86 protein-coding genes and 3 pseudogenes are annotated in these 92,896 nt (G+C 72.5%); 44 read left to right on the plus strand and 45 right to left on the minus strand.

All coding sequences use genetic code 11. The annotated features are described in order from the left end of the window. A partial coding sequence (locus tag AB0472_RS34925) for a hypothetical protein (protein WP_366362564.1) occupies nucleotides 1-188 on the plus strand: 188 nt, incomplete at its 5' end. Between the two features lie 73 nt (nucleotides 189-261). Here AB0472_RS34925 and AB0472_RS34930 read toward each other — a convergent pair. Continuing rightward, the gene (locus AB0472_RS34930; RefSeq protein WP_093498522.1) at nucleotides 262-921 is read right to left on the minus strand and encodes a response regulator transcription factor; all 660 of its coding nucleotides are present in this window, start codon (nucleotides 919-921) and stop codon (nucleotides 262-264) included. A 321-nt stretch (nucleotides 922-1,242) separates the two neighbouring features. Beyond that, nucleotides 1,243-1,929, minus strand: coding sequence for a DUF3000 domain-containing protein (locus AB0472_RS34935; RefSeq protein ID WP_366362566.1), 687 nt, complete (start codon nucleotides 1,927-1,929; stop codon nucleotides 1,243-1,245). A 108-nt stretch (nucleotides 1,930-2,037) separates the two neighbouring features. On the opposite strand from AB0472_RS34935, the gene hemE reads away from it, so the two are divergent. Continuing rightward, nucleotides 2,038-3,105: a uroporphyrinogen decarboxylase gene (gene hemE, locus AB0472_RS34940; protein ID WP_366362568.1), complete on the plus strand. Its 1,068-nt coding sequence runs from the start codon at nucleotides 2,038-2,040 to the stop codon at nucleotides 3,103-3,105. Between the two features lie 9 nt (nucleotides 3,106-3,114). Here hemE and AB0472_RS34945 read toward each other — a convergent pair whose 3' ends face one another. Beyond that, nucleotides 3,115-3,939, minus strand: coding sequence for a rhomboid family intramembrane serine protease (locus AB0472_RS34945; protein WP_366362570.1), 825 nt, complete (start codon nucleotides 3,937-3,939; stop codon nucleotides 3,115-3,117). A 121-nt stretch (nucleotides 3,940-4,060) separates the two neighbouring features. Here AB0472_RS34945 and AB0472_RS34950 point away from each other — a divergent pair, with 121 nt between their 5' ends. Continuing rightward, a complete protein-coding gene (locus tag AB0472_RS34950; RefSeq protein WP_366362572.1) occupies nucleotides 4,061-4,369 on the plus strand; it encodes a hypothetical protein in 309 nt (102 codons plus the stop codon). 68 nt (nucleotides 4,370-4,437) lie between these two features. Here AB0472_RS34950 and AB0472_RS34955 read toward each other — a convergent pair whose 3' ends face one another. Next, nucleotides 4,438-5,826: an FAD-dependent oxidoreductase gene (locus AB0472_RS34955; protein WP_366362574.1), complete on the minus strand. Its 1,389-nt coding sequence runs from the start codon at nucleotides 5,824-5,826 to the stop codon at nucleotides 4,438-4,440. A gap of 37 nt (nucleotides 5,827-5,863) precedes the next feature. Then, nucleotides 5,864-6,790, minus strand: coding sequence for a DUF4349 domain-containing protein (locus AB0472_RS34960; protein WP_366362576.1), 927 nt, complete (start codon nucleotides 6,788-6,790; stop codon nucleotides 5,864-5,866). 155 nt (nucleotides 6,791-6,945) lie between these two features. Between AB0472_RS34960 and hemG the strand changes: the two genes are divergently transcribed. Both hemG and hemQ read left to right on the plus strand, forming a co-directional pair. After that, nucleotides 6,946-8,397 (plus strand): protoporphyrinogen oxidase, encoded by a 1,452-nt coding sequence (gene hemG / locus AB0472_RS34965; RefSeq protein ID WP_366362577.1) that lies wholly within the window; start codon nucleotides 6,946-6,948, stop codon nucleotides 8,395-8,397. A gap of 5 nt (nucleotides 8,398-8,402) precedes the next feature. Then, the gene (gene hemQ / locus AB0472_RS34970; protein ID WP_366362579.1) at nucleotides 8,403-9,134 is read left to right on the plus strand and encodes a hydrogen peroxide-dependent heme synthase; all 732 of its coding nucleotides are present in this window, start codon (nucleotides 8,403-8,405) and stop codon (nucleotides 9,132-9,134) included. Between the two features lie 6 nt (nucleotides 9,135-9,140). On the opposite strand, the gene AB0472_RS34975 is transcribed toward hemQ, so the two are convergent. The 6 genes from AB0472_RS34975 to AB0472_RS35000 form a co-directional block, all read right to left on the minus strand. Further along, on the minus strand, nucleotides 9,141-10,787 hold the full coding sequence (locus AB0472_RS34975; RefSeq protein ID WP_366362581.1) for an alpha/beta hydrolase: 1,647 nt from the start codon (nucleotides 10,785-10,787) through the stop codon (nucleotides 9,141-9,143). Between the two features lie 153 nt (nucleotides 10,788-10,940). Next, entirely contained in the window at nucleotides 10,941-11,720 is a 780-nt protein-coding gene (locus AB0472_RS34980; protein WP_366362583.1) for a TIGR04222 domain-containing membrane protein, read from the minus strand. A 96-nt stretch (nucleotides 11,721-11,816) separates the two neighbouring features. After that, the gene (locus AB0472_RS34985) at nucleotides 11,817-12,608 is read right to left on the minus strand and encodes a DUF4142 domain-containing protein (RefSeq protein WP_366362585.1); all 792 of its coding nucleotides are present in this window, start codon (nucleotides 12,606-12,608) and stop codon (nucleotides 11,817-11,819) included. Nucleotides 12,609-12,791: 183 nt separating this feature from the next. Beyond that, on the minus strand, nucleotides 12,792-14,069 hold the full coding sequence (locus AB0472_RS34990) for a DUF692 domain-containing protein (RefSeq protein ID WP_366362586.1): 1,278 nt from the start codon (nucleotides 14,067-14,069) through the stop codon (nucleotides 12,792-12,794). A 132-nt stretch (nucleotides 14,070-14,201) separates the two neighbouring features. Next, a complete protein-coding gene (locus AB0472_RS34995; protein ID WP_366362588.1) occupies nucleotides 14,202-14,996 on the minus strand; it encodes a DUF4142 domain-containing protein in 795 nt (264 codons plus the stop codon). Between the two features lie 106 nt (nucleotides 14,997-15,102). After that, entirely contained in the window at nucleotides 15,103-15,795 is a 693-nt protein-coding gene (locus AB0472_RS35000) for a peptidyl-tRNA hydrolase (protein ID WP_366362590.1), read from the minus strand. A 107-nt stretch (nucleotides 15,796-15,902) separates the two neighbouring features. Here AB0472_RS35000 and AB0472_RS35005 point away from each other — a divergent pair, with 107 nt between their 5' ends. Next, nucleotides 15,903-16,838: an ATP-binding cassette domain-containing protein gene (locus tag AB0472_RS35005; RefSeq protein ID WP_366362591.1), complete on the plus strand. Its 936-nt coding sequence runs from the start codon at nucleotides 15,903-15,905 to the stop codon at nucleotides 16,836-16,838. Here the strand turns inward: AB0472_RS35005 and AB0472_RS35010 are convergent. The 7 genes from AB0472_RS35010 to zapE form a co-directional block, all read right to left on the minus strand. Continuing rightward, entirely contained in the window at nucleotides 16,830-17,012 is a 183-nt protein-coding gene (locus tag AB0472_RS35010) for a hypothetical protein (protein WP_366362593.1), read from the minus strand. The genes AB0472_RS35005 and AB0472_RS35010 overlap by 9 nt on opposite strands. Before the next feature lie 18 nt (nucleotides 17,013-17,030). Then, nucleotides 17,031-17,885, minus strand: a complete 855-nt coding sequence (locus tag AB0472_RS35015) for a polysaccharide deacetylase family protein (protein ID WP_366362594.1) — start codon at nucleotides 17,883-17,885, stop codon at nucleotides 17,031-17,033. Between the two features lie 64 nt (nucleotides 17,886-17,949). Continuing rightward, nucleotides 17,950-18,786 (minus strand): slipin family protein, encoded by an 837-nt coding sequence (locus tag AB0472_RS35020; RefSeq protein WP_366362712.1) that lies wholly within the window; start codon nucleotides 18,784-18,786, stop codon nucleotides 17,950-17,952. A 143-nt stretch (nucleotides 18,787-18,929) separates the two neighbouring features. Beyond that, nucleotides 18,930-20,384, minus strand: a complete 1,455-nt coding sequence (locus AB0472_RS35025; protein WP_366362596.1) for a SulP family inorganic anion transporter — start codon at nucleotides 20,382-20,384, stop codon at nucleotides 18,930-18,932. Between the two features lie 8 nt (nucleotides 20,385-20,392). Continuing rightward, nucleotides 20,393-20,971 (minus strand): carbonic anhydrase, encoded by a 579-nt coding sequence (locus AB0472_RS35030; protein WP_366362598.1) that lies wholly within the window; start codon nucleotides 20,969-20,971, stop codon nucleotides 20,393-20,395. Nucleotides 20,972-21,076: 105 nt separating this feature from the next. Beyond that, nucleotides 21,077-21,475, minus strand: a complete 399-nt coding sequence (locus AB0472_RS35035; protein ID WP_366362600.1) for a hypothetical protein — start codon at nucleotides 21,473-21,475, stop codon at nucleotides 21,077-21,079. A gap of 206 nt (nucleotides 21,476-21,681) precedes the next feature. Then, nucleotides 21,682-22,788, minus strand: coding sequence for a cell division protein ZapE (gene zapE / locus AB0472_RS35040; RefSeq protein ID WP_366362601.1), 1,107 nt, complete (start codon nucleotides 22,786-22,788; stop codon nucleotides 21,682-21,684). Between the two features lie 163 nt (nucleotides 22,789-22,951). Here zapE and AB0472_RS35045 point away from each other — a divergent pair, with 163 nt between their 5' ends. The 5 genes from AB0472_RS35045 to AB0472_RS35065 all read left to right on the plus strand — a co-directional run bounded on the left by AB0472_RS35045 (nucleotide 22,952) and on the right by AB0472_RS35065 (nucleotide 27,825). Next, on the plus strand, nucleotides 22,952-23,743 hold the full coding sequence (locus AB0472_RS35045; RefSeq protein WP_366362603.1) for a pyrimidine reductase family protein: 792 nt from the start codon (nucleotides 22,952-22,954) through the stop codon (nucleotides 23,741-23,743). Nucleotides 23,744-23,895: 152 nt separating this feature from the next. Next, the gene (locus AB0472_RS35050; protein ID WP_366362605.1) at nucleotides 23,896-24,369 is read left to right on the plus strand and encodes an indole-3-glycerol phosphate synthase; all 474 of its coding nucleotides are present in this window, start codon (nucleotides 23,896-23,898) and stop codon (nucleotides 24,367-24,369) included. A gap of 255 nt (nucleotides 24,370-24,624) precedes the next feature. Continuing rightward, complete coding sequence (murC, locus tag AB0472_RS35055) at nucleotides 24,625-26,013, plus strand: UDP-N-acetylmuramate--L-alanine ligase (protein WP_366362607.1); 1,389 nt, start codon at nucleotides 24,625-24,627, stop codon at nucleotides 26,011-26,013. A gap of 13 nt (nucleotides 26,014-26,026) precedes the next feature. After that, entirely contained in the window at nucleotides 26,027-26,434 is a 408-nt protein-coding gene (gene msrB / locus AB0472_RS35060; protein WP_366362609.1) for a peptide-methionine (R)-S-oxide reductase MsrB, read from the plus strand. A 104-nt stretch (nucleotides 26,435-26,538) separates the two neighbouring features. Then, on the plus strand, nucleotides 26,539-27,825 hold the full coding sequence (locus AB0472_RS35065; protein WP_366362611.1) for a PP2C family protein-serine/threonine phosphatase: 1,287 nt from the start codon (nucleotides 26,539-26,541) through the stop codon (nucleotides 27,823-27,825). Nucleotides 27,826-27,921: 96 nt separating this feature from the next. Here the strand turns inward: AB0472_RS35065 and AB0472_RS35070 are convergent, their stop codons facing one another. After that, complete coding sequence (locus AB0472_RS35070; RefSeq protein ID WP_366362613.1) at nucleotides 27,922-29,382, minus strand: HAMP domain-containing sensor histidine kinase; 1,461 nt, start codon at nucleotides 29,380-29,382, stop codon at nucleotides 27,922-27,924. Beyond that, entirely contained in the window at nucleotides 29,379-30,074 is a 696-nt protein-coding gene (locus tag AB0472_RS35075; RefSeq protein ID WP_366362614.1) for a response regulator transcription factor, read from the minus strand. The genes AB0472_RS35070 and AB0472_RS35075 overlap by 4 nt, the downstream gene beginning before the upstream one ends. 151 nt (nucleotides 30,075-30,225) lie before the next feature. Here AB0472_RS35075 and AB0472_RS35080 point away from each other — a divergent pair, with 151 nt between their 5' ends. From AB0472_RS35080 to AB0472_RS35090, 3 genes are read left to right on the plus strand one after another with little or no spacing between them, the layout of a single operon-like run. Then, a complete protein-coding gene (locus AB0472_RS35080; protein WP_366362615.1) occupies nucleotides 30,226-31,563 on the plus strand; it encodes a ferredoxin reductase family protein in 1,338 nt (445 codons plus the stop codon). Between the two features lie 10 nt (nucleotides 31,564-31,573). Next, nucleotides 31,574-31,975: an FMN-binding protein gene (locus AB0472_RS35085; protein ID WP_366362617.1), complete on the plus strand. Its 402-nt coding sequence runs from the start codon at nucleotides 31,574-31,576 to the stop codon at nucleotides 31,973-31,975. A gap of 4 nt (nucleotides 31,976-31,979) precedes the next feature. Then, nucleotides 31,980-32,753 (plus strand): FAD:protein FMN transferase, encoded by a 774-nt coding sequence (locus AB0472_RS35090; RefSeq protein ID WP_366362619.1) that lies wholly within the window; start codon nucleotides 31,980-31,982, stop codon nucleotides 32,751-32,753. Here AB0472_RS35090 and AB0472_RS35095 read toward each other — a convergent pair. Next, nucleotides 32,725-32,924: pseudogene (locus AB0472_RS35095) on the minus strand (isocitrate/isopropylmalate family dehydrogenase); the annotation flags it as partial. The gene AB0472_RS35090 and the pseudogene AB0472_RS35095 overlap by 29 nt on opposite strands. 5 nt (nucleotides 32,925-32,929) lie before the next feature. Between AB0472_RS35095 and AB0472_RS35100 the strand changes: the two are divergent. After that, nucleotides 32,930-33,289: a hypothetical protein gene (locus AB0472_RS35100; RefSeq protein WP_366362621.1), complete on the plus strand. Its 360-nt coding sequence runs from the start codon at nucleotides 32,930-32,932 to the stop codon at nucleotides 33,287-33,289. On the opposite strand, the pseudogene AB0472_RS35105 reads toward AB0472_RS35100, so the two are convergent. Together AB0472_RS35105 and AB0472_RS35110 are read right to left on the minus strand one after the other, a co-directional pair. Next, a pseudogene (locus AB0472_RS35105) lies at nucleotides 33,241-33,534 on the minus strand (hypothetical protein); the annotation flags it as partial. The gene AB0472_RS35100 and the pseudogene AB0472_RS35105 sit on opposite strands and share 49 nt — an antisense overlap. 22 nt (nucleotides 33,535-33,556) lie before the next feature. Further along, a complete protein-coding gene (locus tag AB0472_RS35110) occupies nucleotides 33,557-33,766 on the minus strand; it encodes a hypothetical protein (protein ID WP_366362623.1) in 210 nt (69 codons plus the stop codon). Between the two features lie 242 nt (nucleotides 33,767-34,008). Here AB0472_RS35110 and AB0472_RS35115 point away from each other — a divergent pair, with 242 nt between their 5' ends. Genes AB0472_RS35115 through AB0472_RS35125 form a run of 3 tightly spaced genes read left to right on the plus strand, consistent with a single transcriptional unit; the run spans nucleotide 34,009 to nucleotide 36,448 of the window. Continuing rightward, nucleotides 34,009-35,139, plus strand: a complete 1,131-nt coding sequence (locus AB0472_RS35115) for an ABC transporter ATP-binding protein (protein ID WP_366362625.1) — start codon at nucleotides 34,009-34,011, stop codon at nucleotides 35,137-35,139. Next, on the plus strand, nucleotides 35,136-35,786 hold the full coding sequence (locus AB0472_RS35120) for an ABC transporter permease subunit (RefSeq protein WP_366362627.1): 651 nt from the start codon (nucleotides 35,136-35,138) through the stop codon (nucleotides 35,784-35,786). The genes AB0472_RS35115 and AB0472_RS35120 overlap by 4 nt, the downstream gene beginning before the upstream one ends. Continuing rightward, entirely contained in the window at nucleotides 35,783-36,448 is a 666-nt protein-coding gene (locus AB0472_RS35125; protein WP_366362628.1) for an ABC transporter permease, read from the plus strand. The genes AB0472_RS35120 and AB0472_RS35125 overlap by 4 nt, the downstream gene beginning before the upstream one ends. A 97-nt stretch (nucleotides 36,449-36,545) precedes the next feature. Here AB0472_RS35125 and AB0472_RS35130 read toward each other — a convergent pair whose 3' ends face one another. Genes AB0472_RS35130 through AB0472_RS35145 form a run of 4 tightly spaced genes read right to left on the minus strand, consistent with a single transcriptional unit; the run spans nucleotide 36,546 to nucleotide 40,578 of the window. Beyond that, nucleotides 36,546-37,142, minus strand: a complete 597-nt coding sequence (locus AB0472_RS35130; RefSeq protein ID WP_217547088.1) for an ATP/GTP-binding protein — start codon at nucleotides 37,140-37,142, stop codon at nucleotides 36,546-36,548. After that, nucleotides 37,129-37,539: a DUF742 domain-containing protein gene (locus AB0472_RS35135; RefSeq protein WP_366362630.1), complete on the minus strand. Its 411-nt coding sequence runs from the start codon at nucleotides 37,537-37,539 to the stop codon at nucleotides 37,129-37,131. The genes AB0472_RS35130 and AB0472_RS35135 overlap by 14 nt, the downstream gene beginning before the upstream one ends. Nucleotides 37,540-37,591: 52 nt before the next feature. After that, entirely contained in the window at nucleotides 37,592-38,068 is a 477-nt protein-coding gene (locus AB0472_RS35140; RefSeq protein ID WP_351712298.1) for a roadblock/LC7 domain-containing protein, read from the minus strand. Further along, nucleotides 38,065-40,578, minus strand: a complete 2,514-nt coding sequence (locus AB0472_RS35145) for an ATP-binding protein (protein WP_366362632.1) — start codon at nucleotides 40,576-40,578, stop codon at nucleotides 38,065-38,067. Before AB0472_RS35145 ends, AB0472_RS35140 begins: the two co-directional genes overlap by 4 nt. Before the next feature lie 356 nt (nucleotides 40,579-40,934). Here AB0472_RS35145 and AB0472_RS35150 point away from each other — a divergent pair, with 356 nt between their 5' ends. Next, a complete protein-coding gene (locus AB0472_RS35150; protein WP_366362634.1) occupies nucleotides 40,935-41,900 on the plus strand; it encodes an ABC transporter substrate-binding protein in 966 nt (321 codons plus the stop codon). A gap of 39 nt (nucleotides 41,901-41,939) precedes the next feature. After that, nucleotides 41,940-43,385, plus strand: a complete 1,446-nt coding sequence (locus tag AB0472_RS35155; protein ID WP_366362636.1) for an aromatic amino acid lyase — start codon at nucleotides 41,940-41,942, stop codon at nucleotides 43,383-43,385. 171 nt (nucleotides 43,386-43,556) lie between these two features. Here the strand turns inward: AB0472_RS35155 and AB0472_RS35160 are convergent, their stop codons facing one another. Next, nucleotides 43,557-44,012 (minus strand): TerB family tellurite resistance protein, encoded by a 456-nt coding sequence (locus AB0472_RS35160; RefSeq protein WP_366362638.1) that lies wholly within the window; start codon nucleotides 44,010-44,012, stop codon nucleotides 43,557-43,559. A 154-nt stretch (nucleotides 44,013-44,166) separates the two neighbouring features. On the opposite strand from AB0472_RS35160, the gene AB0472_RS35165 reads away from it, so the two are divergent. The 3 genes from AB0472_RS35165 to tatA all read left to right on the plus strand — a co-directional run bounded on the left by AB0472_RS35165 (nucleotide 44,167) and on the right by tatA (nucleotide 47,419). Further along, the gene (locus AB0472_RS35165) at nucleotides 44,167-44,529 is read left to right on the plus strand and encodes a metalloregulator ArsR/SmtB family transcription factor (protein ID WP_366362714.1); all 363 of its coding nucleotides are present in this window, start codon (nucleotides 44,167-44,169) and stop codon (nucleotides 44,527-44,529) included. After that, the gene (gene mgtA / locus AB0472_RS35170) at nucleotides 44,519-47,008 is read left to right on the plus strand and encodes a magnesium-translocating P-type ATPase (RefSeq protein WP_366362640.1); all 2,490 of its coding nucleotides are present in this window, start codon (nucleotides 44,519-44,521) and stop codon (nucleotides 47,006-47,008) included. The genes AB0472_RS35165 and mgtA overlap by 11 nt, the downstream gene beginning before the upstream one ends. A gap of 138 nt (nucleotides 47,009-47,146) precedes the next feature. Beyond that, nucleotides 47,147-47,419 (plus strand): Sec-independent protein translocase subunit TatA, encoded by a 273-nt coding sequence (gene tatA / locus AB0472_RS35175; protein WP_366362642.1) that lies wholly within the window; start codon nucleotides 47,147-47,149, stop codon nucleotides 47,417-47,419. 13 nt (nucleotides 47,420-47,432) lie between these two features. Here tatA and AB0472_RS35180 read toward each other — a convergent pair whose 3' ends face one another. The 3 genes from AB0472_RS35180 to AB0472_RS35190 all read right to left on the minus strand — a co-directional run bounded on the left by AB0472_RS35180 (nucleotide 47,433) and on the right by AB0472_RS35190 (nucleotide 49,753). Further along, nucleotides 47,433-48,392 carry a sporulation protein gene (locus AB0472_RS35180; protein WP_366362645.1) on the minus strand — a complete coding sequence of 320 codons (960 nt, stop codon included), beginning with the start codon at nucleotides 48,390-48,392 and terminating at the stop codon, nucleotides 47,433-47,435. A 210-nt stretch (nucleotides 48,393-48,602) separates the two neighbouring features. Continuing rightward, nucleotides 48,603-49,055, minus strand: a complete 453-nt coding sequence (locus AB0472_RS35185) for a DUF6114 domain-containing protein (protein WP_366362647.1) — start codon at nucleotides 49,053-49,055, stop codon at nucleotides 48,603-48,605. Further along, on the minus strand, nucleotides 49,055-49,753 hold the full coding sequence (locus AB0472_RS35190; RefSeq protein ID WP_366362649.1) for a DUF6230 family protein: 699 nt from the start codon (nucleotides 49,751-49,753) through the stop codon (nucleotides 49,055-49,057). The genes AB0472_RS35185 and AB0472_RS35190 overlap by 1 nt, the downstream gene beginning before the upstream one ends. Before the next feature lie 611 nt (nucleotides 49,754-50,364). Here AB0472_RS35190 and AB0472_RS35195 point away from each other — a divergent pair. Further along, on the plus strand, nucleotides 50,365-51,009 hold the full coding sequence (locus AB0472_RS35195; protein ID WP_366362651.1) for a Tat pathway signal sequence domain protein: 645 nt from the start codon (nucleotides 50,365-50,367) through the stop codon (nucleotides 51,007-51,009). 17 nt (nucleotides 51,010-51,026) lie between these two features. Here the strand turns inward: AB0472_RS35195 and AB0472_RS35200 are convergent, their stop codons facing one another. Continuing rightward, nucleotides 51,027-51,962: a lytic polysaccharide monooxygenase gene (locus AB0472_RS35200; protein ID WP_366362653.1), complete on the minus strand. Its 936-nt coding sequence runs from the start codon at nucleotides 51,960-51,962 to the stop codon at nucleotides 51,027-51,029. Nucleotides 51,963-52,431: 469 nt separating this feature from the next. Here AB0472_RS35200 and AB0472_RS35205 point away from each other — a divergent pair, with 469 nt between their 5' ends. Beyond that, nucleotides 52,432-53,079: a ScbR family autoregulator-binding transcription factor gene (locus AB0472_RS35205; protein ID WP_366362655.1), complete on the plus strand. Its 648-nt coding sequence runs from the start codon at nucleotides 52,432-52,434 to the stop codon at nucleotides 53,077-53,079. 78 nt (nucleotides 53,080-53,157) lie between these two features. Next, a complete protein-coding gene (locus AB0472_RS35210; protein WP_366362657.1) occupies nucleotides 53,158-54,318 on the plus strand; it encodes a damage-control phosphatase ARMT1 family protein in 1,161 nt (386 codons plus the stop codon). Here the strand turns inward: AB0472_RS35210 and AB0472_RS35215 are convergent. Next, nucleotides 54,290-55,555: a cytochrome P450 gene (locus AB0472_RS35215; protein WP_366362659.1), complete on the minus strand. Its 1,266-nt coding sequence runs from the start codon at nucleotides 55,553-55,555 to the stop codon at nucleotides 54,290-54,292. The genes AB0472_RS35210 and AB0472_RS35215 overlap by 29 nt on opposite strands. Nucleotides 55,556-55,737: 182 nt before the next feature. On the opposite strand from AB0472_RS35215, the gene cyc2 reads away from it, so the two are divergent. After that, nucleotides 55,738-57,900, plus strand: coding sequence for a germacradienol/geosmin synthase Cyc2 (cyc2, locus tag AB0472_RS35220; protein WP_366362661.1), 2,163 nt, complete (start codon nucleotides 55,738-55,740; stop codon nucleotides 57,898-57,900). Nucleotides 57,901-57,921: 21 nt separating this feature from the next. Here the strand turns inward: cyc2 and AB0472_RS35225 are convergent, their stop codons facing one another. Continuing rightward, a complete protein-coding gene (locus AB0472_RS35225; RefSeq protein ID WP_366362663.1) occupies nucleotides 57,922-58,755 on the minus strand; it encodes a hypothetical protein in 834 nt (277 codons plus the stop codon). A 161-nt stretch (nucleotides 58,756-58,916) separates the two neighbouring features. Between AB0472_RS35225 and murJ the strand changes: the two genes are divergently transcribed. The 5 genes and pseudogenes from murJ (at nucleotide 58,917) to AB0472_RS35250 (ending at nucleotide 64,078) form a co-directional block, all read left to right on the plus strand. Beyond that, nucleotides 58,917-60,695, plus strand: a complete 1,779-nt coding sequence (gene murJ, locus AB0472_RS35230; protein ID WP_366362665.1) for a murein biosynthesis integral membrane protein MurJ — start codon at nucleotides 58,917-58,919, stop codon at nucleotides 60,693-60,695. A gap of 103 nt (nucleotides 60,696-60,798) precedes the next feature. Further along, nucleotides 60,799-61,049 (plus strand): annotated as a pseudogene (locus AB0472_RS35235) (LysR family transcriptional regulator); the annotation flags it as partial. A gap of 160 nt (nucleotides 61,050-61,209) precedes the next feature. Next, complete coding sequence (locus tag AB0472_RS35240) at nucleotides 61,210-61,764, plus strand: PDZ domain-containing protein (protein ID WP_366362667.1); 555 nt, start codon at nucleotides 61,210-61,212, stop codon at nucleotides 61,762-61,764. Nucleotides 61,765-61,944: 180 nt separating this feature from the next. Next, nucleotides 61,945-63,069, plus strand: coding sequence for an aminopeptidase P family protein (locus AB0472_RS35245; protein WP_366362669.1), 1,125 nt, complete (start codon nucleotides 61,945-61,947; stop codon nucleotides 63,067-63,069). A 61-nt stretch (nucleotides 63,070-63,130) separates the two neighbouring features. Continuing rightward, nucleotides 63,131-64,078, plus strand: coding sequence for an aminoglycoside phosphotransferase family protein (locus AB0472_RS35250; protein WP_366362671.1), 948 nt, complete (start codon nucleotides 63,131-63,133; stop codon nucleotides 64,076-64,078). Between the two features lie 73 nt (nucleotides 64,079-64,151). Here AB0472_RS35250 and treZ read toward each other — a convergent pair whose 3' ends face one another. Beyond that, a complete protein-coding gene (treZ, locus tag AB0472_RS35255) occupies nucleotides 64,152-65,897 on the minus strand; it encodes a malto-oligosyltrehalose trehalohydrolase (protein ID WP_366362673.1) in 1,746 nt (581 codons plus the stop codon). Between the two features lie 176 nt (nucleotides 65,898-66,073). Here treZ and AB0472_RS35260 point away from each other — a divergent pair, with 176 nt between their 5' ends. From AB0472_RS35260 to AB0472_RS35270, 3 genes are all read left to right on the plus strand, one after another. Then, nucleotides 66,074-66,625, plus strand: a complete 552-nt coding sequence (locus AB0472_RS35260; RefSeq protein ID WP_366362675.1) for a DUF1707 and FHA domain-containing protein — start codon at nucleotides 66,074-66,076, stop codon at nucleotides 66,623-66,625. A 141-nt stretch (nucleotides 66,626-66,766) separates the two neighbouring features. Further along, entirely contained in the window at nucleotides 66,767-68,134 is a 1,368-nt protein-coding gene (locus AB0472_RS35265; RefSeq protein WP_366362716.1) for a M14 family zinc carboxypeptidase, read from the plus strand. Beyond that, nucleotides 68,131-68,547 (plus strand): SSI family serine proteinase inhibitor, encoded by a 417-nt coding sequence (locus AB0472_RS35270; RefSeq protein WP_366362677.1) that lies wholly within the window; start codon nucleotides 68,131-68,133, stop codon nucleotides 68,545-68,547. The genes AB0472_RS35265 and AB0472_RS35270 overlap by 4 nt, the downstream gene beginning before the upstream one ends. A gap of 48 nt (nucleotides 68,548-68,595) precedes the next feature. Here the strand turns inward: AB0472_RS35270 and AB0472_RS35275 are convergent, their stop codons facing one another. The 3 genes from AB0472_RS35275 to glgX all read right to left on the minus strand — a co-directional run bounded on the left by AB0472_RS35275 (nucleotide 68,596) and on the right by glgX (nucleotide 74,809). Continuing rightward, entirely contained in the window at nucleotides 68,596-69,855 is a 1,260-nt protein-coding gene (locus AB0472_RS35275; RefSeq protein WP_366362679.1) for a M14 family zinc carboxypeptidase, read from the minus strand. Between the two features lie 332 nt (nucleotides 69,856-70,187). Next, the gene (treY, locus tag AB0472_RS35280) at nucleotides 70,188-72,539 is read right to left on the minus strand and encodes a malto-oligosyltrehalose synthase (RefSeq protein WP_366362681.1); all 2,352 of its coding nucleotides are present in this window, start codon (nucleotides 72,537-72,539) and stop codon (nucleotides 70,188-70,190) included. Nucleotides 72,540-72,700: 161 nt separating this feature from the next. Further along, complete coding sequence (gene glgX / locus AB0472_RS35285; RefSeq protein WP_366362683.1) at nucleotides 72,701-74,809, minus strand: glycogen debranching protein GlgX; 2,109 nt, start codon at nucleotides 74,807-74,809, stop codon at nucleotides 72,701-72,703. 197 nt (nucleotides 74,810-75,006) lie between these two features. Here glgX and AB0472_RS35290 point away from each other — a divergent pair, with 197 nt between their 5' ends. From AB0472_RS35290 to AB0472_RS35305, 4 genes are all read left to right on the plus strand, one after another. After that, nucleotides 75,007-75,822 carry a Tat pathway signal sequence domain protein gene (locus AB0472_RS35290; protein WP_366362685.1) on the plus strand — a complete coding sequence of 272 codons (816 nt, stop codon included), beginning with the start codon at nucleotides 75,007-75,009 and terminating at the stop codon, nucleotides 75,820-75,822. A 57-nt stretch (nucleotides 75,823-75,879) separates the two neighbouring features. Beyond that, the gene (locus tag AB0472_RS35295; RefSeq protein ID WP_366362687.1) at nucleotides 75,880-77,220 is read left to right on the plus strand and encodes a copper amine oxidase; all 1,341 of its coding nucleotides are present in this window, start codon (nucleotides 75,880-75,882) and stop codon (nucleotides 77,218-77,220) included. 102 nt (nucleotides 77,221-77,322) lie between these two features. After that, complete coding sequence (locus tag AB0472_RS35300) at nucleotides 77,323-78,564, plus strand: SAV2148 family HEPN domain-containing protein (RefSeq protein ID WP_366362689.1); 1,242 nt, start codon at nucleotides 77,323-77,325, stop codon at nucleotides 78,562-78,564. A gap of 115 nt (nucleotides 78,565-78,679) precedes the next feature. After that, nucleotides 78,680-79,399, plus strand: a complete 720-nt coding sequence (locus tag AB0472_RS35305) for a 3'-5' exonuclease (protein ID WP_366362691.1) — start codon at nucleotides 78,680-78,682, stop codon at nucleotides 79,397-79,399. A gap of 146 nt (nucleotides 79,400-79,545) precedes the next feature. Here AB0472_RS35305 and AB0472_RS35310 read toward each other — a convergent pair whose 3' ends face one another. After that, the gene (locus tag AB0472_RS35310) at nucleotides 79,546-80,409 is read right to left on the minus strand and encodes an aminoglycoside phosphotransferase family protein (RefSeq protein WP_366362693.1); all 864 of its coding nucleotides are present in this window, start codon (nucleotides 80,407-80,409) and stop codon (nucleotides 79,546-79,548) included. 197 nt (nucleotides 80,410-80,606) lie between these two features. Here AB0472_RS35310 and AB0472_RS35315 point away from each other — a divergent pair, with 197 nt between their 5' ends. Genes AB0472_RS35315 through AB0472_RS35325 form a run of 3 tightly spaced genes read left to right on the plus strand, consistent with a single transcriptional unit; the run spans nucleotide 80,607 to nucleotide 83,628 of the window. Then, nucleotides 80,607-81,521, plus strand: coding sequence for a sugar ABC transporter permease (locus AB0472_RS35315; protein WP_366362718.1), 915 nt, complete (start codon nucleotides 80,607-80,609; stop codon nucleotides 81,519-81,521). Then, nucleotides 81,518-82,351 (plus strand): carbohydrate ABC transporter permease, encoded by an 834-nt coding sequence (locus AB0472_RS35320; RefSeq protein WP_366362695.1) that lies wholly within the window; start codon nucleotides 81,518-81,520, stop codon nucleotides 82,349-82,351. The genes AB0472_RS35315 and AB0472_RS35320 overlap by 4 nt, the downstream gene beginning before the upstream one ends. Next, nucleotides 82,351-83,628 (plus strand): sugar ABC transporter substrate-binding protein, encoded by a 1,278-nt coding sequence (locus AB0472_RS35325; RefSeq protein WP_366362697.1) that lies wholly within the window; start codon nucleotides 82,351-82,353, stop codon nucleotides 83,626-83,628. Before AB0472_RS35320 ends, AB0472_RS35325 begins: the two co-directional genes overlap by 1 nt. 79 nt (nucleotides 83,629-83,707) lie before the next feature. Here the strand turns inward: AB0472_RS35325 and AB0472_RS35330 are convergent, their stop codons facing one another. Continuing rightward, nucleotides 83,708-85,954: an MMPL family transporter gene (locus AB0472_RS35330; protein ID WP_366362699.1), complete on the minus strand. Its 2,247-nt coding sequence runs from the start codon at nucleotides 85,952-85,954 to the stop codon at nucleotides 83,708-83,710. A gap of 394 nt (nucleotides 85,955-86,348) precedes the next feature. Between AB0472_RS35330 and AB0472_RS35335 the strand changes: the two genes are divergently transcribed. Together AB0472_RS35335 and AB0472_RS35340 are read left to right on the plus strand one after the other, a co-directional pair. Continuing rightward, nucleotides 86,349-86,900: a DUF1697 domain-containing protein gene (locus AB0472_RS35335; RefSeq protein ID WP_366362700.1), complete on the plus strand. Its 552-nt coding sequence runs from the start codon at nucleotides 86,349-86,351 to the stop codon at nucleotides 86,898-86,900. A gap of 59 nt (nucleotides 86,901-86,959) precedes the next feature. Further along, nucleotides 86,960-88,015 (plus strand): 2-dehydropantoate 2-reductase N-terminal domain-containing protein, encoded by a 1,056-nt coding sequence (locus AB0472_RS35340; RefSeq protein ID WP_366362701.1) that lies wholly within the window; start codon nucleotides 86,960-86,962, stop codon nucleotides 88,013-88,015. Nucleotides 88,016-88,162: 147 nt separating this feature from the next. Here AB0472_RS35340 and AB0472_RS35345 read toward each other — a convergent pair whose 3' ends face one another. The 5 genes from AB0472_RS35345 to AB0472_RS35365 all read right to left on the minus strand — a co-directional run. After that, entirely contained in the window at nucleotides 88,163-88,903 is a 741-nt protein-coding gene (locus AB0472_RS35345) for a sirohydrochlorin chelatase (protein ID WP_366362702.1), read from the minus strand. A gap of 5 nt (nucleotides 88,904-88,908) precedes the next feature. Beyond that, entirely contained in the window at nucleotides 88,909-89,787 is an 879-nt protein-coding gene (locus AB0472_RS35350) for an ABC transporter permease (protein WP_366362704.1), read from the minus strand. Further along, on the minus strand, nucleotides 89,774-90,559 hold the full coding sequence (locus AB0472_RS35355) for an ABC transporter ATP-binding protein (RefSeq protein WP_366362706.1): 786 nt from the start codon (nucleotides 90,557-90,559) through the stop codon (nucleotides 89,774-89,776). The genes AB0472_RS35350 and AB0472_RS35355 overlap by 14 nt, the downstream gene beginning before the upstream one ends. 35 nt (nucleotides 90,560-90,594) lie before the next feature. Further along, nucleotides 90,595-91,707: an aliphatic sulfonate ABC transporter substrate-binding protein gene (locus AB0472_RS35360; protein WP_366362708.1), complete on the minus strand. Its 1,113-nt coding sequence runs from the start codon at nucleotides 91,705-91,707 to the stop codon at nucleotides 90,595-90,597. Between the two features lie 231 nt (nucleotides 91,708-91,938). After that, nucleotides 91,939-92,896 (minus strand): GTP-binding protein (locus AB0472_RS35365; RefSeq protein ID WP_366362710.1); only part of this gene is annotated, 958 nt, incomplete at its 5' end.

The raw sequence follows: 92,896 nt of genomic DNA on the forward strand, positions 1-92,896 counted from the left end.
AGATCTCGTGGTTGTTGGTGATGATCTCGCCGTTGCTGGTGATGACGACGCCGGAGCCGGTGCCGGAGGGTCGTAAACCAGTCAGGCCGGTGAAAGATCAGGTCCACGAACGGGGGACAACAGGTTACGGGCCGACGCCGGACCGCAGCCGGTCGGGTCACGTCGGTGAACGTGTGACCGGTCGGTGACCGACGATCGGTGGTCGGCGCTGGGCCATCAGTGGCAGGCGCCGCCGGTGGCGGGCCGTCGGAGACGGATCGGTCAGTGGATGATGCCGGTGCGCAGGGCCACGGCGACCATCCCGGCGCGGTCGCCCGTGCCGAGCTTGCGGGCGATGCGGGCGAGGTGGCTCTTGACGGTCAGGGCGGACAGCCCCATCGAGACACCGATCGCCTTGTTCGACTGGCCTTCGGCGACCAGCCGGAGCACCTCGACCTCGCGGCCGGAGAGCTCGCGGTAGCCGCCCGGGTGGCTCGGGGCACCCGGGGGGCGGCGGTGCATACGGGCGGCGGAGCCCATCGGGGCGGCACCGGGTCGGGTGGGGAGCCCGATGTTGGTGCGGGTGCCGGTGACGACGTAGCCCTTGACGCCGCCGGCCAGGGCGTTGCGCACGGCACCGATGTCGTCGGCGGCGGACAGGGCCAGGCCGTTGGGCCAGCCCGCCGCGCGGGTCTCGGACAGGAGGGTCAGGCCGGAGCCGTCGGGGAGGTGGACGTCGGCGACGCAGATGTCGCGGGGGTTGCCGATGCGGGGACGAGCCTCCGCGATGGACGAGGCCTCGATGACATCGCGCACGCCGAGCGCCCACAGGTGGCGGGTGACGGTGGAGCGGACGCGCGGGTCGGCCACGACCACCATGGCGGTGGGCTTGTTCGGGCGGTAGGCGACCAGGCTTGCGGGCTGCTCTAGGAGAACGGACACCAGGCCTCCTGGGGTGGGGGACGGGGCCGGCTTGTGGGGAAGAAGCCGGGACGAAACGTGCTTTCAAGGTCACAGTCGTCTTCGGCACCAAACCCGTCCGCCTTTAGAGAATGATCACGATCTGGTGAGTAACAATACGTTCAATTCGGACACGCGATCGATCATCCGAAGATCGAATCGGTTCGGGCCGTTGCGGTACAGGACAGAAAGTGGCCGTATCGACAAAGAGATGGTCAATGCAAGGTGAGTCGACGGGACTCGGATGGAAAGGGTGATTCGGCGGGACCCGGGTGGACGGGTCCCGATCCGCGACGGTCCGGTTCAGCGCGCCTGCGGGTCGCGGCGCTGCGGCAGCGTCACCACCGAGGCGTCGCCGGGGGCGGCCGGCGGCAGACCCGCCACCTGCGCCAGCAGGTCGCACCAGGAAGCGAGGTGGGCGGCGGTGTCCGGCACGCCGGCGCGGCCCTCCCGGGGTGTCCAGGAGGCCCGGATCTCGATCTGCGAGGCGGCGGGGCGCGCGGACAGCCCGCCGAAGTAGTGCGAACTGGCGCGCGTCACGGTCCCGCTCGGCTCGCCGTACGACAGGCCGCGCGCCTGCAGCGCGCCGGTCAGCCACGCCCAGCAGACGTCCGGCAGCAGCGGATCGGCCGCCATCTCCGGCTCCAGCTCCGCGCGTACCAGCGTGACCAGCCGGAACGTGCCGTGCCAGGCCTCGTGCCCGGCCGGGTCGTGCAGCAGCACGAGACGCCCGTCGGCGAGATCCTGCTCGCCGTCGACGACCGCGGCCTCCACGGCGTACGCGAACGGGGCGAGACGCTGCGGGGCGGGCGTCGGCTCCACCTCGACCTGCGGCCGCAGCCGGGCACCGCGCAGTGCGTCGACCGCGGCCCGGAATGCCGGCGGTACCGGTGGCGCCGCACTCCCGGCATGTCCTTCGTCCTCCCCGGTGTCCTTCCCCTCGTCCATCCCGCCAGCGCCGTCCGACAGTCGTCCCTGAGCCGCAGCCATGCGGGGAAGAGTAAGGGGAACGACGCCTTCGCGCAGGGAGAGACACCACCTAAGGACCATGTAAGGGCGGCGCGAGCCCGGCTGCCCGGGCGTGCGAGACTTGCCGTCGTGAGTGCGAACGGAAGCCCCGCGGGCCAGCAGCCGACAGCGACGTACGACAGTGCCTTCCTGAAGGCGTGCAGGCGTGAACCCGTGCCGCACACCCCCGTGTGGTTCATGCGCCAGGCGGGCCGCTCGCTGCCGGAGTACCACAAGGTGCGCGAGGGCATCCCGATGCTGGAGTCGTGCACGCGGCCCGAGCTGGTCGCCGAGATCACGCTCCAGCCGGTCCGCCGGCACGGCGTGGACGCGGCGATCTACTTCAGCGACATCGTCGTCCCGCTCAAGGCCATCGGTGTCGACCTCGACATCAAGCCCGGCGTCGGCCCGGTCGTCGCGCGCCCGATCCGCACCCGCGCCGACCTCGCCCAGCTCCGTGATCTCACCCCCGAGGACGTCTGGTACGTCACCGAGGCCATCGGCCTGCTCACCGCCGAGCTCGGCCCGACCCCGCTGATCGGCTTCGCGGGCGCCCCCTTCACCCTCGCGAGCTACCTCGTCGAGGGCGGCCCCTCGCGCACGTACGAGAACGCCAAGGCGATGATGTACGGCGACCCGGAGCTCTGGGCCGACCTGCTCGACCGCCTCTCCGACATCACGGGCGCGTTCCTCAAGGTGCAGATCGAGGCCGGGGCCTCCGCCGTCCAGCTCTTCGACTCCTGGGCCGGCGCGCTGGCCCCCGCCGACTACCGCCGCTCCGTGCTGCCCGCCTCGGCCAAGGTCTTCGACACCGTCGCCGGGTACGGCGTCCCGCGCATCCACTTCGGCGTCGGCACCGGCGAGCTGCTGCAGCTCATGGGCGAGGCCGGTGCGGACGTCGTCGGCGTCGACTACCGGGTCCCGCTCGACGAGGCCGCCCGCCGCGTCGGCCCCGGCAAGGCGCTCCAGGGCAACCTCGACCCGACCGTCCTGTTCGCCGGCAAGGACGCGGTGGAGACCAAGGCGCGCGAGGTGCTCGACGCGGCCGCCGGTCTCGAGGGCCACGTCTTCAACCTGGGGCACGGCGTGATGCCGTCCACCGACCCGGACGCGCTGACCCGCCTCGTCGAGTTCGTGCACACCGAGAGCGCGCGCTGACCCGGTCCGCTACCAGCCGTGCCGGGGCCGGGCCCGCCTGCCGAACAGCAGGCCGCGCGGCTCCGGCGGCGGAGGCGTGCCCGGCTTGAGCGGCCAGGCGAGCACCATGCCGACCAGGAAGCCGACGATGTGCGCCGCGTACGCCACCGTCCCGGCGTCGGAGACGCCCTCGCCGGACGAGTAGACGGCCTGGAGCACGAACCAGAAGCCCAGCACCAGCCAGGCCGGCAGCCGCAGCGGCAGGAAGACCAGGAACGGGACCAGCACCCAGACCCTGGCCCGCGGGTAGAGGACGAGATACGCGCCCAGCACGCCGGCGATCGCGCCGGACGCGCCGATCAGCGGGTCGCCCGACGAGGCGTTGACGAGCGCGAAGCCGTAGCCGGCCGCGTAACCGCAGAAGACGTAGAAGAGGAAGAAACGGATGTGGCCCATCCGGTCCTCGACGTTGTTGCCGAAGATCAGCAGGAACAGCATGTTGCCCAGCAGGTGCAGCCAGCTGCCGTGCAGGAACATGGCCGTGAAGACCGACAGCGCGGGCGACTTGTCGTAGCCGGGCGGGCCGACGACGCAGCCGGGTCCGTCGCGGCCGACGCCCACCTGGCCGGTCGGGACGACCTGCGGCATCTGATGGTGGATCAGCTCCCGCGGAACCGCCGCGTAGTGGTCCATGAAGGCCTGCAGATGACACAGCTGCGCCAGATCGCTGCCGCCGGCCACGGAGCCGGCTATGCCGGGCGTGAACAGGAAGACGAGCACGTTCGCCGCGATCAGCGCGTACGTCACGTACGGCGTGCGACGCACCGGGTTCACGTCATGAACGGGGATGACCACAGCTGACTAGTGCCCAGGGCGGGGGCGCTCGATGCGCCGGGAGCGCCGGTGAACGTCCCCACGCGCGCGTGCGTATGTCCTTGCGACCGACGTGAGGTTCAGGCGACGTGAGGAACAGGCGATGAACGAGCGGGTTGCTCCCCAGACATTCCCTCCCATGCAGGCCCTGCCCGACGGTGAGGCCGAGATCTCCCTCGTGGTACGGCTGCCCTGGGAGGACGTGGCACGGCTCGGCCAGGAGGCGGGGCGGCTCGCCGCGCAGATGCAGCGGCCGGTGACGCTGGACGAGGCGGTGAGCAACCGGCTGCGGTCGACGCGGCCGGGTGCTGCGCATGCGCGGCCGGGGACCGAGCAGGGGGGTGGGGTTGCCGCGGCTGCGCCGGGTGGTGCGGGGGTGACCTCGTTGCCGAGGATCAGTGGGACGGCCTGATCGCCGTTGCGGGGTGCGGGTACGCTGCGGCTGGTCGCGCAGTTCCCCGCGCCCCTTGCGGGGGCGCTTCAGTGACCGTCGCGCACCTTGGTCGCCGCCTTCCTGGCCGCTACGAGTACCGGGTCCCACACCGGTGAGAACGGCGGGGCGTAGCCCAGGTCCAGGGCCGTCATCTGTTCCACCGTCATGTTCGCGGTGAGGGCGACCGCCGCGATGTCGACCCGTTTGCCCGCGCCCTCCCGGCCGACGATCTGGACGCCGAGCAGGCGGCCCGTGCGGCGTTCGGCGACCATCTTGACCGTCATGGGGCTGGCGCCGGGGTAGTAGCCGGCACGGCTCGTGGACTCGATGGTGACCGCCTCGAACCGCAGGCCCACCCGGAGGGCGTCCTTCTCCCGCAGGCCGGTGCGGGCGATCTCCAGGTCGCAGACCTTGCTCACCGCCGTGCCGACGACCCCCGGGAACGTGGCGTAGCCGCCGCCCACGTTGGTGCCGATCACCTGACCGTGCTTGTTGGCATGGGTGCCCAGCGGGATGTACTGCTCCTGGCCCGACACCAGGTTCAGCACCTCCACGCAGTCGCCGCCCGCCCAGATGTCCTCGTGCCCGCGCACCCGCATCGCGCGGTCGGTGAGCAGCCCGCCGTGCGCGCCGACGGGCAGGCCCGCCGCCTGTGCGAGGCCGGTCTCCGGGCGGACGCCGATGCCCAGGACCACCACGTCCGCCGGGTACTCGGCGTCCTCCGTGGCCACCGCGCGCACCCGGCCGTCCTGGCCGGTGAGGATCTTGGTGACCGCGGCGTCGTTCACCATGGTGATGCCGAGGCCCTCCATCGCCTCGTGCACCAGCCGGCCCATGTCCGGGTCGAGCGTGGACATCGGCTCGCTGCCGCGGTTGACGACGGTCACCTCGTAGCCCCGGTTGATCAGGGCCTCGGCCATCTCGACGCCGATGTAGCCGGCGCCGACCACCACGGCTCGGCGGCCACGCGTGCGTGCCAGCGTGTCGAGGAGGGCCTGGCCGTCGTCCAGGGTCTGCACACCGTGCACCCCCGGTGCGTCCGCGCCCGGCATGTCGGGGCGGATCGGACGGGCGCCGGTACCGATGACGAGCTTGTCGTACGGCGTCCAGGACTCGGCGCCGGAATCGACGTCACGCGCGCGTACCCGCTTCCCGGCCACGTCGATCTCCGTGACCTCGGTGCGCATCCGCAGGTCGATCGCGCGGGTGCGGTGCTCCTCGGGGGAGCGCGCGATCAGCCGGCCGCGCTCCCCGACGTCGCCGCCGACCCAGTACGGGATCCCGCACGCCGAGTAGGAGGTGAAGTGGCCGCGCTCGAAGGCCACGATCTCCAGCTCGTCCGGTCCCCGCAGCCGACGTGCCTGTGACGCCGCGGACATGCCCGCGGCGTCACCGCCGATCACGACCAGTCGTTCCCGCCCACCGTTCATGCTCATGCGAACACGCTACGGGGCGCGGGCATTTCGGTCTCGCTCAGGTCTCGCTGCCGGGCCGGGCGGGGGTACGGCGCCTGCGCGCCGACTTCCACCACAGCAGGGCCGCCAAGGCCGCCACCGCCGCGAAGGGCAGGGCCGCGCCCAGCGCCAGGGCGATCCAGCGCAGCATGGTGACGAAGACGTGCCAGCCCCCGGACACGGCATCGGTGAATCCCGGCGAGTCGTGCTTCGCGGCCGCCCTCTTCACCGGCGTCGGAGTGAGCGACAGGCTGATCGTGGCCATGCTCGTGCGGTCCTTCAGGGACGCCTGCTGGGCCAGCAGGGACTCCAGGTCGGCCTCCCGGCTGCTCAGCTCCCCTTCCAGGGTGACCACGTCACTGAGCTTGGCCGCCCGGTCCATCAGCTCGCGGATCCGGGCCACGCTGGCCCGCTGCGACCTGACACGGCTGTCCACGTCGACCACCTGCTCGGTGACGTCCTGCGCCTTCGCGGTGCGCTCGATCAGCTTGCCGGCGCCCTGGAGGCTGGTGAGCACCTCGTCGTATCTGTCGGTGGGGACCCGGAGGACCACGCGGGTGCGTTCGCGGCCCCCGGAGTCGCGGGTGGTGGTCTCGTCGCCGACGTAGCCGCCGGCGTCCTCGGCCGTGGTGCGGGCCGTGTCCAGGGCCTTCGGTACGTCCTTGACCTCGACGGTCAGGGCGGCGGTGCGGATGATCCGGTTCACCGCGAGGTCGGGCGTGGTCCTGCCGGTCCCACTGCTGCTGCCGCCGGCGCTGCTGCCACCGCTGTCCTTGGCGCCGGCCGAGCCCGCGGCCTCCTTGGCCGCGCTGTTCGCACCGGCCCTGGCGTCGCCGGCGGAGCCGCCGTCGGAAGCGTCGTTCGCACTGCATCCGGTGAGGACGAGGGCGGCGGCGAGCAGGAGTGCGGCGACGGCGGGCCGTACGGGTCGTACGGGATGGCGCATGGTTCCCCCCGGGGGTGGTGGCGACTGACGCGACTTCGACGCCGGGGCGGGGCGCGACGTTCGGGGCCCGGCGGTCCCGGTGCGGTCACGGTCCGGACGCGGACGGGTCACCGGGCCGGGACCGGGGTGCCCGGGCGGTCTGAGAGAGTGAGGTCATGAGCGCAACGGGTACGGGCACGGGCCAGGTCGTCGTCGTCGGAGCCGGGATCGCGGGGCTGGCCGCGGCGCACCGGCTGCTGGAGCGGGGCGCGCACGTGACCGTGCTGGAGGCCTCGGACAGGGTCGGCGGCAAGCTGCTGCCCGGCGAGATCGCCGGCGTGCGGGTCGACCTGGGTGCCGAGTCGATGCTGGCCCGCAGGCCCGAGGCGGTCGCCCTGGCCCGCGCGGCGGGGCTCGGCGAGCGGTTGCAGGCCCCCGCCACGGCCACGGCCGCCATCTGGACCCGGGGCGCCCTGCGCCCCATGCCCAAGGGCCACGTCATGGGCGTCCCCGGCACCGCCGCCGCGCTGTCCGGGGTGCTCTCCGACGAGGGCCTCGCCCGCATCGAGCGCGACGCCGACCTGCCCCGCACCGAGGTCGGCGACGACGTGGCGGTGGGGGAGTACGTCGCCGCCCGCCTGGGCCGGGAGGTCGTCGACCGGCTGGTCGAGCCCCTGCTCGGCGGGGTCTACGCGGGCGACGCCTACCGCATCTCGATGCGCTCCGCGGTCCCGCAGCTCTACCAGGCCGCCAGGGCCCACGACTCGCTGACCGAAGCCGTCCGCGAGATCCAGGCCAGGGCGGTGGCCGACCAGCAGACCGGGCCGGTCTTCATGGGCGTCGAGGGCGGTGTCGGCACCCTGCCGCGCGCGGTCGCCGAGTCGGTCCGGGCCCGCGGCGGCGAGATCCTCACCGGCACGCCCGTGACCGGACTGCGCCGGGATCCCCGGGGCTGGCGGATCACCACGGCCGGCCGCGAACTGCACGCCGACGCCGTGATCGTCGCCGTACCGGCGCCCGTCGCGGCCGGCCTGCTGCGGGCCGAGGCACCCGCCGCCGCGGCCGAGCTGGCCGCCGTCGAGTACGCCTCGATGGCCCTGATCACCCTCGCCTACCGCCGCGCGGAGCTGGACCTCCCCGCCGGCAGCGGCTTCCTCGTCCCGCCCGTCGACGGCCGCACCATCAAGGCCTCCACCTTCGCCTCCCAGAAGTGGGGCTGGATCGCCGACGAGGACCCGGACACCGTCGTCCTGCGCACCTCGGTCGGCCGGTACGGCGAGACCGCGGTCCTCGGCCGCGACGACGCCGACCTCGTCGACCTCTCCCGCCACGACCTGCGCGCGGCCACCGGCCTGACCGCGGCGCCGGTCGCCACCCGCGTGACCCGCTGGACCGACGGCCTGCCCCAGTACCCTGTCGGCCACCACGCGCGCGTGGCCCGCGTCCGTGAGCACGTCGGCAAGCTCCCGGGCCTCGCGGTGTGCGGGGCCCAGTACGACGGCGTCGGCATCCCCGCCTGCATCGCGAGCGCGTACGCGGCGGTGGACCAGCTGGCGGGCGACCTCAGGGGCGTCGAGGAGCTGACGGCCAACCCGGTGCAGAGCCTGCACGGGGGAGCGGGAGAATAGGGACCATGAGTGACGACGCCTCCACCACCGAGTCCGGCAGGATCCCGAACAAGGGCAAGCTGGCCAAGGACCTCAACGAGGTCATCCGCTACACCCTGTGGTCGGTCTTCAAGCTGAAGGACGTGCTGCCCGAGGACCGCGCGGGCTACGCCGACGAGGTCCAGGAGCTGTTCGACCAGCTCGCCGCCAAGGACGTGACCGTCCGCGGCACCTATGACGTCTCCGGACTGCGCGCCGACGCCGACCTGATGATCTGGTGGCACGCGGAGACCAGCGACCAGCTCCAGGAGGCGTACAACCTCTTCCGCCGCACGAAGCTGGGCCGCGCGCTCACGCCGGTGTGGTCGAACATGGCGCTGCACCGCCCCGCCGAGTTCAACCGCTCGCACATCCCGGCGTTCCTCGCCGACGAGACCCCGCGCAACTACGTCAGCGTGTACCCCTTCGTCCGGTCGTACGACTGGTACCTGCTGCCGGACGAGGACCGCCGCCGGATGCTCGCGGACCACGGCAAGATGGCCCGCGGCTACCCGGACGTGCGGGCCAACACGGTCGCCTCGTTCTCGCTCGGCGACTACGAGTGGATGCTGGCCTTCGAGGCCGACGAGCTGTACCGCATCGTCGACCTCATGCGCCACCTGCGCGGTTCCGAGGCCCGCCGGCACGTCCGCGAGGAGGTGCCGTTCTACACCGGGCGCCGCAAGTCGGTGGCCGACCTGGTCGCGGGCCTCGCCTGACGCCCGTCAGTGCCGGCCGGTCCTGCCCTTCAGGGAGTCCCGTGGGCTCTTCCCCCGGGCATGGTCGGCCGGCGCGCTCGCCTTCGGCTCAGCGTGCCCCGCGCACGAGGCGTGCCGCTGCGGGAGCCGGCCCTCCAGCAGGTAGGCCTCCAGGTAGCCGTTCACGCACTTGTTGGGGCCGCCGCCGATGCCGTGCGTGCCGGCGTCCCGCTCGGTCACCAGCACCGAGTCGGACAGCCGCCGGTTCATCTCCAGCGCGCCCGCGTACGGCGTGGCCGCGTCCCGTTCGGCCTGCAGGATGAGTGTCGGCGGCAGCTCACCTGAGCCCGTGCGCACGTCCAGCGGCTGCTGCCGGGGCACCGGCCAGTAGGCGCACGGCAGGTTCATGAAGGCGTTGTCCCAGGTCTCGAAGGGCGCCACGCGCGCGAGCCGGGTGTTGTCCCGGTTCCAGGTCGCCCACTTCGTCGGCCAGGACGCGTCGTTGCACTCGACGGCCGTGTAGACCGCGTTGCCGTTCTCCGCCTCGGCGGCCGTCTCCGCCGCCGGTGCCGCCAGCCGGACCAAGGGCTTGGCGTCCCCGTGCAGGAACTTCGACAGCGCCTCCGCCCGGCTCGGCCAGAAGTCGTCGTAGTACCCGGCCGACAGGAACGCGCCCTGCAACTGTCCCGGCCCGACCTTCCCGCCGGCCGCCTTCCTGGCCAGCCGCCTGCTCGCCTTGTCGTAGTTCGCCTGTACCTTCGCGGCCGTGTCGCCGAGCTTGTACACGGCGTCGTTCCTGGCGATCCACTCGCGGAAGTCCGCCCAGCGGCTCTCGAACGCGGCCGACTGCTCCAGGTTGTTGCGGTACCAGACCTGCGCCGGGTCCGGGTCCACCGCCGAGTCCAGCACCATCCGCCGTACGTGCGAGGGGAAGAGGGTCGCGTACAGCGCGCCGAAGTAGGTTCCGTAGGAGGCGCCCATGAAGGTAAGCCGGTTCTCGCCGAGCGCCGCGCGCAGCACGTCCAGGTCGCGGGCGTTGTTGAGCGAGGTGTAGTGACGGAGTCCGCTCCCGGAGCGCTTCAGGCAGCCCTTGGCGTACGCCTTCGCCTCCTTGATCCGGGCCTTCTTGTACTCCTCGGAGGGGTGTGCCGGCGACTGCGACGGCGCCTTGTAGAAGTGCTTGGGGTCGACGCAGGACAGCGGGGCCGAGCGGTCGACACCGCGCGGGGCGTAGCCGACCAGGTCGTAGGCGGCGGCGATGCGCTTCCACTCGGACTGCACGCCGATCATCGGGAACAGCATGCCGGAGGCGCCGGGGCCGCCCGGGTTGTAGACCAGGACGCCCTGCCGGGGGACCCGGCGCTTGCTGTTGTGCGGGTCCTTGTGGGTGGCCACCACCCGGCTGACGGTCAGTCTGATCTGCTTGCCGTCCGGGTGCGCGTAGTCCAGCGGGACAGTGACCGTGCCGCACCGGAAGGTGTCCGGCGCCTCCAGGTCGGCGGCGCACCTGCCGAAGTCGATGCCGGCCGCGCGGGCCCGTGCGGCGGCCACGGCGGTGCCGTGCAGTTCGGCCGCCGCCGTGTCCGGGACGCGGGGGGCGCTTCCGGCCGGGGCCGCGGCCAGGGTGGTCAGGATCAGGGACCCGGCTGCCGAGTACAGGGCGGGGGCTCTCATGCGTATCCCTTCGGTGCAACGGCTGCGGTGGCGTGGCGGCAAGGGCACCGCAGCGACTGCACGGCAGCAATAAAAGGGATATTTCGATCGGTTGCCGGTGAAGGCAAGCACCATCGGGCCGGTGTCGGCGCAATGCCCCCTATGCGCCCCCGCTCACTCCCGCGGCAGCTGGTCCCGGTGTGCGAAGGCCGCACGCAGCTCCGGCTCGCCGATCGCGCGGATGCCCCGCACGGCGACGGAGGCCAGCAGCGAGTGGTCGTCGGCCGCGCGGTTCGCCCGCCGGTGCAGCGTGCCGAGCAGCCGCTGGCCGGCCGGCGAGGCCCAGCGCGAGTACGGGTGCACCTCGACCCGGGCGATGGCCAGGCAGCTCAGCGTCAGGGTGAGGGGCAGCGCGAACCAGACGGCGACCAGATCGCGCGGCATCCCGGTCGGAGCGGGCAGCGTGAGCGCGACGACGGCGAGACCGAGGATCGCCAGCGCGGCGGCCCGGACCTGCCGGACACCGGAGGCGACCGTCGTCCGCGCCGCCGTGTCGGGCACCGCGAGCCCCGCCCGCACCAGCTCCTCGCCGAGACTGCGCACCGCGTCCGTGTCGGCCGCCGCCGAGCGCACCGGGGCTATCCGGGACTGCCCCTCGGGCCCGATGGCCCCTATCACCGACCGCTCCATCTCGTCCCGGCCCCGCGGGTCCACGACGGTCGCCCAGCCGGTGTGGGCGAGCAGCAGCCGCCGTTGCCGGGCCATGGACACCAGCGTCAGATCGGCGACCCGGGCGGGTCCGCCGGACAGGAACGCGGCCTCGTACAGCGTCAGATCGTGTCCGTGGCCCGCGTCCGCGTCGACGGCCGCCGTCCGTACGGCGGCCAGGCACAGCCGGGTGCAGGCGGTGCCGGCGACGGCCCAGGCCAGGAGCAGGAGAAGGACCCAGAACATGACACGTTTCTATGCCAGGGTCCTGGCCACCGCCATGCCCTGTTCACATTCCGGACCGAGTGTTGTAGGTATGTGACGTTCCGTTTCCCGCGCAGGTCAGGGGTTCTGGGCCGCCGCCTCCGGACTGGCCGTGGCGGGCGGCAGCGTGTACGTCGGGGACGGCACCGGCGCCGGCGCGGGTGCGATCGGGGTCGCGTCCGCCGGGGCGACGACGGGCGGTGAGGCCACGGGGGAGGGCGTGGTGACCAACTGCCGGGCCAGCGTGCCGAAGTCGACGTAGCCGGTCGCCTCCAGGACCTTGATGTGGTCCAGGACGGTGCTGTTGGCGTCGTCGGCGAGATCGCGGACCAGGGTGTTCTGGGTGGCGACGCGGACCTGGGCGACCACGGAGAAGACCCGGCCGTGCGCCAGCCGCACGATGTTCGCGAACTCCCGGTCGAAGTCCTGCCCCTGCGCGGCGGTCAGCGTGGCGAGCCACTGCTGTTGCTGGACGTTCGGCGCGTTCGGGATCGGCACGCCGAGCTGGGTGGCGACGGTGCGGACGTGGGCGTCGAGGGAGGTGTGCCCGTCGACGAGGTGCTGCCCGGCCGTCCGTACGGCGGCCGTGGTGCCCTTCTGCTCCGCCATCTCCCCGGCCGGCAGCTCCCAGAGCCCGGCGAGGCGGACCTTCACGATGAAGTCCCGGTCCTGCGCGGACAGCGGGCCGTACGCCGTCGACACGGTCTGGGCGCTGAGCACGTTCACCGAGCCGGTGGGGTCGGAACGGTCGGCGTACGACCAGATCGGGAACACCAGGGCGGCGAGGGTCGCCGCGAGACAGACGATGATCAGCCCGGTACCGCTGAATATGCCTCGTCCCTGGACGGGGGGTCGGGGTCGCGCGCGCATGATGCCTCCTGCACCGCACGGTGGGGCTTCGCCGCGCGGGATTGGCATATTACCGAGGGGTCGCCGCGGGGGTGCCGTCGGTCGGTCGGCCGCGAGTGCTTCGTGGCTGGTCGCGCAGTTCCTCCCCGGCCTTCGGCCGGGGAGCATCCGGCAAGCGTCGGTGAGCGTCGCCACCCCCGGCCGTTACCCCCGCCGCAGCAACGTCCCCCACGCGCGCGATCGCCGAGGCGCCGACCCCGCCCGCTCCAGCCACCACTGCTCCAGCGGCCGCCGGTCGAAGCCTCCGCCGCCCGCCCGCAGCAGCTCCGCCGCGAACTCCAGGGCGTCCCGCCGGTAGCCCCCCGGCATCGGCCGCTCCTGCGCGTACGCCAGGAACGCCGGCCGGTACCCCGCCCCCAGCATCCGCGGCAGCTCCGGTGCGATCCTCGCCACCACGTCCGCCCGCTTCGCGGCCAGCGCCCGCGCCTGCACCCCCATCCGCGCCCGGTCGAACCCCTCCGGCACCGGGGTCCCCGCGACCAGCGACGACAGCACCGCGGTCTGCGCGAGCCCGACCCGCTGCCGGACGGCGCTGGGGACGTCGGGGGCGGCGGCCGATGACGGGGGTTCCCACGGGCCGGCCGCCGCCGCGCCGCCCGCCGTCACGGCCGCCCGGATCGCCGCCAGCTCCCGCTCCAGCTCGGCCGGTTCCGGGAAGTTCTCGTCCCGCTCCAGCAGCACACCGGGCGGCGCCACCCGGGAGGCGAGGTGGGTCAGCACGTCCAGGACCGCCGGAGGCACCGGGTGGGCGTGGCTGTCGTGCCAGACGCCGTCCCGCTCGAAGCCGCCCGCGACATGGACGTAGGCGATCGCCTCGACGGGAAGTCCGGCGAGTGCCTCGGCCGGGTCCTCGCCTCGGTTGACGTGGTTGGTGTGCAGGTTCGCCACGTCGATCAGCAGCCGTACCCCGGTACGGTCCACGAGGTCGTACAGGAACTGCCCCTCGGTCATCTCCTCGCCCGGCCACGAGACGATCGCGGCGATGTTCTCGACGGCGAGCGGCACGGGCAGCGCGGCCTGGGCGATGCGGACGTTCTCGCAGAGCACGTCGAGGGCGTCCCGGGTCCGCGGGACGGGCAGCAGGTGGCCCGCCTCCAGGACCGGCGAGGCCGTGCGCGGGCCGCCCGCGCGGACGAACGCGATGTGCTCGGTGACCAGCGGCGAGCCCAGCGCCGCCACCCGCTCGGCGAGCGCGGCGAGCCGGTCCTCGTCCGGGCGGTCCGCGCCGCCGAGGCCCAGCGAGACACCGTGCGGCACGACCGTCACCCCGCGCTCGCGCAGCCGCCGCAGCGAGTCGGGGAGGTGGCCCGGGCAGGTGTTCTCCGCCACGACCTCGACCCAGTCGATGCCCGGCATGCGCTCCACGGCGTCCGCGATCTCCGGCCGCCAGCCGATGCCCGTGCCCAGCCGCTCCAGGGCCATGGTCGTCCCCCTCCTGCTCCGACCTGTTCCGGATGACGGGGGTATGGCCCCGGAGTGCGGCCGCGAACCGTGTTGTCTGCCGCTTCAGAGCAACATTTGAGGTTCGCGGCCGCACTCCGGGGAGCTGTCGGGCTAGCGGCTGAGGACGCCGCCCTCGGAGTCCTCGGGGTCCGGGCGCGCGGTGTTCACCGTGCCCGGTTCGCCGGGGGAGGGCCGGGACGTGGTGCGCACGTCGCCGTCGGCCTGCGCGGCCGGCGCGGAGGGCGCCACCACCCCGGGCGCCGGCACCGGCGGGCCGGTCGGGCTGGCCGTGGCCGCGTTGGCGATCTCGTTGGCGATGGCCTCGAAGTCGACCTTGCCGGTCTTCTCGAGGATCGTGATGTGGTCGAGCACGGTCTGGTTGGTGTCCGAGGCGAGCTGCCGTACCAGGCTGTTGCGGGTGGTGTTCCGCACCGTCCCGATCGCCGGGAAGATCTTGCCGTGCGCGGCCCGCAGCAGGTTCACGAACTTGTACTCGTACTCGGTGCCGGTCGCGGCCGACATCTCGTCGAGCCAGCCCTGCTGCTGCTCGTTCGGCACGTTGGGCAGCTCGACGCCCAGTTGTGCGGCGACGATCCGGACGCGCCGGTCGAGGTCCGTGTGGCCCACGACGAGGTGATCGCCGGCCTCCTTGATCGCCGCGCTCGGTGCCCGCTGGATCGCCTGCTGCCCGGCCGGCAGCTCCCACAGCCCGGCGAGCCGGACCCGCACGATCAGATCGCGGTCGGAGGCGGACAGCGGACCCCACTGGGTGGCCACCGTGCCCGCCGCCAGGTTCGCCTGCCCGGTGCCGGAGCGGTCGGCGTACGACCACACGGGGTAGGCGAGCGCCCCGAGCGTGGTGGCCAGGGCCGCCAGGATCATGGCCGTACCGTTGAAACGCCGCAAGGGATGCCTCCCCGTGTCGCTGGTTCAGTGCCAGGACGTACGGGAGCGACGGCGACCGTGTTCAAACAAACGGCAAAGTTTGCCAGGGAAGTCAAAAAACTCCAGGTCAGCGCAGTGCCGGATGGTCCGCGACCACCGTGCAGCTGCCCGGCGCGATCTCGGTGAAACCGGCGTCCCTCACCAACGGCAGCCCGCTGCCCGTCAGTTCACGCCACTCGGCCGGATCGGCGGTCCGTACGGCGAGCGGGAACCCGGCGTCGCGCCACGCCTCCCGCTCCTCCTCCGACAGCGCCCACCAGGCCAGTTGGGCCCCGTGCCCGGCCTGCGCCATCGCCTTCCCGGCCGACATCTCCAGCTCCGGGTTCAGCCACAGCACAGGCATGGACCGGTCGGCGCCCGCGGGCGGCTCGGGGTCGTCCAGCTCGGTCCCGGACACCTGCAGCTTCGCCAGCTCCCGGGGCCACCCGTCCAGGGGAACCGGCGGGAACACCCGTACCTCGGCCGACTTTCCGGTGAGGGTGATCCCGGGCAGCTCCCCGGCCCGCCGCCACTCGGCCCCCCGGGCCCGCCGGACGACCTTCCGGATCCGCGCGTCCTCCCAGTCCCGGACAGCCTGCGCCCACTCCCCGTCGCCGAGCGCCCGAGCGTCACTGAGCATGGTCAGCACCGCCCGCGCGGCGGTTTCGAGTGCGTCGGTCCGAGCAGGCGGACCCGACTTCTCCACCCGCACGACAAGAGGCAGCACGAACTGGGGTGCTTCGTCCCGACTGTTCGCCGTGACCTGAAAAGGAGCGCTCACCGCACCAACCTATAAGGGGGGCGGGGAACTGCGCGAACGGCCCCCACACACCCGCGGACCGTACACCACCGAAACTCACCGCCCCGATCCCGCACCACAATGTCCCCATGCACCGTGATCTTGAACTGGCCCGCGTAGGCCGCCGCTACGGCATACGCGGCCCCTGGGTGTCAAGAGACGTCGACCTCACCCTCACCCCCGGCTCCCTCACCCGCGTGGAAGGAGCGAACGGCACCGGCAAGTCCACCCTGCTCCGCATCGTCGCCGGCATGGGCACCCCCACCGAGGGCCGCATCACCGGCCGTCCCCGCACCGCGTACGTCCCCGAGCGCTTCCCCTCCGCCCTCCCCTTCACCCCCTCCGGCTACCTCACCCACCTCGGCACCGTCCACGGTCTCTCCCGCAGGTCGGCGACCGCCCGCGCGGCGACCTGGCTGGAGCGGTTCGGCGCCGCCGCCTACGCGGCCACGCCCATGGCCCAGCTCTCCAAGGGCACCAGCCAGAAGGTCGCCGTCGCCCAGGCGCTGCTCGCCGACCCCGAACTCCTCGTCCTGGACGAGGCCTGGACCGGCCTGGACACCGAGGCCCGCGCCGAGCTGGAGCGGGCCGTCGCCGAGCGCACCGCCGCCGGGGGCGCCGTGGTGTTCGTCGACCACGATCCCCGGCGGCTCGCGGGCGCACCCGACGCGATCCACCAGATCGTCGACGGCACCCTCACACCCCGTGCCGCACAGGCGAGTCCACCCGCAGGTCCGCTCACCTCGGTCACCGTCCGGGGCCCGGCCGTCGGCCGGCTGCCCGCCGACGCGACCCGCACGGCGGCCTCGGCGGCGGAACCGGCACCCGGCACCTACCGTCTTACGGTTCCCGCGTCCCACTCGGACGTGGTCCTGCGCGCCCTGCTCACGGCCCGCCCGCCCTGGCACGTGGTCTCCGTCAGCCCCTCGCACAGCCCAGACGACCTGCCGGTGGCCGCGGCGGCCGTGCTCGCCGCCGCGGCCTTCACCCTGGCCTGCGCCCTCAACGGCCGCCGCTCATCCTGAGCAGGCGGTCCGCTGGGCCTCCTGCCACTCGCACCGCGGGCACAACGTGATGCCCCGGTACGACTCCGGGTACTCCGTCGGCTCCCGGCACAGCACGCACTCGGCGTACGGCGGCCCCTCCGCCCCCGGCGCCTTCGCGGCCTCGTCGGTCGTGCAGTAGCCCTCGTCGCTCATGCCTCCAGCGTAGGGCGGTCACCGGTGTCCCGGCGTCTCCCCGATCAGCTCGGACACCTTCACGAACCGGAAGCCCCGCTTGCGCAGTTCCGGTACGACGCTCCGCACCACCTGCTCGGTGGTCGGGGCGGCGCTGCGGGTGCAGTGCATGACGACCACGGAACCCGGCTTCACTCCGTCCAGCACCTGCTTGGTCACGGCGTCGGCGTCCGTCGCGAAGGCGTCCCCGCTCACCACGTCCCACTGCACGGCGGTGATCCCGAGCGTGCCGACCGCGCGCAGCGCCTGCCGGTCGTAGCAGCCGCCGGGGAAGCGGAAGTACGGCATCGGATGCGGTACCCCGGCGCGGAGCAGGGCGGCGTAGGCCCGCTCCACGTCCGACTTCATCTTCGCCGCGGCGACGGTCGGCAGGCCGTAGCAGTCGCCGGTGAACGCGTAGTGGCTGTAGGAGTGGTTGGCGACCTCGAACTGCGGGTCGCGGCCGAGCGAGCGGGCCTCGGCCGGGTACTCGTCGGCCCAGCGGCCGGTCATGAAGATCGTGGCGGGCACCTTCAGCCTGCGCAGGGTCGCGATCAGCGCCGGGTTGTCGAAGTGCTCGCCCTTGGCCGCGCGCGGCCCCTCGTCGGCGGTCATGTCGGCGTCGAAGGTGAGGGCGACGGTCTTGCCGAGGGTGCGCGGACCGTTGGTGAAGACGGGTGCCGTCCCGCCGGGCCCGAGGGCGAGGGTGGGCGGCGGGGTGGCGGTGGAGGAGGCCCTCGCGGGGGCCGGGGGGCCCGGGTGGGGGGCCTCGGTGGTGCCACAGGCGGCGAGCGCGGCGCCCAGGGCGACACATACGGTGGTCGTACCGGTAAGACGGCGTGCTAGTCGGATCACCGTACGAACGTAGGTCGGTATGTCCGATTTTCGGGTGTGGCGCGGCGAGCGGCACGGTGCCGGGTCACCCGGGCGGCGGCCCCGTCCGCACGGCGTTCCCGTCGATCCCGGCCGGGGTGTCGCCGCTCGGCCCCGGCTGCTGCCCGCCGGCCCGCTCCAGGAACCGCAGCAGCTCCACCGGGAACGGCAGGACCAGGGTGGAGTTCTTCTCGGCGGCCACCGCGACGATCGTCTGCAGCAGCCGCAGTTGCAGGGCGGACGGGGTGTCCGCCATCTGCTGGGCCGCCTCGGCCAGCTTCTTCGAGGCCTGGAGTTCGGCGTCGGCGTTGATGATCCGGGCCCGGCGCTCCCGGTCGGCCTCGGCCTGGCGGGCCATCGAGCGCTTCATCGTGTCGGGCAGGGACACGTCCTTGATCTCGACCCGGTCCACCTGCACGCCCCAGCCCACGGCCGGGCTGTCGATCATCAGCTCCAGGCCCTGGTTGAGCTTCTCGCGGTTGGAGAGCAGGTCGTCCAGGTCGCTCTTGCCGATGATGGACCGCAGTGACGTCTGGGCCATCTGCGAGACGGCGAACTTGTAGTCCTCGACCTTGATCAGCGCGCTCACCGCGTCGACCACCCGGAAGTAGACGACCGCGTCCACGCGCACGGTGACGTTGTCGCGGGTGATGCCCTCCTGGGCCGGGATCGGCATCGTCACGATCTGCAGGTTGACCTTGTGCAGCCGGTCCACGAACGGGATCACCAGATTGAAGCCGGGCGTCCGCACGTCACCGGAGACGCGGCCGAGCCGGAACAGCACGCCCTGCTCGTACTGCTTGACGACCCGGGCACCGGCGGCCAGGTAGAGCGCGCCGACGCACAGCGCCGTCACCACCGCGACCAGCAACTCCTGAACCATCACGACCCCCAGGTAAAGAGGTCCGATATGTCTGTTGCTGTAACGATATGCCCGGTGGGGTGGTCGGGGCCACGGCCCCGGGCGGCTGGTCCGGGCCGGGATGCCGAGGGGCGTCGGCACCCCGGCCCGGTGCGGCCGCCGGTTCAGGCGGCCGTGACCTGCACCGGCTCGGTGTCCGCGTCGCTGTGCCGCTGGGCCCAGCTCTCCAGCGCGGTCCGGCAGGCGTGATCGAGGTGGTGCAGCCCGGACAGGTCCACCCGGATCGGGCGGTCCTGCGGCAGCGCCTCCAGGCTGTCGAGGATCTTCGGCAGCCGCAGGAAGGTCGCGTTGCCGGTCAGGTGGGCGTCGATCGGCCCCGCGCCCTTGTCGACGACCTCCAGTTTGAGGTGCGAGGCCTCCCAGGCGGTCTTGACGATCGACAGGGCGAGCCCGATCAGCACGCCCTCGAACATGCTCACCGCGACGATCGACACCGCCGTGACGACGAGGACGACGGCCTCGCCCCGGTGCTCGCGCCACAGCACGGCCAGCGCGCGCACCGGGATCAGCTTGGCGCCCGAGTAGACCAGGATTCCGGCGAGCGCCGGGACCGGTATGTACCCCAGCACTCCCGGCAGCAGGGCCGCGAACAGCAGCAGCCAGACGCCGTGCAGCACCCGGGACGCCTTGGTGCGGGCGCCCGCCTGGACGTTGGCCGCGCTGCGCACGATCACGGCCGTCATCGGCAGCGCGCCGAGCACCCCGCAGAGCGCGTTGCCCGCGCCCTGGGCGATCAGCTCCTGGTTGTACCGGGTGCGCGGCCCGTCGTGCAGCCGGTCCACGGCCGCCGCGCTGAACAGCGACTCGGCGGACGCGATCAGCGTGAACGCGACGACCGTGCCGATCACCCCGGCGCTCGCCAGCTCGCCGAAGGCGCTCAGCGGGGGCGGCTGGACCGAGTCCAGCAGCCCGTGCACCTCGACGGTGGCGACCGGGAGCCTCAGCAGGAAGGCGGCCAGGGTGGCGAGGCCGACGGCGGCCAGCGGGCCGGGGAGCGTCCGCAGCTTCGCCGGGGCGTGCGTCCACAGCACCAGGACCGCGATCGTGCCCGCGCCGAGGGCGAGCGAGGCCAGCGCCGCGCCGTCCCCGAGGGCGTCCAGGAACGCCCCGGGCAGCCCGGCTATCTTGCCGGGGCCGGACTCCGGCGCCTTGGCGGCGAGCGCCGGGTACAGCTGACCGGCGATCAGCACCAGACCGATTCCGGCCAGCATGCCCTCGACGACCGAGACCGAGATGGCCCGGAAGTACCGGCCCAGCTTCAGCACCCCCATGGCGATCTGGAGGACACCGGTGACCAGCACGATCACCCCGAGCAGCGGCAGCCCGAACTCGCGCACCGCCTCGAAGACGAGCACGGTCAGACCGGCGGCCGGCCCCGACACCTGAAGGCTGCTGCCCCGCAGCATCCCGGTGACGAGACCGCCCACGATGCCGGTGACCAGACCGAGTTCGGCCGGGACACCGGAGGCGACGGCCACGCCCACGCAGAGCGGGAGCGCTACCAGGAACACGACGAGAGAGGCGGCGAAGTCCTGACGTATGGAGGGGAACTTGGTCATCGTGGCGCTCACAGGGCCTCGAAGGTGTCGGTGGCGGCGCGGTGTGCGCGCACGGCACCGGTGTGGACCTCGTAGTACCAGCCGCGCAGGGTCAGTTCGCCCGCGGTCAGCTTCTTGTCGATGCAGGGGTACGAGCGCAGCCGCAGCAGCTGGGCGAGCACGTGGTTCTGCACGCCCTCGGCGACGGCCGGGTCCTCGGCCGCGCCGCTCGGGCGCGGTTCGGCGCTGGCCAGCCAGTCCCGTACGGCGGGTACGGCGGTCAGGTCGTCGCCGCGCACCAGCGCACCGACGGCACCGCAGTGCGAGTGCCCGCAGACGACGATGTCGCGGACGCCGAGCACCTCCACGGCGTACTCGATGGTGGCCGCCTCGCTGGTCGGGGTGGTCGAGGCGTACGGCGGGACGATGTTGCCCGCGGTGCGCAGCTCGAAGAGCTCGCCCGGGCGGGCGCCGGTGATCAGGGCCGGGACGACCCGGGAATCGGAGCAGGTGATGAAGAGCACCTGCGGAGACTGGCCTTCGGCGAGTCCGGCGAACTCCTCAGGGCGCTGTCCGAACGTACGGGCGTTGTCGATGAGGGGCTGCATGGTGTGTGGATTCCTCCTGGCGCGCTACAGCGGCGCGTCGGGCTTGCACGACGTTTGTGGGGGGGGGGTGAGGGGCGTGAAGAGCCCTGGGCAGAGCCCGTCCCGTCAGCAGCGGAAGACCTGAAGCGCGGCCGGTGAGTGGGCTCTCGACGCTCTCGACGTGCGGTGGTGCCTGGCCGTGGGAGGCACCGGGGTGCGTATGGCCTCGATGTGCCGTGCGGTGGGCGGACGGTCGTCCGCCCAGCCGGCGGTGGCGCTGCGATGCCGGTCGGCGCTCCGCGGCGAGCCGGGCGGCTCGCCGCAGTGGCCGTGGAGGTCGCGGAGGAGGTGCGAACCGGCGCGGACGGCCTTCGCCGAGGCCTGTGGCCCGGGCTGGGCTTTGGCCTCGGCATGACTGAGGGTGTGCGCGGCTGCGAAGGTTTCCGCAGGTGCGAAGAACTGGACGGCGAGCAGGGCGGCGGCCAGGAGCGAGAACACGGTCCGGGCTGTCGTACCTCGGAACATGAGCCTCCCTCGCGGCAGTTCACGCCTCTCGTGTGTGCCAGGCACGGGTCAACGGTTGGTCAAGAAACACGTTAACCCTGCAAAGTTGTTTGCAGGGTTAACTGGGTGTTGCGAGCCCAAGAGAACGTGAAAAAAGCCGGTGGCGTGGCCTGATCGGGCTCTTGACCCGGGGAGCTTTGATCGATTATCGATGCGCCGGCCCGCGCCTAGTCGGTGGTCACGAGCCCCTTGGCGTCCCTGGCCAGGGCGGTGAGGCGGGATATCGCGCGGAAGTACTTCTTCCGGTAGCCGCCGTTCAGCATCTCCTCGCTGAACAGCCGGTCGAAGGGGAGTCCGGAGGCCAGGACCGGGACCTCACGGTCGTAGAGCCGGTCCGCGAGGACCACGAGCCGCAGCGCGGTCGACTGGTCGGGCACCGGCCGCACGTCCGTCAGGCAGACCGCGCTCAGGCCGTCGGTGAGCGCGCCGTACCGGCTGGGGTGCACCTTGGCCAGGTGGTCCAGGAGGTGCGGGAAGTCGTCGAGCGAGGCGCCCGGCGTGGTGTACGCCGCCTTCGTCACCTGTTCGTCGGAGTACGGCGCCGGTGCCTCGGGCAGGCCGCGGTGGCGGTAGTCCTCGCCGTCGATGCGCAGGGTGCGGAAGTGGGCCGACAGCCCCTGGATCTCGCGCAGGAAGTCGACGGCGGCGAACCGGCCCTCGCCGAGCTTGCCCGGCAGGGTGTTGGAGGTGGCGGCGAGCGCGACACCCGCCTCCACCAGGCGGCCGAGCAGCGTCGACACCAGAACCGTGTCGCCGGGGTCGTCCAGCTCGAACTCGTCGATGCACAGCAGGCGGTGACCGGAGAGGGTCTGCACGGTCTGCTGGAAACCGAGGGCGCCGACCAGGTTGGTCAGCTCCACGAAGGTGCCGAACGCCTTCAGCGCGGGCTCGGCGGGCGTGGCGTGCCACAGGGAGGCCAGCAGGTGGGTCTTGCCGACGCCGTACCCGCCGTCGAGGTAGACGCCGCGGGGCCCGGCCGGCGCCTTGGGTGCCTTCGCCCGGCCGAGGCCGAAGAGGCCGCGCCTGCCGCCGGCCACCGCGTGCGCCCCGCCGAGACCGCCGGCGAACCCTTCCAGGACCCGCACGGCCTCGGTCTGGCTCGGCTGGTTCGGGTCCGGGAGGTAGGTGGCGAAGCGGACCGAGTCGAAGCGGGGCGGCGGCACCATCTCGGCGACCAGCCGGTCCGCGGGAACGTGCGGCGAACGGGCGCACAGGGACGGAGGGGCCGCGTCGGCTATGGGGCTGACCTCGGATGCGGCGGGAGAGGACGACACGGTTACCCATGCTAAGCGCTCGGCCGGAAGGGCCGCGATGAGCCGCCGGTCGGCCCCGACGCCGTGGGAGCCGGCCGCGCGGCACGCCGCGCCCCCTCGGGACACTGCCCGACCACGGCGGACCGCGCCGGACCGGCCCGGCCGCCGTGCCACACTGCACGACATGCGACGCCTGTTCCCTGTGATCGAACAAACAGCCGTGCGGGCCTTTGGCGGTCCGGCCGAAGGGGAGGGGGAGTGGAGCCTCGCCGAGCTGGCCCGCGCCTATGCCTACCCCGGGTCCGCGGGGCGGGAGGTGTGGCTGCGGGCCAACATGGTGGCCACGCTCGACGGGGCCGGGCAGCACGACGGCCGGTCGCAGCCGATCTCCGGCGCGGCCGACATGCGGATCTTCGGCACCCTGCGCGGGCTCGCCGACGTCGTCGTCGTGGGCGCGGAAACGGTACGGCAGGAGGGGTACCGGCCGGTACGCGAGCGGGCTGAGTTCACGGCCGCCCGGGCCGCGGCCGGCCAGGGCGCGGTCGCCGCGGTCGCGGTCGTCACCGCGAGCCTCGACCTCGACTTCTCGCTCCCGCTGTTCACCTCGCCCCTCGTGCCCACGCTGATCCTGACCGGGGCGGCCGCCGCCCCCGACCGTGTCGCCGCCGCCGAGAAGGCCGGCGCCCGCGTGGTGGCCGCCGGTGACGGCGTCGGTGTCGACCCCGCCCGCGCGCTCCGCGCCCTCGCCGGTCTGGGCCACACCCGGCTGCTCACCGAGGGCGGCCCCCGGCTGCTCGGGCAGTTCGTGGCCGCCGGTGTCCTCGACGAGCTGTGCCTGACCGTCTCCCCGATGCTCACGGCGGGCGACGCGCAGCGGATCGCCGGGGGGCCCGGTGTCGCAGTGCCCCAACGCTTCGAACTAGTGTCCCTCCTGGAGGAGGCCGGATTCCTGTTCGGCCGCTACCGCCGGTCCTGAAATCAGCGGAATAAACCGTTCCGCTTAGCTTCCGGCGGGCAAACTGAATCCGGCAGTACCCGTGCGATCACGGGGCAGGATGGTTTCCGCAGGGGTGCCGGCCCCACGGAGGACAGAGGGTCGAGCGGCCCTCTAGGGAGAAGAGGCGCCTGGTGTTCACAAGCGTTCTGATGATCGAGAAGGCCCTGACGTCCGCCGACGTGGAGTTCGTCACCACCTTGCACGGGGACGAGCAGGTCGCCTTCCACGTACTGCTCCAGCCCCGCGGCGACCAGGCGGACCGCCTGCTGCGGGCCATCGACGACATCGCACTCGGCGAACTCGACGAGGCCACGCGTGAGCGGCAAACGCCGGAGGGGGATGCCGCCAAGGGCCCTGCGGAGCAGGCGCTGGACGTGTCCCTGACGGCCCTGCGGGCCGCGGGCAGCACCGCCGAGGGGCGGATGGTCGAGGACCACCCGCTGGACGCGCTGCGCAAGCTGGTGGAAGAGGTGGGCGCGGACGAGGTGATCGTGCTGACCGATCCGCACTACGTGGAGGAGTTCTTCCACCGGGACTGGGCGTCGCGGGCGCGGCACAAGGTGGGAGTGCCGGTGCTGAAGCTGTTCTCGCACAGCAAGGCGTAGGTGCCGAAGGGGGGTGCGGTGTGTCGACGGGAGCGGCTTCGTCGTGGCTCGTCGCGCAGTTCCCCGCGCCCCTACGGGTCGGCTGTTCTCGCGTCGGCTGTGAAGTGCCGCTGGTCGCGCCCGCGCGGCGGTGGCCGCAGATCGATACGGTCCCGCGCCCCCGGCAGGTCTGCCATGCGTCCCTTGCGGAGTGACCCGTGGTGCAGCACATAGGCTAGGGCTGCTTTCGCACGTCACCGTCTCTGGGAGAAACACATGGCACCCGGCCTTCCTTCCGCCATGGAGCGTCCGCACTTCATCGGGATCGGCGGCGCCGGGATGTCGGGGATCGCCAAGATCCTCGCCCAGCGCGGGGCCGAGGTGGCCGGGAGCGACGCCAGGGAGTCCGAGACCGCGGACGCGCTGCGGGCGCTCGGGGTGACCGTGCACATCGGGCACGCGGCCGGGCACCTCGCCGACGACGCCAGCTGCGTCGTCGTGTCGTCGGCGATCCGGAAGGACAACCCCGAGCTGGCCCGCGCGGCCGAGCTGGGCGTCCCGGTGGTGCACCGCTCCGACGCCCTCGCCGCCCTGATGGACGGGCTGCGGCCGATCGCGGTCGCGGGCACGCACGGCAAGACCACCACCACGTCCATGCTCGCGGTCTCCCTGACCGCGCTGGGCCGCGGCCCCTCGTACGCCATCGGCGGCGACCTCGACGTGCCCGGCTCCAACGCGCTGCACGGCGACGGCGAGATCTTCGTCGCCGAGGCGGACGAATCGGACCGCAGCTTCCACAAGTACGCGCCCGAGGTCGCCATCGTCCTCAACGTGGAGCTCGACCACCACGCGAACTACGCCTCGATGGACGAGATCCACGAGTCCTTCGAGACCTTCGCCGGCCGGATCGTGCCCGGCGGCACGCTGGTGGTCAACGCCGACCACGAGGGGGCGCGCGAGCTGACCCGGCGGGTGGCGGGGAAGGTCCGGACGGTGACGTACGGCGAGGCCGCGGACGCCGACGTCCGGGTGCTGTCCGTCGTACCGCAGGGCCTGAAGAGCGAGGTCACCGTCCTGCTGGAGGGGACCGAGCTGACGTTCACGGTGTCCGTGCCCGGTCGGCACTACGCGCACAACGCGGTCGCCGCGCTGGCCGCGGGCGTGGCCCTCGGGGTCCCCGCCGCCGAGCTCGCGCCCGCCCTGGCCGCGTACACCGGTGTGAAGCGGCGCCTGCAGCTCAAGGGCGAGGCGGCCGGCGTCCAGGTGATCGACTCCTACGCCCACCACCCGACCGAGATGACCGCCGACCTGGAGGCCATGCGTGCCGCGGGCGGGGACGCCCGGATCCTGGTCGTCTTCCAGCCGCACCTGTTCTCCCGGACCCAGGAGCTGGGCAAGGAGATGGGTGACGCGCTGGCGCTCGCGGACGCCTCGGTCGTCCTCGACATCTACCCGGCCCGCGAGGACCCGATCCCCGGGGTCACGAGCGAGCTGATCATCGAGGCGGCGCGGGCCGCGGGCGCCGACGTGACCGCCGTCCACGACAAGGACGAGGTCCCCACCGTGGTCGCGGGAATGACGAAGCCCGGTGATCTGGTTCTCACCATGGGCGCGGGTGACGTTACCGACCTGGGCCCGAGGATCCTGGAACGCCTGGCGAAGTGAGGGGCTGAGAGTCATGTCGTACGACGTCGAGAAGCCGGACGAGCAGTGGCGGGCGGAGCTGTCGCCGGCCGAGTACGCCGTGCTGCGTCAGGCGGCGACCGAGCCGGCCTTCAGGGGTGAGTACACCGACACCAAGACCAAGGGCGTGTACTCCTGTCGCGCCTGCGGTGCCGAGCTGTTCACCTCCGACACGAAGTTCGAGTCGCACTGCGGCTGGCCGAGCTTCTACGACCCGAAGGACACCGACGCGGTCGAACTGATCGAGGACCGCACGCACGGGATGGTGCGCACCGAGGTGCGCTGCGCGCGCTGCGGCTCGCATCTGGGGCACGTGTTCGAGGGTGAGGGGTATGCGACCCCGACCGACCAGCGGTACTGCATCAACTCGATCTCGCTGCGGCTGGCCGCGGACGAGAGCTGAGTCCGGCGCGCGTCGCTGCCCGGGCCCGCGGTGGCGGAGTTGCGCCCACCGCGGGCCCGCGGGCGGCTGGTGCCCGGATCGGCGCAGTTTGAGACTCTGTGAGGGTGTCGGGTGTCGCGCGATGGTTCCAGGGCCGTAGGGGATCCGCGTCCGCCGACGGCCCGGGCGGACCGGACGGACTCGCCGCGGGTGGCCCCGGCGCGCCGCTCAGGGCGTTGCGCACGGCCGCGGCCGGCATCGGCACCACCCTGGACGAGTCCACCACCTGTACGGAACTGACCCGGGCGGCGGTACGGCTGGCCGGCGGCTGCGCGGCCGTCATGCGGCGGGTCGGCGACACCGTCTCCGGCTACGAGTCGATGGCCGGCGACGCCGATCTGCTGCCCGACGCCCGCTGGGCCACCGCGGTCGCCTTGGACGCGGGCACGCCGGCGGCCGACAACTGGACGGACCCGTGGCTGGCCCGCCCGCTCGGCAGCCACACCCGCCCGGCCCTGTGCATGCCCCTGACCAGCGGCTCCGACCAGTACGGCGTCCTGGTCTGCGCCCGCGAGGGGGCGGTTTTCGCCCGCGCGGAGGCCGAACTCCTCGCGCTCCTCGCCGAACGCGCCGCCTCCCACATCCGGCACGCCCGCGAGTACGACCAGGTCAACCGCACCGCCGTTGACCTGCAACGCGCCCTGCTCTCCGAACCGGGCCGGCCGCACCCGAACCTGGACGTGTCGATCCGCTACCTCCCGGCCGGCGGGCGGGTCCTGGTCGGCGGCGACTGGTGCGAGACCGTACGGCTGCACTTCGGGCGCACGCTGCTCGTCGTCGGCGACGTGATGGGTCACGGCCTGGAGGCCGCCGTCGACATGAACGCGTACCGCTCCTCACTGCGGTACATCGCCTCCTCCGAGCTGCCGCCGCACCGGGTGCTGCGCCAGCTCGACGACATCGCCGCCACCGAGGCGGACCGCAGACCCGCCACCTGCCTGCTGGTACGCGTCGACCCCAGCCGCGGGCAGGTCACCCTGGCCAGCGCCGGCCATCTGCCGCCCGCGCTGATCACCGGCGAAGGCGACACCGCACTCCTGGAGGTCCCCGTCGGACCGCCGCTGGGCACCGGTTTCGGCGGCTACGAGTCGGCCACCCACCGGCTCGAACCCGACCAGGCGCTGGTGCTCTTCACCGACGGCCTGGTGGAACACCGCGGCGAGGACATCGACCGCTCCCTGCACCGCCTCGCCGAACTGCACTTCACCCCTGCCGCCGATGTCGACGGCCTGCTGGAGTCCATCCTCACGCGCCTCGACGCCCGGCATGCCGAGGACGACGTCGCGGTGCTGGCGGCGCGTCCGCACTCCCGGCAGGGCGGGTTCAGCTCCGTGGAGGAGGCGGAGGGCTGACAGCGCCCGGCGGGACGCTGCGGGAGGGGCCGCGCGACCGGCCACGACGGCGCCGCAGCCGGGGGAGGGCGGAGCGCGACCCGTCCGGCGAGGCGCTCAGGCACCGGTGCGGGCGCCCGCCGGCTTCCTCGGCAGCGTCAGGGTGAACACCGTGGTGCCGGTGCGGCCGCCCAGACCGATGGTCCCGCCGTGCGCCTCCACCAGCGCCCGGGCCACCGACAGGCCGAGCCCGCTGCCGCCGCGGTCCCGGCTGCGGGCCTTGTCGACGCGGTAGAAGCGGTCGAAGACCCGGGCGTGGTCGCCGGCCGGGATGCCGGGGCCGTGGTCCGCGACGCTCACCGACGCCGAGTCCGCGGTGACCGCGACCGCGACGCAGACCGGGGTGCCGCTCGGCGTGTGGACGGCCGCGTTGGTGAGGAGGTTGTCCAGCACCTGGCGGATCCGCACCGGATCGAGGCGGACCGGCACCGGTTCCGGGCCGGCGGTCACCGCCAGCGGGTGGTCGGCGTGGGCGGCGCGGAAGGCGTCGGCGGCCTCCCGGACCAGCTCCGTCAGGTCGGCCTGCTCCAGCCGCAGCGGGGTCTCCACCTCGGCCGCGTCGAGCCGGGCGAGCAGCAGCAGGTCGTCCAGGAGGATGCCCATCCGGGCCGCCTCGGCGCGCAGCCGGGCCAGGTGGCGCTCGCGCTCCCCGGGCTCGTTGGCGGCGGCGTACTGGAAGAGGTCCGCATAGCCGCGTACCGACATCAGCGGGGTACGCAGCTCGTGCGAGGCGTCCGCGACGAACCGGCGCAGCCGCTGCTCGGCCTCGGCGCGCACGGCCAGCGAGTGGTCGATGTGCTCCAGCATCGTGTTGAACGCGGTGCGCAGCTCCTCGACCTCGGGGCCGCCGCCCCGCTTCGCCGCCCGCAGCGGCAGCCGGGCCGCCGACTCCGTCAGGTTGTGCGAGGCGATGCCGTGCGCCGTGTGCGCCATGTCGCTCAGCGGTTCGAGACCGTGCCGCAGCAGTCGGCGGCCGAACACCACCAGCGCCAGCAGCGCCAGCCCGAAGGCGACCACCTGGACCGTCACCAGCCGCCGTACCGTGGCGTCGATGCTGTTCGTCGGCGCCCCGCTGACCAGCACCACCCCCGGCTCCACCTCGCAGCCGCGCAGCCGGTACTCGCCCTCGCCGGTCAGGTCCCGGGTGCGCAGCACCTCGGTGCCCGCGGCGATCTGCGCCTTCGCCACCGAGGTGAGCGGGGCGATGTCCGCGGGCAGGTCGCTGCTCTCCTCGGGCTTGCGCAGCACCGGGCTGCCGTCCGAGACGTCGTACACGGCGTAGTACCAGTGGTAGTACTTCTTGCCCTGAAGCGTGCCGTTCTGGGCGATGCTCTTGGACTGGGCGACCTGGGCCAGCCCCAGCTGGTCGTCCAGCTGGGCCGACAGGTAGTCGCGCATGTACATCGTCAGCGACGTGCCGACGACCGCGAACACCACCAGCGCCAGCGCGCCGAGCCCCAGCGCCAGCCGGGTGCCCAGCCGCATCGCCCGGTACGAGCACCGAAGCCGCGCGATCACTCCGCCGCCTGCTGCCGTATCACGTACCCGAAGCCGCGCACGGTGTGGATCAGCGGCTCCCCGCCGTCCTCGTCCATCTTCCGGCGCAGCCGGCTGACCACCAGCTCCACCACGTTCGAACGGCCGCCGAAGCCGTACTCCCACACGTGGTCGAGGATCTGCGCCTTGGTGAGCACGGTCGGCGACTTGCGTATCAGGTAGCGCAGCACCTCGAACTCGGTCGGGGTCAGCGAGAGCAGCCGGTCGCCGCGGCGGACCTCGCGGGTGTCCTCGTCCATCGTCAGGTCGGCGACCCGCAGCACCGAACGCTGGAAGCCGGGACCCGCGCTGCGCCGCAGGACCGTGCGCAGCCGGGCCATCAGCTCCTCTACCGCGAACGGCTTGACCAGGTAGTCGTCCCCGCCCCGGGTCAGCCCCGCGACCCGGTCGGCGACCCCGTCGCGGGCCGTGAGGAACACCACCGGCACCATCGTCCCGGAGTGCCGCAGCCGGTCGAGCACTCCGAAGCCGTCGAGGTCGGGCAGCATCAGGTCGAGCACGACGATGTCCGGCCGGAACTCGGCGGCCCGCGCCAGCGCGTCCTCGCCGGAATACGCGGTGACCGCGTCCCAGCCCTCGTACCGCGCGACCGTCGCGACCAGGTCGGCGATCGGCGGGTCGTCGTCCACGACGAGGAGTCGTACTTTTTCCACCCGCTCATACTGCGGTACGCGGCCCCGGACGCCAGACCCGTGCCCACACCGACGACACATCGATAACCAGTTGAAAGTCGTCCGACAGGAAAACGACAGCAGCCACGGGTGAAGCTCGACTCCCAGGACCCGATCAAGGAGCTGCCCACCCGTGACGACCGTCCCATCACCCCCTGCGCCCCCCACGGCGATACGCCCCAGGGTGGTGGCCCGCACGGGCCTGTACGCCGTGCTCGCCGTGAACGCGGCGGTGGTCGCCTGGTTCTTCGCCCAGGCGGGCTTCGCCTCCAACGCCCTGATCGTCATCGGCCGCTTCTTCGGTCTGTACGGCGCCCTCGTCATGGCCTTCCAGCTGGTGCTGGTGGCCCGGCTGCCCTGGCTGGACCGCCGGATCGGCATGGACCGGCTGACCTCCTGGCACCGCTGGACCGGCTTCGCCCTGCTCTGGACACTGCTCGCGCACGCCGTCTTCATCAGCTTCGGCTACGCCGACGGCGCGGGCGTCGGCCCGGTGAGCGAACTGGTCGACCTCGCGGAGACGACGGAAGGCGTGCTCCGGGCCGTGGTCGCGCTGGGCCTCGTCCTCGTGGTCGGCGCCGTCTCGGCCCGCTACGCCCGCCGCCGGCTCGCCTACGAGACCTGGCACTTCATCCACCTCTACACCTACGTGGCCGTGGTGCTGGCGTTCAGCCACCAGGTCGCGGTCGGTACGACCTTCACGGCGTCGTCCGCCGCGAAGACGTACTGGTACGCGGTGTGGGGCGTGGCGCTCGGCGCGGTGGCCCTGGGCCGTCTGGTGCTGCCGCTGTGGCGCAACCACCGCCACCGGTTCCGGGTCTCCGCCGTCGTCCCCGAGTCGGACGACGTCGTCTCGGTGTACGTCACCGGCCGCGACCTCGACCGGCTGGGCGCGCGGGCCGGCCAGTTCTTCCTGTGGCGGTTCCTCACCAGGGACCGCTGGTGGCAGGCGAACCCCTTCTCGCTCTCCGCCGCCCCGGACGGCCGCACCCTGCGCCTGACCGTCAAGGCCGCCGGCGACGGCAGCGCGGGCCTGCGCCACCTCAAGGTCGGCACCCGCGTCTTCGCCGAGGGCCCGTACGGCGCCTTCACCGCCCTGCACCGGCAGCGGACCGCGTCCCTGCTCATCGCGGGCGGCGTCGGCGTCACCCCGATCCGCGCGCTCCTGGAGGACCTCGAAGGCCACGCGGTCGTCGTCTACCGCGTCTCCGCCGACCGGGACGCCGTCCTCTACGACGAACTCCGCGACCTCGCCGTCACCAAGGGCGCCGAGCTGCACCTGGTCACCGGGCCGCCGGTGCCGGACAAGCTGGCGGCGCGCGAACTGGTACAGCTCGTGCCGGACATCGCCGACCGGGACGTCTTCCTGTGCGGGCCGCCGCCGATGATGAACGCCGTGCTGCGCACCCTGGGCGACCTGGGCGTGCCCACACCGCAGATCCACTTCGAGCGTTTCAGCCTGGCGGGATGAGAGAGACACCGTGAAGCGAGCCATACCAGTCGTCGCCCTGAGCATCGCGGGCCTGATCCCCGTCTGGCGCTACGAGCCGTCGATCGGCGGTACGACCACCACCAGCACGTCCACGGCCGAGGCCGCCCCGGGTTCCTCGGCCGCAGCCTCCTCGGGGACGGTGGTCAAGGGCACGACCGTCGACACCGACAAGGGCCCGGTCCAGGTCCAGGTGACGTTCTCCGGCGACAGGATCTCCGCCGTCACGATGCTCCAGCAGCCCGACCACCCGCAGACGGCGGCCGCCGTGCCGGTGCTGGTGTCGGAGACACTGAAGGCACAGGGCGCGGCCGTCGACACCGTCTCCGGGGCGACCATCACCAGTGACGCCTACAAGGAGTCCCTCCAGGCCGCGATCGACGCGAAGGGCTGAGCGGATGCGGCGGGTCGAACACGTCATGGGCTTCCCCGTGTCCCTGCGGACGGACGACGAGGGGGACTTCGCGGCGGCAGCGGACGCTGTGTTCGACTGGCTGCGCGCGGTCGACGAGCGGTTCAGCCCGTTCCGGCCGGACAGCGAGGTCCGCCGTCTCGACCGGGGCGAGATCGCCGAGGCCGAGGTGAGTCCGGACCTCGCCGAGGTGCTCGCGCTGTGCGAGGAGTACCGGCTGGCGACCGGGGGCGCGTTCGACGCGCGGCTGCCCGGGCGGGGCCTCGACCCGTGCGCCGTGGTCAAGGGCTGGTCGGTGCAGCGGGCCGCGGAACTGCTGTCGGCGGCCGGGGCGCGCCGGTTCGTGCTGAACGCCGGTGGTGACGTGGTCGCCGCCGGCGGGCCCTGGCGGGTGGGGGTACGGCACCCCGAGCACGCCGACCGGCTGTGCACGGTCCTCGAACTGACCGACGGGGCGGTCGCCACCTCCGCCCGCTACGAGCGCGGCGACCACATCGTCGACGGCCGCACCGGGCGCCCGGCGACCGGTCTGCTCAGCCTGACGGTCGTCGCCTCCGCACTGACCGAGGCGGACTCCGTGGCCACCGCCGCCTTCGCGATGGGCACCGAGGGCGTGGGGTGGGCGGCCGCGCGCCCCGGCTGCGAGGTGTTCGCCGTGGACGCGGGCCGGCAGGTCCTGCGGACGGCGGGCTTCCCGGTCGCGGGGGAGCCGTCGGCGGCCGTCCTCCCGGTCACAACAGGTCGATCAGGCCAGCCGTGAACTCGGCCGTCGTCGCCGAACCTCCCAGATCCGGGGTGCGCAGCCGGGTCGTGGACAGAGTGTGGTGATCGCGGCGGTGACGGCGGCCGCCGCCTCGGGGTGGCCGAGGTGGTCCGGCATCATCGCGGCGGACCGGATCGCATCGAGCGGGTCGGCCGTGCCGCGTCCGGCGGCGGGTGGCCCACCGGCCGGCGCTCGACCATGCGCGGGCGGTCTCCGCGCGTGCGGTCCTGGACATCGTGCGGACCCGGCACGCCTACCGGCACGCCGACGCCGACTTAGGGTGCGGCTACTACCACTGGTTCTTCCTGACCGCGGGCAACGGCATCCCCGAGCACCTGATCGGCGGCGACCCCGAGTTCTGGATCCGGGCCCGGACGGGTGCCCGGCACCACGGCGGCACCCCGTTCGACCCGGACGCCCAGGCCGAGTACGTGCGCTGCTTCTCCGAGGAGTTCCCGCACCCGGTCGTTCTCCCGCGCCCGGTGCCCGAGCCGACGCCGACCATCGGCAGCGTCAACTGCCAGGTTCCGTAGCCGAAGACGCGGGCCGACAGGTCCATCACCCAGAGGGCGAAGGGGGGTTTGTCGACGGTGATGAAGCTGCCGGCGTCCAGGGCCCCGAAGAAGAACGCCTCCCAGCTCCTGGTGGCGGAGTGGACCGCCGCGTCGTAGAAGGAGTTGCCGGTGATCGGGGTGAGGTTCCAGGCGTACGGGGCGGTGGCCAGGAGCAGGATCGCCCACAGGGCCGGGCGGGCCCACCGCGGGTCCTCGGGGGCGCCCGGTAACAGCCCTCCGGCACGGTCATGACGCGTACTCCATGGGCTCGACGAGGGTGGCTGCCCCGGCGGGCGGGGCCGTGACGTTCCGGGGGACGGTGGTGCGGCGGGGTACGGCGTTGCCGCGGGTGCGGCCGGTGCGGGTGGCCCGGAGCGTGCGGGCCACGCTCATGAGGTCGCCGGCCACGATCTCGGCCGACCGGCGCCGGACGCCGCCCGCGTTCGTTTCGTTCATGGCCATGACGATCGGGGCGCTGTCTGGGGCGGTCCTCAGCCCGCACTGAGCGGGGATTGAGAACCAGGGAACTCACAGGTGGCGCACCGTGGACGACGGTCAGGTCACAAACTGAAGAGGATCAGTCAGCTGCCAAAGTGCTGAAACACTTCCGGTTTAGACTCTGGGCGAACAGCCTGCGCCACGGCGACCGTGGTCGATAACTGGGCACTTTCTGGCAAACCCGAAGGGTATTCGGCGTTTTGATACGGATAGATTCAGTCACCAAGCGGTACCCGGACGGTACGGTCGCCGTCGACCGGCTCTCCCTGGAGATACCGGACCGCTCGATCACCGTCTTCGTCGGCCCCTCGGGCTGCGGCAAGACCACGACCCTGCGGATGATCAACCGGATGGTGGAGCCCACCGAGGGCCGCATCCTCCTCGACGGCGCCGACATCCACGCGCAGCCGGTCAACACCCTTCGCCGGTCGATGGGTTACGTCATCCAGAACGCCGGTCTATTCCAGCACCGCACCATCATCGACAACATCGCCACCGTGCCGCGGCTGCTGGGCTGGACCAAGCAGAAGGCGCGGGCCCGCGCGGCCGAGCTGATGGAGCGGGTGGGCCTGGACTCGGCGCTCGCCAAGCGGTACCCGTACCAGCTCTCCGGCGGCCAGCAGCAGCGCGTCGGCGTGGCCCGGGCGCTCGCGGCCGACCCGCCGGTGCTGCTGATGGACGAGCCGTTCTCCGCCGTCGATCCCGTGGTCCGCAAGGGGCTCCAGGACGAACTCCTGCGGATCCAGGACGAGTTGGGCAAGACCATCGTCTTCGTCACCCATGACATCGACGAGGCGATCAAGCTCGGCACGATGGTCGCCGTGATGCGCACCGGCGGCCACCTCGCCCAGTACGCCCCGCCGGCCGAGCTGCTCACCGACCCCGCGGACGCCTTCGTCGAGGACTTCCTCGGTGCCGACCGGGGCATCCGGAGGCTCTCCTTCTTCCCGTCCGCGGACCTCGAACTGCAGACCGCGCCGATCGTCGCGATCGACGCCGACGCCACCCGGCTCGGCGCCCGCGCCACGGCCGACGCGCCCTACCTCCTCGTGACGGACCTGGACGGCAGGCCGCTCGGCTGGGGCGAGCCGCGGACCCTCACCGCGGGATCGATCCGCCCGGAGCAACTGGTCCCCTACGGGCGGCCCTTCGTCCCCGGCCGGGACTCGCTGCGCGCCGCCCTCGACGGTTCCGTCCTCTCGCCGACCGGCTGGGCCGTGGCCGTGGACGGCGAGGGGCGCGCGGTCGGCGTCGTCTCCCAGCAGGTCATCGGCGCCGCGATCCGCACCGCCCACGCCGAGGGCCGCGACGACGCGAAGGTCGGGGGATGAGCGGCTTTTTCGACATCCCGAGCGACCTCCAGAACACCTACTTCGGGCTGATCGGCCTGCACCTGCGAGAGGCCCTCCTCCCGGTGCTGGCCGGCCTGCTGGTGTCCCTGCCCATCGCCCAGCTCTGCGTGCGCTTCCGCTGGTTGTACCCGCCGGTGCTGGGCGTGACCACGATCCTGTACGCCATTCCCTCGCTGGCCTTCTTCGTGGTCCTCATCGACTACACGGGCCAGACCGAGACGACGGTGATGATCCCGCTCGCCGTGTACAGCCTGGTGGTCCTGGTCCCGGCCATCGTGGAAGGCGTCCGCTCGGTCCCGGCGGAGACCCTGGCCGCCGCGACCGCGATGGGCCTCGGCCCGGTGCGCCGTTACTTCCAGGTGCAGTTGCCGATCGCCGTCCCCGCCATCATCGCGGGCCTGCGGGTGGCGACCGTCTCCAGCATCTCCCTGGTCAGCGTCGGCATGCTGATCGGCAACCAGGGCGCGCTCGGCAACCTGCTCAACGACGCGAACATCTACCACCGCCCGGAACTGGCGGTGAACTCGGTCGTGACCACCGCCGTGCTGGCCATCCTGGCCGACGCCGTCCTCGTCCTCGTACGCCGTGTGCTGACGCCCTGGATGCCGAAGGAGAGCGCCCGGTGAACGTCCTCAACTTCGTCCACGCATTCTTCAGCGACAGCTCCCACTGGCACGGTTACGACGGCATCCCCACCCGGCTCTGGGAACACGTCCAGTACTCGCTGGAGGCGCTGGCCTACGCGGCGGTCATCGGCCTGCCCGTCGGCCTGATCACCGGTCACTACGGGCGCGGCGGCAACACCCTCGCCCTGATCGCCACGGCCGGCCGGGCACTGCCCAGCTTCGGCCTGCTGGTCCTGATGTTCATCTGGCTCGGCTTCGGCATGCTGCCGGTGATGATCCCGCTGGTGATCCTCGCGGTGCCGCCGATCCTGGTCACGACGTACGAGGCGATGCGCTCGGTCGACCCGTCCCCGGTGGACGCGGCACGGGGCATGGGCATGCCGGAGTCACGCGTCCTCTTCCAGGTCGAACTCCCGGTCGCCCTTCCGCTGATCCTCAGCGGCCTGCGCTCGGCCGCCATCCAGATCGTCTCGACGGCGACGATCGCGGCCTACGTCAGCCTCGGCGGCCTCGGCCGCTACATCATCGACGGCCTCTACCAGAAGAACTACGAGAAGGTCGTGGGCGGCGCCACCCTGGTGGCGGCGATGGCCCTGGCGACGCTGGGGATCTTCTGGGCCATAGCCCGAGTGACGGTTTCTCCCGGAGTACGCAGGGGATAGCGCCCCGTCAGGGGCGCTGGGGGTCCCCCCGGCCGAAGGCCGGGGGGAGGAACCGCGCGACCGGCCACATCCGGTCCGCAGTTCCCCGCCCACCGCGCTACCCCCCACTGCGCGCCAGCGCCAGTTCCAGCACAACGAGCAGCGCATCCCGCACCGAACCCCGTTCCCGCGCGTCGAAGACGACCAGCGGCGTGCCTTCGGCGACGTCCAGCGCCCACCGCACCTCGTCCAGCGTGTGCTCGACGCGGCCGTCGAACGCGTTGATCGCGACGGCGAACGGGATTCCCTTGTGCTCGAAGTAGTCGACCGCCGCGTAGCAGTCGTCGAGGCGACGCGTGTCAACGATGACGAGCCCGCCGAGCGCGCCCTCCACGATGTCGTCCCACATGAAGCCGAACCGTTCCTGCCCGGGCGTGCCGAACAGGTACAGCTTCAGCGTGGGGTCGATGGTGATGCAGCCGAAGTCCATCGCCACGGTCGTGGTCGTCTTGCGCGGGGTGAGCGAGAGGTCGTCCACGCCCGCCGCGACCTCGGTGATCGACGCCTCGGTGGTCAGTGGCTCGATCTCCGAGATCGAGCCGACGGCGGTGGTCTTGCCCACGCCGAAACCGCCCGCGATGACCATCTTCACCGGCAGCGGCGGCCGTACGGCCGTACGCCCGGTGCCCCGGGTCAGCGAGTCAGTCGGTGTCACGGAGTACCCCTCGGGAGTCGGGGATGGCCCGCAGGCCATCGATAACCCTGCGCAGGACGGACGAGTCGTGGGTGGCCTCGAAGTCGGGCACGTGCACCGTCAGCTGCCCGGCCTCGCGCAGGTCTTCGGCCAGCACCCGGACGACGTTCAGGTGCAGCCGCAGCCGGGCCGCCAGTTCCGCGAGCGACTGCGGAATCCGGCACGCCGCGATGATGTCGTGCTGCTCGAAGGAGAGCCGGTCCAGCACGGCGAGACCGGCGGCGGTGGCCACCACCTGGGTCTCGACGGGCATCGCCGGTCCGGAGGCGCTGTCCGCCACCCGGCCGGCGGTGACCAGGAACGGCCGTACGGCCGGGGCGGGGCCGACCGGGTCCGGGCCCGGAGGCGGGTCCGCCATGGCTGTGTCTTCCTCTCTCGGCCTTCTCGGCTGTGCCGACCGGCGATGCCGGTCAGCGCGTCTGTGGGACGCCGACGCTGTTCTTCAGTTCCAGGACGAGCTGCGGACTGAGCGCCGCACCCGCGCGGTTGGCGAACAGCGTCATCTCGTAGGCGATGTTGCCGAGCTTGGCCTCCTTGTCGGCGACCACGCCGAGCACGGCGCCGCTGCCGATCGCGGAGACGATGACATGGCCGCCCTCCAGGTCGATGATGACCTTGTTGAGGCCGCCCAGGCCGTAGTTGCCGGACGCGCCGGCGGCCAGGCTGGTGATGCCGGAGACGATCGCGGCCAGCCGCTCGGAGTGGGCGCGCTCACGCAGCTCCGAGACCGCGATCAGCAGACCGTCGGAGGACACGGCGATCGCGTCGACCACGCCGGCGGTCTCGGTGGCGAAGCGGTTCAGCAGCCAGGTGAAGTCGGCTGCGGCCGCCTGCAGGTCGGTCGGCGTGACGCCGCCCGTCGGGGTGTCACCTGTCGACGTGCTCACTGCTCGGCTCCTTCCGGAAGGTGGTTCTGGTCCTGCGGGGGGTTCAGGGGGTCGATGCGTGGGGCGGGCCGTTCGTGACTACCGGTGTCGCCCTCGCGCCGGGCACGTTCCACCGCCGCCTCGAACTCGTCCAGCGCGTCCCGTTCGGCCTCGGCGTCGCGGGTGCGCGGTGGCTGGGCGAGGGTCTGGGTGGCGCCGACGGTGGTCCGCAGGGTGGCGCCGCGCACCCGGCGGCGCAGCGGGCGGGGCCCGTCTGCGGAGTCGGAGTCGGCGTCCGCGTCGGCGTCGGCCGGGGGTTCGCCGGAGCGCGCGGCCGGGATCAGCGGGGGCTGCGGCGTCGCGGGCTCGGGGGCGGACTCTCGGCGCGGCAGCCGACGGGGGAGCGGGCTCTCCTGCTCGGCCCAGGAGGGCACCGTGACGGCGGGGGTCGGGCCGGTCGGTTCGGCCGCCGCCGCGGGCGCTGCCGGGATGGCCGGGGCCGTCGGTGCCATCGGTGCCGCCGGTACGGCCGGCTCGGTGGCGAACGGGGTGCCGGAGGAGTCCGCCACCGCGCTCATCGTCAGCAACAGGCGGGCGGGCAGCGTCACCTCGGCGGTGACACCGCCGCCCGGGGTCCGGGTCAGCTCGACGCCGATCTCCCAGCGCCGGGCCAGGGCGCCCACCACGAAGAGACCGAGCACCTTGGTCGGCACCAGGTCGAGGCGCTCGCGGCGGATCAGCCGCTGGTTCTCCTCGGCCAGCCGCTCGGCGCTCATGCCGAGGCCGTGGTCGGTGACAACGATGTGTGCGCCCGCGTCGCTGGAGCGGACGGTCACCTCCACGGGGCTGCCGGCCGGCGAGAACGACACCGCGTTCTCCAGGAGTTCGGCCACCATCAGCGTGAGGTCGCCGATGATGTCCGGCTCGATCATGGCCTCCGTGCCGGCGTACAGCCGTACCCGCTGGTAGCCCTCGATCTGGCCGAGCGCGGCCCGGACGACGTTGGACACCGGGGTCGGGCCCCCGGCCAGCACGGTCTCGCGGATGCCGGCCAGCAGCATCAGGCTGTCGGCGTTGCGGCGCAGGCGGACGGCGATGTGGTCGATGGAGTAGAGGCGTTCGAGGAGGGCCGGGTCGGTCTCGGCCCGCTCCACCGCGTCGATGAAGGCGAGCTGGCGGGTGGTCAGGTTGCTGACGCGGCGGCCGACGTTGCCGAACATCTCGGCGGTGTTGCGGCGGCTGAGCACCTGCCGTTCGAGCAGGGCCGCGGCCGTGGTCTGCACCTGGTTGAACGCCTCGGCCAGGTCGCCGATCTCGTCGCGGGCGGTGACCGGCATGTCCCGCAGCCGGGGCGGGCCGGAGTCCTCGGCGTCGTCGTCGGCGACGCGGGCGAGTTCGCGGCCCGCCACCTCGGCGACCTCGTGCGCGACCCCGGTCAGGGCCTGCACCGGGCGGATCACCGAGCGGCGGACCAGCGCCGCGAGGGTGATCCAGAGGACGAAGCCGAGCAGCGAGAGGGTCAGCAGCAGACCCGCGCGCTGCTTGGCCGAGGTGGCGGCGGTGTCGGCGCGGTCGGCGATCTGGCCGATGAGCGAGGTGGTGATGGTCAACCGGGCGGCGGCCTGCTGGAGGTAGGCCGGGTAGTCGGTGAGCGCTTCCTTGACGGCCTGCCGGATCTGGTCCTGGTCGCCGGACTGCAGCTTGGTCGGGTCGATCTGCAGCTCGGCGAAGGACTCGGCGATGGTGCTCTGGGCCTTGGTGTGCTCGACGTCGGCCAGCTGCCGCGCCTGGCCCTCGGTGGCGAACCGGCTGAACCGGTCGGCCTGGTGCTGGTAGAGGTCGTAGGCGCCGACCGCGTTGGTGAACTCGATCAGGGCGTTGGTGTCACCGGTCGTCGCCGCGAGCACGTTGGTCTCGAAGGCGCCGTGGGCGGCGTCCGCGCGCAGCAGCGAGTCCAGCAGGTTGCCGGTGAAGGTGGCGGCGAGGTTGGCGTCGCGGTCCAGGCCGAGGCCGTCGATCAGGTCGTTGGACGCGTTGGTGTAGGCCGGGTCGATGTTGTCGGCGGGCAGATAGGACTGCTCGACGGAGTCCCGGAGGCTGGACAGCCCCTCGACCTGCTGCAGCGCGGCCGCCTCGGTGTCCGGCAGCCGGTCGCCGAAGGTGTCACGCACCTTCACGACAAGGGTGTCCACCGTCTTCTGGGCCGCACGGTAGGCGGCCGCGGAGGGGGTGGAGTAGCCGGACTCGTAGCGCGCGGAGAGCAGGATCGCCTGCTGGTGCTCCGCTTCGACGCTCTCCACGAGGCGTGCCACCTGTGCGCTGTCCCGGACCGTCCGCGCGGCGTCCTCCGCGCTGGTGGACTGCTCCAGCAGGTCGGTGAAGACGTACGCCAGCAGTACGGCGATGACGGCCAGCGGGACACCGACCAGCAGGTTGAGCTTGCGCCGGAAGGGCCAACGGTCGGCGAAACCCCGTATCCCGCCCCGCGCCTGGGCGGGCCGGACGGGCGCGTCCACCTGGTTCGTGGACACCGGGCCTCCTTCATGAGGGTGTCTGGTCTGGGGGGCGTCTTCACCCCGAGCTGTTGCGGAACGACACCGAGTAGCGGGCCCCGTGCACCGCTGTGACCGATATCAACTGCCGTGAGACTACAGCGTTCTTGAAGCTCGATTCCGCTTGCTCTTTATCAAGAATCCGTTACAAAGAGACCGCTCTCCGTCCACAACTGGCCACGGATTGAAGCCAATCGGTGACCCGGAGACACTTGACTCACCGAGAACCGGCTGGATTGGATCGTCTGGAGTGGTTCGCAACAGCCCCGTGGCGCAGCAGCTCCCGCGTGGTACGCAACACCCCCACCCTTCCCACAGCTCCCGGAACGGCAACCGTGACTTCCAACACCCTTTCCAGCAGGTCAATCCGGACATACCGAGGCGTGGCGGCCGTCGCGCTCGCCGCGACGACGGCCCTGCTGGCGGGCTGTTCCTCCTCCTCCGACAACAGCAAGTCCGACCCGCTGTCGGACAGCAAGGCGAGCGGGGACACCGTTGTCGTCGGCGCCAACAACTTCGCAGAGAGCAACCTGATCGCCGACATCTACGGCGAGGCACTCAAGGCCAAGGGCGTCAAGGTCACTTACAAGCCGAACATCGGCAGTCGTGAGACGACCTACGGACTGCTCAAGAACGGGTCGATATCGGTCCTGCCCGAGTACAACGGCGCCCTGCTCGCCTACCTCGACCCGAAGGCCGCCCCGAAGACCGTCGAGGCGACCACCTCGGCCATCGAGGCCAAGCTGGACTCCAAGCTGACGCTGCTGAACCCGGCGGACGCACAGGACAAGGACACGGTGACGCTCAACGCGGCCACCGCCGCCAAGTACAACCTCACCGAGAAGTCCTCCATAGCCGACCTCAAGAACATCGCCAAGGACCTGGTCATCGGCGCCTCGCCGGAGTTCCAGACCCGCCAGCAGGGCCTGGTCGGCCTGAAGGACGTCTACGGCCTGGAGTTCAAGTCCTTCAAGGCGCTCGACGCGGGCGGCGCGCTCACCGAGGCCGCCCTGAAGAAGAACGCGGTGCAGGCCGGCGACATCTTCAGCACGGACCCGACCATCACCAAGGAGAAGTTCGTCGTCCTCCAGGACCCGGAGAACCTCTTCGGCTTCGAGAACGTCCAGCCCCTCGTATACAAGAGCGCCCTGAACCAGACGGCCACCGACGCCCTCAACGCCGTCTCCGCCAAGCTGGACACCGCGACCCTGCTGGACCTGGACACCCAGGTGCAGTCGGGCAACAAGGACCCGCTGGACGTCGCCCAGGCCTGGCTGAAGAAGGTCGGCCTCAGCAGCTGACCCGTGCCCGACCTGCCGCGGATCCTCCCTGGACCTTCCTTGGACCGTGTCGTGCTCGACGGCAGCGGCCTCGGCCTGACCGGACTCGTCCGGCTGGCCGACGCCGTTGCCGTTCCCGTCGTACCGCCCGAGGCGCTCGACCGGGTCCGCCGGGCCCACGAGAGCGCGGGGCGCCTCGCGGCACGGGGGCGCTGGTACGGCCGCGGCACCGGGGTGGGCGCCCACCGCTCCGTCACCGTCGACGCGTCCGACGCGGCCGGCCACACCGTGCGCCTGCTGCGCAGCCACGCCGGCGGCGCCGGCCCGCTGCTGCCGGCCCGCCGGGCCCGCGCGCTGCTGGCCGTCCGGGCCAACCAGCTGCTGGCCGCGGGCTCCGGCATCCACCCCTCCTTCGTCACCGGGCTGACCGAGGCGCTCCGCCTCGGCGTGCACCCCGCGATCAACGAGTACGGCGGGGTCGGCACCGGCGACCTCACCGCCCTGGCGCAGACCGGCCTCACCCTGATCGGCGAACGCCCCTGGCTCACGGCGTCCCCCGACGCCGAACTGCCCGCCCCGCTCACCCTCCGGCCCGGCGACTCGCTCGCCCTCCTCAGCAGCAACGCCCTCGCCCTGGGCCGGGCCGCCCTGGCCTGCCACGACCTGGACGTACTGCTCCGGGCCACGCACGCGGTGGCCGCCCTCTCACTGGCCGCCGTGTCCGGCTCCGCGGAGGCGTACGCCCCCGAGGTGCACGCCCTGCGCCCCTACCCCGGCCCGGCCAGGGCGGCGGCCGAGGTACGACGCCTCCTCGCGATCCCCGGTCACCCGGTCACCACCGGCCGCCGCATCCAGGACCCCTACGGCTTCCGCGCCTTCCCCCAGGTCCACGGCGCGGCCCTGGAGGCCGCCGACCGGCTCCGCCACGTGATCGAGACGGAGATCAACTGCCCCACCGAGAACCCGGTGCTGGCCCCCGACGGAAACGTCTACCACCACGGCGGCTTCTTCGCGGCCCCGCTCGCCCTGGCCCTGGACGGCCTCGACCTGGCCCTCCTGCAGACCGCCCAGCTCTCCGCGGCCCGCCTCCAGGCCCTCACCCGCGCCGACCTCACGGGTCTGCCCGCCTTCCTGGCCGCGGGCCCGGCCGGCAGCTCCGGCACGATGATCCTGGAGTACACCGCCAACTCGGCGCTGGCGGAGCTCCGTTCCAGCGCGGCCCCGGCATCGGCGGGCCACGCCGTCCTCTCCCACGGCCTGGAGGAGGCCGCGAGCTTCGCGGACCAGGCGGCGAAACAGGCGGAACGGGCGGCCGAGGCCTTCCCCGTGGTACTGGCCTGCGAACTGGTCGCGGCGGTACGGGCACTGCGACTGGGCCCCGTCGAACCTGCGGTGCCCGCCTTCAGACTGGCGGCAGCGGCCCTGCCGGTGGACATGGAGGACCGCACCCTGACCGGAGACGTGACGACGGCGATGGAGCTGCTGCCCCTCCTGGCCGACGTGTGAAAGGCAACCGGGGGCGACGCTGGGCGTGGCGGTTCCGGGCAGTGCCTGTCCGGACGGCTCCGCGGCGACGGCCTGCGCCGTGGCCGTGGCCCTCACCCTGCTCTGCGGGGCCACGAGCCGGCGGATGTGAGCCGCCCCCTCCCGCCGGCTCCGGCTCCGGCCCCGGTGCGGTCAGAGGTCGAACTCGTGCGGCGGCAGGTCCAGCGTGTAGCACGCCTCACGGACCACGGCCTGCTCGGTCTTGTCGAAGTCGCCGTCGGCGCCGCCGATCACGATGCCGATCTGGATGACGGCCCGCGCCTCGGCCGGCTTCTTCTTGGCCTTGGCGACCTCCTGGAGCACACTCACCTTGCCGAAGGCGAAGTCGGCGGTCAGTTTGTCGAGGTTCTCCTCGAAGCGGCGGCGCAGGTCGTCCGCCGGGAAGTTCTGCAACACCTCGTTGGTGGCGATGAGCTGGGCGACCCGCTGGCGCTCGGCCGGGTCGATGGTGCCGTCGGCGGCGGCCACGAGCGCGCACATCGCCATGCTCGCGTCCCGGAACGCCCCGCTCTTCAGGTCGTTCTTCTTCGCCACCAGCTGGGTCTGCATCTGCGTCGCGGAATCCTTGATGCGGTCCCACAGGGCCATGCGCACTCAACTCCTCGGTCGGTAACCGGCCTGCTTGTCAAAAAATTACTTCTACAACACCGTAGAAACTTGCGCGGCGGCCGAGAAGTTCCCGCGCCCTAAACTGTCTCTCCGGCCCGGTGGACAGAGCGCGGTGGACAGGAGGACCACGACGGTGGCGACGGTGCCCGGCAGCGGCTACGAGGACCCCACCGCGGACGTGCTCACGGAGGCGGCCGCGGCCTTCGGGCTGCTCGCCTCGCCCGCCCGGCTGCACATCGTCTGGGCGCTGGCCCAGGGCGAGAGCGATGTCACCGGCCTCGCCGAGCGGGTCGGCGGCGCACTCCCCGCCGTCAGCCAGCACCTCACCAAACTGAAGCTGGCCGGCCTCGTCCGCTCCCGCCGGGAGGGCCGCCGCCAGGTGTACCTGGTCGACGACCCCGACGTCGTCGACGTCGTACGCCTGCTCGTCGGCCGCCTCACCGCCCGCTCCCCGGGCGCCGAACTCCCGGCGCCCCGACGGCTCCATGGCCTCTGAGGGCGAGGCGGCCACCTCGCTGCAGGTGCTGCGCCGGCTGGACACGGGACCGCGCGGGCTGACCGAGGCCGAGGCCGCGGCCCGGCTCGCCGAACTCGGCGAGAACTCCCCGCCCCTGCCGCACACCGCCTCCTGGCCGCTGCGCTGCTTCCGTGCCCTGCGCGACCCCTTCACCGCCGTCCTCCTCACCCTCGGCCTGGTCTCCGCCCTCGTCGCCTCCTGGGGCACGGCCGTCGTGATCCTCGCGCTGGTCGCCGTCAGCTGCGGACTGCGCGCCGCGGGCGAACACCGCGCCGACCGCTCGCTGGCCGGCCTGCGTGAACTCGTCGCCGGCACCGCCACCGTGCTGCGCCGGGCCGGCCCGGACGCGGAGCCGCGGGCGCGGGAGGTCCCGGTCGCCGAACTGGTCCCGGGCGACGTCGTCCGACTCGGCCCCGGCGACCTGGTCCCGGCCGACGTACGGCTGCTGCGCGCCCGCGGGCTGACCGTGCACCAGGCCGTGCTCACCGGCGAGTCCGCGCCGGTCGCCAAGGCCGCCGCCGACGTCCCCGCCGCGGCGGGCCCAGGGCCCTTCCAGGAGCCCTACCTCTGTTTCCAGGGCAGCGGGGTCGCCTCGGGCAGTGCCACCGCGGTGGTCGTGGAGACGGGGGAGCGGACCCGGTTCGCCGCCGCGCAGGGCGTCGCGGGCGGGCGACGGGAGGCGAGCGCCTTCGACCGGTCCGTGCACGGCATCTCCTGGGTGCTCATCCGGTTCATGCTGCTCACCCCACCGCTGGTCCTCATGGCGAACGCCGCCCTGCGCGGCCGCGGGCTGGAGACGCTGCCCTTCGCGGTCGCGGTCGCCGTCGGGCTCACCCCCGAGATGCTCCCGGTGATCGTCACCACCTGCCTGGCCCGGGGCGCCGCGCTGCTGGCCCGCGCGCACCGGGTCGTGGTACGGCGGCTGCCGGCGCTGCACGACCTGGGCGCGGTCGACGTGCTCTGCCTCGACAAGACCGGCACCCTCACCCAGGACCGGCCCGTCGTGGCACGCGCCCTCGGACCCGACGGCGCCGACGACCCCGAAGTGCTGCGCTGGGCGGCCGTCGGCGCCTGGTGGACCCTGCAGCTCGCCGAACTGCCCGCACCCGACGCCCTCGACGAGGCCCTGCTCACGGCCGCCGGGCCGGTGGGAGAGGAGTACGACGGCATCGGCGCCGTGCCCTTCGACCCCGGGCGGCGCATCGCCACCGCCGTCGTCGCCGGCCCGCCCGGCACCCGGATCCTCGTCACCAAGGGGGCCGCCGAGGACGTACTGGACCGCTGCGACCTCGACGCCGCCGAACGCGAGCGCCTCCTCGCCCTCGCAGCCCGAGAGGCCGGCGCCGGGCTGCGGGTCCTCGGTGTCGCCACCGCCCGCCGCCCGGCCCGCACCCGCCCCGGCACGGCCGCCGACGAGCACGGCCTCACCTTCCGCGGCCTGGTCACCTTCCGCGACGCCCTGGCGCCGGGCGCCGCCCAGGCCCTGCGCGGCCTCGCCGCTCTCGGTGTCACCGTCCGCGTCCTCACCGGCGACCATCCGGCGACCGCGGCCCGCGCCTGCCGGGACCTCGGCCTGGCGGCGGGGCCGGTGGCCGTGGCCGGTGATCCCCTCGACCACGACGCGATGGTCGTCGCCCGCTGCACCCCCGAGGACAAGGCCCGGATCGTCGCGGGGCTGCGGGCCGCCGGGCACACCGTCGGGTTCCTCGGGGACGGCGTCAACGACGTTCCCGCCCTGCGCGCGGCCGACGTCGGGATCGCGCCCCGCACCGCGGTGGACCTGGCCCGCGAGACCGCCGACGTGGTGCTGGCCGAGAAGGATCTCGGCGCGATCGGGCACGCCGTCACCGCGGGCCGGCACAGCAGCGCCAACATCGCCTCCTATCTCCGGGTCACGCTCTCCTCCAACCTCGGCAACGTCATCGCGATGCTCGCCGCCGGCCTGCTCCTGCCCTTCCTGCCGATGCTCCCGGTCCAGGTGCTGGCCCAGAACCTCTGCTTCGACGCCGCCCAGCTCGCCTTCGCCTACGACCGGCCCGGACCGGCGGCACTGCGGCACCCGACCGTGCTGCGGCCGCGTGCCTTCCTGCGGTTCATCACCGGCTTCGGGGTGCTCAACGCGGTCGCAGACCTGGCCACCTTCGGCGTCCTCGCGCTCGCCCTGCGCGGTCCCGACGCCCTCGACGACGAGGCCGTCTTCCACTCCGCCTGGTTCACCGAGAACCTGCTCACCCAGGCCCTGGTGATGTTCGTGCTGCGCGGCGGCACCCGTTTCGGGCCCGTCGGCCGGGCCGCCGCCGTCCTCGCCGCCGTCGGTCTGCTCCTGCCGCCCGGCCCCTTGGGCGCGGCCCTGGGCGTGACCGGTCTGCCGCCCGCCTACTATGTGCTGCTCGCGGCCGTCCTCGGGCTGTACGCCCTCGCACTGCGGGCGGTGCGGGCACGCCACGGCCGGCGGTAGCGATCACGGGCCGGGTCCGGGGAGCGTTTGCTCCTCCTGGTTGTACAGTTGCGCAATGTAGCAATCGTCGCTGCCCGGCCGGGCGCATGCAGCGTCCTCCGTCGGCTCGGAAAAACGTGAGAAAGGGAGGGGGCGGTCATGCTCCGCAACGGACTCGAACCCTGGCATCTGCTGATCGTCGCGATCGTCTTCATCGTGCTCTTCGGCTCCCGGAAGCTGCCTGACACCGCCCGGGCCCTGGGCAAGTCGATGCGCATCCTGAAGAGCGAGGCGAAGGCCATGAAGACCGACGACACGGCCGCGGCGGCGCCGGTGGAGCCGACGTCGGTACAGATGGCGGCGGAGCCGGCCCAGGCCACCGTGCAGCCGGAGCCCAGGAAGGCCGGCGAGCCGACCGCCTCCCCGAGCTGACCCCGCCCCGGCGTCAGTCCTCGTCCCCCTCGAAGAAGTCGCCGATCTCGTCGACCACCTCGGCCGCCACCATTCCACCGACCACCCCGAGCGCGAGGCCCGCCGCACCGGCGGCGACCGCCGTGCCGAGGCCCGGTCCGGAACGGTGGTGGCCCTCGTGCCGCTCGCCGTGGCCGTATGCCGCGTGGGCGTCGTAGGCCTCCCGGTGGGCGAGCAGCCGGCGGATCCAGCCGTCGACCTCGCTGCTCCAGTCGAGGGCGTGGGCGTCCTCGTGGCGGACCGTGAAGCGGGTCAGCGCGTCGTGCCCGGCGGAGAACGGGCCACCGCGCTTGTCCGCCTCCAGGACCACCTCCAGGCCGGCGGGGGAGGCGAGGAAGGTCAGCTCGATCTCGTTGACCGCGTGCGCGTACTGCGGTGCCGGGGTCAGCTCCACCTCCTGGTAGAACGGCAGCTGCTGGCCGGTGCCGCCGATCCGGCCGTACTCCAGATCCGCCGATCGGAAGCCGAAGCCCAGCCCGCCGAGGGCCTCCAGGACCGCTTCCTGGACGGGCAGCGGCCGCACGGCGAGCGGGTCCAGATCGCCCTTGTCCCGGGCCCCGGCCACCCCGACCTCCGTGCGCACCCCGAGCACGATGCCCAGCGGCTGGCCGTACAGCTCGGTGACCGGGGTCTCCCACGGCACCGGCACGCCGAACGGCACCTCCCGCTCCTCCTGCGCACCGAGCCGGAAGCCGCCGCCCACGGTGAACCGCTCGAAGACGACCGCGCCCTCGCTCTCCCCTTCCTCGTGCTCCGCCTCCACGCGCGCGAGCAGTTCGAGGCCGACGTGCTCGACGTCCACCGCCGCCGAGCCGCCCTTCAGCCACACCCGCCCCGACAACACCCCGCCGGGCACCACCGCGCCACCGTCGAGCACCGTGTCCACCGAGGGACCGCCGACCCCGATCGCCCCCAGCAGCCGTTTGAACACCATGAAGCCGCCGCTCCTTCGCCGCACTCGTCACCACACCCCGGCCGGCCACACGCCGTCCGGCTGCCCGATGAACTCACGACAACGGCAAAGAAGTTCCCAAGTCACCTGTTCGGGGGAGTGCGCCCCGCACAAGGCGCCCCGGTCAAGGCTCCCCGCACACAGGAGAAGAGGCGGACCGAAAACCACCGGTCCGCCTCTTCCGCGCACGTCTCAGACCGCTTCCGCACCCTCACCGAACCCCTGCGCCGCCGCCCGCGCGGCCTTGCGCCGCTTGCGCCGGCTCATCCGCGGCTCCTGGTCCGGCAGCCAGCCGAAGATCATGCAGCTGCCGACGGCCCCGAGGGCGAGGCCGACGAAGAAACCGCCCAGGTTGGAGGTGACCCAGGTGCCCAGGGAGCACAGGATGCCGAGGATGGAGTAGAAGAGGCGCTGCCCGGGGCTGAAAAGGGTCAGCAGGCCGCACACCACCATGATCACCGGCAGCAGATAGCCCACCAGGCCCTGCATGCCGATGTGTATGACGACCTTCAGCGAGGCCTTCTCCGTGAGCAGGATCCATGTGCCGCCCAGGGTCAGCAGCAGCCCGCCCACGAACGGCCGACGGGCCCGCCAACCGCGGAAGGCGGGCCGCCACCCGACAGGTGGAGTGTCTGAGCCGGACATCAGCAACCCGAGTCGCTGAAGCTGAGTTTCAGGCCGGGGAGCTTGAACACCCCGGCGGTGGTCGCATAGTTGGTCTGCCGCAGGTTGTCGATGTGCACGGTGTCGGCCTGCTGGCTGAAGACGCCGATGGGTCCCTTGACCCCGGCCTTGGTGAGGGTGCTCGCGTCGTTGCCGATCTCGATGTTGTTGAAGGACGCGTCGCCCGACAGCTCGGTGGAGTCGGTGGTCAGGTCGGTCGCCTGCACCTTCGACGAGCCGCTGCCCGCCTTGATGAGCAGGTTGGTGCCGCCGAGGTCGACGCTCTGGCACAGGCTGTCCAGGGTCGCGTTCTTGATCGCGGAGGTGACGACCAGCACCTGGCCGCCGGTGTCACCGGCGTTCGGGCTGCCGTCGGCCATGCTGTCGAGCGCGCCGAACTGCTCGAAGCCGGTGCCGTCGAGCGACTTGGCGGTGACCGTGAAGGGCATGCCGGAGATGGAGAACGACACCCCCAGCGCTCCCTGCGCGGTCAGGACCGCGAGGCCGGCGAGGCCCAGCGTGGCCGGTACGGCCATCACGGCGGCCCGGCGGGCCCGGACCCGTCCCCGTCTCGGTGTCCCTCCGGTGCCCCCGGTGGTGTCCGGTGTTTCGGAAAGAGAACCGCTTCCCGGGTTCTCAGGCGTGTTGTCGGCGGACGGAACGTCCGGGGACTCGGCCATGTCTGCTCCCATGCATTAGTCACGCGGGTTGGGCTTCAGTGGCACGTTGTCCTGGCGCGGACAGCGGCTGCCGCGCACGCCTCCTCGCAACTCCCGGCGGGCGCAAGGGCTTTCTCGTTACGCAGCAGTAGCCAAGCCGCAAGTTACCGGCGGTTACTTTTCAGGGTCAAGACAGTTGTGAAAAAAGGGTGTTGAATTCGCGTCAATTATGTTCCGACCATGCATTCCCATGATCGATTGCTCAACTCCCTTGTTGAGCCTTGACGTTGACGACTGATCAGGTCTACAACTCTCCCTGGTTTCCATCGGATCCGTGGCGCCGGATCCGCCGAGCGGCATCGACCGCTTCCCGGCCTCTTCGATCACCGCTCCGCTCAGCGGCGTCGGCACGGTCGCTTCCCCCCAGGGACCGTGCCCGAACGCCTTTGACCGGCCCGGCCGGAGGCCTAACCCCCCCAGGCTTTCGGCCGGTGTCCGGCCTGGCTGCCGTTGCCGGCCCGTCACGTACGGAGAAGGCGTGACGAGCCGGCAACGGCCGGCGCCTCATTCGCGTCCCCTCGAACCCCCCACCCCACCCCACGCAGGACCCCCCTAGGAAAGAGGCAACCCGCATGCGTACGCGAAACCTCCTCGCTCTCGCCGGTACCGTCGTCGCCCTCTCGGTGGCGGCCACCGTCCCGGCCTCCGCCGACGGCGCCGTGCTCACCACGGGCAGCGCCGGCGGCACCGCCGTCGCGGTCGGCGACACCCTCAGTGCGTCGCTGGCCGGCGGCACCACCGCCACGCTCTACTCCAGCGCCACCAGCACCAGCGGCATCACCTGTGCGGCCTCGACCTTCACCGCGACGGTCACCGACAACCCCGCCGCCTCCGGCACCGCCACCGAGTCCGCCACCGCGCAGACCTTCAGCAGCTGCACCAGCAACGTGACCGGCGTGACCGGCGTCTCCAGCATCACGGTCGACCACCTGTCGTACACCACCACGGTCTCCTCGAGCGGCGCGGTCGCGGTCACCCCGCCGAGCGGCTCGACCATCCAGACCACGGTGAAGCTGACCACCCTCCTGGGCAGCATCACCTGCGTCTACCAGGCGGCGAGCCTGTCCGGCACGAGCTCCAACACCGACAACAGCCTCGCTTTCAGCAACCAGGCGTTCGCGAAGTCGTCCGGCTCCATCCTCTGCCCCTCGGCCGGCTACTTCACCGCCAAGTACGCCCCGGTCAGCGACAACGGCGCCGCCGTCTTCGTCAACTGACCGCGTAACAAAGGCCGTCAGCGTCGACGCAGACGCAACGCCAGGGCGGCGCCGCCGGTGAGCACCAGCACCGCGGCGGCGCCACCCGCCAGCAGTGGCGCCGACGGGCCCGAGCCGGGGTCCGTGTCGGAGGCCACCGGAGTGCTGTCGGCGGCAGCGGTTCCGGTCCTTGGGGAGACCGGGGGCGCCGCCGCCGTTCGCCGTGCCCGCGCGGAAGCGCTCGCCGAGGCGCCGGGAGCCGGCGTCGAACCCGGTCGTGGTGTCGTGCTCGCGGTCGCGCCGCCCCCCTTCGCCGCCTCCTCCTTCGGCGTCTTCTTCGCCGCGAACACCACGTCGGAGCACGAGTAGTAGGTGTCCGGCGTGCTACTGGTCTGCCAGACGGTGTAGAGCACCTGACGGCCCGTCCGGTCGGCGGGCAGTACCGCGCTGAAGTGGTACGCGCCGTTCGTCAGGGGTGGGTCCTTGAACTCCGCGAAGGGCTGCGCGGGCAGTTCGGACCACGTCAGCGGCTTCGCCGGGTCGTAGCCCGGCTTCGTCAGATACAGCCTGAACGTGCCGGAGTGCGCGATCGTCGCGGCGTACGTCATCGTCACCCGGGCGCCCGGGGTCAGTTCGGTCGCGGGCCAGTCCGCGCGCGCCAGGTCGAGCCCCTTGTACGCAGGCAGACCGCCACTGCACAACCTGCCGTCCGGAATCACCTGCCGGTCCCGGCCGTTCACGCCCGCAACCCGTACGTCGTCCCACGCGACGAAGTTCTGCCCGCTCGCCGCGATCGCCGCCCTGCAGGCCGCCGTCGCGGCGCTGCCGCCGCTCGGGGAGCAGCCGTAGGCCCGGCTCGCGGGAGAGGTGGGCGCGCCGTGCGCCCGGGCGGACCCCGCCGCCCACGACAGGAGCAGGAGCGGGGCCGCGGCGATGGCTCCCGCGACTCTCAGGCGGGTGGTCGTCCGGGTCATGCGGGACGTCTCCTCGGCGGGCGCGGGTAGGGGTTCTGCCGTATCGAGTACGGAAACCGGCGCCGCGCCGTTCAGCGTGGTTGGTCACAGGGCCGGTCGAAGTGCGCGGCACCGACCGGATCATCCCGTTTGCCGACTGTCCGGGCGCCATTGAGAACCAACCGCGCGGCTCGTATCGTGGCGATCAACGAGAGCCGCCCGGCCGGCCGCGGCGCTTCCGGAATCCGGCGCGACGACGAGGGAGGAGCACGTTCTGATCTCGTCCGTTCGTGCACTCGGGCCCCTGTTCACGTGGTCGCACGCCCGACTTGCACGTCTCTGTCATCAGGTCCGCACAGTTGCCTCCCGTTGCCGCACGGTGAGCTATCGTGTGCACGGGGTGAAAAACAAACCGCATGCCCCGTCGGTTTGACGGCCGTGACGCCGTTGAAGTCGTGAAGTACCGGAGCCGTGAAGGAGCGTCGAGTCGATGGCGAGGCAGTTACGCGCGGAGCAGACCCGCGCCACGATCATCACGGCCGCCGCCGACCTCTTCGACCGCAACGGCTACGAATCCACCAGCCTGAGCGAGATCGTCGAACACGCGAAGGTCACCAAGGGAGCGCTCTACTTCCACTTCGCCGCCAAGGAGGACCTGGCGCACGCCATCATGGAACTCCAGTCCCGTACCTCCAGCCAGCTGGTGCGGGAGATGGACAGCCGCGGCTTCTCCTCGCTGGAAGCCCTGATGCGCACCACGTTCGCGATCGCCCGGCTCTCCGTCGACGGCCCGATCCCGCGTGCCGGGCTGCGCCTCGCCACCGCGGACGTCACCGTACGGCCGCCGCTCAGGCACCCGTTCACCGAGTGGCTGGAGTTCGCCACCCGGAAACTGACGGGCGCCGTGAAGGAGTCCGACATACACCCGGACATTGACGTCGGCGCGGTCGCGCACTCGCTGGTCTGCTTCTTCGTCGGCACCCGGGTCGCCGGCCGCAACCTGGAGCCGGTGGGGCGGCTGCCGCGCAGGGTCGCCGAGATGTGGTACCTGATGATCCGCAGCCTGGTCCCGGTGCACCGGCGGGCCCGCTACCTGACCCTCGCCACCCAACTGGAGCGCGAGATCAGAACGGCGTGAGGGACGCGGTGACGGACGGCGTGACCGGCGCTCCACGGTTCGCCGGAGCCGGGCGGCCCGCGCGATAGCGTGGCGCTCATGCCCGACTCCGCCGAACCGCCCGTGATCCTCGGCACCACCGGCCCGTTCCCGCACAGCGTGCTGGCCGAACGGCACCCCGCGATCATCCGCCAGGTGCGGGACGCCTTCCCGTACGGCCCCGGGCAGCACCGTGCCCTCGACGCGCTGCTGCACAACTGCACCGAGGGCGTCATCGAACCGCTGCCCGCCGACGCGGGCCACTGGCGCGACTGGGGCCTGGACGCCGCCACCGGCCGGTCCTGGTTCGACGTGCCGTGGCTGTGGTCGGAGAGCTACTTCTACCGCAGGCTCCTGGACGCCGTCGGCTACTTCGGCCCCGGCCCCTGGCAGGGCATCGACCCCTTCCGTCCCTTCAAGCTCGCCGAACTCGACGCCAAGGAGACGGACGAGGAACTGGCCGCGCTCGACGACCTCGGCGACGACCCCGACCAGGCCCTGCTGCACGGCTCCCTGTGGGGCAACCGCGCCGACCTCGGCTTCCGGCTCTCCGCCGCCGAGTCGGGCGAGGCCGTCGCCGCCCTCGTCGCCGACGACAGCGCCGCCCTGTGGCCGCTGCTGCACGGCGGCGGCACCCTGTGCCTGGTCGCCGACAACGCGGGCCGCGAACTCGTCCCCGACCTGCTGCTGATCGCCCACCTCCTGGACACGGGCCGTGTCGCCCGCGCGGTCCTGCACGTCAAGCCGCACCCGTACTACGTCTCCGACGCCACCACCGCCGACGTGCTCGACGCCCTGCGCAGGCTCACCGCGGCCCCGGGCGCCGCCGCCGGCTACGGCCGTACCCTCTGGGAGGCGATGGCCGAGGGCCGCCTCACCGTGCGTGCCCACCCCTTCTCCTGCGCCCCGCTGCCGTACGCCGAGATGCCCGGCGACCTGCGCGCCGAGTTCGCCGCCGCCGCACTGACGATCTTCAAGGGCGACCTCAACTACCGTCGTCTGGTGGGCGACCGGCGCTGGCCGCCGACCACCCCCTTCGCCGACGTCACCGCCTGGTTCCCGGGCCCGGTGGCCGCGCTGCGCACCCTCAAGTCCGACGTGATCACCGGACTCACCGCGGACACCGAGGCGGCCCTGGACGCGGCCGAGGGGGAGCGCTGGCGCACGGCCGGGACCCATGCCCTGATCCAGGTCAACCCAGGTACACCGGCAGCGACTTGAGCCCGTTGATGAAGTTGGACACGAGCCGCCCCGCGGGACCGGCCGGCTTCAGGACGGCCGGCGCCAGCGCGTAGAGCGTGCGCAGCTGGAGCCGGGCGAAGTGGGCGCCCAGGCAGACGTGCGGCCCGCCCCCGAAGGACACGTGCGGGTTCGGGGCCCGGGTGAGGTCGAGGCGGTCGGGCCCGGCGAAGGCCCGCTCGTCACGGTTGGCCGAGGCGTGCAGCACGACCATCTTGTCGCCCCTGCCGATGCGCCGCCCGCCCAGCTCGGTGTCCCGCGCGGCGGTACGGCGGAAGGTCAGCACCGGGGGATGCCAGCGCAGCAGCTCGTCCACCGCGCTGTCGCCTCCCGCCCTCCCCGCCCGCAACAGGCGGTAGGACTCGGGGTGTTCGGCCAGCGCCAGCAGCCCGCCGGGGGCGGCCGAGCGCACCGTGTCGTTGCCCGCGACGGTCAGCAGGAAGAAGAACATCTCCAGTTCGCCGTCGGCGAGTTCGCCGTCGTGGGCGAGGGCCGTCATGACGTCGTCGGCCGGGTGCCGGCGCTTGTGCGCGGCGAGTTGCCGGGCATACCCGAACATGTCCCGGAGCATCGCGGGCGACCGCGGATTCACCGGCCTGCCCGCGCCGTCGACCATCCCGGCACCGGCCTCGTCCGGGTCCTGGTAGCCGATCACCCGCCGCGTCCAGTGCAGCAGCAGACCCCGGTCGCTCTCCGGAACCCCGAGCAGATCCGCGAGGTTGAGCAGCGCGTACTCGTCGGTGACGGCGGCGACCAGGTCCACGGTGCCGTCCCCCGCCCCGGCCGTCGCCAGCGCCCGCTCGAACAGGGCCCGCGCCCGCTGCCGCACCACCGCCTCGAACCGCTCGATCCGTCCCGGTGTGAAGGCCCGGCTCACCGTGCGCCGCAGCCGCCCGTGCTGCGGCGGATCCTGGTTCAGCATCATGCGCCGGATGAACGGCAGGTCCTCCGGGTCCGGATCCCGGATCTGGGTCGCGCCGAGCCGGGACGAGTACGTCCCCGGGTCCCTGAGCACCCGCACCACGTCCGCATGCCGGGCCACCGCCCAGAACCCCGGCCCGGCCGGCCAGCCCAGCACCTCCGGCTCCGGCTGCCAGGACACCGGGTGATGGTCGCGCAGGACGCGGTAGTCGGCGTACGGCACGGCGGCCGCGTACCGGCGCGGATCGAACACATCGGGCACGGGCGGGGCTTCGCCGCCGCCGGCGGAGAGGGTCATGCGACCACGGTGGCCGGTGCGGCGGGACCGGGCAAGACGGTACGGCCGGGCGGCAGAGCCCGCCCACGCCGTGGGCATGCCCCGGCAAAGGCCGCGCCCGGATTCCGCGTCGGTTCACGCGATGGTGTGATCATGTGCCGCGCGGTGGATGGCCCTTGTGGCGCACGGGTAGGGCCCCGGCCATGACGCAGCCGTTCGAACTCCCGCACTTCTACATGCCGTATCCCGCGCGGCTCAACCCGCACCTGGAGGAGGCACGGACCCATTCCACCGAGTGGGCCCGCGAGATGGGCATGCTGGAGGGGTCCGGGATCTGGACCCAGGCCGACCTGGAAGCACACGACTACGGCCTGCTGTGCGGCTACACCCACCCCGACTGCGACGGCCCCGCCCTCTCGCTGATCACCGACTGGTACGTGTGGGTGTTCTTCTTCGACGACCACTTCCTCGACATGTACAAGCGCACCCAGGACCGCGCCGCGGGCAAGGCCCACCTCGACCGGCTCCCGCTGTTCATGCCGCTCGACCCGGCGACACCCGTGCCGGAGCCGCAGAACCCCGTCGAAGCGGGCCTCGCCGATCTGTGGGCGCGCACGGTGCCGTCGATGTCGGTCGACTGGCGGCGGCGCTTCTCGGTCGCCACCGAGCACCTGCTGAACGAGTCGATGTGGGAGCTGTCCAACATCAACGAGGGGCGGATCGCCAACCCCGTCGAGTACATCGAGATGCGCCGCAAGGTCGGCGGCGCCCCCTGGTCGGCCGGTCTGGTCGAGTACGCGACGGCCGAGGTGCCCGCCGTCGTCTCCGGCTCGCGGCCGCTCAGGGTGCTCATGGAGACCTTCGCCGACGCCGTGCACCTGCGCAACGACCTGTTCTCGTACCAGCGCGAGGTGGAGGACGAGGGCGAGAACAGCAACGGCGTCCTGGTCCTGGAGACCTTCTTCGACTGCACCACCCAGGAGGCCGCCGACGCGGTCAACGACATCCTCACCTCCCGCCTCCACCAGTTCGAGCACACCGCCCTCACCGAAGTGCCGGCCCTCGCCGTCGACAAGGGCCTCACCCCCGACCAGACCGCCGCGATCGCCGCCTACACCAAGGGCCTCCAGGACTGGCAGTCCGGCGGCCACGAATGGCACCTGCGCTCCAGCCGCTACATGAACCAGGGCGCGCTGCCCTCCTCGCCGTGGCAGCGGCTCACCGGCCCCGGCACCTCCGCCGCGGACGTCGGCGCCCTGCTGGCCGCGGCCGCCACGGAGCGCCTGCGCGCCTACACCCACGTGCCCTTCCAGCAGGTCGGCCCCTCCCTCCTGCCCGACTTCCACATGCCGTACGAGGTCGAGCTCAACCCGCATCTCGACGCCGCCCGGCCCCGGCTGACCGCCTGGATGCACGGCACCGGCATGCTGTCCGAGGGCGTCTGGGACGAGGACCGGCTCGCCGCCTCGGACCTCGTGCTGTGCGCCGCGGGACTCGACCCCGACGCCACCCCCGAGGAACTCGAGCTCAGTGCCCAGTGGCTTGCCTGGGGCACCTATGCCGACGACTACTACCCGCTCTGCTTCGGCACCCGACGCGACCTGGCCGGCGCCCGGCTCGCCACGGCCCGCCTCTCGGCGTGCATGCCCCTCGCCGACGAACCCGTGCCGGTGCCGGCCACCGGTATGGAACGCGGCCTCACCCACCTGTGGGCCCGCACCACCGCCGGGATGAACCCGAAGGACCGGCTCGCCCTCAAACAGTCCGTCGACATGATGACCGAGAGCTGGCTCTGGGAGATCTCCAACCAGCTCCAGCACCGCATCCCCGACCCGGTCGACTACCTGGAGATGCGCCGGTCCACCTTCGGCTCCGACCTCACCCTGAGCCTGGCCCGCAGTGGCCACGGCCCCGCGATCCCTCCGGAGGTGTACCGCAGCGGCCCGGTGCGCTCCCTGGAGAACGCCGCCATCGACTACGGCATGCTCGTCAACGACGTCTTCTCCTACCAGAAGGAGATCCAGTACGAGGGCGAGCTGCACAACGCCGTCCTCGTCGTGCAGAACTTCTTCGGCGTCGACTACCCGACCGCGCTCCACGTCGTGCACGACCTGATGACCCGGCGGATGCAGCAGTTCGAACACGTCGTCGCAAGCGAACTGCCGGTTGTGTACGACGACTTCGAGCTGTCCGCCGAGGCGCGCGCGGCCATGGACGACTACGTCCGCGACCTGCAGAACTGGATGGCCGGGATCCTCAACTGGCACCGGCACGTCGACCGCTACAAGGCGGACCACCTGGCCCGCCGGGCCCACGGATTCGTCCCGGACCGCCCCCCGCTCGCCCCGGTGCTTCCGGTCGGCTGACGGCGCCCAGCCCGCGGGTCCCTACTCGAGGGAGGCGTGCAGACCCCGGGCCCGCCCGGCCTGCGCCAGGTCGCCCAGCCGCTCGAACTCCTCGGCCAGCCGCAGCAGCGGTGCCGGATCGAGGTCCGTGCTGCTGCCGGGCCGCAGCAGCAGGCGCTGGTCCATGAACATGCCGTCCAGGCGGCGGATCAGCGCCACCCGGGCGAGCTCGGTCATCCCCTGTTCGGCCGCCGGCCGGGTCCACGTCGACAGCGGCAGGCCGGCCGGGTCGCCCGGGACCTCGTGCCGTACCGATTCCCACAGGGGCGGCCGGGGGTGCGGGTCGAGCAGGTCGTAGGCGCAGCCTTCGTCCGCGTTCAGCAGGAGGAAGTCGGGCTCGGTGCGCAGCAGGGCCGCGTGCAGCATGCCGAGCAGCGCGACGGGGGAGCGGCCGGGCAGGCCCAGGGCGGCGCGGAGTTCGGCGCGCTCCTCGTCGATGCCGTGGTACTCGCGGATCTCCTCCTCGATCTCGGTGACGCGCGCGAGGATCGCCGTCTCGCCGTCCGCCGGAGACAGGTCCAGGAGGTCACGCCAGCCCGGCAGGCCGATCACGATCTCCAGCGCCTCGTCGACGGACGACCCTATGATCCCGGCCGAGCCCTCCGAGTCCGCGTAGAGCAACGAGCCGTCCGCGCACACGAAGTAGGTGCCACCGGTGTCGCTTCCCGCCACCGCTTCCAGCGAGCCGCCGGAGGCGAGACGAACCGGCTCGGCATGGCCGTGGACGGCCCGGTCCAGGTCGAAGTCGAAGGGAAACGCCGCGAGTTCGGCCAGGCGGCGGTGCTGCCGGAGCAGCCGCAGGCAGTGATCGGTCATGTCACAGAACGTAACAGCCGCCACTGACAACGGCGTCCGACGACGGCGTCCGACGCGGGGTGCGGGACGGCCTCGACAGGACCGTCCGTCCGTGTTGCCGCGCCGCCGGTATGGTGGCGGGTCCGTTCAGCTGGTCGGAGATTCGGAGCGCTGGGACACGCATGGATGCTGAGGGCGACGGCAGCCACACGGCCGCCCGTGACTTCGACACGCTCCGGATCCGCCGCGTGTCCGGCGCCGCCGCAGGCGTGAACTCCGCCGTGACACAGGCGAATCCGGCTCCGGGTGAAAGCCCGGACGCCGGGCGGTCGCCCGGTCTCATGAAGTCCAGCGCCCTGATGGCGGCCGGAACCCTCGTTTCACGCCTGACCGGATTTCTGCGCACCCTGGTCATGGGGGCCGCGCTGGGTGTGGGCACGCTCAACGACACCTACCAGGTCGCCAACACGCTCCCCACCATGATCTACGTGCTGGTCGGCGGGGGAGCCCTCAACGCCGTCTTCATCCCGCAGTTGGTGCGTTCCATGAAGGAGGACTCCGACGGGGGCGCCGCATACGCGAACCGTCTCATCACCCTGGTCATCACATTCCTCGGGTCGACGACCCTGATATGTGTCATCGCGGCGCCGGAATTCATCCGTCTCATGTCGCCCTCGATGGCCGGCCACCCCGACCAGATGCGGGTTGCGGTCGCCTTCGCCCGCTACTGCCTGCCCACGATGTTCTTCATGGGGATGCACGTGGTGATGGGGCAGATCCTGAACGCGCGGGGGCGGTTCGGCGCCATGATGTGGACGCCCGTCCTGAACAACATCCTGATCATCGCCGCTTTCGGGTCGTTCGCCTGGGTTTTCGGTACGGCCTCCCGCTCGGGGATCTCGGCATCGACGATCACACCGCAGGGAATACGGCTGCTCGGTGTCGGCACCCTTCTGGGGCTCGCGGTCCAGGCCCTGGCCATGGTCCCCTACCTGCGCGACTCCGGATTCCGGATCCGTCTCCGCCTCGACTGGCGGGGCCATGGTCTCGGGAAGGCTCTCGGCCTGGCGAAATGGACCTTCCTGTTCGTGCTCGTCAACCAGGCCGGCATGGTCGTCGTGACGCGTCTCGCCACCGCCGCCGGTGCGACCGCGGAGAAGACCGGACACCCCGGTACCGGCATCACCGCGTACAACTACGCGCTCCTCCTCTGGCAGATGCCACAGGCCATCATCACCGTCTCCGTGATGACAGCCATTCTTCCCCGGATCGCCCGCGCGGCCGCCGACGACGACCACGCAGCGGTCCGGGACGACATCTCACGGGGACTGCGAACGTCAGCGGTCGCCATCGTTCCCTGTGCTTTCGCGTTCCTCGCTCTCGGAGTGCCTCTGATCCAACTGCTCTACGCCGGAGCCGGGGAGGAAGGCGCCCGCAACATCGGCTTCGTCCTGATGGCCTTCGCCCTGGGGCTGATCCCGTACTCGGTGCAGTACGTGGTGCTGCGCGGGTTCTACGCCTACGAAGACACCCGGACACCCTTCTTCAACACCCTCGTCGTCGCGCTCGTGAACGCCGCCGGATCCTTCGCCGCCTATCTCCTGCTTCCCGCGCGGTGGGCCGTGACCGGTATGGCGCTCGCCTACGGCCTGGCCTACGTCGTCGGCGTCGGTGTCGCCTGGAGGCGGCTCCGCAGGCGGCTCGGCGGCGACCTCGACGGCCGGCGGGTCGCAAGGACCTACGCCCGTCTCGTCGGGGCCGCCCTTCCCGCGTCCCTGGCGGCCGGATCGGTCACCGCCTGGCTGATGACAGTGATCCACACCCCCGTCGTCGCCGCGCTCACGGCACTCGCCGCGGGAGCGGCCGTGATGACCGCTCTGTTCGTCCTTCTCGCGCGGATGACGGGCGTCGACGAGGTCGAGGCCATGGTGCGTGTGGTGCGGGCGCGTCTCGGCCGCTGAACGACAGGGGCGGCCGGGAGCCGGCCGGCGGGGTCCCTGCCTCATACCGACAGCCGTACCCCGCTCGCCGGCTTCGGTGACCGCCGCCCGGGCCAGTGCCCGGATCACCGGATGCGGGCGGGGCACCGTCGCCCGCCTCGCCTCCTTCGCGGAGGCCGTGTGCGAACTGGGCTGCACCCGGTCCGCGGTCTCCCGGCGATCGCGGCCCTCGAACAGGACCTCGGCGCTCCCCTGCTCACCCGCCGCCCGGCGACCCCGACGGCGGTCGGTGAACGACTCCTGGAACACGTCGGCCCGCTGCTGCTGCGCCTGGAGGCGGCGCGCGCCGACGTCGTACGGATCGTCGCTCACCCTCCTCGTCCTGATCCTCCCCCGACGGCCGCACTGTCACCGCGCTGGCCGCCGCCGGCCACGGCCTCACCCGCCTTCCCGCCGTCGCCCCAGGGGCAGTCTCACTCGTTCGTGTCTCGTCGCGCCCGTGTGCGCCGGGTAGAGCTCGGGGTGGAGGCGAACCATGGAACAGACCGCATTGCGTCCCAAGCCGATCCCCGGTCAGGAGCGCGGGTACAGCCCCCCGTCCGACCCGGCCCGCCGACCGCACGCCGCGCGCCGGCGTGGCCGCCACCTCAGGACCCTGGTGTTCGGCGCGCTCGTCGGCACCGTCCTGGTGCTGTCCGGGGTCGGCCTAGGCACGGTGGGTGCCACGGTGATCGGCATGAGCAGACTGGCGGAACTGCACCGGCAGGCCCCGCCGCCGACACCGCGCCCCGCAGCCGCGGTCACCCCCACCCCCTCGCCGACGGCCGCCGCGACCCTGGGCCTGGAGGCCGTGGACGCCGAGCAGGTGGGCGCACTGGTGACGGGCGTCCACGTGCCGGGCCCGGGCTACACGGCGGGGCTGGTGCGCGGCGACGTCCTGCTCCAGTTCGGTGCCCGGCGCATCGACAGCGCGGCCGACCTGGTCCGCGCGGTGACCGACGCCCGGCCGGGGAAGGTGGTCGGACTCACCGTGCGGCACGCGAGCGGCGGGTACCAGCAGCTGACAGTGGTGCCGGGCATCGTCACCTGAGAAGGCCCGCCCGGACGCGCCCCGAGCGGCGCGGGGAACCGCGCGACCAGCCGCAATCCACCCGCACCGGCGCCACAACCGCAGCTCACGACGGCGGCTTCGGCCAAACCGGCTCGCGCACCCCCGCCGCACCCGGCAGGATGCTCCCGAGGCACCCTCACCCGCGCAAGGAGGCCCTGGATGACCGGCACGGCCGCCCCCTTCACCGCCGGCGACTACAAGTCCCGCATGACGCGCGCAGCGCACACCGCGGCGGACGCCGGACTCGCCGGCCTCCTGATCGCCCCCGGCCCCGACATGGTGTGGCTCACCGGCTACACCCCCACCGCCGTCACCGAGCGGCTCACCCTCCTCGTCCTGACCCCCGGCCGGGACCCCGTGCTGGTCGTCCCCACCCTGGAGGCCCCCGACGCCGAGAAGGCCGACGGCGCGGCCGTGCTGACCCTGCGGGACTGGACCGACGGCACCGACCCCTACGCCGTGGCCGCCGACCTGGTCGCCAAGGACGGCCGCTTCGGTATCAGCGACAATGCCTGGGCCATGCACCTGCTGGGCCTGCAGCGGGCACTCCCCGACACCTCCTACGCCTCCCTCACCGACGCGCTCCCCATGCTCCGCGCCGTCAAGGACGCCGCCGAACTCGAACTCCTCGCCGCCGCCGGAGCGGCTGCCGATGCGACGTTCGAGGAGATCCGCGGGGTTCCCTTCGCCGGCCGCCGCGAGTCCGACGTCGGCCACGACCTCGCCGACCTGCTGCGCCGTTTCGGCCACGAACAGGTCGACTTCACCATCGTCGGCTCAGGCCCCAACGGCGCCAACCCGCACCACGAGGTCGGCGACCGGGTCATCCAGGACGGCGACATGGTCGTCCTCGACTTCGGCGGCCTCAAGGACGGCTACGGCTCCGACACCACCCGCACCGTGCACGTGGGCCCGCCGTCCGCCGAGGAGCGCGAGGTGCATGACATCGTGCGCGCCGCCCAGGAGGCCGGCTTCCGGGCCGTCCGCCCCGGCGCCGCCTGCCAGGAGGTCGACCGGGCCGCCCGCGCGGTCATCGCCGACGCCGGGTACGGCGAGTTCTTCATCCACCGCACGGGCCACGGCATCGGCGTCACCACGCACGAGCCGCCGTACATGATCGAGGGCGAGGAGCAGCCGCTGGTGCCCGGGATGTGCTTCTCCGTGGAGCCCGGCATCTACCTGCCCGGCCGCTTCGGCGTGCGGATCGAGGACATCGTCACGGTGACCGCGCAGGGCGGCCGTCGTTTCAACAACACCACCCGCGAGATGGTCGTCGTGGCCTGACCGACCGGCCCCGGAACCACCCGCCCGACCCCACCCCTCCCGAACGGCAACGGCGCGATCCATGACCCAGGCACCGACTCCCACCGCGGACACCGTCCGCAAACTGGTCCGTTCACTGCTCAAGGAGAGCACGGACGGCGCCTCGGGCCCCGAGGTGCGGCCCGTCGCGGAGGGCGGTGAACACTCCACCTGGTGGGTCGGCACCCGGCACGTTCTGCGGCTCGCCCCCGACCGGGAGGCCTCCGTGCGCCGGCGCCGCGAACTGCGGCTGCGCGACCTGATGCGGCCGCACCTGCCCGTCGCGGTCCCGACCGGCGTGGCGCACGGCGAGTGGGCGCCGGGGCTGACGTACACGCTGGACACCGTGATCCCCGGGGGTACCGCCGAGGAGCACGACGTCTCCGCGGTGGGCGAGGCGGACCTGGCCGGGCTGCTCACCGGGCTGCGCGAGGTGCCGGTCCGGCAGGCCGAGACGCTCGGTGTGCCGCGCACCGCGCCGCGTTCCCTGGAGGCGCTGCGCAGGATGGCGGTGGCCGCCGCCGAACGGCTCGCCGCCGCCGACGAGTTCGACCCTTCCCGGCTGCTCCAGCTGACCCCGCCGGGTGCCGCGCAGCTCGCCGCCCAGCCCGGCACCGCCGTGCTGGTCCACCACGACCTCAAGGGCGAGCACCTGGTGGTCAGTGCCGACGGCAGGGTGCGCGGCGTCCTCGACTGGACCGACGCGGCGGTCGGCGACCCCGCCGAGGACATCGCCGGGCTCGCCCTCGCGGTCGGCTCCGGCGCGGCCGTCCGCGCGGCGACCCTCGCGGGCTACGGCGCCCGGCCCTGCCTGCGCGGCCTGTGGCTGGCCCGCTGCGACACCGTCGTCCGTCTCACCGACCGCCTCGAAGGCCGCGACGACAGCCCCCTGCCGCTGCTGCGCACCCAACTCCGCCGCGCCTGGGAGACCATCCTGCTGGAGCGGGTGACGGAGCTGCGCGAGGAGACCGAGGGCGACGAGGAGCTGTAGCGGGGCGCCCGGAGCCGGGGGCCCGGAGCCGGGGGCCCGGAGCCGGGTGGTCCGGCCGGGGTCCCGGGCGGGGTCAGGCCTGGGTGAGCACCACGCACGACTCGCCCGGCACCCGCAGCACCCCGTCCGGGTCGGGTGTCGCCACGGTGTCCCAGGCGGCCAGCACCTCCACCCGGCCGGTGCCGAGCGGGATCTCGGCCGGCTCCTTGCCCAGGTTCACCGCCACCCGCACGTCCCCGCGCCGGAACGCCAGCCAGCGGGCCGCCTCGTCGTACGCCACCTTGGTGTCGGCGAGGTCGGGGTCGGTGAGGTCCGGCTGCTCGCGGCGCAGCGTCAGCAGGCGGCGGTACCACTCCAGCACGCCCGCGTGCGGCTCGCGTTCCGGCTCCGACCAGTCCAGGCAGGACCGGTCCCGGGTCGCCGGGTCCTGCGGGTCGGGCACGTCCTCCTCGGCCCACCCGTGCGCCGCGAACTCCCGCCGCCTGCCCCGGCGTACGGCGTCGGCGAGGTCCGGGTCCGTGTGGTCGGTGAAGAACTGCCAGGGGGTGCCGGCCGCCCACTCCTCACCCATGAACAGCATCGGCGTGAAGGGCGCGGTCAGGATCAGTGTGGCGGCGCAGGCCAGCAGACCGGGGGAGAGGGCCGCCGAAAGCCGGTCGCCCTGGGCGCGGTTGCCGATCTGGTCGTGGGTCTGGGTGTAGCCGAGCAGCCGGTGCCCGGCCGTCCGTGCGCGGTCCAGCGGGCGGCCGTGCCGGCGGCCGCGGAAGGCGGAGTACGTGCCGTCGTGGAAGTAGCCGCCGGTGAGCGTCTTGGCGAGGGCGAAGAACGGGGCGCGGGCGAAGTCGGCGTAGTAGCCCTGGGACTCGCCGGTCAGCGCGGCGTGCAGGGCGTGGTGGAAGTCGTCGTTCCACTGCGCGTCCAGGCCCAACCCGTGTTCCGCGCGCGGGGTGATGACCCGCGGGTCGTTCAGGTCGGACTCGCCGACGAGGAACAGCGGCCGCCCCGACTCGGCCGCCAGGGCCGCCACGGCGGACGACAGCTCCTCCAGGAAGTGGCACGCGCGCGTGTCGCACAACGTGTGCACGGCGTCCAGGCGCAGCCCGTCGATCCGGTAGTCGCGCAGCCAGGCCAGCGCGCTGCCCACCAGATACGCGCGCACCTCGTCCGACCCGGGCGCGTCCAGGTTCACGGCGGAACCCCAGGGCGTCTGGTGCGCGTCCGTGAAGTAGGGCCCGAAGGCGGGCAGGTAGTTGCCGGAGGGGCCGAGATGGTTGTGCACGACGTCCAGGACGACACCCAGGCCGAGTTCATGGGCCCGGTCGACAAAGCGTTTCAGCGACTCGGGGCCGCCGTACGGCTCGTGCACCGCCCACAGCGAGACGCCCTCGTACCCCCAGCCGTGCCGCCCGGGGAACGGGCACAGCGGCATCAACTCGACGTGCGTGACACCCAGTTCCCGCAGATGGCCGAGGCGGCCGGCGGCCGCGTCCAGGGTGCCCTCGGGGGTGTACGTGCCCACGTGCAGCTCGTAGAGGACGGCGCCGGGCAGCGCGCGCCCCGGCCAGGCGGCTCGCCACTCGTGGCGTTCGTGGTCGACGACCGCACTGAGCCCGTCCGGCCCGTCCGGCTGGCGGCGCGAGCGCGGGTCGGGCAGCACCGGGCCGCCGTCCAGCGCGAACCCGTAGCGGGTGCCGTCCTCGGCGGCCGCCTCCCCGGCCCACCAGCCGGACCGGTCCGGGTCGCGCTCCAACGCGCGCGTGGCGCCGTCGCAATGGAGCGTCACACGGTCTGCCTGCGGTGCCCACACCTCGAACTGCACGGACGGTCCCCTTCGTCTGGCTCATCGTGAGGTAGTACGTCCATCGTGCCGTGAAAAGAGATCAATCCGCTTTGAATCCCGGCTTTGCGGAACGGGTGTCGCCGTCCGTACGTGCGCGTGACGGCCGTTTCCCTGTTTTCTGGACACCCGGGGTTCACTGACCCAGAATCGGCAGCGTGACGTCGTCCTTCGAGTTCCACACCTACCCCGCGCGGCTGTCCGACGCGGAGCGCGACAAGGCGCTGAGCGTGCTGCGTGACGGCGTCGCCATGGGACGGCTGTCGCACGACACGTTCGTGCGTCGCATGGAGCTGGCGCTCGCCGCCCGGCGTTCCGACGAACTCGCGGCGCTCACCGCAGACCTGCCGCAGGAGAGCCGCTTCGCGCGCGTGCTCTTCGGCACCGTCGAGGCCGTCTCCGGTTTCACCGTGCGGCTGCGCCGGGCCTGGCAGGCCGAACGGCTGCCCAAGCTGATGCTCCCGCACCCGGGCAACGACCATCCGCTGCGCATCGGCCGCGACCCCGCCAACGGGCTGCGGCTCAACCACGAGACGGTCTCGCGGGTGCACGCCGAACTCCGCCGGCAGGGCGGCCTGTGGGTCCTCAGGGACCTCGGCTCCACCAACGGCACGACCGTGAACGGCCGCCGGGTGACCGGCGCCGCCGTCGTCCGCGAGGGCGACCAGGTCGCGTTCGGCCGGATGGCGTTCCGGCTCGCGAGCGGCTGAACCCGGGGCCGCCCCGCCGCCACCCGGCCGTGTCCCGGGCGATGGCCGAAAAACGATTGTCCGTCGCGGTGTTGACGTGCCCCGCAAGTCGTGACTGACTGTGCGGGAACCATGTACACCATGTGAAGTGACGGCACCGTTCTGTGGAGGTGTGACCTGCCGCCCCTCCTCCGCTACCCGTCCGTGGACGAGCTCGCCGCGCGGGCGGCCGCACTGGTCGCCGACCGCCCCCGGGACGCCAGGCTGCGCCGGGCCGGGACCTCCCGCGCGGGCACCCCGATATGGCTGCTTTCCATCGGTCACGGAACCCGCCACGTCCTCGTCGTCGCAGGCCCGCACGCCAACGAACCCGTCGGCGGCGCCACCGTCCTGCGGCTCGCCGACCGGCTGCTGGCCGACCCGAGGCACACCGAGGACGCCGACGTCACCTGGAACCTGCTGCTGTGCCTGGACCCGGACGGCGCGCGGCGCAACGAGGGGTGGCTGGCCGGACCGTACGACCTCGGCCACTACTTCCGCAATTTCTTCCGGCCCGGCTTCCTGGAGCAGCCCGAGTGGCTGCCCGACGGCGCGGCCGCCGCCGCGCTGCCCGAGACCAGGGTCCTGCTCGGCCTCCAGGACGAGCTGCGGCCCTTCCTCCAGTGCTCGCTGCACGGCGTCGACGTCGGCGGCGGCTTCGTCGAGCTGACCCGCGAGCTGCCGGGCCTCGACCGGCGCCTCGCGCACGCCGCGACCCGGCTCGGCATCCCCCGCGAACTCGGCGCCTACGACACCCTGTACTGGCCCACCCTGGGACCGGCCGTCTACCGCGTCCCGCCGCCGCGCCGGGGCGATCTGGCCGCCGCCATCACCGAGGCCGCCGTCGAGTCCACCTGGTTCCACCCCCACCGGCACGGCACCGTCACCGCCATCGTCGAGGCGCCCATGTGGGGCGTGGCCGCCGTCCAGGACGGCACACCGCCCGTCGACCGGGACGCGGCACTGCGCTCGGTCAGCCGGACCCTGCGGCGCGACACGGAGCTCCTGGACGGCGTGCTGGCCCGGGTCAGGCCGCAGCTGTACGCGGCGCCGGACGCGGCCCGGCTGCTCGCGCCGGTCGAGGACTACCTGCTGGTCCGCCCCGGCCTCGCCGACGCCTGGGACCCCGACACGGACGCCGGCAGCGCCCGCCCGCTGCCCCCGCTCAGCTCCGCCCACCTGGCCGCCCTGCGCATCGCCGGGCGCCGGCTGGCCCTGCGCACCGCCGGGATGCTGCACCAGCTCCTGCGCAGCACCGGGCGCGACCCGGCCGCCGCGCTGCCCGACCTGGACCGGCTGATCGACACCTGGTGCGCGGACTACCACGGCGCCCTCGGCGCGCGCTGGATCCCGGTCGCCCGCCAGGCCGAGTACCAGACACGGGTGGTCCTGAGCGCCTTCGAACTGGCACACCGCCAGGTGCGGGTGCCTGCCCGATCGGGTGAGCCGGACTGGGGAACCCAGCCCGCCGTGCCGATGCACGGGGAATGACACCTCTCAGCAAAGCGACAGCGGCCTGCGGTGCCCTGCTGGCCGCGGCCGCCCTCCTCGCCGCCGGACCGGCCCAGGCCGCGCCGGCCGCGACGCGCGGCGGCGACTACCTGTACCTGACCGTCACCCAGGGCGAGAACCAGTCGGACGACGCGCGCGGCACCGTCCTGCTGTGCGACCCGCCCCAGGGGTACGCGCACGCGGCCGAGGCCTGTGCCCAACTGGCCACGGCGGACGGTGACATCGCCCGCATCACCCCGGCCAAGGACGCGATGTGCCCGATGGTCTACGCGCCGGTGACCGCCCAGGCGCGCGGGCAGTGGAACGGCAGGCCGGTCGAGTACCTCGAGACGTTCCCGAACGCCTGCCAGATGGCGGCCCGGACCGGACCGGTCTTCGCCCTCGACGACTGAGCCCCGGGGCGGCGTGCGGCCCCACCGGCCGACCACGGAGCCCGGGCCTCACGCCGCCTGCTCCCGTGCGTGCTGCGCGGCCGCCAGCACCGTCCTGGACTGATGCTCCACCTGGCGCTCCAGCGGCACCCAGCGGGCCTGGAAACGCTCGGCGTAGGCCTCGCACCAGGAGGCCACCAGCTCCTCCAGCCGCGGTGCCGCGCGGTCGTCCGCCTCCCGCAGCACCCGCAGCAGCATGGACGCCGCCCGCAACGGCAGCCGCCGCCCGAAGGCGTCCACGCTGCCGACGTACGCCATGGTGGTGTCGACCGGCGGCCGCCGGCTCCAGTCCTCGGCCAGTCCGGGGATCAGCCCCAGCGCCCACCGGGCGGCCCGCAGCAGCGGCCCGTCCAGGCCGCCCGGGCCGTCCAGCCGGGGCAGTGCCTCGGCCAGCACCTGCTCCACCTGCCGCGAGTCCCGCAGCAGCCGCCGCGCCAGCCGCTGCATCGCCGCCGCGGGAGCCGGGTGCGGCGCCGGGTCGTCGACCAGGTCGCTCGCCCACATCGGCACCTCGACCACCGCCGTGAGACCGCCGTACCGGTGCGCGTGGTACCAGGTGCTGTGCCGTGCGTCGTCCGGCATGCTCGGGTACGCCACCCCCGTCTCCGGACCCGGCATCACCCGCACCCCGGGCCCCGAGTGCGGCCAGCCCGCGGCGTCCGAGGCGCCCGTCTCCACCGGGATGTGCAGCTCCGCCGCGGACTTGGCGAACGGTTCGGCGAGCCCCGGCACGTCCCTCGTCAGCTGTACCCAGCTGCCGCCCAGATCGGTGCCGTGCAGGGTGACCTGGAGGTAGGGGCGCAGTTCGTCGATCACCCCGAGCAGGGCCCGGGTCTCGGGCGGCAGCCGGTCCGGCGGCAGCACCGACGGGGACCACTCCGGCTGCTCCGGGCCCGCCGGCCGGTAGAAGCCGAGGTGGTAGTCGAACAGGCTGCTCGGGGCCGGGGTGACGTGCAGGCTCGCCCCGTCCGGGTCCGCGCAGAGCAGGAAGTGCCAGGAGTTCTCCGCCCGCAGCTCCCGCTCGTTCAGCACCCGTTCGGCCAGTACCTGGAGGGTGCCGCCCCCGGTCGGCTCGTTGGCGTGGGCACCCGCGACCACCAGGACCGCCCGGCGGGCGTGTCCGACGGACAGCAGGTGCAGCGGTCTGCCCGCGCGGGAGACGCCGATCTGCCGCAACGTGCACAGACCGGGCCGGTGCGCGGCGAGCGCCCGGGCGGTGGCGACGAGTTCGGGAACACTGGGGTAACGCAGCTCCGGCAGGAGACTCACCCCCGACTTGTCCGCCCGGCTTCGCATTCCCCAGTCCCGCACGGCATAGGTGAACTGTCAAGAACCTCCCGGGGGAGGCTCCAGGGGGCGCCCAGAGGCGTGTGCCGTCGGCCGGCGGGGCTGTTGGCGCCGACCGGGGTGCGAAGCCACTACGGGGCGCGGAACGGCTCCGCGCGCCGATAACCGACGCGGTCGGCGCCCGGCAAGTTTCAGCAAACCGACGGATCAGCCACATATTCACTCGTACGAGTGAATTCTGGTACCAGTTCCCGGCAGTTCCCGGCAGTTCCCGTCGGTTCCCGTCGGTTCCCGTCGGTTCCCGTCAGCTCCCGTCAGTCCTCGTCCCCCACCCGCTCCAGCAGCGCCACCGGCAGCCGCTCGAAGAGCTCGTCCACGCGCGCGTGCCCCGTGAACTCCCGCCCCGGCGCCAGCGCGTCCGCCCAGCGGCCCGGCGGCAGCGGCAGGACCGTGTCCCGCCAGCCGCCCGCCTCGGCCAGCCGCAGCGACAGCCGGGTCACCGCCGTGACCACCTCCCCGGAGCGCGCGAACGCCAGGCAGTGCGCCGCGGCCGGCCCCTCGGCGGTCAGCGGCGCGTACGTCGCCGTGCCGCCGAACACGTCCGGGCGCCGCGCCCGCAGCCGCAGCGCCGCCGCCGTCACCGCGTCCTTCTCGCCCGGGTGCGCCGGCGGGAAAGCGACCGGCCGCCGGTTGTCCGGGTCCACCAGCGCCCGGTACTCGCCCTCCGTGCCCTGGTAGACGTCCGGCACCCCCGGCATCGTCAGATGCACCAGGGCCGTCCCCAGCACGTTCGCCCGCACGTGCGGCCCCAGCGCGGCCCGGAAGGCCGCCACGCGCTCTCCCGGCGCCCCGCACGGCCCCGCCGCGACGAACGAGACCACCGCCTCCTCGTAGGGCGGCTCCTGCTCCGTCCAGCTCGTGTACAGGCCCGCCTCCCGCACGTGCTTCACCAGCGCCCCCCGGACCCGCTCCGGATCCGCCGGGCCGAGCCCGAACACCGTCTGCCAGGCCGCCCAGGCCAGCTGTGCGTCCGGCACCCCCTCCTCGTCCCGGGTCACCTCGGCCAGCAGGTCCACCCAGCGCTGCGGGCACTCCGTCAGCACCGCGAGCGCGGCCCGCACGTCGGCGCTGCGCTTGGTGTCGTGCGTCGTCACCACCGTCCCGGTGAGCGGCCAGTCGCGCTGCACGCGCGCGCAGTACGCGTGGAAGGCGCCCGGGGAGACACCGGGGCTGCCCGGGTCCCCGCCCACCTCGGTCGCCGACAGCAGCGGCACGTAGCGGTAGAACGCCGTGTCCTCCACGGACTTCGCCCGCAGCGCCGACGCGGTCTGCGCGAACCGGGTCCGGAACTCCGCGACCCCCGGCCCGTCGCCCGCCAGGAGCAGCCCGCGCACCACGTCCACCGCCCCGCCCTCCGCGGGCACCACGAAGGCCCGCCGGGCCTCCTCGGCGGCCTCCGCGGTGACCACGGCGGCCACGTCGCCGCAGCCGTACGGCCGGTACACCCGCATCCGTACCAGCAGCTCCTGCAGCGCGGTGCGCAGCGCCCAGGGCGCCCGGTCGCGCAGCGCGGGATCCGGCGACGTCGCGCACACGCGCGTGGCCGCCCGTGTCAGCCGGTCCGTCTCGGCCGCCAGCTCGTGCGTGATCACCTTGTACGCCGCCCGCCGCACCGTGGCCGGCCAGTCGCCGCCCCGGTCCGTCTGCGGGGCCGCGAACCCGCGGTACCCGACGAGCAGTTCACCGGCGCCCGCGGGATCCGTGAACAGGCCGTCCACGTGCCGCAGGGCGTCGTACCCGGTGGTCCCCGCGACCGCCCAGCCGGCCGGCAGGCGCTCGCCGTCGGCCAGGATCTTCTCCACGACCGTCCAGCGCCCGCCGGTCGCCTCGTGCAGCCGCGCGAGATACCCGTCGGGGTCGGCCAGGCCGTCGGGATGGTCCACGCGCAGCCCGTCCACCACACCCTCGTGCAGCAGCTGGAGGATCTTGCCGTGGGTGGCCTCGAACACCTCCGGGTCCTCCACCCGCACCCCGATCAGCTCCGAGATGCTGAAGAACCGGCGGTAGTTCAGCTCGGTCCGGGCCAGCCGCCACCACACCGGGCGGTACCACTGCGCGTCCAGCAGCTCCGGCAGCGGCAGGTCCGCGGTGCCGGCGCGGAGCGGGAAGGCGTGCTCGTGGTAGCGCAGCACGTCCCCGTCCACCGTCAGCTGCCCGAGCACCTCGCCGACCGGCCCGCCCAGCACCGGCACCAGCAGCTGGCCGCCCTGCGCCTCCCAGTCGACGTCGAACCAGCGCGCGTACGGCGACTTCGGGCCCTCCCGGAGCACCTCCCACAGGGCGTGGTTGTGCCGGGGGGACATCGCCATGTGGTTCGGCACGATGTCCACGACGAGGCCGAGACCGTGCTCCCGCGCGGCGCGCGACAGCGCCCGCAGCCCCTCCTCGCCGCCGAGCTCCTCGCGCACGCGCGCGGGGTCCACGACGTCGTAGCCGTGCGTGGAGCCCGGGACCGCCTCCAGGACCGGGGAGAGGTGGAGGTGGGAGACGCCGAGCGAGGCCAGGTACGGCACAGCGGCCTGGGCGGCCGAGAAGGGGAAGCCGGGCTGGAGCTGGAGTCGGTAGGTGGCTGTCGGCACGGTGAGGACGGTTCGCTCGGCTGTCATGCGGACCTATGTACCCGTCTGGTCGGCTTATGTGTCACGGGGTGCGGGACCGCGCCCCGAAGGGGCGCTGGGGGTGCCCCCGGCCGAAGGCTGGGGGAGGAACTGCGCGACCAGCCCCCACCGGCCCGCACTTGGGTAACCGCCCGTCGGAGCGGGCATCCCTACGCCGGCCTCTTCAACACGGTCAGGCTTCGGCCCACCAACGTCAGACGTGCGCCGCCGTCCACCTTCGGTCCGCCCGACACCGGCTCCGCCTGCGCGGTGTCGACCACCACCTCCCACTGCCGGCCGTGATTCACCGGCACCGCGAAGTCCAACGGCTCCGGGGACGCGTTGAACATCAGCAGGAACGAGTCGTCGGCGATCCGCTGGCCCCGCGTGTCCGGTTCCGAGATCGCGTTGCCGTTGAGGAAGACCGTGAGGGCCGAGGCCTGGGCCGAGTCCCAGTCCCGCTGGACCATCTCGTGGCCCTCGGGGGTGAACCACGCGATGTCGGACAGCTCGTCGTGGGTGCCCTCCACCGGGCGGCCGTGGAAGAAGCGCCGGCGCCGGAAGACCGGGTGCTCCTTGCGCAGCCGCGCCATCGCCCGCGTGAAGGCCAGCAGCTCGCTGTCGTCCCCGGGAGCCGGCCAGTCCACCCAGGACACCTCGTTGTCCTGGCAGTACGCGTTGTTGTTGCCCTGCTGGGTGCGCGCGAACTCGTCGCCGTGACCGAGCATCGGCACGCCCTGGGACAGCATCAGCGTGGCGACGAAGTTGCGCATCTGCCGTTCGCGCAGTTCGAGGACCGCGGGGTCGTCGGTGTGGCCCTCGACCCCGCAGTTCCAGGACCGGTTGTGGCTCTCGCCGTCCCGGTTGTCCTCGCCGTTGGCCTCGTTGTGCTTGTCGTTGTACGACACCAGGTCGTGCAGGGTGAAGCCGTCGTGGCAGGTGACGAAGTTGATGGAGGCCAGCGGGCGGCGGCCGTCGTCCTGGTAGAGGTCGGAGGAACCGGTCAGCCGGGACGCGAACTCCGCCAGTGCGCGCGGCTCGCCGCGCCACAGGTCGCGCACGGTGTCGCGGTACTTGCCGTTCCACTCGGTCCACAGCGGCGGGAAGTTGCCCACCTGGTAACCGCCCTCGCCGACGTCCCAGGGTTCGGCGATCAGCTTCACCTGGGAGACGACCGGGTCCTGCTGCACCAGGTCGAAGAACGACGAAAGCCGGTCCACCTCGTGGAACTGCCTCGCCAGGGTCGCCGCGAGGTCGAAGCGGAAGCCGTCGACGTGCATCTCGGTGACCCAGTACCGCAGCGAGTCCATGATCATCTGCAGGACGTGCGGGGACCGCATCAGCAGCGAGTTGCCGGTGCCGGTGGTGTCCATGTAGTAGCGCGGGTCGTCCGTCAGCCGGTAGTAGGAAGGGTTGTCCAGGCCCCGGAAGGACAGCGTCGGGCCCAGGTGGTTGCCCTCGGCGGTGTGGTTGTAGACCACGTCGAGGATCACCTCGATGCCGGCCTCGTGCAGCGCCCGGACCGCCGACTTGAACTCCAGGACCTGCTGGCCGCGGTCGCCCCAGGAGGCGTAGGCGTTGTGCGGGGCGAAGAAGCCGATGGTGTTGTAGCCCCAGTAGTTGTTCAGGCCCATGTCGACCAGCCGGTGGTCGTTCACGAACTGGTGGACCGGCATCAGCTCCAGTGCCGTGACGCCGAGCGCCGTCAGGTGCTCGATGACGGCCGGGTGGGCCAGGCCCGCGTAGGTGCCGCGCAGCTCCTCGGGCAGCCCCGGGTGGCGCATGGTCAGGCCCTTCACGTGGGCCTCGTAGATCACCGTGTGGTGGTACTCGGTGCGCGGCCGCCGGTCGTCGCCCCAGTCGAAGTACGGGTTGATCACCACCGACGTCATGGTGTGCGGCGCCGAGTCCAGGTCGTTGCGCTTGTCCGGGTCGCCGAAGTGGTAGCCGTACACCTCCTCGCCCCAGCGCACGGACCCGCTGACCGCCTTCGCGTAGGGGTCCAGCAGCAGCTTCGCCGAGTTGCAGCGCAGCCCGCGCCCGGGGTCGTACGGGCCGTGCACCCGGAAGCCGTACCGCTGCCCCGGCATCACGCCGGGCAGGTAGGCGTGCCGCACGAAGGCGTCGCTCTCCCGCAGTTCCACCGCCGTCTCGGAGCCGTCGTCGTGCAGCAGACACAGCTCCACTCGGTCCGCGGCCTCCGTGAAGACCGCGAAGTTGGTCCCGGCGCCGTCGTACGTGGCGCCGAGCGGATATGCCTCTCCAGGCCAGACCTGCATGAAGTCGACTCTTCCAGGTGTGTCCTGCGCCCGGGGGCGCCTTGGTCATGAGTCTGCCCGAAAGTAATGGAACCCCTCGTGACTTACGTCCCTCTTACCCCGCGACCAGTGCACGCAGCAGCCCGTGGGGCCGACGTGTGCCGAACCAGTGGGGCAATCACGTACTCCCTGTGACCAAGGGGGAGTAGGGGGAAGATGTGCGCAAGATAGTGCACCGCCATCTGGGCAAGGTGGTGGCCGGTGCGGGACTGGCGGTCGCGGGGACCGCCGTGATGGTCGGGATCACCCTGCCGGGCACGGCAGGGGCGAACGAGTCGGGAGGGAGCGACGGGAGCGCGGCGGTCGCCGCGCAACAGGGGGGCCAGGGGCAGGACGCCGTCAAGCCGGGTGTGGTGGAACAGGCGCCTGCCGAGGGGAAGAAGGGCACGGGCAGCGACCCGCTGACCGATGACGAGACCAGGCGTGTCGAGCAACTCGCTCTGACCCAGCAGATGTTCAGCGCCGGGGAGAACGTCGAGGGCCGGCGCGGCCCGGAGCGGCTCAGTGTCGATCTCGCCGAGCCGGACGCGAACGAACTGGACAGTTCGGATGCGCCGCGTCGCGCGGACGTGACGTTCTACGACTACCGGGACGACACCCTCGTCACCCGGACCGTCAACCTCGACACCGGCAAGGTCGAGCACACCACCAGCAGCAAGGGCGTCCAGCCGCCGCTCAGCCACGACGAGAACGTCGAGGCGCTCAAGCTGCTCGTCGCCGACCGGCTCGGTGCCGGCCTGAAGGCGGACTTCAAGGACGCCACCGGCACCGCGCTGACCGACCCGGACCAGCAGCTGCTGCTCAACAGCGCGGTCTACCGCGCCACCCCGGGCGCCCAGCCGGCCGCCCTCGACGCGTGCGGCGAACACCGCTGCGTGCGGCTCTTCCCGAAGGTGAAGAACGGGCCGTGGATCGACGCCAGGTCGCTCATCGTCGACCTGAGCGCGCGCAAGGTCGTGAAGCTCGGCCGCTGAGCCGGGCCCTCCGTTCACCGTTCACTCCGCATCTCCCGTACCAGGAGTCACTTCGTCATGCACGTGAACCTGCGCGCGAGCACGCGCGTGCCCAGAATCCGCCATGCCCGCAGGACGGCCGCCGTGGGCCTGTCCGCGGTCGCGCTGGCCGCCGGCGCCACCACCGCCGCCGGGCCCGCCGTCGCCCAGCCGAAGCAGGCCGGCGCGGCCGCCGCGGACTGCTCGGCCGCCTACCGCATCGAGCAGAAGCTCTCCACCGGCACCACCTGGCGGATGTGCTGGCGCTACGACAGCAAGGCCGGGCTGGTCCTGGAGCACATCTCCTACCAGCCCAAGGGCGAGTCGGCCCCCATCAAGGTGCTCTCCAGCGCCCGTCTCGCCCAGATCGACGTCCCCTACGACGACGGCAGCGTCGAGTACGACGACCTGACCGGGTTCGGCTTCGCCCAGGGCCTGGTGCCGCTCGCCTCGGCCGAGTGTCCCGGCGGCACCATCAAGACGGTCAAGGTCCCCGAGGCCTGGGACCCGGCCCACCCCAATGTCAACGGCCTGTGCACCACCACCCGTTCGCGCGGCCACGCGTACCGGATGCAGGCCGACACCGGCAACCGGGTGTACCAGCAGCAGGGCAAGGACCTGCTGGTCTACACCGTCAACAAGGTCGGCTGGTACGAGTACATGACCGAGTGGCGGTTCCAGGACGACGGCACGATCAACATGAACGTCGGCGCCACCGGCAGCCTCTCGCCGGGCGACTACGACGCCGGGGACGGCCGCGGCTGGCCGATCGGCAAGGGCGCCCACGCCTACGCCACCAGCCACGCCCACAACGTCTTCTGGAAGCTGGACTTCGACCTCGACGGCTCCTCCAAGAGCCGTGTCGAGCAGTACGACTCGAAGGTCAGCGCCCCGGTCCACGGCCAGGAGGCGCCCAGCAACAGGACCACCCGCACCAATGTCACCAAGGAACTCGCCGGCGACGCCGCGAACATGCGCTGGTGGCGCGTGGTCAGCACGGCCGGCAAGAACAAGGACGGGCACGCCCGTTCGTACGAGATCGTCCGGGGCGCCAGCAGCAAGTACCCGGGACACGCGTTCACTTCGCACGACGTCTACTTCACCCAGTACGACAAGTGCGAGCAGTTCGCCAGCAACAACCCGGGCTGCCCCAGCGGTCACCCCAAGACCGTCGACAAGTTCGTGAACGGGCAGACCCTCACCAACCCCGTGGTCTGGGTGAACGTCGGTTTCCACCACATCGCGCGCGACGAGGACCAGCAGCCGATGCCGGTCCACTGGCAGGGCTTCTCCATCGCCCCGCGGGACGTCACCGCTATGAATCCGCTCACTCCGGCCGCCCTCGCTGATCAGAACGGACAGCCCGGAAACGGTAGTTGAGAAACGACCTGTCCATCCGGCTGCACCGCCGACCACTCCCGGAGTACCCTTCCTTGATCGTTGGCACAGGGAGAGCTCGGGGGAGCGGAAGGCGGTGCACGGGTGGGCTCGGGAGGCCTGGAGCTGCCCCCTGGTGACGAGGGTCACGAGGGGAACTCCACAGACGTCCCGCCCGGCGCGGTGTCCCTGGCCCGGCCGATGGACGCCACGGGCTCCATCGGGCCGGAGCTGGAGTGGGACGCCGACGCCTGGCTGGAGGTGCGTACGCGCGCCCAGCGGGCCGGCCGGGCCTACATCTGGCTGAACCTCGTCGAGCAGCGGATGCGCGCGGTCGTGGCCGCCGTGCTGCGGCCCATCTACGAACCCGTCCACGGCGACGAGTGGGTGGTCGCCGCGGCCGGTCCGGCCGGCCAGGAGTGGGTCCAGCGGGCGGTCGCCGTGCGCGAGGTCAGCCGCCGCAAGGGATACCTGCTCGACCCCGCCGACGACAACGTGCTCAGCTTCCTCACCCTCCCGCAGCTGCGGGAGCTGATGGTCCAGCACTGGCCGTGCTTCGAGCCGTACTTCGACGAGCGCCGGGACGTCGAACTCGCCCTGGACGAGCTGGAGGTGACCCGCAACATCGTCTCCCGCAACCGGGCGCTGTCCGGGGCCGTCCTCGACCAGGCCGAGCGCGCCTCCGCCCGGCTCCTGGAGATGCTCGGCGCGGGCGGCGACGTGCCCTCGGCGCGCCGGCTCCCCGTGGACGCCGTCGAGGACCTCGTCGGCGACCGCTACGCGGACGTTGTCGCCGTCCATCCCGACCGGGTCCGCCTCATGCGCCAGTTCCCGGCCGAGGACCTCTTCGGCGGCGCCCGCCGCCTGGACGCGATCGGTATCGGCCTCAACCTGCTCGTGCAGAACTTCTCCGGCCGCCGCATGGTCCGGCTCGCCGAGACCGGCTGCCGGGTCCGCCTCCTCTTCCTCAACCCGGCCTCCAGCGCGGTCAAGCGCCGCGAACGCGAACTCGGGATGAAACGGGGCGAACTGGCCCGCTCGGTCGAGATGAACATCCTCCACATGCGCCGGGTCCGGTCCCGGCTGCGCGACCCGGGCGCCTTCGAGATCCAGGTGTACGACGACACCCCCCGCTTCTCCGCCTACCTGGTGGACGGCGACGGCGCCGACGGCGTCGCGATCATCCAGTCCTACCTGCGCGGTGCGCGCGGGATGGAGTCGCCGGTGCTGGTGCTCCGCAACGGCGGCAAGGTGGTCAAGTCGGACGACGTCGTGGAGACGGGTCTCTTCCCGACCTACCGCGAGGAGTTCGAGACGGCTTGGGCTGATTCGCGCCCGGTGTCCTGACGCGTGCGTGCGGCGGTGCCGCGCGGGTAAGCGGAACGCGGCCCTCTGATTGTCAGTGCCGCATGCGAGGGTGGAGACCACTGGGGGAAAGCACCACCAAGAAGGGGGGCCGCCGATGGGCTGGCACCAGGAGCTCCTGATCGGCTTCGACCTGGAGACGACGGGTACGGATCCGCGCGAGGCACGGATCGTCACGGGGGCCGTGATCGAGGTCAGGGCCGGGCAGGAGCTGGGCCGCCGCGAGTGGCTGGCGGATCCCGGCGTGGAGATCCCGGCCGACGCGGTGGCGGTGCACGGCATCAGCAACGAGCGGGCGGCGGCCGAGGGCAGACCGGCCGACCAGGTCGCCGACGCCCTCGCGGACGTCCTCACCGGGTACTGGAGGACGGGCGTCCCGGTCGTCGCCTACAACGCGACCTTCGACCTCACCCTGCTCTCCGCGGAGCTGCGCCGGCACGGACTCCCGTCCCTCTCCGACCGCCTCGGCGGCCTCGACCCGGCACCGGTCGTCGACCCGTACACCATCGACCGCTGGGTCGACCGCTACCGCCGCGGCAAGCGGAACCTGGAAGCGGTGTGCGCCGAGTACGGCATCACCCTCGCCGCCGCCCACAACGCCTCGGCCGACGCGCTCGCCGCGGCGCGCCTGGCCGGCGCGATAGCCGAGCGCCACCCGAAGATCGCGGTGCTGGGTCCTGCGGAGCTGCACCGGCGGCAGGTGGAGTGGTACGCGGAGTGGGCGGCGGACTTCCAGCAGTTCCTGCGGCGCAAGGGGGAGGCCGACGCGGTGGTGGACGGGGCGTGGCCCCTGCGGGAGCTGGCCGAGGCCGTCTGAGGGTTCCGCCCGGTTGGCAGCGCCGCGATGCGTCGTTGTTCGTCTGCGGCTCCGCTGTGGCTGGTCGCGCAGTTCCTCCCCGAGCCTTCGGCCGGGGGTACCCCCAGCGCCCCTTTCGGGGCGCTCCTCAGGGGGCGCGTCTCAGATCAGAAGGGGTACCACCGCACCGACTCGTCGCCCTCCCGCAGCGACGCCACGCGGCGTTCGAACTCCGTCAGTGCCTTCGGGTTGGTCGGGGCGTGCTGGGCGACCCAGGCGCAGCTCGCCGTCTCGCGGGCGCCGCGCAGGACGCTGCAGCCCCCCCACTCGCGTACGTCCCACCCGTAGGCCGTGACGAACGAGTCGTACGCCTCGGCGGGCAGCCCGTACCGGTCCCGGGACAGGGCCATCACCACCAGGTCGTGCTCGCGCAGGTCCGAGGAGAAGGTCTCCAGGTCGACCAGGACCGGGCCGGTCGGGCCGACGTGCACATTGCGGGGCAGCGCGTCCCCGTGGATCGGGCCCGGCGGCAGATGCGGGGTCAGTGCGGCCGCGGCCGCTGCGAAGCCGTCCCGGCGCTCGCGGAGATACGCCGCGTCGGCGGGGTCGATCGCCTCGCCGGCCAGCCGCAGCCAGCGCTCCACACCGCCCAGCAGCTCGCGGGGCGGCAAGGCGAAGGGGGGCGAGGGCAGTGCGTGCACGATCCGCAGCAGTTCGGCCAGATCCCGTGGTTCGGCCGGCCGCACCGGGTCCGGCAGCCGGTGCCACACCGTCACCGGGTGACCGTCGACGAGCAGTGCCTTCGGCTCGGCGGCGCGTACGGCTGGTACGTCCGCCTCCGCCAGCCACCCGGCGATCTCCAGCTCGCGCCGGGCCCGGTCGAGGAGCTCGGCGTCCCGGCCGACCTTCACCACCAGGTCCCCGGCCGCGAACACGGCGTTCTCGCCCAGGGCCAGGAGCGCGGCGTCGGCCACCGCACCGGGCAGTACACCCGCCGTGGCCAGTACGTCCCGCGCCCTTGCCTCGTCCATCGCCCGCCTCCGTGTCCGTTGCCGGCGCCCGCGCGCCCGCCGCTGTGCGGGTGCACACGGCGTCGTCTTCCTGCCATCCGGTGGCCAGTCTCGCATCCGGGGAGGTCGGACCGGGTGCGCGGTGCCTTGACGGGACCACCGGCCTTCACGACCATGTCCAGGCCCGACCGGGCCGCGCAAAGGGGGATGACGTGGCATTGGCGACGAACGTGGCGAACGGGAGGCGGCCGGCCGCCCTACGTCTGACCGGCCACGGCGCCTGGTTCCTGGTCCTGCCCGCCCTGATCCCGATCCTCGTGCTGAGCGTCGGCCCGCTGCTCTACGGGATCCTGCTGGCGTTCACCGACGCCCAGTCGGGCCGGACCGCGGCGACCCGGTGGATCGGCGGTCTCAACTTCCGGGACCTGCTGCACGACACCCTCTTCTGGGAGTCGTTCCGGATCGGCCTGGTCTGGGCCCTCGGCGTGACCGTGCCGCAGTTCCTGCTCGCCCTCGGCCTCGCGCTCCTGCTCCACCAGGAGTTACGGCTGCGCCGGCTGGCCCGCGCCCTCGCGATCGTGCCGTGGGCGATGCCCGAGGTCGTCGTCGGCATCATCTGGCGGCTGGTCTACAACCCCGATGCGGGCATCCTCAACGAGACCCTGCACGACGTCGGTCTCGGCGGCGGCCGGGACTGGCTGAGCGGCCTCGGCACCGCCCTGCCCGCCGTGATCGTCGTCGGCGTCTGGGCCGGAATGCCGCAGACCACGGTCGCCCTGCTGGCCGGACTCCAGAACACCCCGAGCGAACTGCACGAGGCGGCGGCCGTGGACGGCGCCGGTGCCTGGCGCCGCTTCCGCGCGGTCACCTGGCCCGCCCTGCGACCCGTGGCCCTGGCCGTCACGGCGCTCAACCTGATCTGGAACTTCAACTCCTTCGCCCTGGTCTACGTGCTGACCAACGGCGGCCCCGGCGGCAAGACCCGGCTGCCGATGCTCTTCGCCTACGAAGAGGCCTTCCGTTACGGTCAGTTCGGGTACGCGGCCGCGATGGGCTGTGTGATGGTCGCGGTGATCGCGGTGCTGCTGGCCGTCTTCCTGACAGGCCGCCTGCGGGGAGGCGAGGACGCGTGAGGACCCGTACCGCAGCCCGCGCCGGCCAGTACGCGGCCCTGCTCGGCTACCTCGTCTTCCTGGCCTTCCCGCTCCTGTGGCTGCTCTCCACCGCCTTCAAGTCCCCGCAGGAGCTGGGCAGTCTGCATCCCACCTGGATCCCCAGGCACCCCACCCTGGCCAACTTCCGGCAGGCCTTCGACGAGCAGCCCCTGCTGCGGGCCGGTCTCAACTCCCTGCTCGCCGCGCTCGGCGCCGCGCTGATCGCCGTCGTGCTCGCGACCCCGATGGCGTACGTCATGGCCCGGCGCCGCACCGCTCTCTCCCGGGCGGCCACCGGGTGGGTGGTGGTCAGCCAGGCATTCCCGTTCGTCCTGGTGATCATCCCGCTGTTCCTGGTGCTGAAGCACCTGCGGCTCATCGACTCGCTGGCCGGGCTGGTGCTGGTGTACGTGGTGTGGGCGCTGCCGTTCGCGCTGTGGATGCTCGTCGGACACGTCCGCGCGGTGCCCGTGGAACTGGAGGAGGCGGCGGCCGTCGACGGGGCCGGGCGGCTGCGGACGCTCGTGTCGGTGACCGCGCCGCTGCTCGCACCCGGGATCGTGGCGACCGGGCTGTTCGCCTTCGTCACCGCGTGGAACGAGTTCTTCTTCGCGCTGGTGCTGCTGAAGACACCGGAGAAACAGACCCTGCCGGTCGTCCTCACCCACTTCATCGGCGCGGAAGGGGTGGCCGACCTCGGCCCGCTGGCGGCGGCCGCCTTCCTCGCCACCCTGCCCTCGCTGGTCGTCTTCGCGGTGGTCCAGCGGCGGATCACGGGCGGGATGCTCGCCGGGGCGGTGAAGAGCTGATGCGCACCAGGATAGGCACGGCCGTCGTCGTACTCCTCCTGCTGCTGGCGGGCTGCACCTCCGCATCCCGTACCGGCGGCCCGGTCACCCTCCGTTTCCAGTCCCTGGCCTGGCAGGACGAGTCGGTCGCCGCCAACAAGGAACTGGTGAAGGAGTGGAACGCCACCCACAGGGACGTCAAGGTCGAATACGTACAGGGCAGTTGGGACAGCATCCACGACCAGCTGCTCACCTCCTTCGAGGGCGGTGAGGCCCCGGACATCATCCACGACGCCTCCGACGACCTCGCGGACTTCGCCTACGGCGGCTACCTCGCCGACCTGACCGACCTGCTGTCCGCCCGGCTCAAGTCCGACATACCCCGGCGCAGCTGGCAGACGGCGACCTTCGGGCACGGCATCTACGGCGTGCCCTTCCTCCAGGAACCGCGTGTGCTGATCGCCAACAGGACCTGGCTCACCCGGGCCGGTGTGCGCACACCGACCCCCGAACACCCCTGGACCTGGGCGGAGTTCCGGCGGATCACCGAGCGGCTCGGCGGTGACGGGAAGTACGGCGTCGCCTGGCCGCTCAAGGAGCCCGTCTCCGCCACGCTCAACCTGTCGCTGTCGGCGGGCGGACAGCTCTTCCACCGGGGCGCCGACGGCACGGTGACCGTACGGTTCGGGGCCGCCGACCAGGTCGTGCCGCGCACGATCCACGACCAGGTGAACGTCGACCACAGCGCGCCCGGCTCCACCCTGGGCAGCGGCGGCTCGGACACCCTGCCGGGCTTCTTCGGCGGCAAGTACGCCATGGTCCCGCTCGGCTTCTCCTACCGCCAGCAGATCGTCCAGCAGGCCCCGAAGGGCTTCGCCTGGGAGGTGCTGCCCGCCCCGGCGGGCGCCGACGGCCCGGCCCAGGGCGTCAGCCCGCAGACGCTCTCCGTCGCGGCGGACAGCCCGCACAGGAAGGAGGCGGCGGAGTTCGTCGACTTCCTGCTGCGGCCCGAGAACATGGTCCGGCTCGCCCTCGGCGACTGGATGCTGCCCACCGGCACCCAGGCCCTGAAGGACCCCGCCCTGCACACCGCGAAGTACGGCTGGGCCACCGGCACCGCCCTCGCCGGACACCTCAGCCCGGCCCCCGCCCAGACGGTCCGCGGCTACCCCGAGTGGAAGGACAAGGTGGCCACCCCGGCTCTCCAGGAGTACTACAGCGGGGCCATCGGCCTCGGCGAACTCGGCCGCCGCCTGGAGAAGGACGGCAACCTGGTGCTGGCCCGCTACCAGCGCTGACCCTCCTGGGCACGGCACAGGGCCCGTCGGCTCCCCCGGAGACCGACGGGCCCTGTCGCGAAGGGCGTTGCTGCTCGCCTCAGACGCGCAGCCGCTCCTGCTCGTCCCGTGCCGCCGGGGCCACCGCTTCCGGCGACTCGTCGTGCGTCAGGTCCGGCAGCCACCGCAGCCAGCTCGGCAGGTACCAGTTGCGCTCGCCGAGCAGGGCCATCACCGCCGGGAGCAGGACGCCCCGGATGACCGTGGCGTCGATGAGGACAGCGGCCGCCAGGCCCACGCCCATCTGCTTCATGGACTGCATGGACAGCGTGCCGAAGATCGCGAACACGGCGACCATGATGACGGCGGCGCTGGTGACGACCCCGGCCGTGGTGACCACGCCGTGCTGGATCGCCTCCCTGGTGGACCGGCCGCGCAGCCGGGCCTCGCGGATCCGGGAGACGACGAACACGTGGTAGTCCATGGACAGGCCGAACAGGATCACGAAGAGGAACAGCGGCAGCCAGGTGACGATCGCGCCGACCCCCTGCGCGCCCACCAGCGAGGCGCCCCAGCCGTGCTGGAAGACGGCGACGAGGATGCCGTACGCGGCGCCCACCGAGAGCAGGTTGAGCAGGATCGAGGTGACCGCGACCGTCAGCGAGCGGAACGACAGCAGCATCAGCAGGAAGGCGAAGACGACCACGAAGGCGAAGACCGGGACGACCGAGCCGAGCAACTGGTCGTTGAAGTCCTGGTTGCCCGCGACGTTCCCGGTGATCGGCGCCTGCACGCCGGCGACCTTGCCGAGCGTGGCCGGCCGTACCTCGTCGCGGAGCTTCTGCAGGCTCTTGCCGGCCTTGTCCATGTCGGAGCCGCCGACCAGCGGCACGGTGACCAGGGCGACGTTCTGGGCGTCGTGCAGCTTGATGTCGACGGGGCCGCGCGAGGCGCCCGAGCTGATCGCCCGCTCCTTGAAGGCGGTCAGCGCCTGCCGGACCTCGGGGGCGTTGATGTCCTTCGCCCTGACGACCACCTCGGCGGGCTCGGAGCCGCCGGGGAACGCCTGGTTGACACGGTCGTAGGTCTGCACGATCGGCAGCGAGTTCCCGAACTCCTGGTCCAGGGTGAGTTGGGAGGTCTTCATGCCGAGGGCGGGGGCGGCGACCGCCAGCAGCGCGCCCACCGCCACGAGGACGGAGACCAGCGGCCTGGCGAGGACACCCCGCAGCACGGCCGTCCAGAAGCGGCTCTCGGACGGGCCGTGGGCCCGCTTGCGGCGACGCAGGAACGGGATGCGGCCCTTCTCGACCCGGTGGCCCAGCAGGGAGAGCAGCGCGGGCAGGACCGTCACCGAGCCGACCATGGCGACCGCGACGACCATCAGGGAGGCCAGGCCCATCGCCTCGAACTCGGCGAGGCCGGTGAACAGCATGCCGGCCATCGCCACGCACACCGTGACACCGGAGACGATGATGGCCCGGCCGCTGGTGGCGGCGGCGATCCGCAGCGCGGCGTCCGCGCCCCGGCCGGCCTCCCGTTCCTCGCGTTCCCGGCGCAGGTAGAAGAGGCAGTAGTCGACGCCGACGGCCATGCCGACCAGCAGCATCACGGAGTTGGCGGTGTCGCTCATCGGCTGCAGATGGCTGACCAGGCCCATCAGGCCCATCGTCGCCATGATCGCGGTGATCGCCAGACCTACCGGCAGCAGGGCCGCCACCAGCGCGCCGAACGCGATCAGCAGGATGCCGAAGGCCACCGGCACGGCGGAGTACTCGGCCCGCTGGAAGTCCTTGCCGAAGGCGTCGTCGTACTGCTTGTTCATGCTGGCGCCGCCGATCTCCTCGATCCGCAGCGTGCCGTGCGCCTTCTGTACCCCGGCCACCGCGTCCAGCACCGGCTCCACCCGGTCGCCGGCGGTCTCGGAGTCGCCGCGCATGTCGAACTGGACCAGTGCGCTGCGGCCGTCCTTCGAGATCGTGCCGGTGACGTACGGCGAGGTGACGTCCGTGACCCGGCCGGTGCCGTCGACGGCCTTCACGACGTCCGAGACGGCGGCCCTGAAGGCGGTGTCCGTGGCCTTTACCGTCGGGTCCTTGGCCTGGATCAGGACGGTCTCGCTCGCGGGCTCCTTGATGCCCGCGTCGTCGATGATCTGCGCTGCGGTGTGGGTCTCGCCCTTGAGCTGGTCGCTCTCGTCGACGTCGACCCGGCCGGCCGCCGAGCCGAGCCCCATCGCCAGGACGACGAACAGTACCCATATGCCGACGGCGGCCCAGCGGTGCCGGGCGCTCCAGCCGCCGGCCCGGGCGGCCAGCCCCCGCACCCGCGTCTCTCCGTTCCCCATGACGGGATCCATGACGGGAATGCCCCCTCGTGTGCGGTGACGGCCCCGGCCGCCACGATCTCTTCACGACTTCCTTTGTTCGATTCGAAGGTATGGGCCGGACAAGACCGACTCCTCGTGCTGTCCGGTGATGTCCGGCGGCCGGCTCTCGTCGCCCGGGAGGATGTCGGGCCCTTACATCTATCCACCCATCTCGGGGGTGATGATCAGGGACGCCCCTTCCGACGACGGTGATCCTCTTTGTGATTACGAAACCTTGTTGAACAAGTCACAGGTGCGTGTAGGAGTTGATCCGGACCGGTCCGATCGGCCAGAGTTTCGGGCAGCCCGGCATGACCGGCACGGCCGTCGTGCCAACCCCCACGGGGCACGACGGCCGTTCTAGGGTGTTCGAATGACGAGGTATGCGGCACTGCTGCGCGGGATCAACGTGGGCGGCAACAAGAAGCTCCCGATGGCCGAACTGCGCACGCTGATGAGCGGACTGGGGTACGACTCCGTCCAGACCTACCTGCAGAGCGGACAGGCCGTCTTCACCGCCGCCGGCGGGGACGCCGACTCCCTGGCGGCCGAGCTGGCCGGGGCGGTCGAGGAGCGGTTCGGCTTCTCCGTCGACGTGCTCGTCCGCGACCACGCCTACCTGAAGGCGGTCGAGGCGGCCTGCCCGTTCCCGGCCGCCGAACTGGCGGCCAGACAGCTGCACGTCACGTACCTCTCCGCGCCGGTCACCGCGGAGCGCTACGCGGACATCGACCCGGCGGCCCACCTCCCCGAGGAGTTCCGGCTGGGCGACCGCGCCCTGTACCTGTACGCCCCGGACGGCCTCGGCCGCTCCAAGCTCGCCGAGGCGCTGTCCCGGCCCCGGATCCACAAGGGACTGACCGCCACCACCCGGAACTGGAACACGGTGGTCAAACTGGTGGAGCTGACGGCCCCGGAAGCCTGACCGGCGGCCGCCCCGCCCCTGCCCCAGGGGCAGGGCGACGGCTGTGCGAGGCTCCTCCCATGCGCTACATCATCATCGGAGCGGGGGCCGTCGGCGGCGCGGTCGGCGGACGGCTGGCCGGCGCCGGACACGAGGTCGTCCTGGTGGCAAGGGGCGCGCACCACGCGGCGCTGCGGGACGGCGGGCTGCGGCTGAAGGTGCCGGACGGCGAGTACACCTACCGGCTCCGGACCGTCACCGGCCCCGGGGAACTCGGCGGGCTGCGCGCGGACGACGTCCTCGTCCTCGCCGTCAAGACGCAGGACACCGTGGCCGCCCTCCAGGCCTGGGGACCGGCGCCGGTCGCGGGCGGTGGCACGGCGGCGCAGCGGCTGCCCCTGTTCTGCGCCCAGAACGGCGTGGAGGGCCAGCGACTCGCCCTGCGCGTCTTCCGGCACGTCTACGGCGTCTGCGTCTGGCTGCCGTCGACCCACGTCGAACCCGGCGTGGTCTCAGCGGGCGGCGCCCCGCTCACCGGCATGCTGCACCTGGGCCGCCACCCCCACGGCACCGACGCGACCGCCCGGCTGGTCGCCGCCGACCTGGAGAAGTCCCACTTCGAGGCTCCGGTCGTGCCCGACGTGGCGCGCTGGCAGTACGCCAAGCTGCTCTCCAACCTCGGCAACGCCCTGGAGGCCGTCGCCGGGCCCGTCGCCGACGACACGGCCGTGGCCCTGTTCGAGCGGGTGCGGGCCGAGGGCGCGAGGGTGCTGGACGCCGCCGGTATCGCGTACGCGAGCGTCGAGGAGCAGCGGGCCCTACGCGGCCACAAGGTGGACCTGGTCCCGCTGGACGGCGCCCCGCGCGGCGGCGGCTCCTCCTGGCAGTCCCTCAGCCGCGGCACCGGCACCATCGAGGCGGACTACCTCAACGGCGAGATCGGGCTGCTCGGCCGCCTGCACGGCGTTCCGACGCCGCTCAACGACCTGCTGCAGCAACTCGCCAACACCTTCGCACGCGAGCGCCGGGCGCCCGGCTCGATGCCGTACGGCGAACTCGGCCGCCTCGCCGAGGAGGCCGCGACCGCGCCGTCAACTGCCCCACGGGGAAAGGCCGTCGGGAATCCGAACCGGTAAGGGAACTGGTGTGACACGTTCGCCGGACGCGACGCAGAAGTAAGTGTGCCGGCCACCGTGCGACGCTCGCGAGAGCCCGTCGCCGGCCGGCCCGTTCGCGGTCCGACGGACAGGGGAGCGCCGGACCGCGAACACCAAGCCGGTCGCTCAGGCCCCGACGGCCGCCAGGGCCGGAGTACGCGCCGCGTCGTACCGTTCGAGAAGCACCCGCGCCACCTCGGGCGCCGGGCCGAGCACCTCGGCCAGCACGTCCGCCTCCGCCGCGCCCCGCGCGATGCGGTCCGGCAGGAAGCCGGGGGCGAGGACGTACGGCGCCACCGCGACCCGGGCGCAGCCCAGCTCCCGCAGCTCGCGCACCGCGTCCTCGGTGCGGGGCAGGGACGCGGAGGCGAACGCGGGCCGCACGGCGCACCAGCCGGTGCGCTGCCACTCCCGTGCCAGACGCGCGATCACGGCGATCGCCTCCGGGTCGCTGGACCCCGCCGAGGCCAGCACGACCCCGGTCGAGGACCGGTCGGCGGCGGTCAGCCCCGCCTCGTACAGCCGCCGCTCCAGGGCCGACACCAGCAGCGGCGAAGGGCCCAGCACCTCCGCCTGCCGGATCCGCAGCCGCGACGGCGCGTCCCGCAGTACCGCCGGGATGTCCGCCTTCGCGTGGAAGGCGCGGGTCAGCAGCAGCGGGAGGGCCACGACGTCCCGGACGCCCTCCGCCGCCAGGGACTCCAGCAGCCCGTGCACGGACGGGATGGTGAAGTCGAGGAAGCCCGTCTCCACGCGCAGCCCGGGCCGCAGCGACCGTACCCGGCGTACCAGGGCGTGCACGGTCGCGGCGTGCCGCGGATCGCGGCTGCCGTGGGCGATGACGAGGAGAACGGGCTTCGTACGCATGGACCTCAGCCCTTCACCAGCAGGCCTCGGCTGCGCAGCACCCACCGCTCCAGCGGACTGAAGATCAGCAGGTCGATCGCGATGCCGACGAACAGGATCAGGATGATGGCCTCGAACACCATCGCCATGTCGCTGGCGGTGCGCGCGTTCTCCAGGAGCTGGCCGAGGCCCACGCCCAGGTCCGGGAAGCTCGCGATGATCTCCGCCGCCATCAGCGAGCGCCAGGAGAACGCCCAGCCCTGCTTCAGACCCGCCACGTAGCCGGGCATGGCGGCCGGCAGCACGACGTGCCAGATGCCCTTGACGCCCGTCGCGCCCATGGTGCGCCCGGCCCGCAGGAACAGCGGCGGCACCTGGTCGACGCCGGACACCAGGCCGTTGGCGATGGAGGGAACCGCGCCGAGCAGGATCACGGCGTACATCATCGAGTTGTTCAGGCCCAGCCAGATCACGGCCGGCGGCACCCACGCCACCGACGGCAGCGACTGGAGGCCGGACAGGATCGGGCCGATGGCCGCCCGCACGAACCTCACTCGCGCCACCACCAGCCCCAGCGGGGTGCCGATGAGCAGCGCGAAGAGGAAGCCGAGCAGGCCGCGGCTGACGCTGGTCCAGATGTAGCCGAGCAGGTCGCCCTTGAGCCAGGCGTCCTTGAAGGTGTCGCCGACCGCCGCCGGGGAGGGCAGCTTGGACGGGTCGTCGACGACCGGGACGAGGAGTGTCCAGACCACGAGGACCACCGCGAGCGCGATGATCGGGGGCAGGATCTTCGTGGTGAAGGTCTGGCGGAGGGTCGGGCGGCTGGTGGCCGTCGTCTCCAGGGCGTCGAGGCCGGCCTCGACACTTCCGGCGTCCTTGGCCGGCGTCGTCTCAGTGCTGGCCATGGCGGCGGATCTCCCCACGCAGTACATCGGTGATCTCGAGGGACAGTTCGGCCACCGGCGCGTCCTCGATGCGGCGCGGCTGCGGTATGCCGACCTCCCACTCGCGGGCTATCCGGCCCGGCCGCGACGACAGCAGGATCACCCGCTGGGCGAGCCGTACCGCCTCGCGCACGTTGTGCGTGACGAACAGGACGGAGACACCGGTCTCCTCCCAGATCCGGGTCAGCTCGTCGTGCAGCACGTCCCGGGTGATGGCGTCCAGGGCCGAGAACGGCTCGTCCATCAGCAGCAGTCTGCTCTCCTGGGCGAGCGAACGGGCCAGGGCCGCCCGCTGGCGCATACCGCCGGACAGCTCGTGGACGCGCTTGCCGTACGCGCCCTTCAGGCGGACCAGTTCGAGCAGCCGCTCGGCCTTGTCCCGGCGGTCGTTCTTGGGAACCCCCCTGAGCTTCAGGGCGAGTTCGATGTTCTTGCCCGCGGTCAGCCACGGGAAGAGGGCGTGCTCCTGGAACATCAGGGCGGGCCGCCCGTCCGTCGCGATGGAGCCCGCGGTGGGCCTGTCGAGCCCCGCCACCAGGTTCAGCAGCGTGGACTTGCCGCACCCCGAGGCTCCCAGGAGGGTGACGAACTCGCCCGGCGCGACATCGAGGGTGATGTCGTCCAGGACGAGCTGCTGCCCGCCCGGAGTCCCGAAGGACTTCGAGACATGCTCTAGGCGTGCCGCGTACTCGACCGACTCGTCGGCCTTGGCGAGTGTCGTGGTCGTGGCCATGGTCGTCACCTCCTGGGATCTCGTCGGGACCGGCGTCAGCTGCTGCCGAGACCGGCGGCGTCGACCGGGCTCTGGCCGTCGGCCTTCAGCACCTTGTTGAGGATCGTCAGGTCGTAGATGTTCTTCAGCAGCGGGTCGGTGAGCAGGCCGGCCTTGACGGCGTGCTGGGCCTCGGTGTTGAGGGTGGAGGCCAGCGGGTCGTCGGTGAACTCGATGGACGACCAGGCCGGGTCCAGGACGTCGGCGGGCAGCGCCTTGCCGGAGTCGATCGCCAGCTGCTTGTTGGCCGAGGCCTTCGCCGCGTCCGGGTTGGCGTTGATCCACTTGTTGGTCTCGACCGAGCCCTTGAGGACCGCCTCGACGACCTTCGGGTGCTCCTTGAGGAACTTCTGCGACACGATGATGTTCGTGATCACGAACTTCTTGTCGGGCCACAGCGTCGACTCGTCGAGCAGCACCTTGCCGCCCTCGGCGACCAGCTTGGACGCGGTCGGCTCCGGCACCCAGGCACCGTCGATGGAACCGGCCTTGAAGGCGTCCGGGGTGATCTTGTTGTCGGTGCGGACGACCGTGACATCGCCCTTGCCGCTCTGCGCGTCGACCTTCCAGCCCTGGTCCGCGATCCAGTTGAGGAACGCCACGTCCTGCGTGTTGCCCAGCTGAGGCGTCGCGATCTTCTTGCCCTTGACGTCCGCCAGCGACTTGATCTTCTTCGGGTCGACGACCAGCTTCACGCCGCCGGACGCCGAACCGCCGATGATCTTCAGGTCGGTGCCGTCGGACTTGGTGTAGCCGTTGATCGCCGGGGAGGGGCCGATCCAGCCGATGTCGATCGAGCCGGAGTTGAGCGCCTCGATCTCGGAGGGGCCCGCGTTGAAGATCGCGTACTTCGCCTGGGTGGCGCCGAGCTCCTTCTGGAAGAAGCCCTTCTGGTTGCCGACCAGCGCGGTCGCATGGGTCAGGTTGCCGAAGTAGCCGATCTTGACGGTGTCGAGACCGTCGATCTTCTTGGCCCCGGCGGCGACCTTGGTGGTGTCGCTCTTGTCGGAGTCCGACCCGTACCCGCAGGCGGCGAGGGTGAGCAGGGGGAGTGCGGCGAGCGCGGCGATGCCGCGGCGAATTCGAGACTGGGGGAGGTTGACAGGCACGGGAGGCTTTCCTCTCGTTGGCCCGGCGGTCACGGTCTCTCAGGTCGTGGCCGGGAGGTCGGCAGGTCTTCGTCGCATCCGGGACGGCGGGTGGGGGGCCAGGGCGCGCAGGCAGTGCGCGTACGTCACCGCGCACATCGCGCCACCCCGCCCTGCCCGCTGCCGAGGGCGCCGCTGCCGACGCGGCCGCCCTCCTTCGCGAACGTCGAGTAGACGTCGGTCATCGTCATGTCAGAAGTCCCAGCCGTCGTCTTCGGACGCGTCCTTGACCGGCTCGGGGGAGGCGAACGACTCGCCGACCATGCCCGCGGTGAGCGTGGTGCCGTCGGCGGGGTCGATCAGGATGAACGAGCCGGTGCGGCGCGAGTCGGCGTAGGAGTCGACCGGCAGCGGCTCGGCGGTACGGATCTTCACCCGGCCGATGTCGTTGGCGGCGAGCTGTCCCGGGTGCGGGTGCAGGGACAGGTCGTCGAGCGTGAGGCGGGACGGGATGTCCTTGACGACCGCCTTGACCGTGCGGGTGCCGTGCTTGAGCAGCACCCGGTGGCCGACGGTCAGCGGCTGGTCGGCCACGTGGCAGACGGTCGCCTCGACGTCCTGGGTGGTCGCCGGGGCGTCCTTGGTCGGCACGATCAGGTCGCCGCGCGAGACGTCGATGTCGTCGGTGAGCAGGAGCGTCACCGACTGGGTGGTCCAGGCCGCGTCGACCGGCCGGCCCAGCAGGTCGATGCCGGAGATCGTCGTGGTACGGCCGGACGGCAGGACCGTGACCGGCTCGCCGACGTGGAAGGTGCCGGCCGCGATCTGGCCGGCGTAGCCCCGGTAGTCCGGGTGCTCGGCGGTCTGCGGGCGGATCACGTACTGCACGGGCAGGCGCGCGTGGCAGTGGCTCAGGTCGTGGGCGACCGGGACGGTCTCCAGGTGCTCCAGGACGGTGGGGCCGCCGTACCAGTCCATGTGCGCGGACGGCTCCACCACGTTGTCGCCGACCAGCGCCGAGATCGGGATCGCGGTGACCTCGGGGACGCCCAGCTCGGTCGCGTACGCCGTGAACTCCTCGGCGATCCCGGCGAAGATCGGCTCCTGGTAGTCGACCAGGTCCATCTTGTTGACGGCGAGGACGACGTGCGGGACGCGTAGCAGGGCGGCGATCGCGGCGTGTCGGCGGGTCTGCTCGACGACCCCGTTG

Origin of the sequence: Streptomyces sp. NPDC086777 (assembly GCF_040702065.1) — a bacterium.
Taxonomy (GTDB): Bacteria; Actinomycetota; Actinomycetes; order Streptomycetales; family Streptomycetaceae; genus Streptomyces.

Excerpts from the sequence above, each read along its gene's own strand:
- AB0472_RS35310 (WP_366362693.1), bottom strand. The coding sequence starts at position 80,409 with ATGGACGAGGCAAGGGCGCGGGACGTACTGGCCACGGCGGGTGTACTG.
- AB0472_RS35160 (WP_366362638.1), bottom strand. The coding sequence starts at position 44,012 with ATGGCCCTGTGGGACCGCATCAAGGATTCCGCGACGCAGATGCAGACC.
- AB0472_RS35225 (WP_366362663.1), bottom strand. The coding sequence starts at position 58,755 with ATGACCGATCACTGCCTGCGGCTGCTCCGGCAGCACCGCCGCCTGGCC.
- AB0472_RS35200 (WP_366362653.1), bottom strand. The coding sequence starts at position 51,962 with ATGACCCGGACGACCACCCGCCTGAGAGTCGCGGGAGCCATCGCCGCG.
- AB0472_RS35355 (WP_366362706.1), bottom strand. The coding sequence starts at position 90,559 with ATGGCCACGACCACGACACTCGCCAAGGCCGACGAGTCGGTCGAGTAC.
- AB0472_RS35090 (WP_366362619.1), top strand. The coding sequence starts at position 31,980 with ATGCGGCGGGTCGAACACGTCATGGGCTTCCCCGTGTCCCTGCGGACG.
- AB0472_RS35005 (WP_366362591.1), top strand. The coding sequence starts at position 15,903 with ATGCACCGTGATCTTGAACTGGCCCGCGTAGGCCGCCGCTACGGCATA.
- AB0472_RS35245 (WP_366362669.1), top strand. The coding sequence starts at position 61,945 with ATGACCGGCACGGCCGCCCCCTTCACCGCCGGCGACTACAAGTCCCGC.
- AB0472_RS35010 (WP_366362593.1), bottom strand. The coding sequence starts at position 17,012 with ATGAGCGACGAGGGCTACTGCACGACCGACGAGGCCGCGAAGGCGCCG.
- AB0472_RS35180 (WP_366362645.1), bottom strand. The coding sequence starts at position 48,392 with ATGGTGTTCAAACGGCTGCTGGGGGCGATCGGGGTCGGCGGTCCCTCG.
- AB0472_RS35240 (WP_366362667.1), top strand. The coding sequence starts at position 61,210 with ATGGAACAGACCGCATTGCGTCCCAAGCCGATCCCCGGTCAGGAGCGC.
- AB0472_RS35295 (WP_366362687.1), top strand. The coding sequence starts at position 75,880 with ATGCACGTGAACCTGCGCGCGAGCACGCGCGTGCCCAGAATCCGCCAT.
- murJ (WP_366362665.1), top strand. The coding sequence starts at position 58,917 with ATGGATGCTGAGGGCGACGGCAGCCACACGGCCGCCCGTGACTTCGAC.
- AB0472_RS34935 (WP_366362566.1), bottom strand. The coding sequence starts at position 1,929 with ATGGCTGCGGCTCAGGGACGACTGTCGGACGGCGCTGGCGGGATGGAC.
- AB0472_RS35350 (WP_366362704.1), bottom strand. The coding sequence starts at position 89,787 with ATGGCCAGCACTGAGACGACGCCGGCCAAGGACGCCGGAAGTGTCGAG.
- AB0472_RS35205 (WP_366362655.1), top strand. The coding sequence starts at position 52,432 with ATGGCGAGGCAGTTACGCGCGGAGCAGACCCGCGCCACGATCATCACG.
- AB0472_RS34980 (WP_366362583.1), bottom strand. The coding sequence starts at position 11,720 with ATGTTCTGGGTCCTTCTCCTGCTCCTGGCCTGGGCCGTCGCCGGCACC.
- mgtA (WP_366362640.1), top strand. The coding sequence starts at position 44,519 with ATGGCCTCTGAGGGCGAGGCGGCCACCTCGCTGCAGGTGCTGCGCCGG.
- AB0472_RS35190 (WP_366362649.1), bottom strand. The coding sequence starts at position 49,753 with ATGGCCGAGTCCCCGGACGTTCCGTCCGCCGACAACACGCCTGAGAAC.
- AB0472_RS35025 (WP_366362596.1), bottom strand. The coding sequence starts at position 20,384 with ATGACCAAGTTCCCCTCCATACGTCAGGACTTCGCCGCCTCTCTCGTC.
- hemG (WP_366362577.1), top strand. The coding sequence starts at position 6,946 with ATGAGCGCAACGGGTACGGGCACGGGCCAGGTCGTCGTCGTCGGAGCC.
- AB0472_RS35325 (WP_366362697.1), top strand. The coding sequence starts at position 82,351 with ATGCGCACCAGGATAGGCACGGCCGTCGTCGTACTCCTCCTGCTGCTG.
- AB0472_RS35305 (WP_366362691.1), top strand. The coding sequence starts at position 78,680 with ATGGGCTGGCACCAGGAGCTCCTGATCGGCTTCGACCTGGAGACGACG.
- AB0472_RS35020 (WP_366362712.1), bottom strand. The coding sequence starts at position 18,786 with ATGGTTCAGGAGTTGCTGGTCGCGGTGGTGACGGCGCTGTGCGTCGGC.
- AB0472_RS35185 (WP_366362647.1), bottom strand. The coding sequence starts at position 49,055 with ATGTCCGGCTCAGACACTCCACCTGTCGGGTGGCGGCCCGCCTTCCGC.
- AB0472_RS35345 (WP_366362702.1), bottom strand. The coding sequence starts at position 88,903 with ATGCGTACGAAGCCCGTTCTCCTCGTCATCGCCCACGGCAGCCGCGAT.
- tatA (WP_366362642.1), top strand. The coding sequence starts at position 47,147 with ATGCTCCGCAACGGACTCGAACCCTGGCATCTGCTGATCGTCGCGATC.
- AB0472_RS35335 (WP_366362700.1), top strand. The coding sequence starts at position 86,349 with ATGACGAGGTATGCGGCACTGCTGCGCGGGATCAACGTGGGCGGCAAC.
- AB0472_RS34985 (WP_366362585.1), bottom strand. The coding sequence starts at position 12,608 with ATGCGCGCGCGACCCCGACCCCCCGTCCAGGGACGAGGCATATTCAGC.
- AB0472_RS34960 (WP_366362576.1), bottom strand. The coding sequence starts at position 6,790 with ATGCGCCATCCCGTACGACCCGTACGGCCCGCCGTCGCCGCACTCCTG.
- AB0472_RS35110 (WP_366362623.1), bottom strand. The coding sequence starts at position 33,766 with ATGAACGAAACGAACGCGGGCGGCGTCCGGCGCCGGTCGGCCGAGATC.
- glgX (WP_366362683.1), bottom strand. The coding sequence starts at position 74,809 with ATGCAGGTCTGGCCTGGAGAGGCATATCCGCTCGGCGCCACGTACGAC.
- AB0472_RS34950 (WP_366362572.1), top strand. The coding sequence starts at position 4,061 with ATGAACGAGCGGGTTGCTCCCCAGACATTCCCTCCCATGCAGGCCCTG.
- AB0472_RS35210 (WP_366362657.1), top strand. The coding sequence starts at position 53,158 with ATGCCCGACTCCGCCGAACCGCCCGTGATCCTCGGCACCACCGGCCCG.
- AB0472_RS35030 (WP_366362598.1), bottom strand. The coding sequence starts at position 20,971 with ATGCAGCCCCTCATCGACAACGCCCGTACGTTCGGACAGCGCCCTGAG.
- AB0472_RS34975 (WP_366362581.1), bottom strand. The coding sequence starts at position 10,787 with ATGAGAGCCCCCGCCCTGTACTCGGCAGCCGGGTCCCTGATCCTGACC.
- AB0472_RS35135 (WP_366362630.1), bottom strand. The coding sequence starts at position 37,539 with ATGGCGGACCCGCCTCCGGGCCCGGACCCGGTCGGCCCCGCCCCGGCC.
- AB0472_RS35340 (WP_366362701.1), top strand. The coding sequence starts at position 86,960 with ATGCGCTACATCATCATCGGAGCGGGGGCCGTCGGCGGCGCGGTCGGC.
- AB0472_RS35250 (WP_366362671.1), top strand. The coding sequence starts at position 63,131 with ATGACCCAGGCACCGACTCCCACCGCGGACACCGTCCGCAAACTGGTC.
- cyc2 (WP_366362661.1), top strand. The coding sequence starts at position 55,738 with ATGACGCAGCCGTTCGAACTCCCGCACTTCTACATGCCGTATCCCGCG.
- AB0472_RS35120 (WP_366362627.1), top strand. The coding sequence starts at position 35,136 with ATGAGCGGCTTTTTCGACATCCCGAGCGACCTCCAGAACACCTACTTC.
- AB0472_RS34955 (WP_366362574.1), bottom strand. The coding sequence starts at position 5,826 with ATGAGCATGAACGGTGGGCGGGAACGACTGGTCGTGATCGGCGGTGAC.
- AB0472_RS35195 (WP_366362651.1), top strand. The coding sequence starts at position 50,365 with ATGCGTACGCGAAACCTCCTCGCTCTCGCCGGTACCGTCGTCGCCCTC.
- treY (WP_366362681.1), bottom strand. The coding sequence starts at position 72,539 with ATGACAGCCGAGCGAACCGTCCTCACCGTGCCGACAGCCACCTACCGA.
- msrB (WP_366362609.1), top strand. The coding sequence starts at position 26,027 with ATGTCGTACGACGTCGAGAAGCCGGACGAGCAGTGGCGGGCGGAGCTG.
- AB0472_RS35035 (WP_366362600.1), bottom strand. The coding sequence starts at position 21,475 with ATGTTCCGAGGTACGACAGCCCGGACCGTGTTCTCGCTCCTGGCCGCC.
- murC (WP_366362607.1), top strand. The coding sequence starts at position 24,625 with ATGGCACCCGGCCTTCCTTCCGCCATGGAGCGTCCGCACTTCATCGGG.
- AB0472_RS35270 (WP_366362677.1), top strand. The coding sequence starts at position 68,131 with ATGACACCTCTCAGCAAAGCGACAGCGGCCTGCGGTGCCCTGCTGGCC.
- AB0472_RS34990 (WP_366362586.1), bottom strand. The coding sequence starts at position 14,069 with ATGGCCCTGGAGCGGCTGGGCACGGGCATCGGCTGGCGGCCGGAGATC.
- AB0472_RS35045 (WP_366362603.1), top strand. The coding sequence starts at position 22,952 with ATGCGACGCCTGTTCCCTGTGATCGAACAAACAGCCGTGCGGGCCTTT.
- AB0472_RS35215 (WP_366362659.1), bottom strand. The coding sequence starts at position 55,555 with ATGACCCTCTCCGCCGGCGGCGGCGAAGCCCCGCCCGTGCCCGATGTG.
- hemQ (WP_366362579.1), top strand. The coding sequence starts at position 8,403 with ATGAGTGACGACGCCTCCACCACCGAGTCCGGCAGGATCCCGAACAAG.
- AB0472_RS35330 (WP_366362699.1), bottom strand. The coding sequence starts at position 85,954 with ATGGGGAACGGAGAGACGCGGGTGCGGGGGCTGGCCGCCCGGGCCGGC.